The 111645-nt window shown below is 70.6% G+C and carries 116 protein-coding genes, 1 tRNA gene and 2 riboswitches (2 of these 119 cut by a window edge); of the genes, 74 read left to right on the plus strand and 43 right to left on the minus strand.

The window, feature by feature from the left end:
* From BLR04_RS40555 to BLR04_RS11830, 15 genes are all read left to right on the plus strand, one after another.
* Positions 1-1924 carry the 3' portion of a hypothetical protein gene (locus BLR04_RS40555; RefSeq protein ID WP_176903038.1) on the plus strand. Its footprint begins 626 nt before the window's first position, so 1924 of the gene's 2550 nt are visible here — the last part of the coding sequence; the start codon falls outside the window, past its left edge; its stop codon occupies positions 1922-1924.
* Positions 1925-2090: 166 nt separating this feature from the next.
* On the plus strand, positions 2091-2465 hold the full coding sequence (locus tag BLR04_RS11765) for a hypothetical protein (RefSeq protein WP_090762672.1): 375 nt from the start codon (positions 2091-2093) through the stop codon (positions 2463-2465).
* 64 nt (positions 2466-2529) lie between these two features.
* Positions 2530-3795, plus strand: a complete 1266-nt coding sequence (locus BLR04_RS11770; protein ID WP_090762674.1) for a serine hydroxymethyltransferase — start codon at positions 2530-2532, stop codon at positions 3793-3795.
* A gap of 57 nt (positions 3796-3852) precedes the next feature.
* Entirely contained in the window at positions 3853-5142 is a 1290-nt protein-coding gene (locus BLR04_RS11775) for a glycosyltransferase family 4 protein (protein ID WP_090762676.1), read from the plus strand.
* A 128-nt stretch (positions 5143-5270) separates the two neighbouring features.
* Positions 5271-5693, plus strand: a complete 423-nt coding sequence (locus BLR04_RS11780; protein ID WP_090762678.1) for a Cg1360 family ATP-synthase-associated protein — start codon at positions 5271-5273, stop codon at positions 5691-5693.
* 65 nt (positions 5694-5758) lie between these two features.
* A complete protein-coding gene (locus BLR04_RS11785) occupies positions 5759-5974 on the plus strand; it encodes an AtpZ/AtpI family protein (protein ID WP_245740188.1) in 216 nt (71 codons plus the stop codon).
* A gap of 67 nt (positions 5975-6041) precedes the next feature.
* Positions 6042-6836, plus strand: a complete 795-nt coding sequence (gene atpB, locus BLR04_RS11790; RefSeq protein ID WP_090762680.1) for a F0F1 ATP synthase subunit A — start codon at positions 6042-6044, stop codon at positions 6834-6836.
* A 70-nt stretch (positions 6837-6906) separates the two neighbouring features.
* Positions 6907-7137: an ATP synthase F0 subunit C gene (gene atpE / locus BLR04_RS11795; protein ID WP_090762682.1), complete on the plus strand. Its 231-nt coding sequence runs from the start codon at positions 6907-6909 to the stop codon at positions 7135-7137.
* A 34-nt stretch (positions 7138-7171) separates the two neighbouring features.
* The gene (locus tag BLR04_RS11800; RefSeq protein WP_090762684.1) at positions 7172-7729 is read left to right on the plus strand and encodes a F0F1 ATP synthase subunit B; all 558 of its coding nucleotides are present in this window, start codon (positions 7172-7174) and stop codon (positions 7727-7729) included.
* On the plus strand, positions 7729-8538 hold the full coding sequence (locus BLR04_RS11805) for a F0F1 ATP synthase subunit delta (RefSeq protein ID WP_090762686.1): 810 nt from the start codon (positions 7729-7731) through the stop codon (positions 8536-8538). Before BLR04_RS11800 ends, BLR04_RS11805 begins: the two co-directional genes overlap by 1 nt.
* Before the next feature lie 23 nt (positions 8539-8561).
* Positions 8562-10211, plus strand: a complete 1650-nt coding sequence (gene atpA, locus BLR04_RS11810; protein WP_090762688.1) for a F0F1 ATP synthase subunit alpha — start codon at positions 8562-8564, stop codon at positions 10209-10211.
* Between the two features lie 3 nt (positions 10212-10214).
* The gene (locus BLR04_RS11815; protein ID WP_090762690.1) at positions 10215-11117 is read left to right on the plus strand and encodes a F0F1 ATP synthase subunit gamma; all 903 of its coding nucleotides are present in this window, start codon (positions 10215-10217) and stop codon (positions 11115-11117) included.
* A 1-nt stretch (position 11118) separates the two neighbouring features.
* Positions 11119-12567, plus strand: a complete 1449-nt coding sequence (gene atpD, locus BLR04_RS11820) for a F0F1 ATP synthase subunit beta (RefSeq protein ID WP_090762692.1) — start codon at positions 11119-11121, stop codon at positions 12565-12567.
* A gap of 69 nt (positions 12568-12636) precedes the next feature.
* Positions 12637-13038, plus strand: a complete 402-nt coding sequence (locus tag BLR04_RS11825; protein ID WP_090762694.1) for a F0F1 ATP synthase subunit epsilon — start codon at positions 12637-12639, stop codon at positions 13036-13038.
* Positions 13039-13091: 53 nt separating this feature from the next.
* Entirely contained in the window at positions 13092-13448 is a 357-nt protein-coding gene (locus BLR04_RS11830; protein WP_281191409.1) for a DUF2550 domain-containing protein, read from the plus strand.
* On the opposite strand, the gene BLR04_RS11835 is transcribed toward BLR04_RS11830, so the two are convergent.
* A complete protein-coding gene (locus BLR04_RS11835; RefSeq protein WP_090762698.1) occupies positions 13445-14035 on the minus strand; it encodes a cob(I)yrinic acid a,c-diamide adenosyltransferase in 591 nt (196 codons plus the stop codon). The two genes, BLR04_RS11830 and BLR04_RS11835, sit on opposite strands and share 4 nt — an antisense overlap.
* 127 nt (positions 14036-14162) lie before the next feature.
* On the opposite strand from BLR04_RS11835, the gene BLR04_RS11840 reads away from it, so the two are divergent.
* The 4 genes from BLR04_RS11840 to BLR04_RS11855 all read left to right on the plus strand — a co-directional run bounded on the left by BLR04_RS11840 (position 14163) and on the right by BLR04_RS11855 (position 17719).
* Positions 14163-15059, plus strand: coding sequence for an ABC transporter ATP-binding protein (locus tag BLR04_RS11840; protein WP_090762700.1), 897 nt, complete (start codon positions 14163-14165; stop codon positions 15057-15059).
* On the plus strand, positions 15056-16162 hold the full coding sequence (locus tag BLR04_RS11845) for an ABC transporter permease (RefSeq protein ID WP_090762702.1): 1107 nt from the start codon (positions 15056-15058) through the stop codon (positions 16160-16162). The genes BLR04_RS11840 and BLR04_RS11845 overlap by 4 nt, the downstream gene beginning before the upstream one ends.
* Positions 16163-16166: 4 nt before the next feature.
* A complete protein-coding gene (locus BLR04_RS11850) occupies positions 16167-17333 on the plus strand; it encodes a sensor histidine kinase (protein WP_143022018.1) in 1167 nt (388 codons plus the stop codon).
* Positions 17334-17401: 68 nt separating this feature from the next.
* Entirely contained in the window at positions 17402-17719 is a 318-nt protein-coding gene (locus BLR04_RS11855; protein WP_090763026.1) for an STAS domain-containing protein, read from the plus strand.
* A 116-nt stretch (positions 17720-17835) separates the two neighbouring features.
* Here the strand turns inward: BLR04_RS11855 and BLR04_RS11860 are convergent, their stop codons facing one another.
* The 3 genes from BLR04_RS11860 to nucS all read right to left on the minus strand — a co-directional run bounded on the left by BLR04_RS11860 (position 17836) and on the right by nucS (position 20820).
* On the minus strand, positions 17836-18447 hold the full coding sequence (locus BLR04_RS11860; RefSeq protein ID WP_245740189.1) for a TetR/AcrR family transcriptional regulator: 612 nt from the start codon (positions 18445-18447) through the stop codon (positions 17836-17838).
* A gap of 74 nt (positions 18448-18521) precedes the next feature.
* A complete protein-coding gene (locus BLR04_RS11865; protein ID WP_090762708.1) occupies positions 18522-19994 on the minus strand; it encodes an aldehyde dehydrogenase family protein in 1473 nt (490 codons plus the stop codon).
* 163 nt (positions 19995-20157) lie between these two features.
* On the minus strand, positions 20158-20820 hold the full coding sequence (gene nucS / locus BLR04_RS11870) for an endonuclease NucS (protein ID WP_090762710.1): 663 nt from the start codon (positions 20818-20820) through the stop codon (positions 20158-20160).
* A 36-nt stretch (positions 20821-20856) separates the two neighbouring features.
* Here nucS and BLR04_RS11875 point away from each other — a divergent pair, with 36 nt between their 5' ends.
* The 5 genes from BLR04_RS11875 (at position 20857) to BLR04_RS11895 (ending at position 23775) form a co-directional block, all read left to right on the plus strand.
* Entirely contained in the window at positions 20857-21069 is a 213-nt protein-coding gene (locus tag BLR04_RS11875; RefSeq protein ID WP_090762713.1) for a hypothetical protein, read from the plus strand.
* Positions 21066-21356: an ATP/GTP-binding protein gene (locus BLR04_RS11880; protein WP_090762715.1), complete on the plus strand. Its 291-nt coding sequence runs from the start codon at positions 21066-21068 to the stop codon at positions 21354-21356. The genes BLR04_RS11875 and BLR04_RS11880 overlap by 4 nt, the downstream gene beginning before the upstream one ends.
* 11 nt (positions 21357-21367) lie before the next feature.
* The gene (locus BLR04_RS11885) at positions 21368-22075 is read left to right on the plus strand and encodes an alpha/beta hydrolase (RefSeq protein ID WP_090762717.1); all 708 of its coding nucleotides are present in this window, start codon (positions 21368-21370) and stop codon (positions 22073-22075) included.
* A 44-nt stretch (positions 22076-22119) separates the two neighbouring features.
* Complete coding sequence (locus BLR04_RS11890; RefSeq protein WP_090762719.1) at positions 22120-22866, plus strand: SDR family NAD(P)-dependent oxidoreductase; 747 nt, start codon at positions 22120-22122, stop codon at positions 22864-22866.
* A 126-nt stretch (positions 22867-22992) separates the two neighbouring features.
* Positions 22993-23775 carry an alpha/beta fold hydrolase gene (locus tag BLR04_RS11895; protein WP_090763029.1) on the plus strand — a complete coding sequence of 261 codons (783 nt, stop codon included), beginning with the start codon at positions 22993-22995 and terminating at the stop codon, positions 23773-23775.
* 9 nt (positions 23776-23784) lie between these two features.
* On the opposite strand, the gene BLR04_RS11900 is transcribed toward BLR04_RS11895, so the two are convergent.
* The 3 genes from BLR04_RS11900 to mce form a co-directional block, all read right to left on the minus strand.
* Positions 23785-24945 (minus strand): AI-2E family transporter, encoded by a 1161-nt coding sequence (locus BLR04_RS11900; protein ID WP_245740190.1) that lies wholly within the window; start codon positions 24943-24945, stop codon positions 23785-23787.
* Positions 24946-25084: 139 nt separating this feature from the next.
* On the minus strand, positions 25085-26386 hold the full coding sequence (locus BLR04_RS11905) for a DivIVA domain-containing protein (protein WP_090762723.1): 1302 nt from the start codon (positions 26384-26386) through the stop codon (positions 25085-25087).
* Between the two features lie 167 nt (positions 26387-26553).
* Positions 26554-27003 (minus strand): methylmalonyl-CoA epimerase, encoded by a 450-nt coding sequence (mce, locus tag BLR04_RS11910; RefSeq protein ID WP_090762724.1) that lies wholly within the window; start codon positions 27001-27003, stop codon positions 26554-26556.
* An 85-nt stretch (positions 27004-27088) separates the two neighbouring features.
* Between mce and BLR04_RS11915 the strand changes: the two genes are divergently transcribed.
* The gene (locus tag BLR04_RS11915; RefSeq protein ID WP_090762726.1) at positions 27089-28276 is read left to right on the plus strand and encodes an acetyl-CoA C-acetyltransferase; all 1188 of its coding nucleotides are present in this window, start codon (positions 27089-27091) and stop codon (positions 28274-28276) included.
* A 170-nt stretch (positions 28277-28446) separates the two neighbouring features.
* Here the strand turns inward: BLR04_RS11915 and BLR04_RS40560 are convergent, their stop codons facing one another.
* The 3 genes from BLR04_RS40560 to BLR04_RS40565 all read right to left on the minus strand — a co-directional run bounded on the left by BLR04_RS40560 (position 28447) and on the right by BLR04_RS40565 (position 31275).
* Complete coding sequence (locus tag BLR04_RS40560) at positions 28447-28593, minus strand: hypothetical protein (RefSeq protein ID WP_176903039.1); 147 nt, start codon at positions 28591-28593, stop codon at positions 28447-28449.
* Positions 28594-28748: 155 nt separating this feature from the next.
* Positions 28749-29420: a DUF4230 domain-containing protein gene (locus BLR04_RS11920; protein WP_090762728.1), complete on the minus strand. Its 672-nt coding sequence runs from the start codon at positions 29418-29420 to the stop codon at positions 28749-28751.
* A 28-nt stretch (positions 29421-29448) separates the two neighbouring features.
* A complete protein-coding gene (locus BLR04_RS40565; protein ID WP_090762730.1) occupies positions 29449-31275 on the minus strand; it encodes a hypothetical protein in 1827 nt (608 codons plus the stop codon).
* Between the two features lie 233 nt (positions 31276-31508).
* Between BLR04_RS40565 and BLR04_RS11930 the strand changes: the two genes are divergently transcribed.
* From BLR04_RS11930 to BLR04_RS11945, 4 genes are read left to right on the plus strand one after another with little or no spacing between them, the layout of a single operon-like run.
* Complete coding sequence (locus tag BLR04_RS11930) at positions 31509-32060, plus strand: MarR family winged helix-turn-helix transcriptional regulator (protein WP_245740191.1); 552 nt, start codon at positions 31509-31511, stop codon at positions 32058-32060.
* Positions 32044-32982 (plus strand): tetratricopeptide repeat protein, encoded by a 939-nt coding sequence (locus BLR04_RS11935; protein ID WP_090762734.1) that lies wholly within the window; start codon positions 32044-32046, stop codon positions 32980-32982. Before BLR04_RS11930 ends, BLR04_RS11935 begins: the two co-directional genes overlap by 17 nt.
* 9 nt (positions 32983-32991) lie before the next feature.
* Positions 32992-33621, plus strand: a complete 630-nt coding sequence (locus BLR04_RS11940; protein WP_090762736.1) for a cytidylate kinase-like family protein — start codon at positions 32992-32994, stop codon at positions 33619-33621.
* A 56-nt stretch (positions 33622-33677) separates the two neighbouring features.
* Positions 33678-35087: an NAD-dependent malic enzyme gene (locus BLR04_RS11945; protein ID WP_090762738.1), complete on the plus strand. Its 1410-nt coding sequence runs from the start codon at positions 33678-33680 to the stop codon at positions 35085-35087.
* 48 nt (positions 35088-35135) lie between these two features.
* Here BLR04_RS11945 and BLR04_RS11950 read toward each other — a convergent pair whose 3' ends face one another.
* Genes BLR04_RS11950 through BLR04_RS11965 form a run of 4 tightly spaced genes read right to left on the minus strand, consistent with a single transcriptional unit; the run spans position 35136 to position 39528 of the window.
* Positions 35136-35630 carry a hypothetical protein gene (locus tag BLR04_RS11950; protein ID WP_090762740.1) on the minus strand — a complete coding sequence of 165 codons (495 nt, stop codon included), beginning with the start codon at positions 35628-35630 and terminating at the stop codon, positions 35136-35138.
* Between the two features lie 35 nt (positions 35631-35665).
* Positions 35666-37219, minus strand: a complete 1554-nt coding sequence (locus tag BLR04_RS11955; RefSeq protein WP_090762742.1) for a glycerol-3-phosphate dehydrogenase/oxidase — start codon at positions 37217-37219, stop codon at positions 35666-35668.
* A 10-nt stretch (positions 37220-37229) separates the two neighbouring features.
* Positions 37230-38723 (minus strand): glycerol kinase GlpK, encoded by a 1494-nt coding sequence (gene glpK, locus BLR04_RS11960; protein WP_090762744.1) that lies wholly within the window; start codon positions 38721-38723, stop codon positions 37230-37232.
* 55 nt (positions 38724-38778) lie between these two features.
* Positions 38779-39528, minus strand: coding sequence for an IclR family transcriptional regulator (locus tag BLR04_RS11965; RefSeq protein ID WP_090762746.1), 750 nt, complete (start codon positions 39526-39528; stop codon positions 38779-38781).
* A 358-nt stretch (positions 39529-39886) separates the two neighbouring features.
* Here BLR04_RS11965 and BLR04_RS11970 point away from each other — a divergent pair, with 358 nt between their 5' ends.
* Entirely contained in the window at positions 39887-40495 is a 609-nt protein-coding gene (locus tag BLR04_RS11970) for a TetR/AcrR family transcriptional regulator (protein ID WP_342672266.1), read from the plus strand.
* Position 40496: 1 nt separating this feature from the next.
* On the opposite strand, the gene BLR04_RS11975 is transcribed toward BLR04_RS11970, so the two are convergent.
* Positions 40497-41000 carry a hypothetical protein gene (locus BLR04_RS11975; RefSeq protein ID WP_090762750.1) on the minus strand — a complete coding sequence of 168 codons (504 nt, stop codon included), beginning with the start codon at positions 40998-41000 and terminating at the stop codon, positions 40497-40499.
* Positions 41001-41110: 110 nt separating this feature from the next.
* Here BLR04_RS11975 and BLR04_RS11980 point away from each other — a divergent pair, with 110 nt between their 5' ends.
* Positions 41111-41689, plus strand: a complete 579-nt coding sequence (locus BLR04_RS11980) for a YqgE/AlgH family protein (protein ID WP_090762752.1) — start codon at positions 41111-41113, stop codon at positions 41687-41689.
* Here BLR04_RS11980 and BLR04_RS11985 read toward each other — a convergent pair.
* Entirely contained in the window at positions 41682-42293 is a 612-nt protein-coding gene (locus BLR04_RS11985) for a TetR family transcriptional regulator (RefSeq protein WP_245740192.1), read from the minus strand. The genes BLR04_RS11980 and BLR04_RS11985 overlap by 8 nt on opposite strands.
* A 162-nt stretch (positions 42294-42455) precedes the next feature.
* Between BLR04_RS11985 and BLR04_RS11990 the strand changes: the two genes are divergently transcribed.
* From BLR04_RS11990 to BLR04_RS12015, 6 genes are all read left to right on the plus strand, one after another.
* Positions 42456-44045: an MFS transporter gene (locus BLR04_RS11990; protein ID WP_090762755.1), complete on the plus strand. Its 1590-nt coding sequence runs from the start codon at positions 42456-42458 to the stop codon at positions 44043-44045.
* A 90-nt stretch (positions 44046-44135) separates the two neighbouring features.
* On the plus strand, positions 44136-44393 hold the full coding sequence (locus BLR04_RS11995) for a DUF3039 domain-containing protein (RefSeq protein WP_090762757.1): 258 nt from the start codon (positions 44136-44138) through the stop codon (positions 44391-44393).
* A 90-nt stretch (positions 44394-44483) separates the two neighbouring features.
* On the plus strand, positions 44484-45362 hold the full coding sequence (locus BLR04_RS12000; RefSeq protein ID WP_245740193.1) for a zinc metalloprotease: 879 nt from the start codon (positions 44484-44486) through the stop codon (positions 45360-45362).
* 29 nt (positions 45363-45391) lie between these two features.
* Positions 45392-46780 carry an MFS transporter gene (locus BLR04_RS12005; RefSeq protein WP_245740194.1) on the plus strand — a complete coding sequence of 463 codons (1389 nt, stop codon included), beginning with the start codon at positions 45392-45394 and terminating at the stop codon, positions 46778-46780.
* A gap of 100 nt (positions 46781-46880) precedes the next feature.
* Positions 46881-47855 carry a hypothetical protein gene (locus tag BLR04_RS12010; protein ID WP_090762763.1) on the plus strand — a complete coding sequence of 325 codons (975 nt, stop codon included), beginning with the start codon at positions 46881-46883 and terminating at the stop codon, positions 47853-47855.
* A 124-nt stretch (positions 47856-47979) separates the two neighbouring features.
* The gene (locus BLR04_RS12015) at positions 47980-49731 is read left to right on the plus strand and encodes a DEAD/DEAH box helicase (protein WP_090762764.1); all 1752 of its coding nucleotides are present in this window, start codon (positions 47980-47982) and stop codon (positions 49729-49731) included.
* Between the two features lie 208 nt (positions 49732-49939).
* Here BLR04_RS12015 and BLR04_RS12020 read toward each other — a convergent pair whose 3' ends face one another.
* From BLR04_RS12020 to BLR04_RS12030, 3 genes are read right to left on the minus strand one after another with little or no spacing between them, the layout of a single operon-like run.
* On the minus strand, positions 49940-50395 hold the full coding sequence (locus BLR04_RS12020) for a GNAT family N-acetyltransferase (protein WP_090762766.1): 456 nt from the start codon (positions 50393-50395) through the stop codon (positions 49940-49942).
* A 34-nt stretch (positions 50396-50429) separates the two neighbouring features.
* Complete coding sequence (locus tag BLR04_RS12025) at positions 50430-51590, minus strand: hypothetical protein (protein WP_090762768.1); 1161 nt, start codon at positions 51588-51590, stop codon at positions 50430-50432.
* Positions 51580-52680: a helix-turn-helix domain-containing protein gene (locus tag BLR04_RS12030; RefSeq protein ID WP_218128833.1), complete on the minus strand. Its 1101-nt coding sequence runs from the start codon at positions 52678-52680 to the stop codon at positions 51580-51582. The genes BLR04_RS12025 and BLR04_RS12030 overlap by 11 nt, the downstream gene beginning before the upstream one ends.
* A gap of 393 nt (positions 52681-53073) precedes the next feature.
* Between BLR04_RS12030 and BLR04_RS12035 the strand changes: the two genes are divergently transcribed.
* Together BLR04_RS12035 and BLR04_RS12040 are read left to right on the plus strand one after the other, a co-directional pair.
* The gene (locus tag BLR04_RS12035; protein ID WP_090762772.1) at positions 53074-53307 is read left to right on the plus strand and encodes a hypothetical protein; all 234 of its coding nucleotides are present in this window, start codon (positions 53074-53076) and stop codon (positions 53305-53307) included.
* A 158-nt stretch (positions 53308-53465) separates the two neighbouring features.
* Positions 53466-53885, plus strand: coding sequence for an STAS domain-containing protein (locus BLR04_RS12040; RefSeq protein WP_090762774.1), 420 nt, complete (start codon positions 53466-53468; stop codon positions 53883-53885).
* 24 nt (positions 53886-53909) lie between these two features.
* Here BLR04_RS12040 and BLR04_RS12045 read toward each other — a convergent pair whose 3' ends face one another.
* Together BLR04_RS12045 and BLR04_RS12050 are read right to left on the minus strand one after the other, a co-directional pair.
* The gene (locus BLR04_RS12045) at positions 53910-54476 is read right to left on the minus strand and encodes a nicotinamidase (protein WP_090762776.1); all 567 of its coding nucleotides are present in this window, start codon (positions 54474-54476) and stop codon (positions 53910-53912) included.
* A 15-nt stretch (positions 54477-54491) separates the two neighbouring features.
* Positions 54492-55772 carry a nicotinate phosphoribosyltransferase gene (locus tag BLR04_RS12050; protein WP_090762778.1) on the minus strand — a complete coding sequence of 427 codons (1281 nt, stop codon included), beginning with the start codon at positions 55770-55772 and terminating at the stop codon, positions 54492-54494.
* 52 nt (positions 55773-55824) lie between these two features.
* Between BLR04_RS12050 and clpS the strand changes: the two genes are divergently transcribed.
* From clpS to BLR04_RS12075, 5 genes are all read left to right on the plus strand, one after another.
* Entirely contained in the window at positions 55825-56118 is a 294-nt protein-coding gene (gene clpS / locus BLR04_RS12055; RefSeq protein ID WP_090762780.1) for an ATP-dependent Clp protease adapter ClpS, read from the plus strand.
* Positions 56119-56125: 7 nt separating this feature from the next.
* Positions 56126-56650 (plus strand): DUF2017 domain-containing protein, encoded by a 525-nt coding sequence (locus BLR04_RS12060; RefSeq protein WP_218128835.1) that lies wholly within the window; start codon positions 56126-56128, stop codon positions 56648-56650.
* A 9-nt stretch (positions 56651-56659) separates the two neighbouring features.
* On the plus strand, positions 56660-57061 hold the full coding sequence (locus BLR04_RS12065) for a M67 family metallopeptidase (RefSeq protein ID WP_090762784.1): 402 nt from the start codon (positions 56660-56662) through the stop codon (positions 57059-57061).
* Between the two features lie 137 nt (positions 57062-57198).
* Positions 57199-57471 carry a MoaD/ThiS family protein gene (locus tag BLR04_RS12070; protein ID WP_090762786.1) on the plus strand — a complete coding sequence of 91 codons (273 nt, stop codon included), beginning with the start codon at positions 57199-57201 and terminating at the stop codon, positions 57469-57471.
* A 1-nt stretch (position 57472) separates the two neighbouring features.
* Positions 57473-58420, plus strand: a complete 948-nt coding sequence (locus tag BLR04_RS12075) for a PLP-dependent cysteine synthase family protein (protein WP_090762788.1) — start codon at positions 57473-57475, stop codon at positions 58418-58420.
* Between the two features lie 78 nt (positions 58421-58498).
* Here the strand turns inward: BLR04_RS12075 and BLR04_RS12080 are convergent, their stop codons facing one another.
* Both BLR04_RS12080 and BLR04_RS12085 read right to left on the minus strand, forming a co-directional pair.
* On the minus strand, positions 58499-60352 hold the full coding sequence (locus BLR04_RS12080) for a DUF3352 domain-containing protein (protein WP_245740195.1): 1854 nt from the start codon (positions 60350-60352) through the stop codon (positions 58499-58501).
* Between the two features lie 132 nt (positions 60353-60484).
* Positions 60485-60811 (minus strand): hypothetical protein, encoded by a 327-nt coding sequence (locus BLR04_RS12085; protein WP_143022019.1) that lies wholly within the window; start codon positions 60809-60811, stop codon positions 60485-60487.
* A 102-nt stretch (positions 60812-60913) separates the two neighbouring features.
* Between BLR04_RS12085 and BLR04_RS12090 the strand changes: the two genes are divergently transcribed.
* From BLR04_RS12090 to BLR04_RS12095, 3 genes are all read left to right on the plus strand, one after another.
* The gene (locus BLR04_RS12090; protein ID WP_090762794.1) at positions 60914-61705 is read left to right on the plus strand and encodes a thioesterase family protein; all 792 of its coding nucleotides are present in this window, start codon (positions 60914-60916) and stop codon (positions 61703-61705) included.
* A gap of 182 nt (positions 61706-61887) precedes the next feature.
* Positions 61888-62046 (plus strand): hypothetical protein, encoded by a 159-nt coding sequence (locus BLR04_RS40570; protein ID WP_176903041.1) that lies wholly within the window; start codon positions 61888-61890, stop codon positions 62044-62046.
* Between the two features lie 217 nt (positions 62047-62263).
* Complete coding sequence (locus tag BLR04_RS12095; RefSeq protein ID WP_090762795.1) at positions 62264-63016, plus strand: MBL fold metallo-hydrolase; 753 nt, start codon at positions 62264-62266, stop codon at positions 63014-63016.
* Here BLR04_RS12095 and BLR04_RS12100 read toward each other — a convergent pair.
* Entirely contained in the window at positions 63001-64245 is a 1245-nt protein-coding gene (locus BLR04_RS12100) for an MFS transporter (protein WP_090762796.1), read from the minus strand. The two genes, BLR04_RS12095 and BLR04_RS12100, sit on opposite strands and share 16 nt — an antisense overlap.
* Positions 64246-64313: 68 nt before the next feature.
* Here BLR04_RS12100 and rph point away from each other — a divergent pair, with 68 nt between their 5' ends.
* From rph to BLR04_RS12130, 5 genes are all read left to right on the plus strand, one after another.
* Positions 64314-65033 (plus strand): ribonuclease PH, encoded by a 720-nt coding sequence (rph, locus tag BLR04_RS12105; RefSeq protein WP_090763032.1) that lies wholly within the window; start codon positions 64314-64316, stop codon positions 65031-65033.
* Positions 65030-65620: an RdgB/HAM1 family non-canonical purine NTP pyrophosphatase gene (gene rdgB, locus BLR04_RS12110; RefSeq protein WP_090762798.1), complete on the plus strand. Its 591-nt coding sequence runs from the start codon at positions 65030-65032 to the stop codon at positions 65618-65620. Before rph ends, rdgB begins: the two co-directional genes overlap by 4 nt.
* Before the next feature lie 813 nt (positions 65621-66433).
* Positions 66434-67963: a molybdopterin-dependent oxidoreductase gene (locus tag BLR04_RS12120; RefSeq protein ID WP_090763035.1), complete on the plus strand. Its 1530-nt coding sequence runs from the start codon at positions 66434-66436 to the stop codon at positions 67961-67963.
* 1190 nt (positions 67964-69153) lie between these two features.
* Positions 69154-69780, plus strand: coding sequence for a toxin glutamine deamidase domain-containing protein (locus BLR04_RS12125; protein ID WP_245740196.1), 627 nt, complete (start codon positions 69154-69156; stop codon positions 69778-69780).
* Entirely contained in the window at positions 69777-70049 is a 273-nt protein-coding gene (locus tag BLR04_RS12130) for a hypothetical protein (RefSeq protein WP_090762800.1), read from the plus strand. The genes BLR04_RS12125 and BLR04_RS12130 overlap by 4 nt, the downstream gene beginning before the upstream one ends.
* Before the next feature lie 237 nt (positions 70050-70286).
* Here the strand turns inward: BLR04_RS12130 and BLR04_RS12135 are convergent, their stop codons facing one another.
* The 4 genes from BLR04_RS12135 to BLR04_RS12150 form a co-directional block, all read right to left on the minus strand.
* Positions 70287-72776 (minus strand): ABC transporter permease, encoded by a 2490-nt coding sequence (locus BLR04_RS12135; protein WP_090762802.1) that lies wholly within the window; start codon positions 72774-72776, stop codon positions 70287-70289.
* A 1-nt stretch (position 72777) separates the two neighbouring features.
* On the minus strand, positions 72778-73530 hold the full coding sequence (locus BLR04_RS12140) for an ABC transporter ATP-binding protein (protein ID WP_090762804.1): 753 nt from the start codon (positions 73528-73530) through the stop codon (positions 72778-72780).
* Between the two features lie 102 nt (positions 73531-73632).
* Positions 73633-74271, minus strand: a complete 639-nt coding sequence (locus BLR04_RS12145; RefSeq protein WP_090762806.1) for a response regulator transcription factor — start codon at positions 74269-74271, stop codon at positions 73633-73635.
* 25 nt (positions 74272-74296) lie between these two features.
* A complete protein-coding gene (locus tag BLR04_RS12150; protein ID WP_090762808.1) occupies positions 74297-75457 on the minus strand; it encodes a sensor histidine kinase in 1161 nt (386 codons plus the stop codon).
* 176 nt (positions 75458-75633) lie between these two features.
* Here BLR04_RS12150 and BLR04_RS12155 point away from each other — a divergent pair, with 176 nt between their 5' ends.
* Positions 75634-76125 (plus strand): hypothetical protein, encoded by a 492-nt coding sequence (locus BLR04_RS12155; RefSeq protein WP_090762810.1) that lies wholly within the window; start codon positions 75634-75636, stop codon positions 76123-76125.
* 39 nt (positions 76126-76164) lie between these two features.
* Here BLR04_RS12155 and BLR04_RS12160 read toward each other — a convergent pair.
* The 3 genes from BLR04_RS12160 to bcp all read right to left on the minus strand — a co-directional run bounded on the left by BLR04_RS12160 (position 76165) and on the right by bcp (position 77282).
* Positions 76165-76237 (minus strand) — tRNA-Leu (locus BLR04_RS12160).
* Positions 76228-76713 (minus strand): HNH endonuclease signature motif containing protein, encoded by a 486-nt coding sequence (locus tag BLR04_RS12165; protein ID WP_218128839.1) that lies wholly within the window; start codon positions 76711-76713, stop codon positions 76228-76230. Before BLR04_RS12165 ends, BLR04_RS12160 begins: the two co-directional genes overlap by 10 nt.
* A 95-nt stretch (positions 76714-76808) precedes the next feature.
* Positions 76809-77282, minus strand: a complete 474-nt coding sequence (bcp, locus tag BLR04_RS12170; protein WP_090762812.1) for a thioredoxin-dependent thiol peroxidase — start codon at positions 77280-77282, stop codon at positions 76809-76811.
* A gap of 140 nt (positions 77283-77422) precedes the next feature.
* Between bcp and BLR04_RS12175 the strand changes: the two genes are divergently transcribed.
* On the plus strand, positions 77423-77755 hold the full coding sequence (locus tag BLR04_RS12175) for a DUF3618 domain-containing protein (protein WP_090762814.1): 333 nt from the start codon (positions 77423-77425) through the stop codon (positions 77753-77755).
* 85 nt (positions 77756-77840) lie between these two features.
* Here the strand turns inward: BLR04_RS12175 and BLR04_RS12180 are convergent, their stop codons facing one another.
* Complete coding sequence (locus BLR04_RS12180) at positions 77841-79034, minus strand: amino acid deaminase/aldolase (protein WP_090762816.1); 1194 nt, start codon at positions 79032-79034, stop codon at positions 77841-77843.
* Positions 79035-79173: 139 nt separating this feature from the next.
* Here BLR04_RS12180 and BLR04_RS12185 point away from each other — a divergent pair, with 139 nt between their 5' ends.
* Both BLR04_RS12185 and BLR04_RS12190 read left to right on the plus strand, forming a co-directional pair.
* Positions 79174-79776 carry a DUF6286 domain-containing protein gene (locus BLR04_RS12185; RefSeq protein ID WP_143022020.1) on the plus strand — a complete coding sequence of 201 codons (603 nt, stop codon included), beginning with the start codon at positions 79174-79176 and terminating at the stop codon, positions 79774-79776.
* Entirely contained in the window at positions 79776-80270 is a 495-nt protein-coding gene (locus BLR04_RS12190) for a hypothetical protein (protein WP_090762820.1), read from the plus strand. Before BLR04_RS12185 ends, BLR04_RS12190 begins: the two co-directional genes overlap by 1 nt.
* Here BLR04_RS12190 and BLR04_RS12195 read toward each other — a convergent pair whose 3' ends face one another.
* From BLR04_RS12195 to BLR04_RS12225, 7 genes are all read right to left on the minus strand, one after another.
* Positions 80271-81647 (minus strand): L-serine ammonia-lyase, encoded by a 1377-nt coding sequence (locus BLR04_RS12195; protein WP_090762822.1) that lies wholly within the window; start codon positions 81645-81647, stop codon positions 80271-80273. It abuts the gene before it with no gap.
* Positions 81648-81705: 58 nt separating this feature from the next.
* Complete coding sequence (gene gcvH / locus BLR04_RS12200; RefSeq protein ID WP_090762824.1) at positions 81706-82095, minus strand: glycine cleavage system protein GcvH; 390 nt, start codon at positions 82093-82095, stop codon at positions 81706-81708.
* The gene (gene gcvT, locus BLR04_RS12205; protein WP_090762826.1) at positions 82092-83177 is read right to left on the minus strand and encodes a glycine cleavage system aminomethyltransferase GcvT; all 1086 of its coding nucleotides are present in this window, start codon (positions 83175-83177) and stop codon (positions 82092-82094) included. The genes gcvH and gcvT overlap by 4 nt, the downstream gene beginning before the upstream one ends.
* Before the next feature lie 34 nt (positions 83178-83211).
* Positions 83212-83311, minus strand: a riboswitch (glycine riboswitch).
* Between the two features lie 72 nt (positions 83312-83383).
* Positions 83384-83482, minus strand: a riboswitch (glycine riboswitch).
* Positions 83483-83562: 80 nt separating this feature from the next.
* The gene (locus tag BLR04_RS12210; protein ID WP_090762828.1) at positions 83563-84267 is read right to left on the minus strand and encodes a gamma-glutamyl-gamma-aminobutyrate hydrolase family protein; all 705 of its coding nucleotides are present in this window, start codon (positions 84265-84267) and stop codon (positions 83563-83565) included.
* A 12-nt stretch (positions 84268-84279) separates the two neighbouring features.
* Positions 84280-85044, minus strand: a complete 765-nt coding sequence (locus tag BLR04_RS12215; RefSeq protein WP_090762830.1) for a 3-oxoacyl-ACP reductase — start codon at positions 85042-85044, stop codon at positions 84280-84282.
* A gap of 16 nt (positions 85045-85060) precedes the next feature.
* A complete protein-coding gene (locus tag BLR04_RS12220; RefSeq protein ID WP_090762832.1) occupies positions 85061-86401 on the minus strand; it encodes an aldehyde dehydrogenase family protein in 1341 nt (446 codons plus the stop codon).
* Between the two features lie 9 nt (positions 86402-86410).
* Positions 86411-87781: a glutamine synthetase family protein gene (locus BLR04_RS12225; protein ID WP_281191405.1), complete on the minus strand. Its 1371-nt coding sequence runs from the start codon at positions 87779-87781 to the stop codon at positions 86411-86413.
* Between the two features lie 124 nt (positions 87782-87905).
* On the opposite strand from BLR04_RS12225, the gene BLR04_RS12230 reads away from it, so the two are divergent.
* The 3 genes from BLR04_RS12230 (at position 87906) to BLR04_RS40575 (ending at position 90130) form a co-directional block, all read left to right on the plus strand.
* Complete coding sequence (locus BLR04_RS12230) at positions 87906-88610, plus strand: FadR/GntR family transcriptional regulator (protein WP_090763047.1); 705 nt, start codon at positions 87906-87908, stop codon at positions 88608-88610.
* Between the two features lie 75 nt (positions 88611-88685).
* Positions 88686-89441: a hypothetical protein gene (locus BLR04_RS12235; protein WP_090762834.1), complete on the plus strand. Its 756-nt coding sequence runs from the start codon at positions 88686-88688 to the stop codon at positions 89439-89441.
* The gene (locus BLR04_RS40575; RefSeq protein WP_090762835.1) at positions 89438-90130 is read left to right on the plus strand and encodes a hypothetical protein; all 693 of its coding nucleotides are present in this window, start codon (positions 89438-89440) and stop codon (positions 90128-90130) included. The genes BLR04_RS12235 and BLR04_RS40575 overlap by 4 nt, the downstream gene beginning before the upstream one ends.
* Here the strand turns inward: BLR04_RS40575 and BLR04_RS12245 are convergent.
* Together BLR04_RS12245 and BLR04_RS12250 are read right to left on the minus strand one after the other, a co-directional pair.
* Entirely contained in the window at positions 90097-90894 is a 798-nt protein-coding gene (locus BLR04_RS12245; RefSeq protein WP_090762836.1) for an SGNH/GDSL hydrolase family protein, read from the minus strand. The genes BLR04_RS40575 and BLR04_RS12245 overlap by 34 nt on opposite strands.
* Positions 90891-91469, minus strand: a complete 579-nt coding sequence (locus tag BLR04_RS12250) for a PadR family transcriptional regulator (protein ID WP_090762838.1) — start codon at positions 91467-91469, stop codon at positions 90891-90893. The genes BLR04_RS12245 and BLR04_RS12250 overlap by 4 nt, the downstream gene beginning before the upstream one ends.
* A 281-nt stretch (positions 91470-91750) precedes the next feature.
* Between BLR04_RS12250 and BLR04_RS12255 the strand changes: the two genes are divergently transcribed.
* The 8 genes from BLR04_RS12255 to BLR04_RS12290 all read left to right on the plus strand — a co-directional run bounded on the left by BLR04_RS12255 (position 91751) and on the right by BLR04_RS12290 (position 101545).
* The gene (locus tag BLR04_RS12255) at positions 91751-93466 is read left to right on the plus strand and encodes an ABC transporter ATP-binding protein (protein WP_090762840.1); all 1716 of its coding nucleotides are present in this window, start codon (positions 91751-91753) and stop codon (positions 93464-93466) included.
* A 44-nt stretch (positions 93467-93510) separates the two neighbouring features.
* Positions 93511-95163, plus strand: coding sequence for a urocanate hydratase (hutU, locus tag BLR04_RS12260; RefSeq protein ID WP_090762842.1), 1653 nt, complete (start codon positions 93511-93513; stop codon positions 95161-95163).
* A gap of 40 nt (positions 95164-95203) precedes the next feature.
* A complete protein-coding gene (locus BLR04_RS12265; protein ID WP_090762844.1) occupies positions 95204-96046 on the plus strand; it encodes a MurR/RpiR family transcriptional regulator in 843 nt (280 codons plus the stop codon).
* Between the two features lie 84 nt (positions 96047-96130).
* Positions 96131-96802 (plus strand): SDR family oxidoreductase, encoded by a 672-nt coding sequence (locus tag BLR04_RS12270; RefSeq protein ID WP_090763050.1) that lies wholly within the window; start codon positions 96131-96133, stop codon positions 96800-96802.
* A gap of 67 nt (positions 96803-96869) precedes the next feature.
* Complete coding sequence (locus tag BLR04_RS12275) at positions 96870-98042, plus strand: allantoate amidohydrolase (RefSeq protein WP_090762846.1); 1173 nt, start codon at positions 96870-96872, stop codon at positions 98040-98042.
* Complete coding sequence (locus BLR04_RS12280) at positions 98033-99355, plus strand: formimidoylglutamate deiminase (protein WP_090762848.1); 1323 nt, start codon at positions 98033-98035, stop codon at positions 99353-99355. Before BLR04_RS12275 ends, BLR04_RS12280 begins: the two co-directional genes overlap by 10 nt.
* Positions 99352-100536: an imidazolonepropionase gene (gene hutI, locus BLR04_RS12285; protein WP_090762850.1), complete on the plus strand. Its 1185-nt coding sequence runs from the start codon at positions 99352-99354 to the stop codon at positions 100534-100536. The genes BLR04_RS12280 and hutI overlap by 4 nt, the downstream gene beginning before the upstream one ends.
* A 67-nt stretch (positions 100537-100603) precedes the next feature.
* Complete coding sequence (locus tag BLR04_RS12290) at positions 100604-101545, plus strand: sigma-70 family RNA polymerase sigma factor (RefSeq protein WP_090762852.1); 942 nt, start codon at positions 100604-100606, stop codon at positions 101543-101545.
* A 308-nt stretch (positions 101546-101853) separates the two neighbouring features.
* On the opposite strand, the gene BLR04_RS12295 is transcribed toward BLR04_RS12290, so the two are convergent.
* The gene (locus BLR04_RS12295) at positions 101854-102780 is read right to left on the minus strand and encodes an ABC transporter substrate-binding protein (protein ID WP_090762855.1); all 927 of its coding nucleotides are present in this window, start codon (positions 102778-102780) and stop codon (positions 101854-101856) included.
* A gap of 211 nt (positions 102781-102991) precedes the next feature.
* On the opposite strand from BLR04_RS12295, the gene BLR04_RS12300 reads away from it, so the two are divergent.
* The 7 genes from BLR04_RS12300 (at position 102992) to BLR04_RS12330 (ending at position 111455) form a co-directional block, all read left to right on the plus strand.
* On the plus strand, positions 102992-104314 hold the full coding sequence (locus BLR04_RS12300) for an ammonium transporter (RefSeq protein WP_090762857.1): 1323 nt from the start codon (positions 102992-102994) through the stop codon (positions 104312-104314).
* A complete protein-coding gene (locus BLR04_RS12305) occupies positions 104311-104649 on the plus strand; it encodes a P-II family nitrogen regulator (protein ID WP_090762859.1) in 339 nt (112 codons plus the stop codon). Before BLR04_RS12300 ends, BLR04_RS12305 begins: the two co-directional genes overlap by 4 nt.
* Positions 104650-104746: 97 nt before the next feature.
* Positions 104747-106972, plus strand: a complete 2226-nt coding sequence (locus tag BLR04_RS12310) for a [protein-PII] uridylyltransferase (RefSeq protein WP_090762861.1) — start codon at positions 104747-104749, stop codon at positions 106970-106972.
* Between the two features lie 220 nt (positions 106973-107192).
* Positions 107193-110066 (plus strand): sensor histidine kinase, encoded by a 2874-nt coding sequence (locus BLR04_RS12315; RefSeq protein WP_176903043.1) that lies wholly within the window; start codon positions 107193-107195, stop codon positions 110064-110066.
* Positions 110067-110087: 21 nt separating this feature from the next.
* The gene (locus tag BLR04_RS12320; RefSeq protein WP_090762865.1) at positions 110088-110510 is read left to right on the plus strand and encodes a roadblock/LC7 domain-containing protein; all 423 of its coding nucleotides are present in this window, start codon (positions 110088-110090) and stop codon (positions 110508-110510) included.
* Between the two features lie 80 nt (positions 110511-110590).
* Entirely contained in the window at positions 110591-110899 is a 309-nt protein-coding gene (locus BLR04_RS12325) for a DUF742 domain-containing protein (protein WP_342672270.1), read from the plus strand.
* Positions 110880-111455 (plus strand): GTP-binding protein, encoded by a 576-nt coding sequence (locus BLR04_RS12330; protein WP_090762870.1) that lies wholly within the window; start codon positions 110880-110882, stop codon positions 111453-111455. Before BLR04_RS12325 ends, BLR04_RS12330 begins: the two co-directional genes overlap by 20 nt.
* 54 nt (positions 111456-111509) lie before the next feature.
* On the opposite strand, the gene BLR04_RS12335 is transcribed toward BLR04_RS12330, so the two are convergent.
* A protein-coding gene (locus tag BLR04_RS12335) for an ABC transporter permease (protein WP_090762871.1) crosses the window boundary here: on the minus strand, positions 111510-111645 show its 3' portion. Its footprint extends 683 nt past the window's final position; the window shows 136 of its 819 coding nt (coding positions 684-819); the start codon falls outside the window, past its right edge — the gene reads right to left on this strand; the stop codon is at positions 111510-111512.

Below are 111645 nucleotides of genomic sequence, written 5' to 3' on the forward strand. Positions count from 1 at the left end.
GCCTGACGCCGGCACTGGGGCCAGCAGGCCCGAGGGCGGTTCTGGTGCCGAGGGGAAACCTGGCGTCGGGGAGAGGCCGGATGCCGACAGCGGCTCGGGAGTGCGGGGAGCGGGCTCCGATGGAGCCGCCTGTGACGACGGTGAGCGTGCTGGTGCGGGCAGGGGCGCCGGGCCTGGGCAGGACGCGGGGCCCCGGCAGGACGGCGGGACCGGTGGCAGGCCCGCTGACCCCTCCGGCGACCGACCCACCGACCGGCCTACGGGCGAAGGAGCCGGTGCCGCACCCGATCGAGGTGCAGAGGGGTGCGACGGCAAACCCGACGCCCCAACCGGAACCGGAACCGACGGCAGGGCCGGTGCGCCGGGCGGAACGGGTACGGACCGCGGTGCCGAGATGCCAGGTGGAAGCGGAGCCGGTGGCAACGTCGGTGCACCTGGCGGGGCAGATGTGCCCGGCGCGAGCGGGGCTGACGGCAACGCCGGTGCCCCACAGGGAGGCGGGGCCGACGGGAGGACCGAACCTCCTGCCGTCGGAGGGAACTCGCCGGCCGCCGCTGGGGCCGATGGCGTGGGCAAGCCTCAGGTGGTCGAGGTCGACGGGGTCAAAGTCCTGCAGATCCCGCTGGACCCGCCGACGGCCGAACAGATCGAGGACCTGCTCGAGAACGCCGACGATGTACGACCGGCGGAGATGCCGCACGTCGCCGCCGACACCGTCGCCGATTCGACCGCACGCGGCGGAGACGCCGGCGCGGCCGGGGCGGCGGACGCGGGCGGCGCCTCGAACGTCGGCGCGTGGGCCAAGGACGGCAACGAGGTGGTCTCCGCCGAGGCCCGCCTGCCCGACCTGGACGCCATCGGCACGGTGATCGACAACCACCGGGACATCCCGCCGCAGAACATGCCGAGCGTGGACGTTCCGGCCGGTGAGTACGGCAGGGGCGAGTGGGCCGAGAGCGACATCCGTCCAGATGGCCGCGTAGGTTCCATCGACCCCAGCGGCCCCGGCGCAGCCGGCTCCACCCTCCCACCGCCGGACACGAACGCTCCCGGCAATTCCGCTGGCGACATGCCGCTCCCCAACCCCCCGGCAGACGGCGACTGCGCCCCCACCTCTCCGGACGCCGGGCGAACGCCCCCACCAGCGGACGATGCCGACCGCGGCACCGGCGGCCAGGCTCCGGGCGGACGGGAACCCGGCGACCAGGGCGGACCGGGCGAGGACAGAGGCAACCACGGCACGGGCGCGCGCGACGACGGTGCTCGGACGGGCGGCGGAGGTGATGACGCTCAGGGCGCGGGTGCTCGCGACGACGGTGTTCGGGGTGCGGGTGACGGTGCTCAGGGTTCGGGGGTTCGGGACGACGGTGTTCGGGGTGCGGGTGATCGGGGCGCTGGTGCGGGTGGTCCAGGGTCGGAAGGCGATGATCGCGGGCGTGGGGCTGACAGCGGTCAGCAGGGGCGGCCGGTCACGGTTCCGCCGACGAATCCCGGGTCTGAGACGCCCGCTGGGACGGTGCCGGATGGCGGTGCGGCGGGCAGGACGCCCGGTGACGTCCCCGGCGTCGGACGGGAAGGCGTGCCCCCCGAGGGCGGGGAAGGCGCGGGCGACTCCCGTACGGGCTACGGGCGACCCGGCTCCGTCGATGGCGACATGGGGCGGGGCGCGCCGGATGGCGGCGGTGGCGCTGGGTACGTGCCGCCGGCGGGAGGTGGAGGGGTGGTGTCCGTCGAGGTCGGGGCGCCGGACATGGAGGCGATCCGGTCCATGGTCGAGAACCACCGTGACGTCCAGCCCATGGAGATGCCGTCCGTGCGGGTGCCGCCCGGTGAGTACGGCACCGGCCCATGGGCGCCCGAGGATGTGAGACCGGACGGGCCGACCGGTGCGATCGACCCCAGCGCGCCGGAGAGAAAGGCTTGATCGCGTGGAGCCCGTAGGTGAGGGGAGCGCGCGTGGAGCCCGTACGTGAGGGGAGCGCGCGTGGAGACTCGGGTGTCTCGGTGTCTTCGGGCGGCCGGGTGCGTGGCCGTGGGGCCCGGCGCGGGTTGGTGGGACGTAAAAGGGTTCTTGGGAGGGGGAGGGTTTGATGTATGTCGATCCGCCGGCGCCGCGGGCGAGGGAGATGGGGGAGCAGCCGCCGATAGCGCCTGCCGGGCCCCTGGACGCCCCTCAGCGGGCCTGGCAGTTCAACCCGGACTACCAACGCCTGGTCGAGGCATGGAACGCTGTGATGCCCCATCTGGACACACTCAGCACCGCTCTCGACAAGGCGTACAGCCGGGCCAAGAGCCCGCAGACGTGGGACGCGCCCGTCGGGGAGCGGTACGTCGAGGACATCCGCGAGTGGCGCAACCGGCTCGACCGCTACCGCCACTCCGTGCTGACCGCGATCAGCGACGAGGCGGCCGACACCCCACGGTGGGTTCAAACCGCGGCCAACGCACCGCATGCCTTCCCGTGACGGCAGAAATACCGGGCATCACCGTCTTATGGGGAAAACGGACACCAGGTCGTACAGTGATGTCATGGGTGCGAAGCCGCACTATGGGCCCGATTTCGGGCAGCTGCGCGAACGGGATCCGGAGATCGCGCAGATCCTGCTCGACGAGGTCGAGCGGGTGCGCGGCGGCATCCAGCTGATCGCGAGCGAGAACTTCACCTCGCCCGCCGTCCTGGCCGCGCTCGGCTCGACGCTCACCGACAAGTACGCCGAGGGCTATCCCGGCAGGCGCTACTACGGCGGCTGCGAGGTCGTGGACCGGGCCGAGAGGCTGGCGGTGGAGCGGGCGCGCGAGCTGTTCGGGGCGCAGCACGCCAACGTCCAGCCGCACTCGGGGGCCTCGGCCAACCTCGCCGCGTACGCGGCCCTGCTGCAGCCCGGTGACACCATGCTGGCCATGGCGCTGCCGCACGGCGGCCATCTCACCCACGGCTCCAAGGTGAACTTCTCGGGCAGGTGGTTCGACGTCGTGTCGTACGGCGTGCGGCGCGACACCGAGCTCGTCGACTACGACGAGGTGCGCGACCTGGCGTTGCGGCACCAGCCGAAGCTGATCGTGTGCGGGGCGACCGCGTACCCGAGGCTGCTCGACTACATGGCCTTCCGCGGCATCGCCGACGAGGTCGGGGCGTGGTTGCTGGCCGACGTGGCGCACCCGATCGGGTTGATGGCGGGCGGCGCGATCCCGTCGGCGGTGCCGTACGCGGACGTCGTGACGTTCACCACGCACAAGACGCTGCGCGGGCCGCGCGGCGGCGGGATCCTGTGCACCGAGGAGCTGGCCGGCCGGATCGACCGGGCGGTGTTCCCGTTCATCCAGGGAGGGCCGCTGATGAACGCGGTGGCGGCCAAGGCGGTGGCCTTCGGGGAGGCGATGCGGCCGGAGTTCGCCGAGTACGCCCGGCGCACGATCGCGAACGCGCGGGCGCTCACGGACGCGCTGGCCGTCGAGGGCATGCGGGCGGTCTCAGGAGGCACCGACACCCACCTCGCGCTGATCGACCTGCGCGCGACGGGGGTGTCGGGGGCCGAGGCCGAGCGCAGGTGCGCGGCGGCCGGGATCACACTGAACAGGAACGTTATTCCGTACGATCCGGAACCCGCCGCGACCACGTCGGGGATCCGCGTGGGGACGCCGTGCGTGACCACGCAGGGCATGGGCCCGGAGGATCTCAAAGAGGTGGGAGCGCTGGTCAACAGGGCTGTGCGGCACCCGGAGAGCACCGGCGAGGTCAGGGAGGCGGTGGCGGCGCTTCTTGCCATCCATCGGCCATATCTCAGCGAATCTTAAGCGGGTCTGAGTCGTTTTCCGGTCACAGGTGGCCGAAGTATCCGGGAAACTAGGTCCGTGCGCGAATACCTCTTCATGGCGCTCATCTCCGCGGCGGTGACCTACCTGCTGGTCCCGCTGGTGCGCCGCTTCGCCATCCGCATCGGTGCCATGCCCGAGGTTCGCGCGCGCGACGTGCACACCACGCCCACGCCACGGCTGGGCGGTCTCGCGATGTACGGCGGGCTGGTGGTGGGCCTGCTGACGGCGTCCCAGCTCACCCACACCGGGGGAGCGCTGGCCGAGTCCGACACCAACGCGGTCACCGCGCTCATCGTCGCCGGGGCGCTCATCACGCTCACCGGCTTCCTCGACGACTGGTGGGGCATGGACGCCTTCATCAAGCTCGGCGGGCAGATCGCGGCGGCCGGTGTGCTGGTCTTCTTCAACATGCGGCTGCTCTACATCCCGCTGCCGAAGGACTGGGGCGGCTCCACCAGCCTCGACTACACCCTGAGCACCATCATCACCATCATGGTGGTGGTCGTGACGATCAACGCGGTCAACTTCGTCGACGGGCTCGACGGGCTCGCGGCCGGCATCGTCTGCATCGCGGCCATGGCCACCTGGGCCTACTCGATCTTCCTGGCCCAGAGCATGAGTGTGGGCAACATCACCACGACGGCGGCCATCGCCGCCGTCCTCATCGGCACCTGCCTGGGGTTCCTGCCGCACAACTTCCATCCGGCGAAGATCTTCATGGGCGACACGGGCGCGATGCTCATCGGTCTCGTGCTGGCCTCCTCGATCGTGACGGTGACCCCGCTCGACCCGGCCGCCATCGACGAGATGAACAAGGTGCCGGTGTTCCTGCCGCTGCTGCTGCCGGCGGCGGTGCTGGTCCTCCCGCTGATCGACCTGATCACCGCGGTGGTGCGGCGGACCTCGCTCGGTCTGTCGCCGTTCGCCCCCGACCGCGGTCACCTGCACCACCGGCTGCTCGACATCGGCCACTCGCACCGCCGTTCGGTGCTGATCATGTACGCGTGGGCGTTCCTGTTCGCCTTCAGCATGGTGCTGCTGGCCAGGGAAGGCGTGCCCGTGGTGCTGTTCCCGGTGGTCGTCGTGGTGGCGGTGACCGTGCTGGTGCTGCTGATGGCGGCACCGCGCTGGCGGGGCAGGGGCGGGGCGCGCCGGTCCTCCCGCGGCAACGAGCCCGACGACGACGGCCCGCCGACGGGGCCGATGCCGCCGATCCTTCCGGACGATCCGGTACGGTCACAGCATCCGCGCGACGACGGCCCGCCGACGGGACGCGCGACAGCAGAGGACAAAACGGCCATTCCGGTTTTCCCGACACGACCGTGACCGCCGACTGGAAACGGCAGGTAAAAGCAGTCCTCTGAGAGCTTGTGATATCTTTCACGAGCAAGGACTCCAGGCCCCGGTTCTGGAGGTAGCAAACGCTCGCTTGACAACAGGGTGATGGAGCATCGATGCAGGCCAACGACGTGCGCGTACTCAAGAGCGCCGCCATGCCGACCGCTGCGGCCGGCGTGATCACGTTGGTCGTGGCCGCACTGACGGCCGGTTTCGAGGGCGCGCTGGGCGCCGCCATCGGCGCCGTGCTCGTGGCCGTGTTCTTCAGCATCAGCGTCGTCGTCGTCTCCTACGCGGCGCGTGTCTCCCCGCAGATGATGGCCATCGCCGCGATGCTGAGTTATCTCGTCAAGGTCATCGCCATCCTGGTCATGCTGAGCGCGTTCGGTCATTCGACCGCGTGGAATTCCCGTGCTTTCGCATGGGCGGTCGTCGTCTGCACGGTGGTGTGGACGGCCTTCGAGGTCCGCGCTTTCGTCAAGACCAAGATGCTTTATGTCGATCCCGAAGCCCGAGTACCTGGACAAGGTGACTCATGAGGCTGACATCCGGGCGGGGTCCGATATGACTAGTCCTCTGCTCGCCTGCTATCGTCGGCCCCGCGATGTGCGCACAGGAACGCCGACCCGACGAAGACGGTCGCGACTTCGCCGACGCCATGTGGTCCGTCCCCAGCTATCTACTTGCCGGGATGGCGATATATGGAGGCATCGGCTGGTTGCTGGACCGCTGGCTCGACATGTCCGCGTTCTTTCCGATAGGCATCGTGCTGGGGCTGGTTCTTGCCGGCTATCTGGCCTACCGGAAGTTCTCTCGCTAGTCAGACACAGCGATGACTCCGCCGAGGAAACTCTTGTGATCCACTACGACGTTGAAGGGAACGCCGCGTGATTACGCTGACGGCCCCAGCTCCTGGCGACCAGTTCGGCGCGCCGACGCCAGACTCGCTTTTCCAGCTTCCTCCGATCATTCCGGGGGTCGAATGGTTCACCAAGCCGGTGCTCCTGGCGGTCATCAGCGCGCTGCTCGTGATCGGCTTGTGCTGGGCGGCCTTCTCGTCTCCGAAGCTGGTGCCGCGGGGCGTGCAGAACATGGTCGAGTACGGCTACATGTTCGTGCGTGACCAGGTCGCCCGGCCGTTCCTGGGCAAGGACGCCGACCGTTTCATGGGCCTGCTGGTCACCATTTTCTTCCTGGTCTTCATCTGGAACATCATGGGCGTCATCCCGATCGCCCAGTTCCCGGTGGCGGCCCACATCGCCTTCCCCGCGGTCCTCGCGATCTCGATCTACGTGCTCAAGATCTACCTCGGTGTCAAGCACCAGGGCGGATGGGGTTACTTCCGGAACATGATGTTCCCCCCCGGTCTGCCGAAGCCGATCTACCTGCTGCTGTCGCCGATCGAGTTCCTCTCGAACCTGGTCATCGCGCCGTTCACGCACGCCGTTCGACTTTTCGCGAACATGTTCGCCGGCCACATGCTGCTCGCGTTCTTCAGCATGGTCGGTTTCTGGTTCCTGTTCGAGAAGCTGACCCCGCTCGGGGTCGGCGTCGGCGTCATCGGCGTCGTGATGACCATCATCTTCACGGCGTTCGAGATCTTCATTCAGTTCCTGCAGGCGTTCCTCTTCGCGATGCTGGCATCGATGTACATCGGTGGCTCATTGCACGCAGATCACTGAGACCCATACCGGAATATCCATGACCGGTGATACTCCGCTTCACCGGCCGTCCAGTAAAGGAATAACCGCAATGAGCATTCTCGCTGAGGTCTCCGGCAACGTCACCGCCATCGGTTACGGTCTCGCCGCCATCGGCCCCGGCATCGGCGTCGGCATCATCTTCGGTCAGGGCGTGCAGGCCATCGCCCGCCAGCCGGAGGCGTACGGCCTGATTCGCCAGAACATGCTCCTCGGCTTCGTCCTCACCGAGGCCCTCGCCCTGCTCGGTCTGGTCGCGCCGTTCATCTTCCAGGCCATCTGACGACCAGAAGAATCCCTGACGAAAGGCTGCACCCATGATCAAAGCAGCTACGATCCTCGCCGCGCCGGAAGAGCACGGGGCCAACCCGCTCATCCCGCACACGTACGAGCTCGTCGTCGGTATCTTCTCGTTCCTCGTCGTCCTCTTCGTCGTCGGCAAGATCCTCGTCCCGCGCATCCAGAAGACGCTGGCCGAGCGGACCGACGCGATCGAGGGTGGCATCAAGAGGGCCGAGGAGGCCCAGGCCGAGGCTCAGGCCCTGCAGCAGCAGTACCGCGACCAGCTGGCCGAGGCCAGGCACGAGGCCGCGCGTCTGCGCGAGGAGGCACGGGAGCAGGCCGCCCAGATCAAGGCCGAACTCCGCGAGGAAGCTCAGGCCGAGGCACGCCGGCTCGTCGAGGCGGCGCACGCCCAGATCGAGGCCGACCGCCAGGCCGCGTTCGCGCAGCTCCGTACGGAGATCGGTCGCCTGTCGACCGATCTGGCCGGCCGCATCGTGGGCGAGTCGCTCGAGGACGAGGCGCGCCAGAGCCGTATCGTCGACCGCTTCCTCGACGAGCTTGAGGGCTCGAACGCGCAGGCGGTGCGCTGATGCGCGGTCTGAGCAGGGCCTCGCTGGCCGACGTCGAAGAGCGCTTCAACGCGGTCGCCGGAAGTGCCGACCTCGGTACGCTCTCCGACGAGCTGTTCGCGGTCGCGGATCTGCTCGACCGTGAGCACGGCCTGCGCCGCGCCCTGTCCGACCCGGCGGGGCCGGTCGAGCAGAAGTCGGGCGTCGTGCGGTCGCTCCTGTCGGGCAAGGTCGGCGAGGCGGCCATCGCCACCGTCGAGGCCGCCGCGGCGGCCCGGTGGTCGCGGGCCGGCGATCTGCCCGACGTGCTGGAGCGGCTCGGCGTCGTGGCGGCGGCCGCGGAGGCCGAGAGCCAGTCGCGACTCGACGAGGTGGAGGACGAGCTCTTCCGCTTCGGCCGCATCGTCGCCGCCAACCCCGACCTGCGTCGCGCGCTCACGGACGCCAACGCGTCCGAGGAGGGCAAGCGTGCGCTGCTGCGCGACCTGCTCAGCGGCAAGGTCGCGCCGACCAGCCTGCGCCTCATCACGCAGCTCGTGCTGCACCCTCGCGGGCGTAGCCTGGAAACCGGCCTCGAAGAGGTCGGCGAGCTCGTGGCCGAGCAGCGCCAGCGCCTGGTAGCGGTGGTGCGCAGCGCGGTCGAGCTGTCCGAGGCGCAGAAGCAGCGCCTCACGACGTGGCTGCGCACCTCGTACGGCCGCGACGTGCATCTGAACGTCGAGGTCGACAAGCGAGTGCTCGGTGGGTTCTCGGTCCGCATCGGCGACGAGATCATCGACACCACCATTGTGGGACGAATCGAAGAAGTCCGCCGCCGGTTGGCCGGCTAGGCGAATAGGGAGACAGAGTAGAGATGGCGGAGCTTACGATCCGGCCGGACGAGATCCGGGACGCGCTTGAGCGCTTCGTCCAGGCGTACGAACCGGAAGGCGCCGCGCGCGAGGAGATCGGGACCGTCGTCGACGCCGGCGACGGCATTGCCCATGTCTCCGGCCTTCCCTCGGCGATGGCGAACGAGCTGCTCGAGTTCGAGAACGGCACGCGCGGCCTGGCACTCAACCTCGACACCCGTGAGATCGGTGTCGTGATCCTGGGTGAGTTCAGCGGCATCGAGGAGGGCCAGACGGTCCGCCGGACGGGCGAGGTCCTGTCCGTGCCCGTCGGCGACAACTTCCTCGGTCGCGTGGTCGACCCGCTGGGCAACCCCCTCGACGGCAAGGGCGCCATCGAGTCCGAGGGCCGCCGCGCCCTCGAGCTGCAGGCCCCCACGGTCGTGCAGCGGCAGCCGGTGAAGCAGCCGCTGCAGACCGGCATCAAGGCGATCGACGCCATGACCCCGATCGGCCGCGGTCAGCGTCAGCTGATCATCGGCGACCGTGGCACCGGCAAGACCGCGATCGCCGTTGACACCATCCTCAACCAGCGCCAGGGCTGGCTCTCGGGTGACCCCGAGCAGCAGGTGCGCTGCGTCTACGTCGCGGTCGGCCAGAAGGGCTCGACGATCGCGCAGGTGCGTGCTCGCCTCGAGGAGGCGGGCGCGATGGAGTACACCACCATCGTCGCCGCCCCTGCCTCCGACCCGGCCGGCTACAAGTACCTTGCCCCCTACACCGGCTCGGCCATCGGCCAGCACTGGATGTACCAGGGCAAGCACGTCCTGATCGTCTTCGACGACCTGACCAAGCAGGCCGACGCCTACCGCGCCGTGTCCCTGCTGCTGCGTCGCCCGCCGGGCCGCGAGGCCTTCCCCGGCGACGTCTTCTACCTCCACTCCCGTCTGCTGGAGCGCTGCGCCAAGCTCTCCAACGACATGGGCGGTGGCTCGATGACGGGTCTGCCGATCATCGAGACCAAGGGCAACGACGTGTCGGCGTTCATCCCGACCAACGTCATCTCCATCACCGACGGCCAGTGCTTCCTTGAGACCGACCTGTTCAACGCCGGCGTCCGCCCGGCGATCAACGTCGGTATCTCGGTCTCCCGAGTCGGTGGTTCCGCTCAGGTCAAGGCCATGCGCAAGGTGGCGGGCACGCTGAAGCTGTCGCTGTCGCAGTACCGCGACCTCGAGGCGTTCGCCGCGTTCGCCTCCGACCTCGACGCGGCCTCGCGGGCCCAGCTCGACCGCGGTCAGCGCCTGGTCGAGCTGCTCAAGCAGCCGCAGTACGCTCCGTTCCCCGTCGAGAAGCAGGTCGTGTCGGTGTGGTCCGGCACCACCGGTGAGCTCGACGAGGTTCCGGTCGAGGACGTCCGCCGCTTCGAGACGGAGTTCCTCGACTACCTGCAGTCCTCCCACAAGGGCATCCTCGAGGGCATCCGTGAGACCAACGAGCTTCCCGACGACGCGGTGACCGCGCTCAAGGACGCCATCACGGAGTTCAAGAAGGGCTTCACCACCTCCTCGGGTGACCTGCTGGTCAAGGACGAGCCGGTGGCGCCGCTCGACGCGGACGAGGTCGGCCAGGAGAAGATCAAGAAGGTCGTCCGTCCGGCGGCGGAGAAGTAGGCCATGGGTGCCCAGCTCAGGCTGCTGCGGCGGCGGATCACCTCGGTCAAGTCGACCGCGAAGATCACCCGCGCCCAGGAGCTCATCGCCTCCTCACGGATCGTGAAGGCGCAGCAGCGGATGCAGGCGGCGATCCCGTACGAGCGCGAGATCACTCGCGCCGTCACGGGCGTCGTCAGCAACGCGGCCAGCGTCGACCATCCGCTGACTGTGGCGAAGGACAACCCCGCCAAGGCGGGCGTCCTCATCGTCACCAGTGACAGCGGGTTCGCCGGCGGCTTCAACGCCAACGTGCTGCGCGAGGCCGAGGCCCTGCGCGGTCACCTGGAAGGCCGCGGCCTCAGCGTCGTGCCGTTCGTCACGGGGCGCAAGGGTGTCGGCTGGCACACCTTCCGCAACCGCGAGATGGGCGGCAGCTGGGTCGGCTTCACGCGTAAGCCGGCCTACAGCGACGCCAAGGAGATCGCGAACACGCTGATCGAGTCGTTCAAGGACGACAACGGCATCGACGAGATCCACATCGTCTCGACCGAGTTCGTCTCGATGCTCACGCAGAACGTCGTGGTCAAGCGAGTCCTGCCGCTGGAGGTCGAGGAGACCGAGGCGACGGAGACCACGACGATCCCGCCGTACTTCGAGTTCGAGCCCACCGCGGCCGACGTGCTGGAGTCGCTGCTTCCGCGTTACGTGGAGTCCCGCATCTTCACGGCGCTGCTGCAGTCCGCGGCCTCCGAGGAGGCCGCGCGGCGGCGTGCGATGAAGTCCGCGACCGACAACGCCAACGAGCTGATGCGGGTGCTGACCCAGCAGATGAACCAGGCTCGCCAGGCCGAGATCACCCAGGAAATCAGCGAGATCGTCGGTGGCGCCAACGCGCTCGCTGACGCCGCAGCGGGGAAAGAGTGAAATGACTGCAGAGGCTGTTGAAACTGTAGAAGCCCCCGCGGCCGGCACTGGCCGCGTGGCACGCGTTACCGGCGCCGTCGTCGACGTGGAGTTCTCCGTCGAGTCGATGCCCGACATCTACAACGCGCTCCACGTCGAGGTGACCCTCGGCGGCGAGACCAAGACCCTGACCCTCGAGGTCGCCCAGCACCTGGGTGACAACCTCGTCCGCGCCATCTCGATGCAGCCCACCGACGGCATGGTCCGCGGCCAGGCTGTGACCGACACCGGCGCTCCCATCTCCGTGCCGGTCGGCGACGTCGTCAAGGGCCACGTGTGGAACGCGCTGGGCGAGACGCTCGACGTGCCCACCGCGTCGCTCAAGATCGAGGAGCGGTGGGGCATCCACCGCCCGTCGCCGCCCTTCGACCAGCTCGAGTCCCGCACGGAGCTGCTGGTCACCGGCATCAAGGTCATCGACCTGCTCACCCCGTACGTGCAGGGTGGAAAGATCGGTCTGTTCGGTGGCGCCGGCGTCGGCAAGACCGTTCTGATCCAGGAGATGATCCGCCGCGTCGCCCGCAACTTCGGTGGCACCTCGTGCTTCGCCGGTGTGGGCGAGCGTACCCGTGAGGGCAACGACCTCTGGCTGGAGATGGAGGAGGCGGACGTCCTCAAGGACACCGCGCTCGTCTTCGGCCAGATGGACGAGCCGCCGGGCACGCGTCTGCGCGTGGCGCTGTCGGCGCTGACCATGGCGGAGTACTTCCGCGATGTGCAGAAGCAGGACGTGCTGCTCTTCATCGACAACATCTTCCGCTTCACGCAGGCCGGTTCCGAGGTCTCCACGCTGCTCGGCCGTATGCCGTCCGCCGTGGGTTACCAGCCGACGCTGGCCGACGAGATGGGTGTGCTCCAGGAGCGCATCACCTCGACGCGCGGTCACTCGATCACCTCCATGCAGGCGATCTACGTCCCCGCCGACGACATCACCGACCCGGCCCCGCACAACGCGTTCGCGCACCTCGACGCGCAGACCGTTCTGTCGCGGCCGATCTCGGAGAAGGGCATCTACCCGGCGGTCGACCCGCTCGACTCCTCCTCCCGCATCCTCGACCCGCAGATCGTGGGCGAGGAGCACTACCGGGTGGCCCAGGAGACCAAGCGGATCCTGCAGAAGTACCGCGAGCTCCAGGACATCATCGCGATCCTCGGTATCGACGAGCTGTCCGAAGAGGACAAGGTCACCGTCCAGCGGGCCCGCCGCATCGAGCGCTTCCTGTCGCACCCGATGTACGCGGCCGAGGCCTTCACCGGCCAGCCCGGCGAGACCGTGCCGCTCGACGAGACCATCGCCTCCTTCAAGGGCCTCTGCGCGGGTGAGTACGACCACCTGCCCGAGCAGGCGTTCTTCATGGTCGGCGGCATCGACCAGGCCATCGCCAAGGCCAAGGAACTCGAGCGCCGCTAATCGCCCCTGGTGGTCGGCGCGACCCCGCCCGGGTCGCGCCGCCATCTGATCGGAAAGGAACCTACACAAGTGGCGAAGCTACGCGTAGGGGTTGTCTCACCCGAGCGTGAGATCTGGTCGGGCGAGGCCGACATGGTGATTGCCAAGACCGTGGACGGCGAGATCGGTATCATGCCGCAACACGCCCCTGTGCTCGGTGTCCTCGTCGAGGGCGGAGTGCTGCGCGTGAAGCGGGAGGGCGAGAGCGACCTCGTCGCCGCGGTGCACGGTGGCTTCATCTCCGTGGCCGACGACGAGGTGTCCGTGCTCGCCGAGGCCGCCGAGCTCGGTTCGGAGGTCGACGTCGCGGCTGCCCGGGACGCTCTCGACCGCGCCCAGGCGTCGATCGAGGCCAACCAGGAAGACTCCGACGCCGCCGTCGAGGCCAAGCGGGCCAGGGCCCGTCTGCGTGCGGCGGGCGAAGAGGTTTAATACTTTCAAGCGAACTCAGGGGGGCGGCAGTGGTGACGACGGTTGTGATTCTCGTGGTTGCGCTGGCCGCCCTCGTGGTTTTGCGTGGGGTGATGCTGGGCCGCTCGCGCGGCAGCGTACCCTGTCGCCTGCGGGAGGACGACCGCGGATGGCAGAGCGGGGTAGCCCGCTACGCCGACGGGGAACTCCACTGGATCCCGCTCATGGGTCTGCGACTGAGGCCGCGCCACGCTATCGCGAGGCGCGGCCTTGTCGTTTCCCCTCGTCGTGAGATCGAGGGCGGGCTGTACGCGGTCGACTGCGACGGCAGCACGCGGGGCATCTCCCTCGCCATGAGCGCCGACGCGATGACCGGCTTCCTGGCGTGGCTGGAGTCGGCCCCGCCGAGCGCCTATCTCGACGTCGCCTAGCGGGTGCCGCCGGGCTTCCAGAGGATCTCCTCGCCCGCGTGCGCCACGCGGCAGGCGATGAACAACAGGTCCGACAGGCGGTTGAGGTATTTCGCCGTCAGCGGGTTCATGTCGTCGTGGGTCTGAAGGGCCGACCAGGTCGTCCGCTCGGCCCTGCGGACGGTGACGCGCGCGACGTGCAGCGCGGCCGTGGCGGGGTCGCCGCCGGGAAGGATGAAGCTCCGCAGCGGCTTCAGGTCAGTGTTGAAGCGGTCGCAGTGCTCCTCCAGCCGGTCGATGTACGACTGCTCGACGCGTAGCGGCGGAAACTCCGGGTTGTCGGTCACCGGCGTGGCCAGGTCGGCGCCGACGTCGAACAACTCGTTCTGGACGAGCCTCAGTACCTGCGTCAGGTCGGCGGGGAGCGTGCCGTGCGAGAGGGCGAGGCCCAGGTGGGCGTTGGCCTCCTCCACGTCGGCGTATGCCGCGAGCCGTGAATCGGTCTTCGAGGTACGGCTCATGTCGCTCAGCGCGGTCGTGCCGTCGTCGCCGGCTCGGGTGTAGATGTGCGAGAGAACGACCGGTTTGTCCTTGTCGGGGCGCGTCATGAGGTCAGCGTAATGACAAATGTCATCGCGATCGGACGCGAGATCCATATGACGTCGGTGATTTCGGCGACTGTCACGGCGTACACGGTGAAAGTCATGATTGTCCCGTGAGAGAGGAGAGGACCTGATGCTCGAGATCAGCGACCTGCGTAAGCGTTTCGCGGGCGGGCCGGAGGCCCCTGAGGGCAAGGTCGCCCTGGACGGGATCAGCTTCACCGTACGGCCGGGCGAGATGTACGGGTTCGTAGGCGCGAACGGCGCGGGCAAGACGACGACGATGCGCATCGTCATGGGCGTGCTCCAGGCCGACTCGGGCGAGGTGCGCTGGCAGGGCAGGCCGCTCGGCTACGACGACCGCAAGCGGTTCGGCTACATGCCGGAGGAGCGCGGCCTGTACCAGAAGATGAAGGTCGCCGAGCAGATCGAGTACTTCGGCCGCCTCCAGGGGCTCGGCACGGGGGAGGCCAAGAAGGCCGCCGCCGACCTGATCGAGCGGCTCGGGCTGGGCGAGCGCAGGAACGACGCCGTGCAGGCGCTCTCGCTCGGCAACCAGCAGCGGGTGCAGCTCGCCGTGGCGCTCGTGCACGACCCGGCGGTGCTGGTGCTGGACGAGCCGTTCTCCGGGCTCGACCCGATCGCTGTGGACGCCCTGGCCGCGGTGTTGCAGGAGCGGTGCAGGGGCGGCGTGCCGGTGATCTTCTCCAGCCACCAGTTAGAGCTCGTCGAGCGGCTGTGCGACTCCGTGGGCATCGTCTCGGCCGGCCGCATGGTCGCCACCGGCACGGTGAGCGAGCTGCGCGCGGCCGAGAGCGGCACGCTGCGCGTCGTCGTCCGCGACGCCACGCCGGGGTGGGCGGACGGCCTGCCAGGCACGGTCACCATCGAGGGCGACCGCCACATCCTGGCGACCACCGGCGCGGACGACCAGGAGATCCTGCGCCGCGCCATGAAGGCCGGCCACGTCGAGTACTTCGGGGCCGAGCAGCCGTCCCTGACCGAGATCTTCAAGGAGGCCGTGGCGTGAACGGACTGATGCTGATCGCGCGGCGTGAGATCGTCACGCAGCTGCGGACCAAGGCGTTCGTCATCGGCCTGCTGGTGACGGTGCTGTTGGTGGCCGCGGTCTCGTACGCCCCCAAGATCATGGGTGGCGACTCGTACACGCTGGGCACGGTCAACTCCCAGCAGCTGCCGTTGGAGCGGGCGGCCCCTGACGCGGAGTTCGAGTGGCGGACGTTCCCCGACGAGGAGGCGGCCAAGCAGGCCGTGCTGGCCGGCGACGTGGACGCGGCACTGGTCGACAACGCGAGGGTGCTCACCGACGGGGAGATCGACTCCCAGCTCGGCGTGCTCCTGCAGAGCGTCCACCGTGAGGTCAAGCTGGGAGAGGCGGGCGTGAACATCCCGCCGCTGCAGATCCAGTCCGTCGGCGCCGACGCGCGCTACGAGGGGGCGCGCGCGGGCATCGCCGTGGTGCTCGTCCTCGTGCTCTTCATGCTGATCATCGGGCAGATCACGATGGTCGCCATGGGCGTGGTCGAGGAGAAGGGGAGCCGGATCGTGGAGATCCTGCTGTCGTCGGTGCGGCCATGGCAGCTGCTCGCCGGCAAGATCTTCGGCCTCGGCGTGGTCGGTCTGATCAACATGACCGCCATCCTGGTGGTCGGGCTGATCGCGACCAGCGTGTCCGGTCTGTCCGCCGACTTCCCGCCCGGCATGACGGGCCTGGTCGTGGGCGTGCTGGTGTGGTTCGTGCTGGGGTACGTCTTCTTCGCGACGCTGTCGGCCGCGCTCGCCTCGCTGGTCTCGCGCCAGGAGGAGGTGAGCACCGTGCTGACGCCGCTGACCATGACCATCATGGTGACGTACTTCGTGAGCTTCTACGTCGTCAACAACGCGACGGGTCTGCTGGCGACGGTGCTGTCGTACGTGCCGCCGTTCTCGTCCATGGTCATGCCGGTGCGCATGGCGGCCACCGAGGTGCCGCTGTGGCAGGTGGGCCTGTCGATGGTGGCCATGGTGGTGGCCGCGTCCGCGGTGCTGGCGCTCGGCGCCAAGGTCTACTCCAGGGCCGTGCTGCGGACGGGAGCCAGGCTCAAGCTCACCGACGTCCTGCGCGCCAAGTAAGTCAGTGGAGTCGCTCGCGCGGGCACGCCGCCTGACCAGAACCATGCTGCTCCTGTGGTTCCCGGTGATGTGGGTGGTCATCGCGATAGGCGTCGTCGTCGCCGTCGCCGCGGACCGGTTCTCCTGGTGGAGCACGGGACTCGCAGCGATGGCGGCCGCCGGGCTCACCTGGATCGCCGTTGGCCTGGTCACCGAGCTGCTCGGCCGCCGCTACCCCGTCAGGCAGATGGCGGTGGCGGCGGTTCTCGCGGTGGTGGCGGCGGCGGTGGGTGGGGCCGAACCGTTGGGCTGGGGCTTCACCCTCATGGCCTGGCTCGGGCTCGCCACGATCCACGTCTCCAGGCGTACGGCGTTCCTGATCGCGGCGGCCACCGGCGTGACGGCCGTCGGACTGGCCGGCCTGTCCGTGGCGCTGGGGACGAGCCTCATGGCCGCCGAATCAGGCTCCTGGGGGGCGATGGCCTTCTATGTGGTGATGTATGCCGTCTGGTGCGCGACCGTGCCGCCCTCGGGGCGGTTGTGGGTGTGGATCTGGCAGCTCGCCGATGAGGCGCACGCGGGCCGCGATGCGCACGCCAGGCTGTCGGTGGCCGAGGAGCGGCTGCGGTTCGCCCGCGACCTGCACGACCTCGTCGGGCACCAGCTCTCGGCGATCGCGGTCAAGACCGAGCTGGCCACCCGGCTCTCCGACGTGGACGCGGGCGCGGCCAAGGCGGAGATGGCCGAGGTCAACACCCTGACCAGGAAGGCGCTGAAGGAGCTGCGACAGGCCGTGCGGGGCTATCGCGAGCTCGATCTGACCGCCGAGCTGAGCAGCGTCAAGGGAGTGCTGGAGGCCGCCGGCGTCCGCTGCGAGCTGCGCCTGCCGTACCATCCGCTGCCGGACGGCGTCGCCCCGGTGTTCGCGTACGTGGTCCGCGAGGCGGTGACGAACGTGCTGAAACACAGCGCCGCGACCTTCTGCGACATCACGATCAGGTTCACCGAGCAGGAGGCCGAGCTGTCGGTACGCAACGACGGCGTGGCCCGCCAGGCGGCCGGCGACCTCGGCAGCGGTCTGGCCGGCATGCGGGAGCGGCTCGACGCCGTGGGCGGCACGGTGGAGGCCCGCCCGACCGGCCGTGGTGAGTTCCTGCTCACGGCAGTCGTGTCATTGCCGATGGTTGGGTAGGTGAGGAAGTACGGGCGCTTTTGCGCCGGAAATCACGATGCACGGGGTACGTGACTGGGGAGGTGGGCATGCGAGTCAGGGGCAATCCGCAGGCCCAGGTGGTGCGGATCGGGGCCCGGCTCGACGCCGGGACGTCTGCCGGGGTACGTGAGCGGGTGCACAAAGCTCTCGACGCCGGTGAAGGCGACCTGATCCTCGATCTTTCGAAACTGGAGATGATCGACGCCACCGGTCTGGGAGTGCTCGTGGGTTCGCATCGGCGCGCGGTGAGCGTGCAACGCCGCCTTGTTCTCCGGGGGGTGCCACCGAGGATCATGCGGGTGTTCGCGGTGACCCGGCTGAATCGGGTCCTGAACGTCGAGGCGCCCGCAGCCGCGGTGGCCTGATGACATATCGAGCGGGCGACGATCAGCCGTCGCCCGCTCTTTTCGTTACTTGGACGAAAATGCGGATTGCGGTCCGCCGGAGAAGTGAATGGCGAGTGAAAGCGATTGAATCACGTTCAGTCGTCGCCGAGGCAGCGGTTGAAGATGTGCACCGCCACCTCGGCGAGTTCCTCGATGTCCGGCCGGCCGTCGGAGAGAAGCCATTCGATCAGCAACTCCTGTAACGAACCAATGACACCGAGTGCCAGCAGCCGTTGATCCACGGGGGACTTCTGCGTGAAATCCGCGGTGGCGTCTTGGATGAGCCGGGCGAACGCCTCGATCGCGCGCTGACGGGAGAGTGTCAGGACTTCGCCCGACCGGCGGACCTCGACATGCATGATGCGCGCCCGCCGCCAGTCGGCCGTAGCGAATTCGATATAAGCGCGAATCCCTGCCTTGACTTTGCCGTCAAGCGTGTCCGGCGCCTCCTGCAACGCTTGCGCAACAGCAGCAAGGCTTTCGTCCACGCATCGCTCGTGCAACGCCTGGAGCAGCTCCTCGCGTCCGCCGAAACATTCGTAGAAGGCGCGGTTGGAGATCCTGGCCTCCGAACACAGCCTTTCGATCGTCGTCGACGTGAATCCCGGCTTCGCGTATAGCGTGTACGCGGCCGTCATCAGCCGCTCGCGTCGGTCGGCGAGCCTTTGTTCCGCTGTCATTCCCCGGTAAGACCGGTTCACATTCACCCGTCCAACTTCATCGTGGCCCCCAGAGCACACAATTATGGACGGATGATCCGATTAGGGAAAGGGTAAGAAGATTACCTTTTTCGTCTTCCATGCATGAGCGTGACAAGCCTGACCAGCCGCTCAAGGTCTGCGGGGCCTCTTCCGAACGACGTGATGTTCATCCCGGGCATCGGGAAGCGCTGCCGGGAAACGGCTTTGGGCCGGGCGAACTCACGAAGACCGTCCCCGCCGTGGATGCGCCCGAATCCGGAGTCGCCCACCCCGCCGAAGGGCAGGGACGGCACGGCGGCGAACGAGATGATCGAATTGATCGCCGTCATGCCGCTGCGCATCCGGCGCGCGAGATCGGCGGCCCGGCGGGTGTTCCGGCTGAAGATCGTGCCGCCCAGCCCGTACGCCGAGGCGTTGGCCAGGTCGAGCGCCTCCTGCACGTCGCGGGTGCGGCGCACGGTGATGGTCGGGCCGAACGTCTCCTCGCGCACCGCCGGGGAGTCTTCAGGCACGTCCTCCACGATCACCGGATCGACGTAGGGCGCCCGCACCGCGCCGGGGCCTCCGGTGACGACCTTGCCCGTCGCGACGGCGTCGTCGATGTGCCGCCTGATGACCTCGACCTGGCCGGGCATGGTGATCGGCCCGTAGTGCTCGCCCGCCCGGACGCGTGCGGCCCGTGCCGACAGCTCGCGGACGAACGCGTCGTGCACGGCGTCGACCACGTAGACCCGCTCGACGCCCACGCACGTCTGACCGGCGTTCGACAGCGCACCCCACAGGCACGCGTCGGCCGCCGCCGCGATGTCGGCGTCGGCGTCGACGATGAACGCGTCCTTGCCGCCGCACTCGGCCACGACGGGCGTGAGGTTCTCGGCGCAGGCCGCCATCACGCGCCTGGCGGTGGCGGTCGAGCCGGTGAAGGCCACCTTCGCCACCCTCGGGTCGGCCACCAGCGCCGCGCCCGTCTCGCCGAGACCCGTCAGGCACTGGAACACCGGGTGCTCGGGGACCGACTCGGCGAACAACTCGGCGAGGCGCACGCCGACGCCCGGCGTCAGCTCGCTCGGCTTGAACACCACCGCGTTGCCCGCGGCCAGCGCGTACGCGATGGAGCCCATGGGGGTGAACACCGGGTAGTTCCACGGGCCGATGACGGCGACGACGCCGAGGGGCAGGTATTCGAGCGTGCCGACCAGGTTGAGACCGACCAGGCCGGTGTTCACGCGGCGGCGCCCGAGCACCTTCTGGGCGTTGCGCGCGGCCCAGTCGAGGTGGGTGACGGTCAGCACGATCTCGAGCGTGGCGTCGGCCACGGGCTTGCCGGTCTCGTCGTGGACCAGCCGGGCGAGCTCGCGCATGTGCCGGGTCAGCACGGCCTTGTAGTCGAGCAGGCGCCGCCTGCGCTCGGCCGGGGACAGCGCGGCCCACCATCGAGCGGCCTCCTCGGCCCGCCCCACGACCTTGTCGACGTCGGCCGCGGTGTGCTTCGGATGCCTGCCGACCACCTCACCGGTGGCCGGGTTGAGGGAGTCGAACGTCAGCGTCGTCATGCGGTCACGATAGACGCGTGATCAGACGCTTACCAGGTCGGCGGATCGCGGGCCCACAGGGCGCTCCGTAGCGGCGGGTCACCACTGAAGGGTCAGCGGGCGTTTCCCTGGAGGGCCGCCCGCCGGAGTGCGGCGGGTGGCTCGCCTTGGCGGAGCGTAAGAGCTAGAAGAGGGTGGGGTTCTCGGGCTCGATGCCGCGCAGGGCGTCGTAGTCGAGCGTCACGCACGCGATGCCGCGGTCGGCGGCGAGCACGCGCGCCTGCGGCTTGATCTCCTGGGCGGCGAAGACCCCGCGCACCGGCGCGAGCAGCGGGTCGCGGTTGAGCAGCTCGAGGTAGCGGGTGAGCTGCTCGACCCCGTCGATCTCGCCGCGGCGCTTGATCTCGACCGCGACCGTGGCCCCGCCCGCGTCCCTGCACAGGATGTCGACCGGGCCGATGGCCGTCATGTACTCGCGGCGGATGAGGGAGTAGCCCTCGCCGAGGGTCGTGATGTGCTCGGCGAGCAGCTCCTGGAGGTGGGCCTCGACGCCGTCCTTGATCAGGCCGGGGTCGACGCCGAGCTCGTGGCTGGAGTCGTGGAGGATCTCCTCCATGGTCAGGACCAGCTTCTCGCCGGTCTTGCCGTGGGTGACCGTCCAGGTGCCGCCGTCCTCCTTGAGCTTGCACGGCGGGTTCATCCAGTTGAGCGGCTTGAAGGCGCGGTCGTCGGCGTGAATGCTCACACTGCCGTCGGCCTTGATGAGCACGAGCCGCGGCGCCATCGGCAGATGTGCCGTGAGCCGTCCGATGTAATCCACGCTGCAGCGCGCGATGACCAGCCGCATGAGCGTCTACCTTAGCGGTTCTGGAAAACTGTGGGCATGGCGTTTGCAAGGGCGGGGTTCGGCACGACGGGAGCCGGGGCGGCGGAGGCGTTCGCGCGGGTGATGGATGTCGCGGCCGGCACGGGCTCTCCGGCCGCGCGTGCGGTCGGCGCGGGCCACCTGCGCGGCCGCACCAGGCCGGAAATTTCGGTATTTCTGTGCGGGACGGCGCGGCCCGCGCACGTCGTCACCAGGTCGCTGCGCCCATGAGCCCGCGCCGCGCCCGCCGCAAGGACTCCCCCCGTCCCCTCGCCTTCTCCTCGAGCAGCGACAAGGTCGAGGAGTGGCCCGACGGCGACTGGAAGGTCCGGACGCTCACCGGCGCCTCCTCCACGAAGACCTACCGGTGCCCTGGCTGCGACCAGGAGATCCGCGCCGGGCAACCGCACCTCGTGGCCTGGCCGGACTGGCCGGGCGGCGACGAGGAACGCCGCCACTGGCACCCCGTCTGCTGGCGTAAGAGACTTGATCGCGGCCCCGGCCGCAGCCGTTACTGAAGGGATCGAAGGTGGAGATTCGCGCGGCGACCGTGCTGCCCGCCCGTCGCGAGCCGATCGAGCTGCACACGGCCGACGGCCTGACCCTGGTGGGTGAGCTGGCCCAGCCCCTCGACCGTCCCCCGGTCGCCACGCTGGTGACGCTGCACCCGCTGCCCACCCACGGCGGGTTCATGGACAGCCACGTCTACAAGAAGGCCGCCAACCGCCTGCCGGCCCTCGCCGACCTCGCCGTCCTGCGCTTCAACACCCGCGGCACCTCCTCCGAGCGGGGCACGTCCGAGGGCGCGTTCGACGGGGGAGAGGGCGAACGGTACGACGTCGCCGCGGCCCTCGAGTACGCCGAGTTCCACGACCTGCCGCGCGTGTGGGTGGTCGGCTGGTCGTTCGGCACCGAGCTGACGCTCAAGTGGGCGCACGACCCGCTCGTGGAGGGCGCGATCCTGCTGTCGCCGCCGCTGCACCGGGCGACCGACGACGACCTCGACGCCTGGGCCCGGTTCGGTCGGCCGCTGGTGGCGCTGGTGCCCGAGTTCGACGACTACCTGCGGCCCGAGGAGGCTCGGGCGCGGTTCGCGCGGGTGCCGCAGGCCGAGGTCATCGGGGTCGAGGGCGCCAAGCACCTGTGGGTCGGGGAGCCGTACGTACGGATCGTGCTCGACGAGATCGTCAGGCGGGTGAATCCGGCGGCCTGGCCGCTGCCCACCGAGGTCGCCTGATCATAGAATCTTGTTCTGCCAAGGTGGCGGCGACAGGAGGCGGCATGGGCGCGTTCGATCTCGGCGGGAAGCAGGCTCTGGTCACCGGGGCGTCGAAGGGCATCGGGCGGGCGGTCGCGCTCGCGTACGCCGACGCCGGGGCCGACGTGGCGCTCGTCGCGCGCTCGGCCGAGGCGCTCGGCCAGGTCGCCAAGGAGATCGAGGCGCGCGGCCGGCGCGCCGTGGTGATCCCCGCCGACCTCACCGACCGCGAGGCCGCGGCCGCCGCGATCGACGGGCTGGGTCACCTCGACATCGTGGTCAACAACGCCGGTGGCGCCAACTTCATGGTCGAGTTCAAGGATCTGCGGCTGTCCGGCTGGGACAAGCTCATGCGGCTCAACCTCGACTCCGCCATGGCCGTCTGCCACGCCGTGGCCCCGCACCTGCTCGGGCGCGGCGAGGGGGCGGTGATCAACGTGGCCTCGGTGGCCGCGCTGGGCGCGCCGCTGCTCGCGCCGTACGCGGCCGCGAAGGCCGGCCTGGTGGCCCTGACCAAGACGCTGGCCGTGGAGTGGGCGGCGTCGGGCGTACGGGTCAACGCCCTGTGTCCCGGCTGGACGGCCACCGACATCAACCGCGACCTGTGGGACGACGAGTCCGGCGGCGCCGCCACGGTCGCCACGGTGCCCATGCGACGCTGGGGCACCGTGGAGGAGATGGCGCAGCCGGCCGTGTTCCTGGCGAGCCCCGCCTCGGCGTACATGACGGGTCAGGTGCTGTTCGTCGACGGAGGCGCCACCGCGATCTGAGCGCTGTCGCTTTTGCGGCGGAAGCGAGCCGACTGTCGCTTTGTCGGCGTGGCTGAGGCTGCCGAAGGGGTAACAGGCACCGGCCATGGAGTGATTGTCGCCGTGAACCGGGTTACCGTGTGGTCCGTGCAGCTCTACACGAGATCTGCCGGGACCGGCGTCCCGGTTGTGCTGCTTCACGCGTTTCCCCTGTCGTCGGCCATGTGGCTGGCGCAGCGGGAAGGACTGGCCCGAGCCTGCCGGGTGATCACGCCCGACCTGCGTGGCTTCGGCGGGTCGCGGCTGGGCGAGGACGAGCCGTCGATCGACCTGATGGCCGACGACGTCGCCGAGCTGCTCGACGCGGAGGGCATCGACAAGGCGGTGGTCGGCGGGCTGTCGATGGGCGGTTACGTCACCATGGCCTTCTGCCGCCGCCACCCCGACCGGGTGCTCGGCGTCATCCTGGCCGACACGAAGGCGACCCCCGACCCGCCCCCGGCACAGGCCAACAGGGAACGGATCGCGCAGGCCGTGCTGTCCGACGGCAGCGACGTCCTGGTCGACGAGGTGCTCCCGGCGCTCACCGGCCCGACGACCAGGGAACGGCGGGCCATGGTGTTCGGCCGGGTCAAGGGGCTCGTGCAGTCGGCCCCGCCGGGCGCCGTCGCCTGGGCGCAGCGGGCCATGGCCGCGCGGCCCGACTCGTTCGAGACGCTCCGCGCGCTCAAGGTGCCGCTGCTCGTCGTCGTGGGGGAGGAGGACGAACTGTCACCGGTCTCCGACGCCGAGGCGATGGCACAGGCGGTGCCCGACGCCAAGCTGGAGGTCATCCCCAAGGCCGGACACCTGAGCGCCGTCGAGCAGCCGGAGGCGTTCAACGCCGCGCTCGCCGAGTTCCTCCGCACCGAGCTGGGCGCACGCTCCTGACCCGGCAGGTCACGCCTGATCCTGGTGGGGGAACACGATCTCGCGGATGACCAGCGAGATCGCGGCCGCCACCGGGATCGCCAGCAGGGCGCCCACGATGCCGAGCAGCGCGCCGCCGAACAGCGCCGCGATCACCGTCACGGCGGGCGTCACGTCCACCGAGTGCTTCATCACGCGCGGATAGACGACGTAGTTCTCGACCTGCTGGTAGACGACGAAGAAGACCGCGCACGCGATTCCGGCCGGCAGCGACTGCAGCAGCGCCACGCCGGTCACCAGCACCGCTCCGATCGTCGCGCCCACCAGCGGGATCAGGTCGGTCAGGGCCACGATCAGGGCGAGCGCCAGCGCGTACTGGACGTCGGCGATCGACAGGAAGATCCACGTGAGCACGCCCGCGATCACCGAGATCAGCACGTTGCCCGCCACGTAGCCGCCGATGCCGGTGAGGATCTGCTCGGCCATCGACCGCGTACGGGGCCGGCGCGAGGCCGGGACGAGCTTGAGCAGGTAGTCCTTGATGGTGTGCAGCGAGCCCAGGAAGTAGAGCATGAGCACCAGCAGCGTCACCGTGGTGAACACGCCGTTCAGCACCACCAGCCCGGCTCCCATGATGCCGCTCGCCAGTGAGGGGCCGAGGGTGCTCGTCACGAACGTCCGGACCTGGGTGAGGATCTGGTACTCGGCGTCGAGCTGGCGCAGCGTCTCGTTGTTGCTCAGCTCGGTGATGTAACCGGGCACGGCGTTGACGAACTCCGTGAGCTGCTGGCTGACCGGCGGCACCACGGCCAGCCCGAACAGCGCGAAGGCGACGATCACCCCGGCGAACACGATGGAGATCGCGGCCCGTCTGGCCAGCCCGCGGCGCTGCAGCGCGACGACCGCCGGATCGAGCCCGACCGCGAGGAACATCGCCACGACCACCAGGATGATCGTGCTCAGCGACTGCATGACCATCTGCGCGATCGCGATCGCCGTGAGCACGCCCAGCCCACCGACCAGGCCGAACAGGAACGGCCCGCGCGCGAGTGGCTTGCCGGGCAGCCCGTACGGCTGCGTCTCGTCGCCGTTCTCCGGCCGGCCGGCGGCGGGTTCGTCCGCGGCGGCTTCTTGGGGGGACGTCTGCCTGGCGTCCGGCTCGACCACGGCAGGTTCGGCTTCTGCGGACAAGGGGTTCTCCAGGGGGTACGGGAGGGTATGCCGGACGAACCACCTGCGGGTACGCGCCCGGCGGACAACAAGAGAGCCTAGCGATCGGGTGATCGCCAGGCTCTCTCAGCCGTCAAGCAGCCCCGGGTGAGGCGTCGCGTTACTCCTGCCACCACTCGGCGTCATCGTCGGACTTGGCAGCGGCCTCGGGCTTCGGCGCCGCGGCCGGAGCCGCCGCCGGGACGGCCGCCGGAGCCTCGGCCGCCGCGATCGCGGGCTTGGCCGGGGCCGCGGCGACCGCGGGCTCCGGGTCCATGCCGGGCAGGGCGGCCCCGCCGAGCAGCTGGCGCAGCTGGGCGAGGTGGCTGGTGATGCTGTCGCGCTGGCGGGTCAGCTCGTCGACCTGACGCTGCATCGCCGTACGGGTGCGCTCGGCCTCGTTCTTCGCGTCGGTGACGATCGTCTCGGCGTTGGTCTTGGCCTCGGCCACGATGGTCTCGGAGTTCTTGCGCGCGTTGGCGACGAGCTGCTTGGCGTGCAGGTCGGCCTCGCGGCGGGTCTGGTCGGCCTGCTGGGTGGCCTTCGTGGCCCGCGACTCGGCGGTGGCGGCCCGCTGTTCGGCCTCGGCGACCAGCTTCTGCGTGGCGGCCTGCGCGGTGGCGTGGCGCTCGGCCTCCTGGCGCTCGGCCTCCTCGCGGCGGGAGGCGAGCTGGATCTCGAACTCGGCCTCGTCCTGCGCCCGCTTGGCCTCGGACTCCTCGAGCACCCGCTGAGCCTGCGCGCGCATCTCGTCGGCCTGCCGCTTGGCGGTGGTCAGCACCTCGTCGCGCTCACGCTTGGTAGAGGCGCGCAGCTGGGCCACCTCGCGCTCGGTCGTGGTGCGCAGCTTGGCGATCTCACGCTCGGCGTCGGCGCGCTTCTCCGCGACCTCGTGGTCGGCGGTGGCGCGCAGCTTGGCGGCCTCGCGCTCGGTGGTCTGCGTCAGCTCGTCGGCCTCGCGGCGGGCCGTCGAGCGGATGTCCTCGGCCTCCCGCTCGGCCGTCGTGCGCATCTCCTCGCTCTCGCGAGTGGCCTGGGCGCGCTTCTCGGCGGCCTCGGCCTCGGCGGCGGCGCGCATGTCGGCGGCATCGACCTTGGCCGCGGCCTTGATCTCGTTGGCCTCGGACCTGGCCGCCTGCACGAGCTCGGTCGCCTGCTCCTCGGCGAGGCGGAGCAGCTGCTCGATGCGGGCCCCGAGCCCCGAGTAGGTGGGTCGTTCCTGCTCCTGCAACTGCCGCTGGGAGTCGGACAGGTCGCGCTGGAGGCTGACGACCTGCTCGCGGGCCTGCCGCAGCTCGCCGTCGATCTGCTTGAGATGGTCGTGGACCTGGTGCCGGTCGTAACCACGGAGCACCACGTCGAACTCGCGCGCTGGGGCGTCCTCGAAGAAGTTGTTGAGCTGGGCGTCGATGTCGGACTGCATGGAGGCTCGATCCTGGGTTGTCGAGACGGCTACACGGGCCGGACGGGGGGTTCGGGGCACCCGAGCCAGGAGCCCATGCCTGACGGCGAGCTCCTTGTCCGGTGGAAGGCCCAGCGTACTCCGCTGGTGCCACCTGCGGAGCCCCGTCCACCTTTCTGCGTGACTAGTTACATATGAACGTTTTTTGCATTTTGTGATGGTGTGGCGGCCTGAACCAACTCGGTCAACATTCCGCCCACATCCTTCGGATGGATGAATGCGATTTCGGACCCCATCGACCCGTGCCTGGGCCGTTCGTCCAGCAGTCGTACGCCCTTCTCCTGCACCTTCCGCATGGCGTCGGCGACGTCGGGGACGCCGAATGCCACGTGGTGCACCCCCTCACCGCGCCTGGCGAGGAATTTTCCCACAGGTGAGTCATCGGAGAGAGGCTCGAGCAACTGAATGTAGGAGCCCCCGCCTTCACCGTCGGCGATGTGCAGCATGGCCTCCTTGACGCCCTGTTCCTCGTTCACCTCCCGCGCGACCACCGTCAGCTCGAACGTCCGCGAGAACAGTTCGATCTTCTCCTCCAGGTCGCGGCAGGCGATACCGATGTGGTCGATCCGCATGAACATGTGTGGCCTACCTCCATGGCGAGCGACGTGCTACCCGTGGGTATGGTGTCAAAGACCCGACGCGCGAGCACAGGAGGCCGTTGTCATGTCCAGTTCCGTCATCGTCGCCGGAGCTCGCACCCCCATCGGCAAGCTACTAGGAGCCCTGTCCGGCCTGCAGGCCGTCGATCTCGGGGGCATCGCCATCAAGGCCGCCCTCGAGCGGGCGAGGGTGGCACCGGAGGCCGTGCAGTACGTCATCATGGGCCAGGTCCTCCAGGCCGGCGCGGGCCAGATCCCGTCGCGTCAGGCCGCGACCAAGGCCGGCATCCCGATGACCGTCCCCTCGATCACGATCAACAAGGTGTGCCTGTCGGGCCTCGACGCCATCGCCCTGGCCGACCAGCTGATCAGGGCCGGCGAGTTCGACATCGTGGTGGCCGGCGGCATGGAGTCGATGACCAACGCCCCCCACCTGCTGCCCGGCCTGCGCAAGGGCGTCAAGTTCGGCGGCTCCGAGGTGGTCGACTCGATGGCCCACGACGGCCTGTTCTGCGCGTTCGACCAGTGCGCGATGGGCGAGTCGACCGAGCACCACAACGCGCTGCGCGGCATCGGTCGCGAGGAGCAGGACGCCTTCTCGGCCCGCTCCCACCAGCTCGCCGCCGCCGCCGTCAAGAACGGCGTCTTCGAGGACGAGATCGTCCCGGTGGAAATCCCGCAGCGCCGCGGCGAGCCCCTGGTCGTCAAGGACGACGAGGGCGTACGCGGCGACACCAGCGTCGAGACGCTCGCCAAGCTCCGCCCCGCCTTCGCCGCCGACGGCACCATCACCGCCGGGTCGTCCTCGCAGATCTCCGACGGGGCCTGCGCCGTGGTGGTCATGTCGAAGGCCAAGGCCGAGGAGCTCGGGCTCGAGTGGCTGGCCGAGATCGGCCGGCACGGCAACGTCGCCGGCCCCGACGCCTCCCTGCACTCGCAGCCGGCCAACGCCATCAAGCAGGCCATGGCCAAGCAGGGCGTCGCGGCCGACGACCTCGACCTGGTCGAGATCAACGAGGCGTTCGCGAGCGTCGTGCTGGAGTCGGCCAAGGAGCTCGGCCTCCCGCTCGACAAGGTCAACGTCAACGGCGGCGGCATCGCTCTCGGGCACCCGATCGGCGCGTCGGGCGCGCGTATCGTGCTCACCCTGGCGCACGAGCTGAAGCGCAGGGGCGGCGGGCTGGGCGCCGCCGGGCTGTGCGGCGGCGGCGGTCAGGGCGACGCCCTCCTCGTCACTGTCCCCAAGGCCTGACTCTCCGGACCACATGGCGATGCCCCGGCTTTCCGTCCAGTAACGGAAAGCCGGGGCATCGCCGTGTCGCGCTCGTGGCCCGGCCAGGATCCGGACCCTTCGCACCGCCCCTTACGGGGGTTGTTCAGCCCGGCCGCGAGGGAGGCGGCGGCCGGGCTGCTTGTGGAGGGTCATGGGACGAGGAAGCGGGCGAAGACCGAGCGGCGCTCGGCGGGCCGCTCCGTGCGCGCCTGCGTCACGCGCCGGTGTTCGGCGGCCGCCTGCCGGAGCTCGGCCGCGTGGTGCTGCATGATCGTGTAGTCGAGTTCGGCGTTCATGCCGGTGATGACTCCCTTGATGTGCGTTCTGCTGGCACTCTCAAGACTCGTCCTAAGGCCCCCGGCGGCACATCGGGCGTATGCCTTATCTCCTGACCTCTCCCGACATAAGGACGGATGGAGGGATGCTTAGGCGATCACCTGGCCGCCTAAGGTCACGGCTCGTCGCCGTGCTTCACGGTGACCTTGGTGAAACCGAGCGACTTCAGCATCCCCGTCAGCATGCTCTTCGTGTTGGCGTCGGCCCTGGCCCGCAGGTCGCTCGCCACGGCCGCCTCAAGGATCTTCTTCTCCGCCAGGAGGTAGAGCTCCCGCTGGTCGCCGGGCGAGCCCGACAGGAAGCCCTGGACCCGGTCGATCAGTCCGCGCTGCTGGGCGAACACGTACGAACGGCTGTTGTCGAGGTTGGGCTTCTCCAACTGGGCGCGTGGCACGCGGATCGTCGCCTCGGTACGGTCGTCCGACACCGTCACGCCGTTGGTCGCCATGCCCGCGAAGTCGACGTAGGCGTCCACCCCGCCTGCCCCGACGAAGAGCGTCCGGCTGCCCTTGATCGCGTCGGGCAGGAAGGTGGCGTCCTTCTCCAGGTCGACCACGACCTGGAAGTTGCCCGTCGCGGCCTCGAACCGGCTCAGGTCCTTGATGGACTGCAGCAGCACCGGCTGGCTGCGGTCGACCGTGCGCTCGCCGAGCGGGTCGAGCCAGGACCACGCCAGGCGCCCGCCCACCACGAGCAGGATCGCGAGGACGAGGAGCCCGGCCACATATCGCCACCTGCGCCGCCGCCCGGCCGTGGCCACGGGCGGCGTCGTACGGGAAGTCGTCATGCGAGCATGACTACCCCGCGAATGATCATCAGTGCCAGCCGAGCGGTGACATCTTCGAGACCTGTGCGGCCTCCAGCAGGGGCCGGCCGTCCGCGCAGCCCTGGCAGCCGCCCTCGGGACGTCCTTCCACGAGACTCCCGGCGGCGCCGTCGGGCTCGAGCGGGCGGACGAACGCGACCCGCGCCGCGCCCGGCTGCGGCCGCTGCGGCTCGTGCGCCGGCGCGTGGGCCGAGTAGCCACGCCCCGGGATGCGCGGCGCCGGCTGGGACGCGACCTCCATCACCGGCCAGTTGCCGCCGGACGTGTCGCGGTCCCAGGCGACAGGGGGAGCGGTCGGCGCCTGACCGGTCGCGGAGATCTTGGGGTGATCGCCGGGCTCGTGCGTGCGCGGGGTGTCGTCCGGACTCTCCGTGACGTCGGGAGCGGCGGTGTGGTCAGGGGTCGCCGGCGCGGTGGGCACGGTGGGCACCGTGGGCATGGTGGGCCCGGTGGGAGCTGCGGGCGCGGCCGGGGCGGTCGGGGTCGGAACGGCCGACGGCGTGCCGGTCGGCTCGGGGTAGACCGGGTAGACCTGCGTCGTGCCGGGAGTCGGGCGCGCGACCGGGGGCGCCACCTGCACGTGACCGGGCCCACCGCCGAAGTGGCTGCTCGACAGCCGGCAGCCCTGGAAGTCGCTGTAGAACATGCGCAGCCACTCGCGCCGCTGGTGTTCGCTGAGCGAGGAGAACCACGCGGTCGCGTACTGGTGCTCGGGCAGCGGCGCGCCAGGCAGCGGCTCACCGCGCAGCCAGGCCACCACGATCTGCCGGTAGCCCTCGGCGACCGTGCCGTGGCACGGAGGGGCGAGCGACTCGATGTACTCATACGCCGCCTCGTCGGCGAACCCGGCCGACAGGTCGGGGATGTGCACCGGGGCCAGCCCGTAGCGTGGCCTCAGCTGCTCGTCCAACGGACGCTGCTCCACCAGCGTGAACTCGGCCGGCGTGCCGGCCAGCCGGGAGGCGATCTGGGTGAACGCCGCCCCGAGCTCGGTCAGCCCTGCCCGCATCCCGGGATGGACGCACACCGTGATCGGCCACTCATGGCAGCTGTGGGAGATGTCGGTGGCGGCGGCCGGCCGCGGCGCGGCGAGCACCCGTGTGACGCCCATGCCGGCGCACAGGACGCCGAGCAGCGCGCACGCCAGTACGAGAGCCTGCCGGGTGACCAGCGCCGCCCAGCCGAGCAGCAGCGCCGCCGAGATGCCGAGCAGCCAGATCGTCTGGTCGAAGAACGGCGTGCCGGCCAGACCCTGGAACAGGTCGTACGGCTCGCCCGTGCCTGGCGCGAGCTTGTCGGCCCACCCGCGGTCGTCGGCCAGCCACGAGAACACCACGTAGCAGCCCAGCCCGGCGATCGGCGGCGTGTACGGCCTGGGGGCCACCCAGCCGGCCACCCACCCGATCACCGAGTAGAGGGCGAGACCGGCCATGCCCATGCCCAGGGCCGAGACGCTCAGGCGCCCCGCCTGGTCGGTGAGCACCGTCTTGACCGCCAGCACCAGCACGGTGGCGGCGAACGACCCCAGCACCACCATCACGATCGCGAGCGGCGCCTTGAGCGCCCGCCACGTCGTGAGCGACCGCCCGCGCAGCGCACGGCGCTTGCGCAACGCCACCCAGGCGGCGAAGGCGGCGGCCACGGGCCCGGTCAGCCGGAGCGAGCCGATGACCGCGGCCACGATGTTCTCCCAGGCGTCGACGCCCGGTATCAGGACGTTCCACGCCGCGACCAAGCCGACAGCGAGCAGCACGGCCACTGTGACGGCCGCGCTGTGCTTCAGCTCCTCTCGTGAAACGCCCGCGTGCTCACGCACTCTTTTCCCCGTTGAAGTTCATCAAGCACCCCCGTGCCCCTCGGCAAGGCGGAAGCGAAGAGTCCTTTCTGGCCGGTCCCCACAGCCACAGGACTTGGCGTCCGCGTCACCATACGTACGAGAACCATAACTGAGCGTGATGATTGATGTCCGTATTCTTGGTCAGCCGAGGAAGTCTGTCGCGCAGAGTAGCCAGGCGAACCGGGACGACCGGCGCGCGCTACCGTAGCGCTGTGCCGCCGCAGAAGCCTCTCAACCTGCCGTTCGACCCGATCGACCGCGCCGCGGAAAGCTGGCGTACCCACTTCGGGGCGTCGTCCGCCATGGCCGCCGTTACCTCGATCATGAGAGCGCACCAGATACTGCTGTCGCAACTTGACTCACTCCTGAAGTCGTACGACCTGACCTTCGCCCGGTACGAGGCGCTGGTGCTGCTCACGTTCAGCAAGAACGGCGCGCTGCCGCTGTCGAAGATCGGTGAACGGCTCATGGTCCACCCGACGAGCGTCACGAACACGGTGGACAGGCTGGAAAGGTCCGGGTTCGTCCGACGGCTGCCCAACCCGCGCGACGGCCGCGGCGTCCTCGCCGAGATCACCGAGACCGGCCGCGACGTGGTGCGCCGCGCCACGGCCGACCTGATGGCGGCCGATTTCGGGCTGTCCATGTACGCCGAGGACGAACTCCACCAGATGTTCGACCAGCTGCGCACGCTACGGGTGGCGGCGGGTGACTTCTCCGCCCCTGCCATGCGGCAAGATGAAGGGCATGGCGGACTTCTCTAGGCCCGGGTCGCTCTACGGAGCGATCGATCTGGGCGCGCGCAAGCAGGCACTGGAAGCTCAGGCCCGGCGGGAAGCGGCAGGTCCCCAGGCGGCCTCGTCGGCCTCGATCGTCGAGGTGACAGAAGAGACCTTCACGGCCGATGTCATCGACCGGTCCATGACCGTGCCCGTCGTCCTCGACCTCTGGTCGCCCCGGTCCCCGGGCAGCGTCCAGCTCAGCCCGGTGCTGGAGAAGGTCGTCGGCGACCTGGGCGGCAGGGCCGTGTTGGCCAGGGTCAACGTCGACGGCAGCCCGCAGATCGCCCAGGCGCTGCGCGTGCAGGCCGTGCCCACCGTGCTGGCGATCTTCCAGGGGCAGGCCGTCACCGGCTTCCAGCAGGTGCTGCCCGAGCAGGAGGTGCGCCGCTGGCTCGACGAGCTGATGGGCGCGGTCGAGCAGTTCTACCAGGCCAACCCCGGCGCCCGCCCGCCGGCGGCGGAGGGAGAGCAGGAGGCCCCCGCGAGCCCGCCCGCCGACCCCGACCTGCTGGCCGCCGAGCAGGCCATCGACGACGGCGACCTCGACGCGGCGGCCGCGGCCTACGAGCGGCTGCTGGCCCGTGTCCCTGGCGACGAGGACGCCCGGATGGGCCTGGCCGGCGTCAACCTCATGCGCCGCACGGCCGACGCCGACCCCGCCGACGTGCAGCGTAGGGCGCAGGACGCGTCCGACATCGACGCGCAGCTGCTCGCCGCAGACCTCGAGATGCTGTCCGGCGACGTCGACCGGGCGTTCGAGCGGGTCATCGCCGTGGTCAAGCGCGCGTCGGGCGACGAGCGCGACCGGGCCAGGCGCCACCTGCTCGGTCTTTTCGCCGCATTGCCGGCAGAAGACCCATCCTTGGTCAAGGCACGTAGAGCTTTGGCGAGCGCCCTGTTCTAATCTGGTGATATGCGGGTTGTCACGATATCCGCGACATATGGCACGGCCGGTAGCCAGATAGGTCCGGCCGTGGCCGAACGGCTCGGCGTGCCGTTCGTCGACCGTGCGATCCCCGGCGCCGTGGCAGCCGAGCTCGGCTGCTCGCTGGAAGAGGCGCTGGCCCACGACGACCGCGCCGAGCGCGGTCTCGGGCGGCTGCTGTCGGGGGCGCTGCGGCTGCCCACGGTCACCTTCGGCGGCGTCGACATGTACGTCCCCGGCGCGCTGCCGCTGCCGCCCGAGGAGTTCGTCCGCCACACCGAGCACGTCCTCACGGAGATCGCCGCCCAGCAGGGCGGCGTGTTCCTCGGACGGGCGGGGGCGATCGTCCTGGCCGGTCAGCCTGGCGCGCTGCACGTACGGCTCGACGCGCCGATCGAGCGGCGGGTCAGGCAGACCGCCACGCTCGGCGGGATGAGCGAGCGTGAGGCCCGCAAGCTCATCAACGAGAACGACCAGGCGCGCACGGCGTACGTGCGGCATTTCTACCGGGTCGATCCGGCCGATTCGCGGCAATACCATCTCGTCATCGACAGCACCACCATTCCCGTTCCCGCATGCGTGGAACTGATAGCCCTGGCCTCCACGGCACTGGATTGACCGAATGCCCCCTACGATGGGAGGACTTCTTGGTCAGTCCCGAAGGAGCGATTGACGTGGCCACCGTTCCGAGTGTGTCGTACTCCATCACCGTGCGTCTTGAGGTGCCCGCCGGCGGCAAGGCCGTCAGCCTGCTCACCCACGCCGTAGAGTCGGCGGGAGGTGTCGTCACGGCTCTCGACGTCACCAACGCGGGCCACGAGAAGCTCCGCATCGACGTCACGTGCGCCGCGCGCGACACCGACCACGCCCAGGCCATCGTCGACCAGCTCGAGGCCGTCGAGGGCGTCGTCATCCACAAGGTGTCCGACCGCACCTTCCTCATGCACCTCGGCGGCAAGATCGAGATGGTGTCCAAGGTGCCGCTGCGCAACCGTGACGAGCTCTCGATGGCCTACACGCCCGGCGTCGCGCGGGTGTCGATGGCGATCGCGCGCAACAAGGAGGACGCGCGGCGCCTGACCATCAAGCGCAACACCGTCGCGGTCGTCACCGACGGCTCGGCCGTGCTGGGGCTCGGCAACATCGGCCCTGAGGCGGCGCTGCCGGTCATGGAGGGCAAGGCGGCGCTGTTCAAGCGGTTCGCCGGCATCGACGCCTGGCCGATCTGCCTCGACACGCAGGACGTCGACGAGATCGTCCGTACCGTGCAGGTGATCGCCCCCGGCTTCGGCGGCATCAACCTGGAGGACATCGGGGCGCCGCGGTGCTTCGAGATCGAGCGGCGGCTGCGCGAGCTTCTCGACATCCCGGTCTTCCACGACGACCAGCACGGCACCGCGATCTGCGTGCTCGCCGCGCTCACCAACGCGCTGCGCGTGGTGAACAAGGACCTCGAGACCGTCAAGATCACGATGGCGGGTGCCGGCGCGGCCGGCACCGCGGTGCTGCGGCTGCTGCTCGCCGCCGGGGCCCGCAACATCGTCGTCTGCGACTACCTGGGCGCCGTCCACCAGGGCCGTGACGACCTCGACGACTCCCTGCGCTGGATCGCCGAGCACACCAACGAGGAAGGCTACGCCGGCGACCTGCGCGGCGCCGTCAAGGACGCCGACGTCTTCGTGGGCGTGTCCGCGCCCGGCATCCTGACGGGCGACGACATCGCGACGATGGCCAAGGACCCGGTGGTGTTCGCGCTGGCCAACCCCGAGCCCGAGGTGTCGCCCGACGACGCCCGCGAGCACGCCGCGGTGGTCGCGACCGGCCGCTCCGACTTCCCCAACCAGATCAACAACGTGCTGGCGTTCCCTGGCGTGTTCCGCGGGCTGCTCGACGCCCAGGCGGGCGGGGTCACCGACGACATGCTGCTCGCCGCCGCGGGCGCGCTGGCCGCGGTGGTCACGCCCGAGGAGCTCGGCCCCAACTACATCATCCCGAGCGTCTTCCACCCGGACGTGGCGACCGCCGTGGCCGCCGCCGTCCGCGAGTCCGCGGGCGGCCGCGCCCGCGGCTTCACCGAGGCGTGATCCTCACCGACACCGTGCCGAAGGGGCCCTGGTCCGCTGACCGGGGCCTCATCCTGTCGGGGCGGTGGTGACGGCGGGCATGAGGCGGTAGCTCTCCTGGAAGACCAGGTTGTGGGCGTCGGCGGCGGCGATCGCGCGCATGGTGTCCAGCTGGCCGGCCGCGTCCGTCTCGTCGAAGACGTTCAGCGGCCAGTCGCCCACCGTGTTGCCCCGCAGGTGCGGATGGTGGAAGTCGCGGCCGAAGTGGGCGACCACCGCGATCGGCTGCACCCCGCTCGCGCGCTGCTCCGGCCAGGTCAGCGACCACATCGCGTTCAGGCCGCCCTCCTGCGACCGGGTGACGCCGCTGGCCACCACCTCCCCGGTGCCGAGCAGCAGGTCGGCGTCGGCCTCGTCGAGCGCCCGGCGCGCCACCGGGTCGATCAGCTCGACGGCCCTCGCGAACACGCGTTCCTTGTCCTCCCGCGTGACGGCGGGGCCGTGGTTGCCGTCGCGCAGGTCGGTGAAGTGCCTCAGCAGGGCCTCGTTGAAGGGAGTCGGCATGCCTGCCCCCTTCCCATGAAGGGGGCAGGGGCACCTCAGCCCAGCAGCTCCGTGATCCGGGCCCGCACCTCGGGCGTGTCCAGCCCGCGTACGGTCAGGGTCGTGCGGCGGCGTACGACGTCGTCGACGGTGGCGGCCCACTCGTGGTCGCGGGCGTAGACGGCCTGGGCCCAGATGTCGGGCCCGTCGGGGTGGATGCGCTCGCCGAGAGCCGGTTCTTCCCTGATGAGCCGGGCCAGGTCGAACGCGATCGACCCGTAGTGCGTGGCCAGGTGACGGGCCACCAGCGGGTCCATCCGGGTGACGCCCCGCTCGCGGTCGGTCCACAGCCGCAGGGCGACGGCGTCTGGGCTGGCCAGGCCGGGCAGCGGCACGGCGGGCAGGATGTCGGCCAGGTCGTCGCCGAGCGGCCGTCCTGGCAGGTGGGCGAGGGTGTCGAAGACGTGCTTGCCGATGTGGCGGTACGTCGTCCACTTCCCGCCGGCGACCGACAGCATGCCGCCCGAACCCCGGCTCACCACGGTCTCCCGCTTGGCCGCCGTGACGTCGCCCGGCCCGCCGGGCAGCACCCGCAGCCCGGCGAACGCGTACGTGATGTCCTCCCGCCGCAGCTGGGTGTCGCGGACGGCGTGGCCGGCCTCGTCGAGGATCTGCGCGATGTCGGCCTCGGTCGGGCTCACCGCGCCAGGGTCGCCCTCGTACGCCTCGTCGGTCGTGCCGAGCAGCAGGTGGTCCTCCCACGGGATGGCGAACGACACGCGGTACTTGTCGATCGGCGTGGTGAGCGCCGCCTTCCACGGCTCGTGCCGGCGCAGCACCAGGTGGGCGCCCTTGGACAGCCGGATGCTGGGCGCGGCGTCCGGGTCCTCCATGCGGCGCAGGTGGTCGACCCACGGGCCGGTGGCGTTCAGCACCAGCCGGGCCGAGACCCCGAACTCCGTGCCGTCGAGCCGGTCGCGCAGCTCGGCGCCCGTCACGGTGCCGGACGCTTTGCGCAGCCCGACGACCTCGGCGTGGTTGAGCACGGTCGCGCCCGCGTCGACGGCGGCGCGTACGGTCATGACCGCGACGCGGCTGTCGTTCATCTGGTGGTCGCCGTAGACGGCGGCGGCCCGCAGCCCCTCCGAGCGCAGCGCGGGCACCTTGGCCAGCGCCTGGTGCGGCGTGATGACCTTGCCCATGCCGTCGCCGAACACCGACAGCGCGGAGTACAGGAACACGCCGGCGCCGAGCTTGGCGGCGCCGTGCGGCCCGCCCTTGTAGATCGGCACGAGGAAGGTCAGCGGCTTGACCAGGTGCGGCGCGATGTCGGCGGCGAGGGCGCGCCGCTCGCGGTGGTTCTCGGCGACGAGCTTGACGTTGCCGGTCTGCAGGTAGCGCAGGCCGCCGTGGACGAGCTTGGAGGACGCGCTGGAGGTGGCCCCGGCGAAGTCGCCGGCGTCGACCATGGCGACCCGCAGCCCCGCCTGCGCCGCCATCCACGTCACTGAGGTGCCGAGAATGCCGCCGCCGATGACCAGCAGGTCGTAGGAGGTGGTGGAGAGCTCATCCCGGGTCTGCGCCCGGTCGGCCCCGATCACGATCGTCATTGCGCTGCTCCTACTGCTCGACCCAGTCAAGGGTGCGGGCCACTGCTTTCTTCCAATTACGGTGTTCCCGCTCGCGTGCCGCCTCGTCGATGGCCGGCTGCCACTCGGCAGCCTTGTGCCAGTTGGCGCGCAGGCTGTCGAGGTCGGGCCAGTAGCCGGTGGCCAGGCCCGCGGCGTACGCGGCGCCGAGCGCGGTGGTCTCGGAGACCATCGGCCGGATGACCGGCACGGCCAGCACATCGGCGAGCGTCTGCATGAGCAGGTGGTTGGCGGTCATGCCGCCGTCGGCGCGCAGCGTCGTCAGGTCGAGACCGGAGTCGGCGTTCATGGCGTCGACCACCTCGCGGGTCTGCCAGGCGGTGGCCTCCAGCACGGCCCGCGCGATGTGGCCCTTGGTGACGAACCCGGTCAGCCCGGCGATCACGCCGCGCGCGTCGGAGCGCCAGTGCGGCGCGAACAGCCCGGAGAACGCCGGGACGAAGTAGCAGCCGCCGTTGTCGTCGACGGTCCTCGCGAGCGTCTCGATCTCGGCGGCGCTGGAGATGAGGCCCAGGTTGTCGCGCAGCCACTGCACCAGCGAGCCGGTGACCGCGATCGCGCCCTCCAGCGCGTACGTGGCAGGGCCGTCGCCGATCTGGTAGCCGACGGTGGTCAGCAGGCCGTGCTTGGAGGCGACGGGCTGGGTGCCGGTGTTCATGAGCAGGAAGCTGCCGGAGCCGTACGTGCTCTTGGCCTCGCCCGGCTCGAAACAGGTCTGCCCGAACAGCGCCGCCTGCTGGTCGCCGAGCGCCGAGGCCACCTGGACGCCCTCGGCGGTGCGGCCGTAGACCTCGGCCGACGAGCGGATCTCCGGCAGCATCGCGCGCGGCACGCCGAGCGCGTCGAGGAGTTCGTCGTCCCAGGCCAGGGTGTGGATGTTCATGAGCATCGTGCGGCTGGCGTTGGTCACGTCGGTGACGTGGCGGCCGGTGAGGTTCCACAGCAGCCAGCTGTCCATGGTGCCGAACAGCACCTCGCCGCGTTCTGCGCGCTCGCGCAGCCCGTACGCGTCGAGCAGCCAGCGGATCTTGGGCCCGGAGAAGTACGTCGCGAGCGGCAGCCCTGCCTTCTCCCGGAACAGGCTCTCGTGCTCGGCCAGCGCCTTGGTGAGCGCGTCGGTGCGGGTGTCCTGCCAGACGACGGCGGGACATACCGGGCGGCCGGTGGCGCGGTCCCACAAAACGGTGGTCTCGCGCTGGTTGGTGATGCCGAGCGCGGCGACCTGGCCGTCGGCGATGCCGGCGCCCGACACGGCCTCGCGCAGGACGCCGCGCACGTTCTCCCAGATCTCCTCGGCGTCGTGCTCGACCCAGCCGGGCCTCGGGAAGATCTGCCGATGCTCGCGCTGCCCGACGGAGACGATGTTGCCGCCTTCGTCGAAGAGGATGCATCGGCTGGACGTGGTGCCCTGGTCGATGGCTGCGACGTAGTGCGCTCGGGGCACTGGGTTCCTCGCAAGGCTCATGGTTCGACAATGCCGAACGAATCGTATGGCCTGCGCCGTGGGCTCATCAAGGGGGTCACCGTGCAAGATCACGAGTGATCGCGCGGGCGGCGTCGCGCACGTACGAGACGTACTCCATGTTCAGCACGCGGTCGGGGGCCAGCCGCTCGACGGCGCCGCGGATGCCGATGGCGCCCACGACGACGCCGCGCCGATCCTTGATCGGCGCGGCGACGGCCACCTCGCCCTCGACCAGCTCCTCCATCTCGGACGCCCAGCCGCGCGCCCTGACCTCGCCGAGCTCGGCCTCAAGGGCCTCGGGCTCGACCGTGGTGTGCTCGGTGTGCGGCTCCAGCGGCGGCGCGACCGGCTCGCCGTACGGGTCGTGCGCGAGCAGCACCTTGCCGAGCGCGCTCGCGTGAGCCGGCAGGTACGTGCCCACCTGCAGCGTCTGCATGCTGTCGTCGGGACGGAACACGTGGTGGATCACCAGCACGTTGCCCTCGTGCAGGGTGCCGATCCAGGCGCTCTCCCTGCTGCGGCCGGCCAGCGCGTCGGCCCAGTTGATCGAACGGGTGCGCAGCTCGTTGACGTCGAGGTAGGTGCTGCCCAGGTGGAGCAGCGTGGCGCCGAGGCGGTACTTGCCGGTGGCCTGGTCCTGCTCGACGAAGCCCACGTGGACGAGCGTGCGCAGGATGCCGTGCAGGGTGCCCTTCGGCAGGCCCATCGCCCTGGCGAGTTCGGCGACCCCGAGCAGGCGGGGGCCGGAGGCGAGCAGCCGCAGGATCGCCGCCGCCCGCTCGACCGACTGAATCGTCTCTCCCACGCCCCGCACCCTAGCGCAGATGAGTTCGATATTGCCGAACGCCCACGGAGGGATTCAGCTGGCGGATGCGCAAAACGGGTCCGCCGACTGATCGGTGTCCGGGTGAGCGGCCCTAGAATGTCGGCCGGTGTCAGAGCCCCCTTCGCCCTCCGTCCGGTCTCCCGCGAACGGCCCGGCCGGGCAGCGCTTGTCGCGCGTCCACGATGGACCGGCCGGATCGACGCGCCTCGCCGCCCGTCATTCGCGCGGTCCCGGCCGTCGGGGCGAGCTCGATCCCCTCCTTCTCAGGGCTCGGGTTTCCTGCGGGACTGACATGACGGTGTCACGACGAGGAGAGTTAGTGGAACAACCTTCCCGTTTGGCGGGATCCGTACGGCCGGGGGGCCGTACCGCGCGGGTGCGCGCGGCCGTGCTGGCGGCCACTCAGGACGAACTGGTCGAACGCGGCTTCCACGGACTGGCCATGGACCAGGTGGCGACCCGCGCCGGCGTCGGGAAGACGACGGTCTACCGCCGCTGGGGGAGTCCGGCCGGCCTCGTGGTCGACCTGATGAAGGAGCTGGCCGAGCAGTTCCTGGCGCACGCCGACACCGGCGCCGTCGAGGGCGACCTGCTGGCCAGCGCGCTGTCGATGGTGGAGGCGCTGGGCGACAAGCGACTCGGGCCCACGCTGGAGGCGATGATCGCCGCCGCGACCTGTGACGACCAGGCCGCCCTGGCGCTGCGGGCCTTCTACGCCCGCCGGATCGAGGTGTGGGCCAAGGCCGTCGGCCTGGCCGTCGAGCGGGGGGAGCTGCCCATGGGCACCGACGGCCCCGAGGTCGTCAGGGCGGTCTCGGCCCCCCTTTACTACCGTCAGGTGGTCATCAGGGAGCCGGTGACGCGGGAGGACGCCGAACGGTCGGTGGCACGCACGCTGGCCGCCGCCCGGGCCGGGGAGTTCGTGGTGGCCGGCGCGGGGGTGTGAGTCATGGGGTGGAACGGGGCCAGATGGAGCCGTACCACCACAGAATTCCGCCGGTGATGACGAGGCCGCCCGCCGTGGCGAGCTTGGCCATGAGGTCGGCGGGCGGGCCCGTGTAGGGGAGGCGGCGGCCGTGGCCCCAGGCGCAGTCGTTGTCGACGCGGGTGGAGTCGACGAGGATGCCGGATTCGCCCTCCTCCACCGTGTACGCCGCCACCTCGGCGGCGCTGCCCCTTCTGACGGTGACGTACCTGACGATCGAGTCGCGCGCCCGGATGGAGCCGGTCGCCAGGCTCCTGCCGTCCTCGTGGAGGGCGAAGCGCACGGGGTGCCGGGTCGGGTTGTGCAGCCGGACGGGCGCCCGTCCGGTGCCGCACGCCACGTCGTCCACCGTCATCGTGAACGGGTCGTCCGGGTCGGCCCGCGGCCACGCCCATGCGGCCGTGGGCAGGAGCAACGCGGCGGCCAGCGGCGCGGCGGCCAGGACGAGGCGGGTACCGGTGCGCATGAACTCCCCCGAGCATGATCTTTGATACGTGAAGTGCCCATGCGCCTACGAAACGTAACATCCGCCTACCGGGGGAGCGCGCGGGCGCCATCACCCTTCATGATGGAGGTATGGCGGAAGCGATCTACGTCGGCGGGTTGTTGGTGGCGACGCCGCTTCTCGACGACCCCAATTTCCGGCGTAGCGTCGTGTTGGTCCTCGAACACGACCGCGACGGCGGAACCTTGGGGGTCGTTCTCAACAGGCCGAGCGACATCGCGGTGACCCAGGTGCTCCCGGTGTGGGACCCGCTCGTGACGGGGCCGTCCGTGCTCTTCGAGGGCGGGCCCGTGCAGACCGACAGCGCGCTCGCGCTGGCGGCGGTCCCGAGCGGCCAGGAGCCGCTCGGCTGGCGGCGGCTGCACGCCGGCACCGGCCCGGTGTCGCGGCTGGGCACGGTCGACCTCGACGCGCCCCCCGAGATCCTGCAGGGCGAGATCGCGCAGATGCGCATCTTCGCGGGCTACGCCGGTTGGACGTCCGGGCAGTTGGAGAGCGAGGTCGCCGAGGGCGCCTGGTACATCGTCGACTCCGAGGTGGGCGACACCTTCCACGCCGACCCCGAGTCGCTGTGGCGCAACGTGCTCCGCCGGCAGCCCGGCGAGCTGGCCTTCGTGGCCACCTGTCCCGACGACCCGACACTCAACTAGCGTCCCAGCCCGGACGCAGGGAACGCTCGGCCAGCTCGATGGTCTCGCGCATGCGGGCGACGATCTCGGTCACCGTGCCTTCCCGGCACGGCCACTCGAAGCCGACCCGCATGGTGGACATCGCGAAGGCCACGATGAGGTGTGTGAGCTGGTCCTCGTGGGGATCGACGCCGCGGCGTCCGGCGATCGCCTCGGCCAGTGTGTGCTCGGTCTGCGTGCCTCTCGCCACCGACCGGCCGAAGAGCTGGGGGTTGGCGTCGAGCAGCCGGCGTAGTTTCAGGAATCTTCCTGTGTCCTCGTCCGTTGACGACTCGACGTCGGCGAGGACCGCGCGCAGCCCGTGCATGAGAGAGGTGAAGGGCGGCTCGTCCAGCGGGCGTCCGGCGAGGGTCTCCAGGATGATCTCCTCGCCGTGGTCGTGGAACCACAGCACCAGGTGATCCTTGCTGGTGAAGTAGCGGAAGAACGTGCGAGGGGAGATGTCGGCCGCCTCCGCGATCTGCTCGACGGTTGTAGACTCGTACCCTTGTTCGAGGAAGAGGTCGAGCGCGGCGTCGAGGACGGCCAGGCGCGTTTTCTCCTTCTTGCGTTCCCGTAGACCCACAGCTGTCACTCCTGTGAAACGCTTCTGTCATAGTGTGCCACAAGTCATACAACGTCGGAAAAAAGTCGTTTGTAATATGTCAGAGGCTGCCATAGATTACCGGAGCCTTACGACGACTCAGCCCCGGTGTGGGGCGCTGATGGGGAAAACAAGGGGGACTACATGGCACAAGCGAAGGCGGTCGACGCACCGTCATCGCCCGTGGCCGACAAGGGGGGAGCCAACCCGTGGCTGGTGCTGCTGGCCGTCAGCCTCGGTGTGATCATGGTCATGCTCGACGGCACGGTCGTCGGCATCGCCAACCCGGTGATCCAGGCCGACCTGAAAGCCTCGCTGTCCGATCTGCAGTGGGTGACCAGCGGCTACCTGCTGGCGCTGGCGGTCTTCCTGATCACCGCAGGCAAGCTCGGTGACCTGTTCGGCCACAAGCGGGTCTTTCTCATCGGTGTGGCCGGCTTCGCCGTCTCCTCGGTGGGCATCGGCCTCAGCGCCGAACTGGCCGACGTCATTCCCGGCCTCTCGCCGATCGGCGCGCTGATCGGCCTGCGCGTCCTGCAGGGCCTGTTCGGCGCGCTGCTCCAGCCCGCCGCCCTGGCACTGCTGCGCAGCGCCTTCCCCGGTGAGAAGCTCAACCAGGCGATGGGCGCCTGGGGCGCCATCATCGGCCTGTCCAGCGCGGCCGGCCCGATCGTGGGCGGTCTGCTGGTCGAGAACATCAGCTGGGAGTCGGTGTTCTTCATCAACGCGCCGGTCGGCGTCATCGCCCTGGCCATGGGCATGTGGCTGATCAAGGACAGCCGCGCGAAGACCCTGGCCCGCATCGACTGGCTCGGCGTGGTGCTGCTGTCGGGCGCGATGTTCTCGCTGGTCTGGACGATCATCAAGGCCCCCGAGTGGGGCTGGGGCGACAGCACGACGCTGAGCTTCATCGGCGCGTTCGCGGTGCTGATCCTCGCGTTCGTCCTCTGGCAGAGCAAGGCCAAGCAGCCGCTGGTGCCGCTGTCGCTGTTCAGGAACGCGTCCATCTCCATCGGCACCGTGCTGATGATGATGGTGGCGTTCGCGATGTTCGGCGCCATGTTCTTCCTGGGCTTCTTCTTCCAGGGCGTGCACGGGCTGTCGCCGCTGGAGGCGGGCCTGCGCATGCTGCCGATGAGCGCGGGCATGATCGTCGCCTCGCCGCTGGCCGGCATGGCGATCGGCCGGTTCGGGCCGAAGTTCACGATGGCCGGTGGCCTGCTCATCACCGCGCTGTCGATGTTCCTCATGTCGCAGCTGAGCATCGACGCCTCGTTCATCGCGACCGGCGTCCCGTTCGTGCTGCTGGCCTTCGGTCTCTCGCCGGTCTTCGTCGGCGCCACCGAGATCATCGTGGGCAACGCGCCGGTCAACCTGAGCGGCGTCGCGGGCGGTCTGCAGCAGTCGGCCATGCAGGTCGGCGGCGCGCTCGGCACCGCCATCCTCGGCGCTGTCATGGCCTCCGAGATCTCCGACACGCTGCCCGGTCACCTCGGCCCGGCGGCTCAGGCGATCCCCGCCGACCAGATGGCGGGGCTGGCCAAGGCCGCCGCGTTCGGCACCGCGCCTCCCGGCCTGCCGCAGCCGATCATCGACGCCGTGCACAACTCGTTCATGGACGGCATGCACGTGGCCTTCCTGGTCAGCACCTCCATCGCCGTGCTCACCGCCGCGCTGACGTTCTTCGTCAAGGTCGGACGCAAGGCGGAGGGCGTGCAGGTCCACATGGGCTGACCCCGTACCCCTGACGCGGCCCCTCGCCGGACGGCGGGGGGCCGCGCCGTGCTGTCGGGAGGGAGTCGCGGGCGGGCATAAACTCGTGGTGTGAGCACGAAGATCCTTCCGGAGCAGGAGACCACTCCGCAGACGTCGCACGGCGACGGCGATCACGAGCGGTTCGCCCACTACGCGGACAAGCACAAGATCACCGAGAGCATGGTGACCGGTACCCCCATCCGCGCCCTCTGCGGCAAGATCTGGGTGCCCAGCCGCGACCCCAAGAAGTACCCGGTCTGCCCGGAGTGCAAGGAGATCTACGAAGGTCTGCCTCTCGGCGGCGGCGACGGCGACGACAAGCAGTGAGTGTTGCTGGGCGGTAGCCCCATGACGATCCACTACGGTCTGTAGTCATCTCGGCTCGAACCGTAGTGGGGGAATCGTATGGTCCGGCGCGTGACCGCCGTGTGTTTGGCATGCCTGCTCGCGGCCGGGTCGGCCCCGCCCTCTCGCTTCGAGGGCGCGTCCGCTCCGGGTTGCGCGCGGCAGGCCGCGGACGCGCCCCGCACCCCCGCCCCTCGCTCGCCCGACCCTCAGGACGTCGCCAGGGTGGCGGCCGAGCTGCGTGAGAGGCTCGCCGGCGTGCAGCTGCCGACCAAGATCACAGTGCCCGTACGGGTCCACGTCCTGGCCCGAGGCGACCGGCTGGTCTCCGACGAGTCCGTACGCGCCCAGATCGGCGTGCTCAACGCCGCGTACGGCGGCGCGTACGGCGGCGTCGACACCGGCGTACGCTTCCGGCTCGACGGCATCGACGTCGTCGACAACCCGGCCTGGTTCGGCGACCCCGTGGGCCAGGAGAACGCCATGAAGGCCCAGCTGCACCGGGGCGGGCCGCGTACGCTCAACCTCTACATCGCCCAGCTCAGCGAGCTGATGCTGGGCTTCGCCAGCTACCCCTACTGGTATGCCGGGTCACCCGCGCTCGACGGCGTCGTCATCGACTGGCGCAGCCTGCCGGGAGGCGCGATGACCAACTACAACCGCGGCTTCACCGGCGTCCACGAGATCGGGCACTGGCTCGGGCTGTTCCACACGTTCGAGAACGCCTGCGACGAGCCGGGCGACGGCATCGACGACACCCCGTTCGAGGCACGGCCGACCGAGGGATGCCCCGGAACGAAGGACACCTGCACCGCGCACGAGGGCGACGACCCGGTGCACAACTTCATGGACTACGCCCAGGACCGGTGCATGCGCGAGTTCACGGCCGGGCAGGCGCGGCGCATGCGCGAGATGTGGGTGGCCTACCGCTCTGCCCCCGCCCCGGTCTGACCGCATTTCCGGCAATCTACGATGTGCGGGTGACAGCACCGAAAGCACTCGACGCTCCCCACACGTCGTCCGGGATCTTCTCCCCCCGGTACCGCACCGCCACCGTCGGAATCCTCCTGGTCATCACCCTTATCGCTTTCGAGGGCATGTCGGTGGGCGTCGTCATGCCGGCGGTCGCCAAGGAGCTGGACGCGCTCGACCTGTACGGGATCAGCTTCTCCGCGTTCCTCATCGCCAGCCTCTTCATGAACGTGGTCGCGGGGCTGTGGTCCGACCGGCGCGGCTACCCGGTGCCGTTCCTGGCCGGCGTGGTGCTGTTCGTCGTCGGCATGGCGCTGGCCGGGGCCTCGACGTCCGCGGTGCTGTTCCTGCTGGCGCGGGCCGTACAGGGCCTCGGCGCCGGAGCCGCCATCGTGGCGCTCTACGTGATGATCGCCCGCGTCTACGCCGTCGAGGTACGGCCCAAGGCGTTCGCCGCCGTCTCGGCGGCCTGGGTGGTGCCGGCCATGGTCGGCCCCGCGGTGGCGGGGTTCGTCGGCCAGAACTGGGGCTGGCGGTACGTGTTCTTCGGCATCATCCCGCTCGTGGTGCCCGCGCTGGCGATGCTCCTGCCCGCGCTGCGGGTCGCGACGACGACCGACACGGAACCCGGCACCGGGCCGCGCTCCCGTCCGGTGGCGATGACGCTGGCGGCCACGTCCACGGCGGGCGGGGCCGGGTTGCTGCTGCACGGCGTCGACCGGCTGCACACCCACCTCGCGACCGCGTCGGTCGAGACCGCGGTGGGGCTGGCGCTCCTGCTGTACGGGCTCCACCGGCTGCTGCCGCCGGGGGCGCTGCGCTTCGCCCGCGGCCTGCCCACGACCGTGCTGATGCGTGGGCTGTTCTCGGCGTCGTTCTTCGGCGTCAACGCGTTCCTCCCGCTGATGCTGCAGGAGGTGAAGCTCTTCGACCAGGGCGACGCGGGGATCGCGCTCACGGCCGGCGCACTCGGCTGGTCGGCGGGGTCGTACCTGCAGAGCCGGCGTACGGGCGCCGCGCACCGCCGCATCCGGTTGGGCGCGGCGACCGTCATGGTGGCGATTCTGGCGTGCCTGCCGTCCGCGATGGCCGGGGTCAGCGGGTGGCTCGCCGCGCCCGCGTGGCTGGTGGCCGGGCTCGGCATGGGCTTCGGGCTCACCACGGTCAGCGTGACCGCCATGCACCAGTCGCCCGTGAACGAGCAGGGCGCGAACTCGGCCGCCCTGTCGGTCTCTGACCAGCTCGGCTCCGCCCTCGCCATCGGAGTCGGGGGAGCGCTGGTGAACGTGGTGGGGCACGCCAGCATCGACACCGGTTTCGTGGTCATCTCCGTGCTCATGGCGGCCGTCGCGCTGAGCGCCACACTGCTCGCCGGGCGTACGCGTCCCGCTGTCTGAGTGTTCTCCCGGCGCTGAATTCCGTCCCATCCGTCACTGCGGTCACAGATCGCCTGCCACCCGTGGCGGGGAGTGATAGGACAGCGGGCAAGGAGGCGCCATGGAGGACGATCACCGGGTCTGGCCCCCTCACACGGGGGCCAGGTACCGCCGTACGCCTCCGGACGACACGGAACCCGCGCGCGACGACACCCCAGGCGCGTCCGCCTGGGGAGCCCCCACGCCGAGCCGCCGCGGCCGCGCCCACCCGTACGCTCGCGCGACCGACACCTCAGGCAGGGTCCCGGCCCAGGAGGGCCGTGAACGCAGGTCGCACCCGCTCGACCTCGACGAGACCGATTCCGGGTGGCCACGTGCCGAGCGCGTCGACGACTGGCCCGACCACGACGCGACGGAGGAGGACGAGGCGTGGAGCCCGCGCATCCGCGGGGCCGCCCCGCGCGAGTCGGGCGACTGGGAGTCGCTGCCGCCCTCCGCCCGCCTCTACGGCGCCCCTGCGGCCCCGGGGCTCCGTGCCGTCGGCGGACGGAGGTGGCGACGCGTGGCAGTCATCGTGGCAGTCATCGTGACGGCGGTCGTGGCAGGTGTGGGGCTGGTGGCCGGTGGCGTCGCCGTGGTCCCGCGCCTCCTCGCGCCACAACCCGAGTCCGTACGCCTCAGCGACCCGCGGGCCGGGCTGTCCGCGCCCCTGCCACAGGGGTGGACCCAGGAGGCGGTGACGCCGGTCACCGGGTTCACCTCGGCCGCCAGGAGCCCTGACGGCGCGCTCCTGCTGGCCGGGCCCGTGACGGAGCCCGTCCAGGACCCCAAGAAGGCCACCGCGCAGGCGGCGGAGCTGTACTCCCGCCTCCTGCTCAAGGGCGACCGCGTCACGGTCGTCGAGGACAGGAAACTTCCCGGCGGGCACACCCGCGCGCTGCGGGCGGAGTACCGCGACGTGGTGAACCGGCCGGCGTTCCTCCGAGTGATGCTGCTCACCAGGAACGGCCGGCCCGTGCTGCTCGTCGGCCTGCTCCAGCCCGAGGAGAACACCCACAGGAAGGCGCTGGACACGGTGCTGTCGAGCGTCAGATAAGCCGCATAGCACGTGAGGACGACCTTGGCCAGAATCACCGGCTCCCGGCACGTCTTGTCGGTGGGCGCGATTACCCTTGGGTCACTGTGAGAGAGCGAAGCACACGAACCCCAGAGGTGATGCGGTGAGCACGTTCGCCGCGTCCCACCTTTCGCCTTCCTATCCCGACCGCGCCGCCTGGGGCACCGCCCAGAAGCTCCGTGCGTGGCAGCAGGAGGCGTTCGACCTCTACTCCAGGCGCGAGCCGCGTGACTTCCTCACTGTCGCGACGCCAGGCGCCGGCAAGACCACCTACGCCCTGCGCATCGCCAGCGACCTGCTCGCCAAAGGGGTGATCCGGGCGGTCACCATCGTGACCCCCACCGAGCACCTCAAGCGGCAGTGGGCCGACGCCGCCGGGCGGGTGGGCATCGCCGTCGATCCCGAGTTCAAGAACAGCCAGGGCACGACCTCGCGCGACTACATCGGCGTCGCCGTCACGTACGCGCAGGTCGCCATGCACCCGGCCCTGCACAGGGCGCGCACCGAGGCGCGCAAGACGCTGGTGATCTTCGACGAGATCCACCACGCGGGCGACGCCAAGTCGTGGGGCGACGGCGTGCGCGAGGCGTTCGAGCCCGCCACACGCCGTCTGCAGCTCACCGGAACGCCGTTCAGGTCCGACGACAACCCCATCCCCTTCGTCGCCTACGAGGAGGACACTGAGGGCCTCAAGCGCAGCGTCGCCGACTACTCCTACGGCTACGGTCCCGCCCTCGACGACGGCGTCGTCCGTCCGGTGATCTTCCTCGCCTACTCAGGCGAGATGAAGTGGCGCACGCGGGCGGGCGACGAGATCGCCGCGACGCTCGGCACGCCGCTCACCAAGGACCAGCTCTCGCAGGCCTGGCGGGCCGCGCTCGACCCGAAGGGCGACTGGATCCGCCAGGTCATGCAGGCCGCCGACCGCCGGCTCACCGAGGTGCGCAGGGGAGTGCCCGACGCGGGCGGCCTGGTCATCGCCACCGACCACGAGACGGCCCGCGCCTACGCGCGCCACCTGCGCAACATCACGGGTGAGGGCGCGACGGTGGTCCTGTCCGACGACCCGGGGGCGTCCAAGAAGATCAAGCAGTTCGCGGTCTCGGAAGACCGCTGGCTGGTGGCCGTCCGCATGGTGTCGGAGGGCGTCGACATCCCGCGGCTGTGCGTGGGCGTCTACGCCACCTCCACCTCCACCCCGCTGTTCTTCGCCCAGGCGGTGGGGCGCTTCGTCCGTGCCCGCAAGCGCGGCGAGATGGCCTCGGTCTTCCTGCCCTCGGTGCCCACGCTCCTCGGCCTGGCCAACGAGATGGAGGCCGAACGCGACCACGTCCTCAACAAGCGGCCGCCCGAGGACGGTCTCGACGACCAGCTGCTCGAGGACGCCAACCGCAAGAAGGACAACCCCGACGTCCTGGGCGACGAGCTGCCGTTCGAGACGATGGAGACCTCGGCCACCTTCGACCGGGTGCTGTTCGACGGCGGCGAGTTCGGCACCGGGGCCGAGATCGGCTCGGCCGAGGAAGAAGACTTCCTCGGCCTGCCCGGCCTGCTCGAACCCGACCAGGTGGCGACGCTGCTGCGCAAGCGGCAGTCCGACCAGCAGGCCGCGAAACGCAAGCAGACGGCGGCGGAGCCGCACGAGGCCCTCGCGCCGCACGAGCAGATCGCCGAGCTGCGGCGCGAGCTCAACGGCCTCGTCGGCGCCTGGAACCACCGCACGGGCCAGCCGCACGGGGTGATCCACGCCGAGCTGCGCCGCGTCTGCGGCGGCCCGCCCATCGCCCAGGCCACCGTGGAACAAATCCAGGAACGCATCACCAAAATCCGCCAGTGGGCCACCCAACGCCGCTAGCTCAGGTCCCGCTGACGTCCTCCGCAGTGGCCTGTGGACACCCGGCCGGTGGGCTACCCGGCGTCGTCATCCCTGGCAGAGCCCAGGCTCCGTGGAGCGCTTCACGGGGCCTGGGCCGTCTTCGGACGGCCCGGCGCCTCGGGGGATGTGCCGGTCGGAGTTCGGATGTGCCGGCGGTTCCGCTGCGCGCGGTCGGAGCGGATGGGTGTCAGCTGAGTTTTCTGACGAAGATGCGGCACAGCTCCGGTTGGGTTTCGTGGCCGCCGTTCGGGTGGTAGACGACCTTTGTCGTGGGCACCTGGCCGTACGGCCATTCGGCGTATCCGCGGCGCCGGTACAAGCGCTGCGCGTCGGGGTTGTCGAGGCCCACGCCGAGGGCCACCTGCTCGTGTCCGGCGGCGAGCAGCCGTTCCTCGGCCGCCCACAGCAGTTCGGTGCCGATTCCCCGGTTGCGCCGGCCCGCTACGACCTCCAGGTGCGTGAGCAGCGCCACGCCCGGGAGGTGGGTGCGTAACTCGGGCTCTTCTGCGGGGGCGAGCCAGATGTAGACGTCGCCGACCGCCACTCCGTCCCCGTCCCAGGCGACGAGGAGGATCCCGTGCCCGGCGTCCTGCCTGGCCAGACGGTCGGCGAAGTACGGCTGCTGCCCCAGCGACCTGACCATCGCAGGAAGATCGGTATGGACGGCCTGGCGTATGTCACATGCCCCCACGGACGACAGTGTCCCGCCGGATCACCATACGATCAAATGACGCCCATATCCCCATTTTGGGGACACCGTGCTTGACCAGGCTCTTACCTATTTTCTCTTTATCGAATCCAATGGGCGGAACACTGTCGAGGTACGTCTCCCACCGGAGACGGTCCTCTTTCCACGCCTGGAGGTACTGCACGCAAAGCTGCGGCGTGATGCGATTGTGGCGGCCCAGCGCGGCACGCAGGGAGTTCTCGACGGCCTGGTTGCCCGGCAGCCTGGACTCCACCCGCCGCACTACGTCCTTGATGAACTCGGTGCGCCTGCTGAGAGCCTGTTCCCAGTACTTCTCGCCGGTCGCCGCCTCCCAGGTCTCGCCTTCGTCGAGCAGCCAGTAGACGCCCTCGGCGAGGGTGTCGCCGAACTCCTGGTCGCGTGCGCGCACAGGCCGGTCGAACGGGTCGTACGGGCGCTGTTTGACCATCCCGGTGATCGCCAGCTGGCGCAGCTCCTTGTCGTTCAGCAGGTAGAACCAGTCCTCGTTGTAGATATTGGGAAAGAACGAGGGATTACGCGTCGTGTGGACGGCGAGCGCACCACCGCCTACGAAGGAATCTTGTTTCCCGCCGGCCAGTCGATGGGCATGGCAGACGACAGAATTATCGGGATATCCACCGATATGCATGCCCACCGCGTCGTACACGTCGAGCAGGGCCGCCGCACGGGCGACGTCCTCGTGGCCGCTGACCTCGATGTCGTCGTCCAGGAAGACGATGCGTTCCCAGCCGAGCAGGCGGGCGAGAAGAAGCCCCAGGTTGCGCTTGGCGCTGAGGTCGGTCGCGCGCGCGAACGGCGTGTTCCGGAGCAGCGCGGTGGTGGAGAAGTCCGGCATGTTGAGAGCGGCCGGGTCGGCGATCTGAACGGACAGGAACCGTACGCCCGCGGGAACGAGCCCGGGGACGAGGTGGGCCTTGCTCCACTTGCTGTGCAGGGTGACGAGCACGCAGTCGAGCTCCGTCGCCAGCCGGATGGCGTACTTCAACCACGTCGGATGCCTGATCGTCGGGACGACGATGGCATCGACAGCGCCGGATTCGTGCGTCTCGGGGTTGACGGTGACCAGGCGCCGGTGGGAGCCGTGATGGTGCTCCGTCTCAGTCTCCATGGGCGTCCTCCGGCCATTCGTGCAGCCGGAGATTTTCCCGGGTCCAGTCCGGTGTGATGGCGAGCCGTCCCAGGATCTTCACGCGCGTGAGGATGCTGTACGACGCCGCATCACCGAACCGGCCACGAAGATAGTCCGCGTTGCGATCGCGGAAGCGTTCGTCGGTCAGCGCCCGCACCGTGCCGTAGACGCCTCTGGCATACACTCCGTTGCAGATGGTGAGTGTGCGTTTGATGTTCTCCGGGTTGACGCCGCGGTAGAAAAAGCCGACGTCCTCCAGGAGTTGCAGGTTATCGCCGGATCTGTTGAAGCGGGTGTAATGCGGGACCGTGTTGTCACCCGAGCCGACTTCGAAGTACGGCCCCCGCTCGCCTTCCCAGTCGGCCACCTGCCGTACCGGAAGATCGATCTGGGCCAGCATGGCCGCGGTCACCTCGTTGTAGTCGACGCCGCCCAGGAGCACCACGTGGCTGGTCACGTCGTCGGACGATCGGAGGTCCTCGGCCGCCCGCAAGGCCACCGGGCTGTGGGGGTTCGCCGCTCTGAGATGCCCCCATAACTCGAACAGCGAGTCGAGATCCGAATACCGGTAAAGGTCGATGTAGTCGGGATGCGCGGGGTCCGCCTGCGGAATGCGGACCCGGTTCTCCGCGGGGATCTGCGAGCAGATGATGGTGATCGCCTCACCGGCGGGGAAATGCCACGGGCTCTCGGCGTACGCGTTCCGCGCCGGCGCGGGCGGTGCGCTCTCACCCAGGGCCTGGACGCGCAGTGCCGCCTTGCGGAGCTCGGCCAGCTCCTTGAGCAGGGCGTGGTACTCGTCGAGTTCCTCAGGAGTCAGGTCGGACAACGGGAGCGTCCGGGTGGTGTCGTCGGTGAACGACCTCCTGGTGGCGAAGAACGCGGCGTACTTCTCCAGCCGGACCATCGGAGGGATCTTCGTTGCGCGGTCGGACTCCCACGACGAGATGAGCGGCACGCTGACGCCGAGCGCGACGCTCAGCTGCGCCTGCGTGATGCGTAGATCGGGCCAGCGCTCCTCACGCAGCTCGCGCAGTCGGCGGGCGAGTGAGGAACCATGGCCGCTCATGCGAACTCTCATTCGTGTGAACTTCAGCAATCTTCAGTAAACACTGGCCTGCTGACAAAGTCGATGGAGAATTCGCAGCTAAGACCCCATTGGAGCGGCCAGCGTCCGTCAGAAGCTGACGTGCAGGGCCATCAGTCTAACGGGCGAGCTTCGCCTACGCAGGTGAATAGCAAAGCGCGGTCCGGGTATCACCTCAATACAGCTTAATTCAGGTGAATTAACTAAACAGAGGTGGTGGTTCACGATGAGGAACGAGTGAGCTCAGCGAACGGCAGCAGCGGCACCCACGCAGCAGGACGGCGGAGCACCCCCGCGAACGATCCCCATCATCGGCGGAGGTGTCCGCGCAGCAAGGTCTCTGTCACAGCGCGTCTCCGCAACAGGGGAAACCTCATGCCAACATTAACCCTTCACCTCACGGTGACAACGCCCACATCACTCGGAACCGATGACTGGCTCTACTTCATCGGCTTTGCCCTGGCCATCATGTGGCTCACGGTCCGGGCCGCCAGGCGGGTGAGGTTGCACGTGTCGATGCGATTCTCGGACGCCGTCTCGGCGGTCATGGGGGCTGTGGCGGCGGTTCTCATCTTCCTGGCCGTCGCCGCGTATCTTCTCGTCGTCTGAACAGTCCTTGCGCGCAGCGTTCCGGGTTGTCCGGCGCTGCGCGTGTTTCGGTGGGTCATGCGCATTTGGTCACAGAGCGGTGGCGGGCCGTTAGAAGCGGGTGAGAAGCGGCAAAGAACTTCTGTGGGTGTCTTGGGATGAGCAGAAGGACGTTGCCCATGTCGACTGAGGCCACTGGGAAAGCAACGCTCACCGTGACCTCCGGCCTCTCCACCAACGCCGTCATCATCAGGCTCGAAGGCGAGCTTGACGTCAACTCGCTGCCTGTCCTGCGCGAGCGTCTGCAGCTCGTGTGGGATCTGTCGCCCAAGTCCTTTCTCGTCGTCGACCTCAGCGAGGTCACCTTCTGCGACTCGATGGGCATGAACGAGCTCATCGAGATCCTGCACCGGTGTGAGGAGCGCGGGACCCGGTTGCTGCTCGGTGGCGTCCAGGGCGTCATGGCACGGGTACTGTCGATCACCGGGCTGCGGCACGCGTTCGAGGTGTTCGAGAGGTTCGACGACGCGATGCGGGTGACCGGCGCCCATCCCGCGACCGGCCCCCAGGCCGGTCCGCGGGAGGAGCGAGGACAGTAGCGCCGGCCCACCGGGGTCGGGCTCTCAGAAGGCTGGGGCGCCTTCGAGGATGACGCCGGCGTCGCGCATTTCCTCGATGGCCGCGGCCGTCGTGGTTCTGGAGACGCCTGCGGTCAGGTTGAGCAGGACGCGTACCGCGAGCCCGTGCCGGACCGCGTCGAGGGCCGTGGCGCGCACGCAGTGGTCGGTGGCCAGCCCCGCGATGTCGATCTCGCGCGCCCCGCGCTCCCTCAGCCACTCGGCCAGCGGCACGCCGTCGCTCGAGAAGCCCTCGAAGCCGCTGTAGGCCGCGGTCTCGTGGCCCTTGCTGAAGACCTCGTCGACCGCGGACAGGTCGAGCGACGGGTGGAACTCGGCGCCCGGAGCCCCGGCCACACAGTGGGCCGGCCAGCTGTCGACGTAGTCGGGGGCGTCGGAGAAGTGATCACCGGGGGAGACGTGGTAGTCGCGGGTCGCCACCACGTGGTCGTAGCCGTGGGCGGCCACGTGACGGGAGATCGCGGCCGCCACCTCCGACCCCCCGGCGACGGCCAGACTGCCGCCCTCGCAGAAGTCGTTCTGCACATCGACGATGACTAACGCGGTGCTCATGGGGAGCACGATACGTCAGCTGAACTCCGTCGGCACCGCCGCGTACCCCCGGCCGAGGTGGAGGGCCTCCTGCGGGAGCGTGGCGACGGCGGCGGCGTGGCGCTCGCGGGCGGCCGACAGGGGTTCGCGGCCGACGACCACGCCCTCGCGCACCAGCTCGTGCAGCAGCGGGACACCGTTCTCCGGCGACTCGTGGGCGCCGGTGAGGATCAGCTCGGTCGTGGCGCGGCCGGCCGCGTCCATCATCCGGTACGCGTACTTGCGGCCTCCGCGCGACGGCTTGCCCACCGAGCGTTTGGCCACCGCCTCCAGCCGGCCCGTGGCCCTGTCGCGTGCCACCAGCTTGTACACCAGGGCCGCCGTCGGCACACCCGAGCCGGTCACCAGGGAGGTGCCGACGCCGTACGCGTCCACGGGGGCGGCCGCGAGCGCGGCGATGGCGTACTCGTCGAGGTCGGAGGTGACCAGGATGCGGGTGTGGTGGGCGCCGAGCGCGTCGAGCTGCTCGCGCACCTCCTGCGCGGCGGCCGCGAGGTCGCCCGAGTCGATGCGGACCGCCCCGAGCTTGGGCCCGGCCAGCTCGACCGCCGTGCGCACCGCCTCTGCCACGTCGTACGTGTCCACGAGCAGGGTCGTCTCGGGCCCGAGCGAGGCGATCTGGGCCTCGAACGCCTCCTGCTCCGAGTCGTGCAGCAGCGTGAACGCGTGCGCCGCCGTGCCGGCCGTGGGGATGCCGTACAGGTGGCCGGCCATCAGGTTGGAGGTCGAGTTGAACCCGGCGATGTACGCGGCCCGGGCTGCCGCCACGGCCGCGCTCTCGTGGGTGCGCCGCGAGCCCATCTCGATGAGCGGCCGGGCGCCTGCGGCGTTCGACATGCGGGAGGCCGCGGAGGCGATGGCGCAGTCGTGGTTCAGTATCGACAGGATGATGGTCTCGAGCACCACGGCCTCGGCGAACGTGCCCTCCACGACCATGATCGGTGAGGCGGGGAAGTAGAGGTCGCCCTCGCGGTAGCCGTAGATGTTGCCGGAGAACCGGTAGTCGGCGAGGTAGGCCAGGGTGGGTTCGTCGACCACCTGGTGCTCACGCAGAAAAGTGAGTTCTTCATCACCGAAACGGAAGCGTTCGATCTCGTCGAGGACACGTCCCGTGCCCGCGACAACTCCGTACCGCCGTCCACCTGGGAGATGTCGGGCGAAAACTTCAAAAACCGTGCGCCGGTAGGCCGCTCCGCTCTGCAGGGCGGCTTGCAGCATCGTCAGCTCATAGTGATCAGTGTGCAACGCAGTGCTCATGGACAATCTCACGACTCGAAGACTACGGCCCGGATAGGGCAGACTCGGGGATGTGGGTAGCACCGCTCCAATCGAGGTCGAGCGTCCGTCATCGGACGTCCGGCCCGATCTGCCATGGGTGACCATCGTCTGGAACGACCCCGTCAACCTCATGTCCTACGTGACGTACGTCTTCCAGACCGTCTTCGGCTACGAGCGCGAGAAGGCCGAGAAGCTGATGCTCGACGTCCATCGCAAGGGCAAGGCCGTCGTGTCCAGCGGCACGCGCGAGGAGATGGAACGCGATGTGCAGATTCTCCACTCCTACGGCCTGTGGGCGACGCTCCAGCCGGACTCGGTCAAGTGAGGCGCGTGTGAGCTCGGGGTTCTCCAGCGGCAAGAACGGCGGGGTGGTCGCGGAGTTCGAGGCCGCCGAGGTCTCGCTGCTGCGGTCGCTCGCCTCCATGATGCTCGGCATCGTCCCGCCCGGTGAGACGAGCGACGACCCGCTGGAGCGGGCGCTCGGCATCGGCGACAGCGCCGCCCCCACCGACCCGGTCCTCGCCCGGCTGTTCCCGTCGGCGTACGAGGACGAGGGCGACTCGACCGAGTTCCGTCGCTACACCGAGGCGACGCTGCGCGACGGCAAGCGGGCCGACGCGCAGACCGTCCACGACACCGCGCGGGCCGGGCGGGCCGAGCTGTCGGCAGAAGAGGCCCAGGCGTGGCTGCGTTCGCTGAACGACCTGCGCCTGACGCTCGGCACCAAGCTCGACGTGACGGAAGAGGTCCACGACGAGATCGCCATGATGTCCGAGGACGACCCCCGCTACCCGGCCTACGTCACCTACGACTGGCTGACCTACCTGCAGGACAGCCTGGTCAGAGCGCTCTGGTAGCTTCCGGGCATGCTGTCGATCTCGCAGGAACTGGTAGACAAGATCGTCTCTCACGCCCGGGCCGATCACCCCGACGAGGCCTGCGGCGTCATCGCCGGGCGAGGCGGCGTTCCCGAACGGTTCATCCCCATGGAGAACGCCGAACGCTCGCCCACCTTCTACCGCTTCGACTCGTTGGAGCAACTCCGGGTCTGGCGGGAGATGGACGACCGTGACGAGGAACCGGTCGTGATCTACCACTCCCACACCGCCACCGAGGCCTACCCCTCGCGCACCGACGTGTCGTACGCGTCCGAGCCGGACGCCCACTACGTCCTGGTCTCGACGCGTGAGGAGAACGCGGTGGAGTTCCGCTCGTTCCGCATCGTCGACGGAGTGATTACCGAGGAAGAGGTAAGGTTTCTCCCATGATGGTCAGGCCGGTGCAGAGCTTTCTGTTTGCACACACTCCGGCTGTCGTCGTCTACGACTGTCGCTGAGCTGGAATCCCCATCCAGCCGTCGGCGTTGCTGCCGATGGGACGACCTGATCTGAGGAGACTGAGCGCGATGGCCATCGAAGTTCGCATCCCGACCATCCTGCGTAACTACACCGACGGCGCGAAGGCCGTGAGCGCCGAGGGCAAGACCCTCGAAGAGCTGATCGGCAACCTGGAGTCCCGGCACCCCGGCATCAAGGACCGCCTGGTCGACCAGGGAAACCTGCGCCGTTTCGTCAACGTCTACCTGAACGACGAGGACGTGCGGTTCCTGGGCGGCCTCGGCACCCCGGTGACCGACGGCGACACGGTGACCGTGCTGCCCGCCGTCGCCGGGGGATGACATGCGGTTCGACTCGCTGATCGACTCGGTCGGCCGTACGCCCCTTGTGGGGCTGCCGCGGCTGTCGCCTTCCACCGACGTGCGAGTGTGGGCCAAGCTCGAGGACCGCAACCCGACGGGCTCGATCAAGGACCGTCCGGCCCTCTGGATGATCCAGGAGGCCGAGAAGGAGGGCCTGCTCGCGCCCGGTTGCACGATTCTGGAGCCCACCAGCGGCAACACCGGCATCTCGCTCGCCATGGCGGCCCGGCTCAAGGGCTACAAGCTGATCTGCGTGATGCCGGAGAACACCTCAGATGAGCGCCGCCAGCTGCTGCGCATGTGGGGCGCGGAGATCATTTCCTCGCCCGCTGCGGGCGGTTCCAACGAGGCCGTGCGCATGGCGAAGGAGCTGTCGGCGCGGAACCCGTCCTGGGTGATGCTCTACCAGTACGGCAACCCGGCCAACTGGCGCTCCCACTACGAGACCACGGGTCCCGAGATCCTCGACGACCTGCCCACCGTCACCCACTTCGTCGCCGGGCTCGGCACCACGGGCACGCTCATGGGCGTCGGGCGCTTCCTGCGCGAGCGGGTGCCCGGCGTGCAGATCGTCGCCGCCGAGCCGCGCTACGGAGAGCTCGTGTACGGGCTGCGCAACGTCGATGAGGGCTTCATCCCCGAGCTCTACGACGAGTCGGTGCTCACCACCCGCTTCTCGGTCGGCTCGGCCGACGCGCTGCGGCGCACGCGCGAACTGCTGGCGACGGAGGGCATCTTCGCCGGCGTCTCGACCGGTGCCGCGCTGCACGCGGCACTGGGCGTCGCCGCGAAGGCCGTCAAGGCGGGCGAACGCGCCGACATCGTGTTCGTGGTCGCCGACGGCGGCTGGAAATACCTGTCGACGGGCGCGTACGAAGGCACTCTCGACGAGGCGGAGGAGCGGCTGGAAGGCCAGCTCTGGGCGTGACCCACTGACAGGACAGCGCTGACGAACGCGAAAGGCGGCCGGTCGATTCGACCGGCCGCCTTTCGCGTGACAGTGACGTCAGTTGAACAGGACGCGCAGCGAGAACGACGCCTCGCTGTCGCTTCTGGTGCCGCTCAGGCCGACAGCCCGCAGCACCTCGGCGTTGGCCTTGTCGTCGCCCTGCATGGACGGGAGGTAGAGCTTCTCGATCTTGTCGAGGTCGACGAAGATCGCGAAGTTGGCCTCGCCCGCGTTGGGGATCGCCGTCCGGAACGCCTCGGATTCACCGAGGGTGCCCTGCGCGGCCAGCGCCTTGGCGTACTCCTCGGTGGTGGCCACCGTGAACACGCCGTCGCCGGCGGCCTTGGCGATCGGCGGGAGCGCCGCGCCGCCCTGCGTCAGCCCGCGCTGGACCTTGTCGATGATGGCCTGCGCCTTGGCGGGGTCGGTGGCGATGCGCAGGCCGCCCTTGATCTGGTTGCTCTCGAGGCCCTCGCTGTCCACCGCGACCGTGAGGTTCTTGCCGACGACCGTGGCGAGGTCGTCGGGCAGCTTCAGGCCGAGCTGAGTCTGGATCTGCTGGAGGAACTGCTGCGCCTCGGGGCCGCCGCTCGCGCCTGCCTGCTTCTGGACCTCGCCCCAGTTCTTGGTGAGCACCTCGTCCAGACCGGAGATCGACAGCGCACCGGCCGTGGTGGCGGGCAGGGTGGACAGGTCGGCGGGCTGAAGGTCGCCGTCGGCGGCCATCCCGCTCGCGCCCCGCGTCAGGCCGGCCAGCTCGACGAAGGCGCTGTCGAAGCGCAGCGCCCCGGCGAACCTGGCGTTCTTCAGCTGCTCGAAGGCCGCGGCCTGCTCCGCAGGGATCTCCGCCTTGGCCGCCTGGAGCACGCCGTTCATGTCGGCCCAGAACGACAGGATGCCCTGCTCGCCGAGCGCGTTCATGTCGTCGCCGAACTCGGCGTTGTCGGACAGGCTGCCCGTGGCCGTCGCGTACTTGGTGGCCAGCTCCTGCGTCTCGGCCACCAGCGCGTAGTCGTCGCGGAAGGCGATGCCGTACTTGTCGCCATCCATGAGCTTGGCGATGCCGGCCTTGGCCGCCTCCTCGTCGGTGACCTGGACGGCCACCGCGACGTCGGGGTCCTCCTTGCCGGACGGGACGACCGCGACGCCGATCCGGCTGCCCAGCCAAGGGTCGATGTCCTTGGCGAAGTCGGCCTTCGACTCGGTGTCCTGATCGAACAGCTTGAACAACGCCTCGCGCGGGTCCTCGCCGGTGAACTTGTCCTTGGTGGTGGAGAACTTGCCGGCGAGCTGGAACAGCGCCACCTTCTGGTTCGCGGCCGGGTCGAGGTCGAGCCGGACATAGGCCAGCGCGTCGGCGGGCAGGACGTCGCTCGGCTGCGCGCCGCCGCCGCCCAGGGCGCCCACGGCCCACACTGCGCCGCCGCCGAACAGGACAACGGCGAGCGTCGCGGCGATGGCGATCAGCCAGCCCTTGCCGCCCTTCTTGGCCGGCTGGGGCGGGCCGAAGCCCTCGGGGCCCTGCTGCTGCCAGCCCTGCTGCCCGTACTGGGGCTGCTGCTGTTGTGGCCAGCTGGCCTGCTCCTGCTGCCAGCCCTGCTGGGGCTGCTGCGGCTGCCACTGCTGCTGGCCGGGCTGCTGCCCGTACTGGGGCTGCTGGTACTGCGGTTGCTGGTACTGGGGCTGGCCGTACTGCTGCTGGCCGTACTGGGGCTGGCCGGGCTGCTGGCCGTACGCGGGCTGACCGTACTGCGGCTGGCCGGGCTGGGGCTGGGACGCCTGCTGGTCGTAGGCCCCCTGTCCGTGCGGCTGGCCGTAAGGCTGCTGGTACGGCTGCTGCGGCGGGTACGGCTGACCCGGGTACTGCGCCGTGGGGTCGCTCTCGGGCCCGCCCTGGGGCCGGTACATCATGGTCCGGTCCGGGTCCTGGCCGTTCGGGGGGTTATTCGCAGACATCACTCAACTCACACTGTGGACTTCTCGCCACAGCAGAAGGTAACGGATGTTGCTATACAGGCGCTTGCAAAGTACTGAAGTTGGGATTTAGACCCTGTTCAGCTCTTTTCTCAGTACATCGATATGCACTTCGCCCTCGGTGTAGTCGTGGACGTTGTCCCACGGCACGAACGTGCACCCCGCGTAGACGATCCGTGCCACCATCTGCGAGAACCAGGTGGACCCGCCGTCGCGGTCGCGCGTGAGGCCGAGCATGAGCGGGGCGCGGCGGCTGGAGACCACCAGCCCGTAAACGGTGTGGCTCTGCTGGAGCTCGCCCTTGTGCTTGATCACCCGGATGTCCACCACGAAACCGACCCACACCCCGTTGGCGTCCCAAACGGATTGACCGATGAGTTCGGTGACACTTGCCATGATCGAACTTTGTCAGCCGAATCATGTTTTCGCAGGCAGGCGCGCTGGCGGGAGATGCTCTACAGTATCTAGAACATAGTTCCAGAGGTGAGGCGGGAGCGGATGACGAAGTTCGACGAGGCCACGCAGGCCATCAGGGTCGACGAGAACACCTATGACGTGTGCCTCGACCCCGGCTACTCGATCGGCGGCCCGCTCAACGGCGGCTACCTGATGGCCGTGATCCTGCGTGCGGCGGTGGACGCCTCGCCGTTCGACCATCCCGTGAGCACGACGGCGCAGTTCCACCGGGCGCCGGTGCCTGGGCCCGCGCAGGTGCGGGTGGAGCCGCTCAAGGCGGGCCGTACGGCGGCGTTCGCCCGGGTGACGCTCGTGCAGGACGGAGTGCCGCAGATCGAGGGATTGGTGACGACGGCCACGCTGCACGACGTCGAGCCGATTTATGCCGATAAAGCGGCGTACGAGATGCCGCCTGTCGAGCGGTGCGTCAAGCTGCCCGACCCCAAGCCCGAATCCGGCATGACGCTCAACGCCCAGATGGAACTGCTCTTCGACCCGCCCACGATCGGCTGGCTGAAGGGCGAGTCCACGGGCCGGCCCGAGTCGCGCGCGTACTTCCGCATGACCGAGCCCCAGGACCCCGACCCGTACGTGCTGGCCCTCGCGGTGGACGCGCTGCCCCCCGTGGTGTTCTCGGCCGGCGGGCGCGGCTGGGCGCCCACCGTCGACCTCACCTGGCACCTGCGCGCCCTGCCCGCGCCGGGCCGGCTCACCCTGCTCGGCAGCGGCCGGCTCGTCGCCGACGGCTGGTTCGACGAGGAGGTCGAGGTACGCGACTCGACCGGCCGGCTCGTGGCCCAGTCGCGGCAGCTCGCCCGTGTCGGGAGAGGCTGAAACGCGATGTGACGCAGGCCATAGCCGTCTGTTCGACACCTGCCGCGCTGTGAGGATTCTTACGCAGTGTCGAAGGACCAGGTCGCCTACCCTCTAGAACGTGTCGGACACACGTACGGGTCCCCGGCGGCGGGACGGGCAGCGCGGCGACCGCGAGGGCGATCGCCCTCCGGCTGCCCCGCGTGCCGTTCCCGTACCTGACCGGCCAGGACCGCCGGCCGTACGGGCCGGTCGGCAGCGCGGAGGTCAGCGCCCGCGCGTGGCCGCCCGCCCGGCAGCGCGCCCGGCAGCACACCCGCTGCTCACCGGCGAGAGCCCCCAAGTCTCCGGTGACGGCATGACGCTGGTCTCCAGCGCCGAACAGACGGCCAAGCACGTCCGTCGGATCCTCCACGGCCGCGACCCGGCTGCACGAGGCGACGCCACCCCCCGGCACCGCCCCGACGCCGTCGGCGACCCCCTGCTCCGCGCCCGGTTGGGGCGACGTTTCCCGAGCCAGGGGATCGACGCGGTCGAACGCACACCAGTGGGGGGTACCACCGCCAACGGGAGGCCCACATGAAGGTGACCATTGTCGGATGCTCCGGGAGCTACCCCGGCCCCGACAGCCCCGCGTCCTGCTACCTCCTCGAAGCCGAGGGGTTCAAGATGCTGCTCGACCTCGGCAGCGGCGCGCTCGGCGCGCTGCAACGCCACACCAGCCTGTACGACGTGGATGCGATCTGCCTGTCGCACCTGCACGCCGACCACTGCATCGACATGTGCGCCTACCACGTCGCGAGAACCTACGGTCCGCAGGCGCCGTACCCGGCCCTGCCCGTGTACGCGCCGGCCGACGCGCCCACCCGGCTCGGTGACGCGTACGGCATGCCGGACGAGCCCGCGATGGAGTGCGCGTTCGACTTCGCGGCGCTGTCTCCCGGGACGTTCGAGGTCGGCCCGTTCACCGTGACGGCGGGCCTGGTGAACCACCCGGTGGAGGCGTACGGCTTCCGCGTCTCCCACGGAGGCAGGAGTGTCGCCTACTCCGGCGACACCGGCGAGTCCGACGAGCTGGTCCGCCTGGCCACGGACGTCGACCTGTTCCTGTGCGAGGCGTCGTTCGTGGAGCGGCCCGGCCTGCCGGCCGACCTCCACCTGACCGGACGGCAGGCGGCCCAGCACGCCGCCAAGGCCGGGGCGGGCAGGCTCGTGCTGACCCACCTCGTGCCGTGGAACGACCAGGCGACCGTACTGGAGGAGGCGGCGGGCGGCGGCTACGGCGGCCCGATCGAGCTGGCCAGGAGCGGCGCCGTCTACGAGCTGACCTGAGCCGGAGACTTGGCGAAGTCGCGCATCCGCGGCAACGGCGACAGCAGCAGCGGCACGAACGCGAGCAACCGGCCGGCCATGAGCACCCACAGGGCCTGACGCACGCCGATCTGCTGGGCGACGATCCCGCCCAGCAGGGCGCCGAGCGGCATCGCGCCCCAGGTCATGAACCTCACCGACGCGTTCACCCGGCCCAGCAGGTGGTCGGGGGTGGAGGTCTGCCGGTAGGTGATCTGGCCCACGTTCGACAACGTGGCGGCCCACGACAGTGCCATCGAGGCGAGCGGGAAGCACACCACCCGCCAGTCTGCCTCGGTGAACGGCAGCAGCAGCCCGGACGGCGCGGCGACGACGGCGGCCATCCAGGTCACTCTCGCGACGCCGAACCTCGCCGCCAGCCGGCCGCCCGTCAGGCCGCCGAGCAGGCCGCCGATCCCGCCCGACATGAACAGCACGCCGATGACCCCCGGCGCCAGCTCGACGTCCTGGGCGAGGAACAGCACCGACAGCCCCGTCACGCCGCTGACGCACAGGTTGGCGATCGCCGAGGAGGCCGCGAACGCGAGCAGCAGCCGATCCTGGCGGACGTAGGCCAGGCCCTCGCGGATGCCGTGCAGCAGTGGGTCGCGGCGGGTGTCGGCGGGTGGCGGGTCGGGCACGGTGATCGAGCGCAGGAAGAGCACCGAAGCCAGCGCGCCGAGCGCGGTGGCGGTCAGCGTGCGGGTGGCGCCGAGCAGCTGTACGAGCGCGCCGCCCACGCCGGGCCCCGCGAGGAACGCCCCGGAGCGCACCACCTCCAGCTTGGCGTTGCCGTCGCCGAGCTGGCGGGTGTCGACCAGCTGGGGCAGGTACGTCTGGTCGGCCACGTCGTTGAAGACCTGGGCCACCCCTGCGAGCAGCGCCACGGTGAACATGAGCTCTATCGACAGCAGTCCCAGCTGCCCTGCCAGTGGGATGCTGCCCAGCAGCACGAACCGGGCCAGATCGGATGCCATCATCACGCGCCGCCTGCGCAGGCGGTCGACCCACACGCCGGCGGGCAGTCCGATCAACAGGAACGCGACCGTCTGAAGGGCCGAGAGCACACCCACTTCTGTGGGGCCGGCGTTGAGGGCCATCACCGCCACTAGAGGCAGCGCAACGCGTGAGATATTCGCACCTAGTTCGTTCGCCACATGGGAACTGAGGAATCGTAAGAAGTCAGGGTTTCGCAACACCCCCGTTGTCATTGCGTAAGGATCTATGTGTCGGACACATTTGGTCAAGAGCGTCGCGGCACGGAGATAGGGTGATCTGCATGTCCCGACAGGATGGCCGCAACCCTGACCAGCTCCGCCCGATCACGATCACCCGCCGATGGCTCGCCCATGCGGAAGGTTCGGTATTGGTCGAGTTCGGAGGCACGAGAGTGCTCTGCGCAGCCTCGGTCCAGGACAGCGTCCCCCGCTGGCGCAGGGGCAGCGGGCAGGGCTGGGTCACGGCCGAATACGCCATGTTGCCGAGAGCGACCAATACACGTAACGATCGTGAATCGGTCCGCGGGAAAATCGGCGGACGCACCCATGAGATTTCCCGGTTGATCGGCCGGTCGTTGCGCGCGTGCGTCGATTACAAAGCGTTGGGGGAAAACTCCATTCTGCTCGACTGCGATGTGCTGCAGGCCGACGGCGGCACCAGAACGGCCGCGATCACGGGGGCGTACGTCGCTCTCGCCGACGCGATCGCCTGGATGCGCGAGCGGCGCATGTGCCCCGGCGACCCCCTCATCGACTCCGTCGCCGCCGTCTCCGTGGGCGTGGTCGGGTCGGTGCCGATGCTCGACCTCTGCTACTCCGAGGACGTCGCCGCCGAGACCGACATGAACGTCGTGATGACCGGCGAGGGCAGCTTCGTCGAGGTGCAGGGCACCGCCGAGGGCGTGCCGTTCGACCGGGGCGCCCTCGACCAGCTGCTCGACCTGGCCGTGGCCGGGTGCGAGGAGCTGACCCTGATCCAGCAGGAAGCCCTCACCTCATGAAGATCGTGCTCGCCACGCGCAACCACGGCAAGATCGCCGAGCTGCGCCGCATCCTCGACGGCTTCGACATCGTCGGGCTGGAGGAGTTCCCCTCGATCGGCGAGGTCGCCGAGACGGGCGTCACCTTCGAGGAGAACGCCCTGCTCAAGGCGCACGCCGTCGCCCAGGGCTCCGGGCTGCCCGCCGTGGCCGACGACTCCGGGCTCTGCGTCGACGTACTGCGCGGCATGCCGGGCGTCTTCTCGGCCCGCTGGGCCGGGCGGCACGGCGACGATGACGCCAATCTCGACCTGCTGCTCGCCCAGGTCTCCGACGTGCCGCAGGAGCGGCTGACCGCCCACTTCGCGTGCGCGGCGGCGCTGGCGCTGCCGTCCGGTGAGGAGCGTGTGGTGGAGGGCGTCCTGCCGGGCCGGCTGATCAGAGCCCGCCGGGGTGGCAACGGGTTCGGCTACGACCCGATCTTCGTGCCCGACGGCGAGGAGCGCACGACCGCCGAGATGGTTCCCGAGGAGAAGGACGCGATCAGCCACCGTGGCCGGGCCTTCCGCGCGCTGGTGCCGATCGTGCGCGAGCTGCTGACTCCCTGATCGTCGCGGTGACGGCGCCGGCGCATCATTCCGGCGCGTCGAGGAACCGTCGACCTCGCGCGCGAAGTCGTGCTGGAAGAGGAAGCCGTGGCCCGCGGCGCGCCACAGGACGGTGCGCGCGTTCGTGAGCCGGTGTGCGGTCGACATCGATCCCGGTTGGCGACCACCCCAGCAGGTCGACGTTCCGCAGGCCGAGCGCGCGGATGAAAGCGACGGCGCCGTCCACCGGCTCCGGCGCGGACGAAGCCGGTGTGCCCGTCAAGGCGTTGAGGCCGCGACTGTCGCGGGAGACGGCGTCCAGGAAAGCCGGGTCTCATATCGTGCCGCGCAGCCGCAGGGTGAGGACGAGGGGCGGCGTGTCGCCGGGGCGCCCCAGCCTGCGACAGCCGAACCGCTCACCGAGGGCTCTCGTCGCGGAGGGGCTGTTCGCCAAGCGGCCCTACCGGGAGTCGTCGCAGAGGGCCCGCTTGGAGTACGTCCTGACCGACGCCGGCCGTGAGCTGCTTCCGATCATCGTCGCGCTCGCGTCGGGGGCGACCGGCACCGGCCGTGGTCGCACGTCGAAACGGTTGTCGTGTGTGGTGCGAGATCACGCTGTGGTGGGCGACCGACCGCCGGCCGTCCGGCCTGACAGGACCGCCACATTCTGTCGGCGGTCGCGCTCGTAACCACCGCGTAAGAACCTCGCGGCCCCGGGCGGCGTACGGTCGCGGTGTGCGCAGCAATCGAACTTTTCCCGCCTGGGCGGGTGCCCTGGCGGGCCTGGTGGCGGGGGGCGTGGCGCTCGGGGTCGCGCAGCTCGCGGCCGGCGTCATGGGGCCGCAGACGTTTCCCGTGGTCGCCGTGGGCGACGCCGTGGTGGACCTGACGCCCGCGGCCGTCAAGGAATTCGCGATCAGGACCTTCGGCGAGAACGACAAGGCCGTGCTCGTGGGCGGCGTTCTGGTGGTCCTCGCCGCGGTGGCGGCCGTGCTCGGGATGGCGGCCAGGCGCAGGCTCGCCGTCGGGCTCGCCGGGATGGCGGCGTTCGGCGTGATCGGCGCGCTCGCGGTGGTCACCCGGCCCGACGGTGGCCTCGGCGACGTCCTGCCGACGGTGATCGGCGTGGCCGCCGGCGCCTGGGCGCTCGCCCTGCTGGTACGGCGGGCGTCCAGGCCGGTCGCGGTGGGGCCGTCCTACGTGGATGAGGAGAGCGGGGAGCGGCCGGCCGCGACGAGCGGAACCGGTGAGAGCGTGGAGCGGCCGGTCACCATGCGGGGGACCGGGGAGCCCGTGACGTTCGACCGGCGGCGGCTGCTGACCGGGGCGGCCGGGGGCGTGGTCGTAGCCGGGGCGGCCACCGTGCTCGGGCGGCAGTTCGGCGGCCGGGAGGCGGTGGACGCCGCGCGCAGCGGGGTGAGACTGCCGCAGCCGGCGACCCCGGCGAAGCCCGTCCCCGCGGGCGCCGACCTGCGGATCAAGGGCCTGTCGCCGTTCATCACGCCCAACCGCGACTTCTACCGCGTCGACACCGCGCTCATCGTCCCGCGGGTCGATCCCCGAGACTGGACGCTGCGTATCCACGGCATGGTCGACCGGCCCGTCGAGCTCAGCTACGACGACCTGCTCCGGATGCCGCTCACCGAGGCGGACGTCACCCTGACCTGCGTCTCCAACGATGTCGGCGGGCCGTACGTGGGCAACGCCCGCTGGCTCGGCGTCCGCATGGCCGACGTGCTGCGCGAGGCCGGGCTGCGGGCGGACGCCGACATGCTGCTGTCCACCTCCGCGGACGGCTTCACCTGCGGCACGCCGACGGACGTGGTCATGGACGGCCGGGACGCCCTGTTCGCCATCGCCATGAACGGCGTGCCGCTGCCCGTCGACCACGGCTTCCCGGTGCGGCAGGTGGTGCCTGGTCTGTATGGGTACGTGTCGGCGACGAAGTGGGTCGTGGACCTCAAGGCGACCCGGTTCGACCAGGACGAGGCGTACTGGACGCCGCGCGGCTGGGCGGCCAAGGGACCCATCAAGACCCAGTCGCGCATCGACGTGCCGCGGTCGGGGGCCACGCTGAAGGCGGGCGACACGACGATCGCCGGCGTGGCGTGGGCGCAGCACACCGGGGTGGACGCCGTGGAGGTGCGGGTCGACGGCGGTCCGTGGCGGCAGGCGCGGCTGGCCGAGGTGCCCGGGCCCGACACCTGGCGGCAGTGGTCGATCGATTGGGCGGCGACGCCAGGGACTCACAAGATCGAGGTACGGGCGACGGACGCGGCGGGAAGGACCCAGACCGACGCGCTCGCGCCACCCGCGCCTGACGGTGCCACCGGATGGCACACCATCACCGCCCTCGTGGAGTGAGGCCTCGTGTTGGAGGCCTCGTGTTGGAGGCCTCGTGCTGGAGGCCTCGTGCTGGGGGGTTCGTGCTGGAGGGTTCGTGGGGTGAGGCTTCGTGACGTGAGGTTTCGTGGTGTGAGGCCCCGTGGAGAGGGGGCGCGCGGTGAGGACCGTGGTGCTTTGGGGTGTTTGCGCAGGTGGGGCGGTGGGGATCGGGCGGTGAATCTCGCCGACTTGCCCTCCCTGTGACGGCGTCGCCTCTACGATCGGGCGTTGAGCATGACGGGAGGCAGGCCGTGTTCCGCGAGCACAAGCCGAGTGTCCGGTGGGCCCTTCCGGAGGGGCGGTACAACCCCGAGGTGGCGCAGGGGGTGCGCTGGCTCGACTACGAGCAGGCCGCGGACCCGGCCGCCGACCCCGAATCCGGCGACACCACCGATGCCACCACCGATGCCACCACCGATGCTGCCACCGTGGCCCCCTCCGTCACGCCTTCCACGCCGCCACCACCGGTGGACCCGCCTCCTGCGAGCGCATCACTCCCGCCACGCCCCTATTCGGACCCTCTGACGGACCCGCTTCCTCCCGCTGCGCCGCCGCCGTCACTTCTGCCCTCTTCGGGTGGGGGTGGGGGTTCGGCGCCCGTTCGGCCTCTCTCGAGCGGGGGTTCGGCGCCTGTCCGGCCTGTCTCGGGCGAGGCCGGGGGTGGGGGTTCGGTGCCCGTTCAGCCTCTCTCGAGCGGGGGTTCGGCGCCTGTCCGGCCTGTCTCGGGCGAGGCCGGGGGTGGGGGTTCGGTGCCCGTTCAGCCTCCCTCGGGCGCGGCCTCAGCACTGCCCCTGCCTCCGGAGGGCGGGGGCCCGGCGTCGGTGTTGCCTTCGTCAGGTGAGGGCCCCACGCCGCCTCTGTCTCCGTCCGGTGCGGCCCTCGCGTGGGTGCTGCCTCCTTCGGGTACGGGCCCCGCATCGGGTCTGCCACCCTCGGGTGGGCCGTCACACCCGTTTCCGTCGGGTGGGGGGCCGGGGTCGTTCTTGCCTCCGTCCGGGGCGGGGCCGGTGTCATCGCTGCCTTCGTCTGGTGTGGGACCGGTTACGCCTCTGCCTGTGTTCGGGGCGGGGGGTGCGCCGTGGGGTGAGGGTGGTGCTGGTGTGCCGCTGGCCAGTGGGACGCCGAGGACCGTCAGCTCGGTGGGGGCGTTCTGTCCGGGGGACGGGTCGGTGCAGGATGACTGGTTCGACCTGGCGGGGCGGCCGCCCAGGCTGGCCGACAGCCGTCCGTACGGTGTGCAGGGAGGGCTCGCGGAGCCGGACCCGCAGATCGAGCAGGACCTCGCCGAGGCGCTGCCGCCCGGCGCGCGCTTCCCCGACCCGCGCGGCACCTGGGTGCGGCTCATCAACGGCGGCGGACCCGCCGAGGACCCGTTCCGGGCCTCCAACGCCGCCGACTGCGCGCTGGCCGTCCTTTCCACCTGGCACGGCGAGCCCGCCGCGGCCGCCCCCAAGATGCCGGAGTACGACCGCATCGGCCGTCCGGTGCTGACCGGGGAGCGGGGCGGCACCGCCAGGGTCGAGCGCTGGGCCGGTCACCGACTCGAGTACGCGGGCCAGGGCAGGCACGCCTACCCGCTGATCGCCCGCCGCCTGCTCGACGCGGGCCACGGGGCCGCCGCCGTCATCGTCGTACGGTGGCCCGGCGGTGGGTCACACGTCTGGAACGCCGTCAACTTCGACGGCGAGGTGATCTGGATCGACGCGCAGCGCGGACACATGTCCGTCGAGCCCCCGTACAAGACCGTGACCGGGGTGTTCTGCGTGGTACTCGACCGGCGGGGGAGAGCGCGATGAACCTCGACCAGGCCAGGGCGCTGGCCGAGGAGTACATCAACGGGGCGCGGGGGCCGGAGCAGGACGCGGTGCCGGTCGGTGTGTACGGCTTCGACGGCGGTTACGTCGCGTGGGTGCGCGACCTGGAGCCCGACGACCCGGCGAAGCTGCCGGAGACGCTGGGCGGCGGCTGCCTGGTGATCGACCGGGCGACGGGCGAGGTGGTGACCCGCCCGCTGCTCGACCCGGAGACGGTGGCCGAGCTCTGGCCGGGCCGCAGACATCGCTGACGGCGCCGGTCGCCGTCCGCGACCGGCCGGCGAACCGGTGGTTTGTCGGTGAACCGGTGGCTGACCGGCTGACCGGTGGCTGACCGTCAAACCGATGGCTTGTTGGTGAACCGGTGCTTGGCGGTGCAAAAAGAGGAGGTCGGGCGCCGCCCCCATATAGGCGCCCGACCTGTCCCGCATGTGTTCTATCCCCATATCACCCGGTTCATGCACAAAAAGGGTGATTTTGGGTGGCTTTTACGTATGAGCCAGAGCCGCCACGATCGACGACCGCGCCGCCCGGCGAGCGGGCAGGACGGCGGCCAGCGCCCCCGCGGCCCCCGACAGCACCACGAACACCGCGATCTGCGCGACGGGCACCTCCACGACGGCGCCGTCCAGCAGCGCCCGCATCGCCGCCCAGCCGAAGCCCAGCCCCAGCACCACGCCGATCAGCGCGCCGATCAGACTCAGCACGAGAGCCTCGACGGTCAGCATGTGCCGCAGCTGCGCCCGGGTCAGGCCGAGCGAGCGCAGCAGGGCCGACTCCCGGGTGCGTTCGTGCACCGAGAGCGACAGCGCGTTCGCGATGCCGAACAGCGAGATCAGAACCGCCAGCCCGAGCAGCCCGCTGATGACCATGACCAGCATGTCGAGCGTCTCCTCGAACTGCCCGCGGACCTCGGTGGAACTGCTCACCCGCACCTGCGGGTACGGCTCCGCGGCCGCGTCCACCGCAGCGCGGGCCCGCTCGGGCGCGACGCCGTCCCGGACGGCGACCATCACCCGAGAGTCGGGCACCGCCCCGAAGTAGGCGTCGAACGGCCGCGCGGAGACCGTGACCGGCGGCAACGTGGACCGGCTGCCGTCGAGCAACGCCGCCACGGTGAGCGACACCGTCCCGGCCTGTTCGGTCTCCAGCGGTACGGCGTCGCCGACCCGTACGCCGAGCCGCTCGGCCGTGCGCTCGTCGAGCGCGGCACGTCCCGCCCGGAACCCCGCCATCGACCCCGCCACCACGTACGGCTGCACCGGGCCGCTGAACGTGCCCACGTCCAGCCGCTCGCCCCCGACCTTCGCCCGCACCTCGCGGACCTGCGTCACCGAGGCCAGCTCGGGCCGGCCGCGCAGCCGCGCGGCCACCGACCTCGGGACGACCGCCTCGCCCGTCTGGGCGGCCAGCAGGAAGTCGATCGGGAACTGCTCATCCAGCTTGGACGTCAGGCTCGCCCGGGTGGAGACGGTGACCACCGAGATCAGCGTCATCAGCGTCACGCCGACGGTCAGCGCGACGCTGGTCGTCGCCGCCCGCTTGGGGTTGCGCGCCGCGTTGTCCACCGCGAGGCGGCCCGGCACCCCGGACAACCGGCGCGGCACCCAACCGGCGAACGCGCCCAACGGCCTGACCAGCACCGGCCCGAGCACGAGCAACGCCAGGAACGTCAGCACGCCCCCGGCCATCACCACGACGAGCGAGACCTCCTGACCAGGCCGCAGCGCGAACACCCCCACGGCAGTCGCGCCCAGCCCCGCGACCAGGAGGAGCGCCGCGAACGACCACCGGAGCGCGCCCGCTCGGAACGCCGGCTCGCCGACGTGGTCGCGCAGCGCCGCCACCGGCGGCACCCGGGTGGCCGACCTGGCCGGCAGCAGGGCCGCGCCCACCGTGACGGCGAGGCCGACGGCCAGTCCGCCGCTGGCCGCGAGCGGCGTGAGCGCGATCGGCGCGTCCGTGGGCAGCGGGGCGTCGAGCGAGGCCAGGACGGTCAGCGTCAACGCGGCCAGGCCGTACCCCGTGACCACACCGGCCACGGAGGCGAGCAGGCCGACGGCGGCCGACTCCAGCAGGAGCGAGCCGAACACCTGCCCGCGCGTCGCCCCGATGCACCGCAGCAGTGCCATCTCGCGCGTGCGCTGCGCGGCGAGGATGGTGAAGGTGTTGTGGATGACCAGCGCGGCCACCAGCATGGCCACCGCGCCGAACATGAACAGCCCCAGCATCACCAGGCGGGTGTTCGCACCGGCCGCCGCCGCCAGCTCGTCGGCCAGCTGCGCGCCCGTCCGCACCCGGTACGCGGGACCGGCCGCCGCCGCGACCGCCCGCTCCAGCCCGGGTGCCGCTCCCGCGACGTCGATCTCCGCGTAGCCGCCGGCCCCTGTCATGCGGCGCGCGGTGTCCACGGTGAAGCCGACCGCGCCCGTGTACGCGAGCATCTGGTCGACGCCGGTGTCGACCAGGCCCACGAGCCGGAAGCGGTGTGCGTCGCCCTCGTGGTCGAGCACGGTGATCGTGTCGCCGATCCGGAACCCCTGGGCCTCGGCGGTGTTCTCGTCGAGGACGGCGGCCCCGTCGTCCGTTCCTGGCCCGGCGCCGGCGACGACGGCCGTACGGTCGAGGCGCCCCCGCACGACGGACACGGCGGTCGTGGGCGCGTCACCCGCGGTCTTGCCGTCCTTGCCGAGCACCGGCGCGCTGCCGCGGACGAGGCCCTGGGCCTCGCTCACGCCGGGAAGCGCGCGCAGCCGCTCCAGCAGCTCCTCCGGCAGCTCGCCGCCGCCCTCCCCGGGCAGCACGACGACGTCCACCTTGCCCGCGTCGGCCGTGACCCGCTGGGCGAATCCGGCCTGCACGGTGTCGTTCAGCACGAACGTCCCCGCGACGAAACCCACTCCCAGCACGATCGCCACGAACGTGAGCAGCAGCCTCAGCCGGTGCGCGCGCAGCCCGGCCAGCGCGGTCGTCAGCACCTCACGCCTCCAGCCGGACGAGGGTGTCAGAGACGGTCTCGGGCGTCGGCCCCGACACCTCGGTGACCAGCTCGCCGTCGCGCAGGAACACCACCCGCCCCGCGTACGAGGCCGCCACCGGGTCGTGGGTGACCATGACAATGGTCTGGCCCAGCTCACGGACGCAGGCGCGCAGGAACGACAGGATCTCCGCCCCGCTGCGCGAGTCGAGGTTCCCCGTGGGCTCGTCGGCGAAGATCACCTGAGGCTTGCTGATGAGCGCCCGCGCCACGGCCACCCGCTGCTGCTGGCCGCCCGACAGCTCCGACGGGCGGTGCGCCAGCCGGTCGCGCAGGCCGACCGTCTCGACGACCCGGTCGAACAGCGTCTCGTCGGCCTGCCGGCCCGCGATGTCGAGCGGCAGGCGGATGTTCTGCTCGGCCGTCAGGCTGGGCAGCAGGTTGAACGACTGGAAGACGAACCCGATCCGCTCCCGGCGCAGCAGCGTGAGCCGCCGGTCGCTGAGGCCCGTCAGCTCCACGTCGCCGACGCGCACGCTGCCCGACGTGGCGGTGTCGAGGCCCGCCAGGCAGTGCATGAGGGTCGACTTCCCGGAGCCCGACGGCCCCATGATGGCGGTGAACGCCCCGGTCGCGAAGGACACGTCCACCCCGCGCAGGGCCTGGACGCGGGCGTCCCCCTCGCCGTACACCTTCGTCAGAGCTCTGGCCACCACCGCGGGAGGCGCCGGGGTCTCGGTGAGCGTCACATTCACTCCTGAGTCGCGATTGGTCGGTGCGACTCACGCTAGGAGCGCGATCTCCGCGATCCATGGGCCTTGAGGAGGGACTTCGGGTGCGACCCTGGACGACCCCCGTCAGACCTGCGGCCGACCCGACGGCACCACCAACCCCGATTCGTACGCGTACACCACCACCTGCGCGCGGTCACGCAACCCCAGCTTGGCCAGCACCCGTCCCAGATGCGTCTTCACCGTCGCCTCCGCGACCCCCAGCCGAGTCGCGATCTCCGTGTTGGACAGGCCGCGCGCCACCATGAGCAGCACCTCCCGCTCGCGCGGCGTCAGCTCGTCGGCCGGCACCGGCGTCCCCGCCGGCAGCTGGGCGGCGAACCTGTCGAGCATCCGCCGCAGCGTGGTCGGCGCGACCACGGCGTCGCCCATGTGCACCACCCGGATCGCGTCGATCAGATCGCCGGGCGGCACGTCCTTCAGCAGGAACCCGGCGGCGCCCGCCTTGACCGCCGCGAACGCGTACTCGTCGAGGTCGAACGTCGTGAGGATCAGCACCTTCGGGCCGTCGATGCGGCGGGTCGCCTCGACGCCGTCCATGACGGGCATGCGCACGTCCATGAGGACGACGTCCACCTCCGTCGTCGCGAGCACCTCCAGCGCCGCAGCTCCGTCGCCGGCCTCGGCGACCACCTCGATGTCCGGCTGGGCGCCGAGCACCATGCGGAACCCCGCCCGCAGCAGCTCCTGGTCGTCGACCAGCATCACCCGTATCACGCCCGCCCGCCCTTCACGCCGCCGTCGCCATGGGCAACCGGGCCAGCACCTCGAAACCGCCGCCCGGCCGCGGACCCGCCGACACCGCGCCACCGTACATGCCGGCCCGCTCGCGCATGCCGATCAGCCCGTGACCGCCGGAACTCCCCGCCGCCGCGCCCCGCCCGTCGTCGGTCACGCGGACGAGCAGGTCGAGCCCTGTGTAGTCGAGCTCCACCGTGGCCCGCGCCCCCGCGCCGCCGTGCTTCAGCGTGTTCGTCAGCGCCTCCTGGACGATGCGGTAGACCGTCAGCTGCTGCCCCTCGGGCAACGGCGCGGGAGCGCCCTCGACGCGCAGCCGGGCGGGCACCGCGGACCCTCGGACGAGCTCCTCCAGCTGGCCGAGACCGGGTTGCGGGGTGTAGTCGGTGCTCTCCGCCTCGTTCTCGCGCAGGACGCCGACCAGCCGGCGCATCTCCGCCAGCGCGGCACGTCCCGTCGCCGAGATCGTGCCGACGGCCTGCCGGGCCTGCTCGACATCGCCGTCCATCGCGTACGCGGCCCCGTCGGCCTGCACGACCATGACGCTGACGTGGTGCGCCACGACATCGTGCAGTTCCCTGGCGATGCGCGCCCGTTCCGCGGCGGCCGCCATCCTGGCCTGCTGGTCGCGTTCTCGTTCGGCTCGCTCGGCCCGTTCCTCCAGCCCCTCCAGGTAGCGTCTGCGCGTGCCGGCGTACAGGCCGGTCAGCCACACCGCGACCACGAGGATCGAGCCGCTGGTGAACATGCCGAGGGTCGGGTTGTCCCAGCCGACCAGCGCCAGCAGCACGCCGAGCTCCGTCACCAGCAGCGCCGCCAGCGCCCACCGGAACGCGCACCGGAAGGCCACCGCGTAGAGCGCGATGAGCACGGCGAGGTTGGCCAGCAGCGGCGCGGTGCCCCCGAGCCACTGACCGAAGCTCACCAGCGCGACGACCGCGAACGACGCGACCGGACGCGAGACCCACAGCAGCGGCGCGAGCAGCGCGGCCGACAGGGCCAGGTACAGCGCGACGCCGGGCAGCTGGCTCGACGGGGCCGCCACCGCGTACGGGACCGTCAGGCCGGCGCACAGCGCCGCGAGGGGAGCCACCCGCAGGGCGGCCGCCGACCTCTCGTGGCGCCTGGACCAGGCGCGAACGTTGCCGAACACATCCTCACGATAGAGATTTCGGCGCCGCCGTCCGTCCGCCTGAAGGCTGAAGTACGGGTACGACCCTGGTCTGACTCGGCCGGTGGTCGTGCCAAGCGCTTACACAGGGCTTACGGTGGATTTGCCATCCTCTAATACCGGGAGCGCCCTTCACGGGCGAGTAAAGGGAGATCGTGATGGCGGATCATGATCGACACGCCGGGTCGCGCGGCGAAGAGGAAGCGCCGCGCGACCCGACCTCCGCCCCAGACCCCGGCCACCGGCCGGACACGTTCCCAGCACTCAAGTACGGCGAGCAGGCCGACCACCCCTACGCCTTCATCCCACCCGGCATCCCACCCGCCATCCAGACCGGCATCTCACCCGGCATTGCCCTCGACTCGCCGCCCGCCGATGCCGTCGATCGCCCGCCGGGCCTCCGCGACTGGCTGGGCCGCAGGAAGACGCAGGTCGCCGGCGCGGGAGCACTCGGCCTCGTGGTCGGCGCCCTGCTCGGCGGCATCACCGTGAGCGCCTTGTCCGACCTCACCCCGAGCCCCGACGACATCGTGGTGCGCGAAGAAGGTTCCGTCTTACCGCCCGACATGCGCGGAGAGTGCTACCAAGAGGACGGCGCCCTCTACTGCGTCCTCCCCCCACCCGACCCCGACCCCACCTGGGCCGGCTGATCAAGGGGCGGGAATTCGCAGACCGAAAGTAGTCATCTGTAGGGCCGGTGGGATTCGAACCCACACTGACAGCCACCTAAAGACTGCGCCTCTGCCATTGGGCTACGACCCCTTTTTCGTCTTTCCCCTGCCGGCGTAATTGTCGGTCTGGGAATGACAGTTCGGGCACAGAAAGCGGAGATTCTCCATTCGATTGTCGAGCCAGTCTCCGTTGATGTGGTCGACATGGAGCGTCAGCGGCTTCCTTTGCCACGTGCCGCCAATCCTACAGCCTGCGCACGCGTACGGGACCCCCGCTTCACGCAACGCGCGGCGCAACACAGGCGCCTTCTCCCGGATGGAACCGGCCGGGCGCAGCGCGAGAACCTGCTCATAAGGCCGCAGGGTGAGCGGACGCCTGCCTTTGCCATGGGCTTGACCGACGAAGTGAGAAGTGTCGATGTCGAAGTGCTTCAACCGCCGGCTGATGTGGGCATGGCTGCCGCCCGTCCACTTGATGCCGAGACGCCTCAGCACGTCGGCCACGCTCCGGGATTGCGCGGCCGCCTCGGCGAGCATCTCTCGGGAATACTTGATATAAGCCGCCATGGCGCCCGAGCATAGAAAACGCCACCGACATTGTCGGGTCGATTCTCGCCGAAAGGGGGCGTTCGGCAGGTCCTACCGTGGAGGGTTTCCCGGAATCAGGACAGGCCGAGTTTCTTGGTGAGGGAGGCTACGTGGCCGGTGGCTTTCACGTTGTAGAGGGCCAGTTCGATCTTGCCGTCGGGGTCGATGACGAAGGTCGAGCGGATCACGCCGACGACCTCCTTGCCGTACAGCTTCTTGGTGCCGTACGCGCCGTAGGACTGGTGGACGGACAGGTCGGTGTCGGAGAGCAGCGGGAAGGTGAGGGCGTCGCGCTCGGCGAACGTGGCCAGCTTCGCGGGCTTGTCCTTCGACACGCCGAGCACCACGAATCCTTCGGCGGTCAACCGGCTGAGGTTGTCGCGGAAGTCGCACGCCTGCTTGGTGCAGCCGGGCGTCATCGCGGCGGGGTAGAAATAGAGGATCACTCGCTTGCCGCGGTAGGTCTCAAGGGAGACCGTGCTGCCGTCGGCGGCGGTAAGCGTGAACTCGGGCGCGGCGTCGCCGGGCGCGAGCCTGGTTTCGGTCACTGGGCCTCCTCGTGTTCCTCCCGCCCAACCTACCGGGCCAACTTACCGGGCTGGCCGTTGTGCCGGAGGCGGCGCCGACCTGACAGACTGATCACGACCACAAAACGGACCGGGCGAGGCGTACGGTCGAAGGGAGAGCCATGGCTGAGACCGATCCTGACGAGCTGGAGCGGCAGATCGCGCGGACGCGCGCGGAGCTGGCGCGGACGGTCGATGCCATCGCCGACCGGGTGAGCCCGAAGCGGGTCAAGGAGCGCACGGTGGCCGACCTCAAGGAGCGGGCCGGGCATTTCGTGGCGTCCGTGGGCGACGTCCTGGGGATCACGCCGCAGCCGGTGGAGTACGGCGACGACGCCGAGCGGGTGTGGGACGACCAGCGTGCCGAGCTCGGGCCGGTGCTGATCGGCGTCGGGGCGGTGCTGGTCGTCGGAGCGGCCGTCGTCCTGTGGCGCCGCCGTCGCCGCCGCGCCTGATCCAGGGGACGCGAGGGCCTGGGGCTTGTAGTACCGGTTCCTGAGCGGGATCGCCCGCTGGGGGGAAGGTAGTGGGGGCGTCCGGTCAGAGGAAGGTCTGGCCTTCGCCTCTGTAGGTGGGGATCGAGGCGACCAGTTGGTCGTCCTCGACGAGGTGGAGGGTGTCGAAGCGTTCGCACAGCTCGCCCGCCTTGGCGTGCCTGAACCACACGCGGTCGCCGATCCGCAGGTCTTCGGCGGCGCGGCCGATCAGCGGCGTCTGCACCTCGCCCGCCCCTTCGTCGGGTGAGTAGCGCAGCCCGGCCGGCAGGTACGGCTGGGGCAGGCGGCTCGGCCCGGCGGAGCCTGAGGCGGGGTAGCCGCCGCCGAGCACGGTCACGGTGTCGGGGGCCGGGCGGCGTACCACCGGCAGGGCGAACAGCGCCGCCGGCCGGCCGGCGAAGCGCCGGTAGAAGTCGAACAGCCGCGGGTGGAAGAAACCCGACCCGGCCGCCACCTCGGTGATGGCCTTCTCGCGTACGGTCCGCTCGACCGATCCGGTGCCGCCGCCGTTGACGAAGTCGAGGTCGGCGACCCGGCGGACGGCGTTGACGATGCGTCCCCGTCGGATGACGAGGTCGCGGGCCGAGCGCGCCTGCATGAACCGGACGGCGCGGGCGTACAGGGGCCGGTCAGGGGGGTCGTCGCCGACCCCGGCGATCTGCGCTTCGTACGCCATCAGTCCCGACAGCCGGAAGCCGGGGCGTTTGGCGACGGCGGCGGCGAGGTCGGCGGCCTGTTCCGGCTCGCGGACGGGGGAGCGCAGCGCCCCGGCGCGGAACCTGCCGCCGAAGGCGACGTACGAGGCGTCGATGTCGAGGCAGAGCCGGATCTCCGAGCGCGGGTGCGTCGCTGAGACGGCGTCCTCGATGAAGTCGAGGTGGGCGGGGGAGTCGACGATGACGGTGATCTCGCGTGCGGCCCTGGGGTCGCCGGCGAGGGCGGCGAGCGCGTGCCGGTCGGCGGTGGGGTAGGCGACGAGGATGTCGGTGAAGCCGTGGGAGGCGAGCCAGAGCGCCTCGGGCAGCGTGTACGCCATGACGCCGCGGAAGCCGTCCATGGCGAGGATGCGTTCCAGCAGCGGACGGCTGCGCACCGACTTGCTGGCCACCCTGATGGGCTTGCCCGCGGCGCGCCGGACGAGGTCGGCGGCGTTGGCGCGCAGGGCCGCCAGGTCGACGACGGCGAAGGGGGGTTCGAGGGCCGCTGTGGCGCGGTCGTAGCGCTGGCGGTCGTCCATACCAGCAGCGTAACGACATATCGCGCAAAGTGAAGATGAGACCGCGTCGCGTTCACCGCCGGGGCCGTAATGATCGGGCAAACGGGCGGCGAGGGCGCGGTACCGCTGCGCGCGTCCCCGTGTAGGTGTGTCGGTTGTGATGACCACGCTTCAGCAGATGCTGCCCGGTGTCGGCGCCGCTCCGCGCAACGCCGGCCTGCGCCGGGCGAGCAGGGTGCTCAGGCCCGCGCGTACCCTCGCGGGCGTCATGGTCGCGCTCACGGTGGCCGTGGGGCTGGGGGCGACGGCCGCGGAGATCGTCTCGGCGCTGCTCGGCTCCCCGCTCGGATGGGTGCCGGTGAACGAACTGGTCGACCTCGCGGGCAGGACGACATGGCCGCAGGCGGACGCGGTGGCCCTCGTCCTCGCGGGGACCGGCGCGCTGTTGCTGCTGCTCGCGATCGTTCCGGGGCGCTGCACGCTGGTGCCGGTGGAGACGTCCGACCCGCTGATCGTCATCGGCATCACCCGTACGGGCCTGCGCCGCACGCTGCGCGCCGCGGCCCAGCAGGTGGCGGGCGTGGACAAGGCCAGGGTACGGCTGTGCAGCCGGACCATCGAGGTCACGGTCGTGACCTCCGAGGAGACGCCGGGCGCGATGCTGCGGCAGGTCGGCATCGCCGTGGGCGACCGCCTCGCGGGCGTCGGCACGCTCGGCACGGGCGAGGTCGTCGTCCGACTGCGCAGGAAGGGCGGCGTCTGATGCGCCAGTACGCCGGCAACCGCATCGGTCTCGCCGTCGTCGGCGGGACGCTGCTCGGCCTCGGCGGTTACGCCTGGCTGCGCGGTCGCGACCTGTTCTTCGACCTGCCGCCGCACGCGAAGCTGTTGCCCGCCCCGTTGCAGCGCGTCCTGGCAGAGGAGCCGTGGCCGCTGTGGCTGCTGTCGTTCGGCCTGCTGGTGCTCGCCCTGGTGGCGCTGCGCTGGCTGCTGTTCGCCCTCGGCTGGGGCCGCCGCGGCGCGCACAGCGGTACGGGTACGGCGATGCTGTTCGTGGGCCTGAAAGGCGTGGACGGTCTGAGCCGGGCCGGCGTCCGCACGACCGGTGACCGCCTGCGGGTCGCCCTGTCGTGTCCGTCAGCGGCCGACGTGGGGACGATCGTGAGCAAGCTCGACCAGGACATCGTGGGCCGCATCAGGCGGGAGGTCGCGGACGACGAGACCGGGGCCGTCGTCCGCCTCCACGTGCGTCGCTAGTCAGCACTCGATCACGTTGACGGCCAGGCCGCCGCGTGAGGTCTCCTTGTACTTGTCGAGCATGTCGCGGCCGGTGTCGCGCATCGTCTTGATGGCCTTGTCGAGGGCCACGAAGTGGCGTCCGTCGCCACGCAGCGCGATGCGGGCCGCGGTGATGGCCTTGTTGGAGGCCACCGCGTTGCGCTCGATGCAGGGGATCTGCACGAGGCCGCCGATCGGGTCGCAGGTCAGGCCGAGGTTGTGCTCGATGCCGATCTCGGCGGCGTTCTCCACCTGCTCGGGAGTGCCGCCGAGGACCTCGGTGAGTCCCGCGGAGGCCATCGAGCAGGCCGAGCCCACCTCGCCCTGGCAGCCGACCTCGGCGCCGGAGATGGAGGCGTTCTCCTTGAACAGCACGCCGATCGCGCCGGCCGTGAGCAGGAAGCGGATCACGCCCTCGTCGTCGGCGCCGGGGACGAACCGCGTGTAGTACGTGAGCACGGCCGGGATGATGCCGGCGGCGCCGTTGGTGGGCGCGGTGACGATCCGGCCGCCGGCGGCGTTCTCCTCGTTGACCGCCAGCGCGAACAGCGTCACCCAGTCGATCGCCTGCAGCGGGTCCTTCTCGGCGGGTTCGGTCTGCAGCCGGCGGTGGAGCTGGTTGGCGCGCCGTCGCACCTTCAGCCCGCCGGGCAGGACGCCTTCCTTGGAGATGCCGCGGGCCACGCACTCGGACATGACCTGCCAGAGGCGCAGCAGGCCCGCGCGGATCTCCGCCTCGGTGCGCCCGAACGCCTTCTCGTTCTCCAGCATGAGGCCGGAGATGGAAAGGCCGGTGGCGGAGCAGTGCTTGAGCAGTTCCTCGCCGGTGGTGAAGGGGTAGGGCAGGACGGTGTCGTCGGGCTTGATGCGGTCGGCGCCGGTGGCGTTCTCGTCGACGACGAAGCCGCCGCCGACCGAGAAGTAGACCTTCTCGCGGACCGTGGCGCCCGATTCGTCGTAGGCGGTGAAGCGCATGCCGTTGGGGTGCTCGGGCAGCGAGATCCTGCGTTCGAAGACGAGGTGCTCGCCGACGACGAAGGGGATCTCGTGGGTGCCGTACAGCTTGAGGGTGCCCGACTCGCGCATCGCGGCGATGCGGGCGTCGACGGTGTCGACGTCGACGAGTTCGGGCTTCTCGCCGGACAGGCCGAGCAGGACCGCCTTGTCGCTGCCGTGGCCCTTGCCGGTCAGGCCGAGTGAGCCGTACAGGATGGCCTCGACGCGGGCGACCCGGTCGAGCAGGCCGTCCTGGTGGAGGCCGCGGGCGAACTTGTGCGCCGCGGCCATCGGGCCGCCGGTGTGGGAGCTCGACGGGCCGATGCCGATTTTGAACAGATCGAAGACGCTGATCGCCATTGATGCGCCTTTCGGGGTTGAAGGCCGGGGCCCGTGACGGGCCCCGGCAGGCCAAGGATCAGGACTCGCCGGAGGTGAGCGCGGTGTACTCGGCGGGCGAGAGCAGGTCCTCGGGGTCGCCTTCCATGCGCACCCGGAACATCCACCCCTCGCCGTACGGGTCGCTGTTGACCAGGCTCGGGTCGTCGACGACGTTCTGGTTCACCTCGACGACCTCGCCGCCGACCGGCGCGTAGATCTCGTTCACCGACTTGGTGGACTCCACCTCGCCGACGGAGTCACCCTGCGCGACGCTCGCGCCGACGTCCGGGAGCTGCACGTAGACGACGTCGCCAAGGGCGTCGGCCGCGAAGGCCGTGACGCCGACGGTCACCGTGAGGCCGTCGTCAAGGCCGGCCACCCACTCGTGCTCCTTGGTGTAGCTCAGGTCGTCAGGGATGTTGCTCACTTGTTCCTCCTGTAAAAGGGCAGCTCGACCACGTCCATGGGTTCTTGGCTGCCCCGGATGTCCACAGCCAGGCCTGAGTCGGCGCCGGTGTCGACGTAGGCCATCGCGATGGGCTTGCCCAGACTCTGGGAGGGCGCACCGCTCGTGACCTCGCCGACGACGGCGCCGTCCTTGGTGACCGGGTAGCCGTGACGCGGCACCCGGCGGCCCCGGGCGACCAGCCCGACGAGACGGCGTCGGGGCGTGTCGTCCTTGACCGCCTCGAGCGCCGACCTGCCGACGAAGTCGCCCGGCTTGTCGAATTTCACCACCCGGCCCAGCCCCGCGTCGAACGGAGTGAGCTCGGCGCTCAGCTCGTTGCCGTACAGCGGCATGCCGGCTTCGAGTCTGAGCGTGTCGCGGCTGGACAGGCCGGCGGGCTTGAGCCCGAACGGCTCGCCCGCCGCGGTGATCGCGTGCCAGAGCGGCACGGCGTCCTGGTTGGCGACGAACAGTTCGAAACCGTCCTCGCCGGTGTAGCCGGTGCGGGCGATGAGCGCCCGGCGGCCGTCCACGAGGCCGGGCAGCCCCGCGTAGTACTTGAGCGTGTCGAGGTCGGCGTCGGTGAGCGTGGAAAGGATCTCCTGGGCGCGCGGGCCCTGGACGGCGATCAGCGCGTACTGGTCGGAGCGGTCCTCGACCACCGCGTCGTACGCCTTCGCGCGCTCCTTCAGCTCGACCGCGACCATCTCGTAGTTCGAGGCGTTCGCGACGACCATGAACTCCTCGTCGCCGAGCCGGTAGACGATGAGGTCGTCGAGCACCCCGCCGCGCTCGTTGACGATCATGGTGTAGCGGGCGCGTCCGGGCACGAGCGCCGACAGGTGGCCGACCAGCGCGTGGTCGAGAGCCTCGCCGGCCTGCGGCCCGGTCACGAAGATCTCGCCCATGTGCGAGAGGTCGAACAGACCGGCCGCCTCGCGTACGGCCCGGTGCTCGGCGGACTCGCTGCCGTACCGGAGGGGCATGAGCCATCCGGCGAAGTCGGTCAGGGTGGCGCCCAGGCTTTCGTGGATGTCACGTAGCGGCGTCGGTCGGGACATTTGTCGCACCTTTGGACGGGATCGGATGCCAGCATCCTCCCCCTCTGTCATCGATGCCTGAGAGCTTCGCCCGAGTTTTGCCGGACTTTCACCTTCGGCGAGGCCCCGTGGGCCTGCTTTCCAGAGGTCACCTCCGAACAGGAGATCAGGCGAACGGGCGGCCTGCCAGCGACCCTGGCGGCTGTCCACTCGGCAGATCTCTTGTTCGCGTCCGCGCGGTCCTTTGCCTTGAGAGGTTCGCGGGGAGGGCTTGCTCCTTCAGGGACCACTGACCGGCTGTCAGGGTGCTCTCCCGCGCGGTTTCGCCGGTGATGCCCGCCAGCCTAGTGCCGTGACGGGGGTGTTGTCGCGTCCGGGTGGATTCGGGCGTGACGAACGCTTCGTGTCAGCATGCCCGGACGAGAGCCTCGATGACCAGGTGGTCCTCGCCCGCCTCGGGATGCCACTGCACCGCGAGGGCGAATCCTTCGGTGTCGAGCTCGACGGCCTCGACGGTGCCGTCCTCGGCGACGGCGGAAACCGTCAGGCCCGGGGCGAGGCGGTCGACGGCCTGATGGTGGGCGTGGGGGACGGTCACCGGCTGCTCGCCGAGGATCTTGGCCAGCCGGGTGCCCGGCAGCGGCGTCACCGGCAGGTGCCCGAACCGTCCCGGCGCGGGGGCGTGGCCCTCGTGCCCGACCACGTCGGGCAGGTGCTGGTGCAGGGTCCCGCCCAGCGCGACGTTGAGCACCTGCAGCCCGCGGCAGATGCCGAGGTACGGCAGGCCCCGGTCGAGGGCCGCGGCGAGCAGCGCGAACTCGCTCTCGTCGCGGGCCTGCCGCAGGTAGCCGGTGCGCTCGTGCGGCGGCTCGCCGTAGCGGGCCGGGTCGACGTCGCCGCCACCGGCCAGGATCAGCGCGTCGAGCCCGCGTAGCGCCGCGACCGGGTCGCCGGCCGGCGGCAGCAGGACGGGCTGGCCGCCGGCGCGGACGACCTGCTCCACGTACATGTACGGCAGGAGCGCGACGGGCATGTCGCGCCAGACCGTGAACGAGGCGGGCTCGACGTACGACGTGATGCCGATGACGGGACGCTGGAATGGGCGCTGCACCCTGGAATCTCCCTAGAGCGGTGTGACGTAGGCGCCGGAGATGCCGCCGTCCACCAGGAACTGGCTGGCCGTGATGAACGAGGCGTCGTCGCTGGCCAGGAAGGCGACCGCCGCCGCGATCTCGGACGCCTCGGCGAAGCGGCCGAGCGGGACGTGCACGAGCCGCCGCTGGGCGCGCTCCTGGTCCTTGGCGAACAGCTCCTGCAGCAGCGGCGTGTTGACCGGGCCGGGGCACAGGGCGTTCACCCTGATGCCCTCGCGGGCGAACTGTACGCCGAGCTCGCGGGACATCGCCAGCACGCCGCCCTTGGAGGCGGTGTAGGAGATCTGTGACGTCGCCGACCCGAGGACGGCCACGAACGACGCCGTGTTGACGATCGAGCCCTTGCCCTGCCGCCGCATGTACGGGATGGCGTGCTTGCAGCACAGGTAGACGCTGGTCAGGTTGACCTCCTGGACGCGGCGCCAGGCATCGAGCCCGGTCTCCAGGATCGAGTCGTCGTCGGGCGGCGAGATGCCGGCGTTGTTGAAGGCGATGTCCACGCTGCCGTAGGTGTCGTGCGCCGTCGCGTACATGCGGACGACGTCGTCCTCGACGGTCACGTCGGCCCGCACGAACAGGCCGCCGACCTCGGTCGCGGCCTTGACGCCCGCCTCCTCGTCGATGTCGACGCAGACCACCTTGGCGCCCTCGTCGGCGAAGCGGCGGGCCGTGGCCAGCCCGATCCCGCTGCCCGCGCCCGTGATGACCGCCACCCGGTCCTGCAACCGCCGCATATGTGTCACTTTCTACTCACTCTGAGGAGATGAAGACGTTCTTGGTCTCGGTGAACGCCGTGAGGGCGTCCGGGCCGAGCTCCCTGCCGAGGCCCGACTGCTTGAAGCCGCCGAACGGGGTCCAGTAGCGGACCGAGGAGTGGGAGTTGACCGACAGCGCGCCCGACTCGACGGCCCGCGCCACGCGCAGCGCCCGGCCGACGTCGCGGGTCCAGATGGAGCCGCTCAGCCCGTACGGGGTGTCGTTGGCGATGCGGACGGCCTCCTCCTCGTCCGCGAACGGCACGACCGACACGACCGGCCCGAAGATCTCCTCGGTGAAGGCCCGGTCGGTGGGCTCGGGGGTGAGCACCGTCGGAGGGAACCAGTAGCCCCTGCCCTGCGGGCACGCGCCCTGCAGGTAGGGGTCGTGGACGAAGCCGCGGACGCGTTCCAGGTGCTCGGCGCTGATCAGCGGGCCCATCTCGGTGGCCTCGTCGAGCGGGTCGCCGACCTTCACCGCGCGTACGGCCTCGGCGAGGCGGTCCATGAACGCGTCGTACACGGAGGACTGGACGAGGAGGCGGGAGCGGGCGCAGCAGTCCTGCCCAGAGTTGTCGAAAACAGCATAAGGAGCGGTTTTTGCCGCTTTTTCCAGGTCTGCGTCAGCGAAGACGATATTTGCGGACTTGCCGCCCAACTCCAGTGTCAGCCGCTTGACCTGCGCCCCCGCCTTGGCGGCGATCTCCTTGCCCACCTCGGTCGAGCCGGTGAACACGATCTTGGCGACGTCCGGATGCTCGACCAGCCGCGCCCCCGCGACCTCGCCCAGCCCTGGCACGACCTGGAGCACCCCTTCCGGCAGGCCCGCGGCCAGGGCCAGCTCCGCCAGCCGCAGCGCGGTCAGCGGCGTCCACTCGGCCGGCTTGACGATCACCGTGTTGCCGGCCGCCAGCGCGGGCGCCACGCCCCACGACATGATCAGCATCGGGAAGTTCCACGGCACGATGACCCCGACCACGCCCAGCGGCTCCTGGAACGTGACGTCCAGGCCGCCCGGCACCGGGATCTGCCTGCCGTGGTTGCGCTCGGGCGCCCCGGCGTAGAAGTGCAGCACGTCGCGTACGGTGCCGGCCTCCCAGCGGGCGTTGCCGATCGGGTGACCGGCGTTGGTCAGCTCGAGCCGGGCGAGCTCCTCCGCGTGCTCGCCCACCAGGTCGGCGAAGCGCCGCAGCAGCCGCGCCCGGTCGCCCGGCGACACCTCGCGCCAGGAGGCGTACGCCGTCCGCGCCCGCTCCACCGCCCGGTCGACCTCGGCCGCGTCGGCCGGTTCGACGTCGGCGACGACCTCTTCGGTCGCCGGATTGACGATCTTCATGCGTCCCCGTCACATTCGTTCGAAACCACGGAACAGCTCCCAGTCGGTCACCGCCGCGTCGAAGGCGGCCAGCTCCACCCGCGCGTTGTTGGCGTAGTGCTCGACCACGTCGTCGCCGAACGCCGTATGGGCCAGCTTCGAGGCCTCGAACAGCGCCAGCGCGTCGCGCAGCGTGTGCGGCACGGTCTCGGCGCCCGAGTCGTAGGCGTTGCCCTCGAAGGGGTCCTCCAGCGGCAGCTCGGCGTCGATGCCGTGCAGCCCGGCCGCCACCAGCGCGGCCACCGCGAGGTACGGGTTGACGTCGCCGCCGGGGACGCGGTTCTCCAGGCGCAGCGAGGAGTCGTGGCCGACCAGCCGCAGCGCGCACGTGCGGTTGTCGAGGCCCCACTTGACGGCCGTGGGGGCGAAGCTGCCGGGGACGAAGCGCTTGTAGGAGTTGACGTTGGGGGCGTACATGAGGGTCAGTTCGCGCAGGAAGGCGAGCTGACCGGCGACGAAGCGGGCGCCCAGCGGCGACAGCCCGTAAGGGCCCTCGCCCGCCATCACCGGCAGGCCGTCGCGGTCGCGCAGCGAGAGGTGGATGTGGCATGAGTTGCCCTCGCGCTGGTTGGGCTTGGCCATGAACGTGATCGACCGGCCCTCCTGGGCGGCGATCTCCTTGGCCCCCGTCTTGTAGATGACGTGGTTGTCGCACGTGCGCAGGGCCTCGTCGAAGCGGAAGGCGATCTCGTGCTGGCCGAGGTTGCACTCGCCCTTGGCCGACTCGACGTACAGGCCCGCGCCCTCCATCTCGCGCCGGATGCGGCGCAGCAGCGGCTCGACGCGGGCGGTGCCGAGCAGGGAGTAGTCGACGTTGTAGAGGTTGGCGGGGGTCAGGTCGCGGTACGCGCGCCGCCACGCGTCCTCGTAGCTGTCGTCGTAGACCACGAACTCCAGCTCGGTGCCGACGTGGGCGGTCAGGCCGCGCTCGGCCAGGCGGGCGAGCTGCCGGCGCAGGATCTGGCGGGGCGAGGCGGTCACGTCGGCGCCGTCCTCCCAGGCGAGGTCGGCCATGACCAGCACGGTGCCCTCGTGCCAGGGCACCCGGCGCAGCGTCGTGAGGTCGGGCTTCATCACGAAGTCGCCGTACCCGCGATCCCAGGACGACATCGCGTAGCCGGTCACGGTGTTCATCTCGACGTCGACGGCCAGCAGGTAGTTGCACCCTTCCGAGCCGTGGTGCAGCACCTCTTCGAGGAAGTAGCGCGCGGACAGCCGTTTGCCCTGGAGCCTGCCCTGCATGTCGGCGATGGCGAGCAGCACGGTGTCGACGTGGCCGAGTGCCACCTCGTCGCGCAGTTCGTGGACGGACAGGAACCCCGTCGTCGAAGGATCGCTCACGCTACGCCGCTCCGATCTGGCCTGACGCGCTCACCCGTTGATTGGGCTAGTCTCAGACCATTGATCAGTACGTCGGGATCATCTGTCAAGACCTGAGGACATGTTGGACGAGTCGCCGCGATTCATGACGGTGTTGCGCCCCGTGCGGGCCGGCAACGCCTTCGAGGAGACCGTGGAACGGCTGCTGCAGGCCATCAAGCTCGGCGTGGTCGGCAGGGGCGACAAGCTGCCGCCCGAGCGCGAGCTGGCCGCCCGACTGGGCATCAGCCGGGTGACCCTGCGCGAGGCCATCCGGGCGCTGTCCGACGCCGGCTACCTCGACGTCCGCCGGGGGCGGTACGGCGGCGCGTTCGTCACCTACGAGCCGCCCTCGCCAGGCCCCGGCGACCTGCGGCAGGCGGTGAACGAGATGGGCGTGGCCGAGCTGTCGGACGTGCTCACCTTCCGGCTGGCCGTGGAGTGCGGCGCGGCGCAGGTGCTGGCCACCACCGAGCTCACCGACGAGCAGCGCGGCGTGCTGCTGCGCAGGCTGTCGGAGCTGGAGGCGGCCGGGCTGGACGACTACCGCCGCCTCGACACCGCCTTCCACCTGTCGATCGCGGAGCTGACCGGCTCGTCCCTGCTCGCCACGACCTGCGCCGACGCCCGTCTGCGGATCGCCGACCTGCTGAACGCCATCCCCATGCTGCAGGTCAACCTGGAGCACTCCGGCGGGCAGCACCGGGCCATCGTCGAGGCCATCCTCGCCGGAGACCCCGACGCGGCGCGCCGGGCGGTCGCCGAACACCTGGAGGGAACCGCGGCGCTCCTGCGCGGCTTCTTGACCTGAGCCGCGCTCCCGCGCGGCGTCGAGTGCGTGCGGACGGCTCGTACCATCGACTCAAAGCGCTGATTTGTCGGGGTCATGGGTAACTGGTTTCAGCAGAGCATCATCGCCACGGGACGGCTGCCGCTGTTCTGCTTCTTCGTCATGCTCATCGTGGCGTTCATGGCGACCCGCATCAACGTCCGGCTGATTCGGGCGAAGGTCGGCTGGTTCCGCGACGTCAACGTGGGTGAGATGCACATCCACCACGTGGTGTTCGGCGTGATCCTCATGCTGGTCGGCGGCGTCACCATGCTCGTGGTGCCACCGGGCTCGCAGGTCGGCACGGCTGTGGCGGCGTCGGTGTTCGGCGTCGGGTCGGCGCTCGTGCTGGACGAGTTCGCGCTGATCCTGCACCTGCACGACGTCTACTGGGAGGAGGAGGGGCGCACGTCGGTCGACGCGGTCTTCATCGCGGTCGCCGTCACGGGGCTTCTCCTCATGGGGTTGCGCCCGCTCACCTGGGACTACGGCAACCTGGTCAACCCCGCCGCGCTCATCGTGGCCAACCTGGTGCTCGCCGTCATCACCCTGCTCAAGGGCAAGATCTGGACGGGCATGGCCGGGCTGTTCGTGCCGCCGATGCTGGTGGTCGGGGCCATCCGGCTGGCCCGCCCCGGGTCGCCGTGGGCGCGCTGGTTCCTCGCCGAGCGCTCGCCGCGCAAGCTGGCCCGCGCCGTCCACCGGGAGGAACGCTGGCGCCGTCCGGTGATCAGGGTGAAGATCGCGTTCCAGGAGTTCCTGTCAGGACGCCACGACCTGCCGTCCACCCGCCGGAGCCGACGGCGCGCATGAGCCCGTTCCACGAGCTGCTGCTGCACGCACTCGCCGCGCCCCGCGCGCGCCACGACCTGGTGCTCGCCGGCTCGCACGCGCTGTGGGCGCACGGCCTGAGCCCCCGTACCGGTGACGACCTCACCTTCGCCGTCGCGGCGGGGACGCCGCCGGCGGACGTGGCGCGGGACGTGGCCGCCGCGCTGGGGGAGGCCGGGCTGGAGGCGGAGGTCGCCGAGGTGACGGAGCGGGCCGGTCGCGTGAGCGTCGCGGCGACCGGCCGGGCCTGCGAGATCCACCTCGTGCGCGAAGCGCTCCAGCAGCCCCCGGTCACGTGCGGCGAGCTGCGGGTCGTCGGCGTGGAGGACGCCGCAGGGCTCGTCACGTGCTCCTTCCACGACCGCGGGCTCGTCGGCGACGCCGCCGACGTCGCCGCGCTGGCCGGCCGGTTCTCCCACCGCGACCTCGAACGGCTGGCTCGCTCGCACGACGACGCCTTCTCGACCGCCGAGCTGCTCGCGCGGCTGGAGTTCCTGGACACCTGCTTGGACGCCGCGCCCGACGAGGCGTTCGAGGCGCACGGGCTGGACGAGCGGACGGTCGCGGCGATCCGGGACCTCGCCCGCGCGTGGGTGGAGGACATCAAGCTGCGCCGGGTCGAGGACGGTGACGCCGACTACGACGATCCTGACGTGCCCGAGGTCGACTGAGCCCACGCGGTGAGCTCGGGACGCTTGGCGGCGCGTCCGTCGCCCGAGGAGCGCCCGCGCAACCGGCGGCCGATCCACGGACCGAAGAACGTGGCGACCCAGCGCAGCTCAGCCGTCGCCGTTCCCCAGGCGGTCGCCGCGGGCATCGTGGGCAGCGGACGCCGCCACGCGTCGTCGCTCCCGGGCAGGCCGAGGGCGTGGGCGACCGCGGCGGCGAACCGCGCGTGCCCCTCAGGGCTCGCGTGCAGGCGGTCGGGGCTCCACATGCGGGCGTCGGTGAAGAGCGTCATCGGGTACGTGTCCACCAGCGCGACCCGGTGGCGGCCGGCGGCGTCGCGGAGGCGTTCGTTGAGGTCGAGGACGCGGCCACGGAACGGCCGGGCCAGCGGAACGATCCGTCCGATGTCAGGAAATGTCACCCCGATCACGTGGGCACCCGAGGCCGTCAGGGCCGCGTACATGTCCTCCACCGCCGCCGCCACGCGCGCGGCGTCGAAGCCGGGACGGGTGAGGTCGTTCATCCCCGCCATGACCGTGGCGAGGTCGGGACGCAGCTCCAGCGCGACGGGCAGCTGCTCGTCGCGGATCTGGTGCGCCAGCCGGCCGCGGACCGCGAGGTTGGCGTAACGCAGGCCGGGCTCGGCGCGGGCGAGGTGCTCGGCGAGGCGGTCCGCCCAGCCGCGATGGCCCCGGACGTCGTCGCCGTCGCCTAATCCCTCGGTCTGGCTGTCGCCGAGCGCGACGTACCGCGCGTAGGCGGTCATGAGGTCTCCCCTTCGGTACGGGCGGCGGCGCGCTCGGTCAGTGTCCGGGCGGTGCGCAGGCACCACTCGCGCATCTCCCGCTCCAGCCGGCAACCCGCCAGGCAGGACAGGTAGGGGCCGACGCGCTCGCCCTCGCGCAGGAACGTCTCCTCGTCCAGGTCGCCGCGCAGGCGGGCGCAGATCTGCTCGAAGAGTTCGAGCTTGGCGCTCGCCTCCCTGGCCCGCTCCTGGAGCTGCTCGATCACCGGGCCCGGGTCGAGCCGGTCGACGGCGTGCACCTTCACCACCAGGTCGTCACGGATGAGGAGGGGCTTGGCGGGGGCCGCGGCGAAGGCGGCCAGCTCGGCGGCGCCGGCGTCGGTGACGGTGAACACCCGCTTGTTGGGCCGTCCGCGCTGGACGACCTCACGTCCGGCGATCAGGCCGTCGGCCTCCAGGCGGGTCAGCTCGGCGTAGAGCTGCTGGGGGGCGGCGTACCAGAAGTTGGCGACGCCGACGTCGAAGATCTTGGTCAGCTGGTAGCCGCTGTGCTCGCCGCCGAGCAACGCCGCCAGCACCGCATGCCTGAGCGCCACGGCTCACCGGCCTCCGTAGTCATGGAGATGAGTAGTCATGTATTTGACTATAAGTCGCGATTTGTCATGTCGCCAGGGCCTGCGGGGTCAGTAACGACGTGATCGTGTTCGGCGAGGCTCCGGCCCGGGCGCGGCCGCCGTCCAGCGGCCTCAGCTCGCGGCGGCCGTGGTGGCACGTAGCTGTCAACCTAAGTTGACATAGCCAGGATCGTCAATTTAGGTTGACGGGTGTTGGTCGCGTGCTCCCGTTCGTTGGAGCAGATGTCGTGAAAGGAGTCGAGATGGTCAAAGAACTGCTCGTCCACCTCCGCCCACACCGGAAGATCCTGGTGGTCGGCGGATTACTCGGTCTGGTCGGCTCGGCGGCGGGCCTCGCCATGCCGCTGCTGGCGAAATACGTGGTCGACGCCTTCGGCGAGGACCGCCCGATGACCGGGCCCCTGCTCTGGCTGACCGTGGCGGTGCTGGTCGGCGCGGTGGTCGCGGCCGGCGGAAGCTACCTGATGGAACGTACGGGTGAGAACATCGTGCTCGGCGCCCGGCGTGGGCTCGTCGACCGCATGCTGCGGCTGCGGGTCGCCGACGTCGACCGGCTCAACCCCGGCGACCTGCTGTCCCGGGTGACCAGCGACACGACGCTGCTGCGGGCGGTGCTGACGAACGGCATCGTCGAGTCGATCAGCGCGGCGTTCATGCTCGTCGGGGCGATCGTCATGATGGCCACCATGGACGGGGTGCTCCTGCTGGTCACGCTGGGCGTGGTGGCCGTCGTCGGCGGGCTCGTCGGCCTGCTCATGCCGCGCATCCAGCGGGCGCAGACCCAGGCGCAGGAGGCCGTGGGCGAGATGGGCTCCGTACTGGACCGGGCGCTGCAGGCGTACCGGACCGTCAAGGCCAGCGGGGCGGAGGAGCGGGAGATCGCGGTGGTCGCCGACGCGGCCGGGCGCGCCCGCGACCGCGGGCTGCGGGTCGCCGGGTGGACGTCGCTCGCGGGAGTGGCGACGTTCATGGCGGTGCAGATCGCGTTCGTCGCGGTGCTCGGCGTCGGCGGCGCGCGGGTGGCGGCGGGCACGCTGGCGGTGTCGTCGCTGATCGCGTTCCTGCTCTACCTGTTCTACCTCGTCGCGCCGATCGGCCAGCTCGTCCAGGGCGCCGTCCAGCTCCAGCAGGGGCTCGCCGCGATGCGGCGGATCAAGGAGATCGAGGATCTGCCCGCCGAGCCGACCGGCGTCGCCGCCCACGCCTCCGCCGAGGCGATCGGCGTCATCTTCCAGGACGTGACCTTCCGCTACGGCGACGACCGCCCGATGGTGCACGACGGCGTGAGCTTCACGGTGCCGCCCCGCGGCCTGACCGCGCTGGTGGGCCCGTCCGGAGCGGGCAAGTCCACCGTCTTCTCCCTGATCGAACGCTTCTACGAGCACCAGGGCGGCACGATCACCGTCGGCGGACGCGACATCCGCGACTGGCCGCTCGCCGAACTGCGCGCGGCGCTCGGGTACGTCGAGCAGGACGCCCCCGTGCTGGCCGGCACGCTGCGGGAGAACCTGCTCTTCGCCGCCCGCGACGCCACCGAGGACGAGCTGCGCGACGCGATCGCGCGGACCCGGCTGGACGACCTCGTGTCCCGGCTGCCCGAGGGGCTGGAGACGCCGGTCGGGCACCGCGGCGTGCTGCTGTCGGGCGGCGAGCGGCAGCGCGTCGCCATCGCCAGGGCGCTGCTGCGCCGGGCCAGGCTGCTGCTGCTCGACGAGGCCACCTCGCAACTCGACGCGGTCAACGAGCTGCGGCTGCGCGAGGTCGTCGCCGACGCGGCCAAGGACACCACGGTGCTCGTCATCGCCCACCGCCTGTCGACGGTGACCGGCGCCGACCGGATCGTGGTCATGGACGGCGGCCGCGTGCGAGCCGTCGGCACCCACGACGAGCTGCTGGGCCAGGACGATCTCTACAGGGAGCTGGCCGCCACCCAGTTCCTCGCGGGGCAGCCGTTGTAGTCTGCGGGTGACATGAGTGAATTATCTCATTCAGGAGGATTAGGATGAGCCGCAGCGTCCGGGCGCCACGGGGCACCACGATCACCGCCAAGGGGTGGCCGCAGGAGGCCGCGCTCCGCATGCTCCAGAACAACCTCGACCCCGAGGTGGCCGAGCACCCCGAGCAGCTGGTCGTCTACGGCGGCTCAGGACGGGCGGCGCGCGACTGGCGCTCGTACGACGCGCTGGTCAGGACGCTCACCACGCTGGAGGGCGACGAGACCCTCCTCGTGCAGTCCGGACGGCCCGTCGGCGTCTTCCGCACCCACGAATGGGCGCCGCGGGTGCTCATCGCCAACTCCAACCTGGTGCCCGACTGGGCCAACTGGGAGGAGTTCCGGCGCCTGGAGGCCGCGGGGCTCACGATGTACGGGCAGATGACCGCGGGCTCGTGGATCTACATCGGCACCCAGGGCATCCTCCAGGGCACCTACGAGACCTTCGCCGCCGTCGCCGCCAAGCGCTTCGGCGGCTCGCTGGCCGGCACGATCACTCTCACCGCCGGCCTGGGCGGCATGGGCGGGGCCCAGCCCCTGGCCATCACCATGAACGGCGGCGTGGCCATCTGCGTCGACTGCGACCCCCGCTCGGTGACCCGCCGCATCGAGCACCGCTACCTGGACGTCCAGGCCGACTCGCTCGACGAGGCGCTGCGGCTGGCCTACGAGGCGCGCGACGCCCGCAGGCCGCTGTCGATCGGCGTGGTCGGCAACGCCGCCGAGGTGCTGCCCGACCTGCTGGCACGGGGCGCGGAGATCGACGTCGTCACCGACCAGACCTCGGCCCACGACCCGCTCGCCTACCTCCCGGTGGGCGTGGCCTTCGAGGACATGGCGGCCGAGCGCGACAAGGACCCTGCCGGGTTCACCGAGCGGGCCCGCGCGTCGATGGCGCGGCACGTCGAGGCCATGGTCGGCTTCCAGGACGCCGGGGCCGAGGTGTTCGACTACGGCAACTCCATCAGGGGAGAGGCCCAGCTCGCCGGGTACGGGCGGGCCTTCGACTTCCCCGGGTTCGTGCCCGCATACATCAGGCCGCTGTTCTGCGAAGGGAAGGGGCCGTTCCGGTGGGCGGCGCTGAGCGGCGACCCCGCCGACATCGCCGCCACCGACCGGGCGATCCTTGAGCTGTTCCCCGACAACGAGCCGCTGGCCAGGTGGATCCGTACGGCGGGGGAGAAGGTGCACTTCCAGGGCCTGCCCGCGCGCATCTGCTGGCTCGGCTACGGCGAGCGCGACGTCGCCGGTGAGCGGTTCAACGACATGGTGGCCTCCGGCGAGCTGCAGGCGCCCATCGTGATCGGCCGCGACCACCTCGACAGCGGCTCGGTCGCCTCCCCCTACCGCGAGACGGAGGCCATGGCCGACGGGTCCGACGCGATCGCCGACTGGCCGCTGCTCAACGCCATGCTCAACACCGCCTCGGGCGCGTCCTGGGTCTCCATCCACCACGGCGGGGGCGTCGGCATCGGACGGTCCATCCACGCCGGCCAGGTCACCGTGGCCGACGGCACCGACCTCGCGCGCGAGAAGCTCAACCGCGTGCTCACCAACGACCCGGGCACGGGCGTCATGCGCCACGTGGACGCGGGCTACGAGGAGGCCGCACAGGTGGCCGAAGACCGCGGAGTTCGCATCCCGATGCGCGAATCGAGCTAGAAAGGGATGAGATCGCCGCGACCGGCGTGTTGGAGGTGACGTGGCGGACGGATATCACGGTGAGCACCCCGGGCTCAGTGTGCTGCTGGACGGCAGGAGGCTGTCACCCGTGCAGCGCAGGATCGCCCACTACCTGAGCGAGCACCTCGACGATGCGATCTTCCTGTCCAGCGTCGAGCTGGCCGAGCGGGCCGGGGTGAGCCAGCCGTCCGTGACGAGGTTCGCCGTGGTGCTCGGGTTCACCGGCTATCCCGAGCTGCGCCAGGCGCTGCGCCCGCTCGTGATGGGCGGCGGCCCCGAGGAGCCGAGGGAGAGCCTGCTGCGCGGGGCCGTCGACCGCGAGATCCGCAACCTCGCCGTGGTCAGGGAGCGCCTGCCGGCGTTCCCGCTCAAGGAGCTGGGCGAACACCTCGCGGCGACGGAGCCGCTGCCGGTGGTCGGGCTGCGCGTCTCGTGCGGCCTGGCCACCACGTTCGCGTACTACGCCCGTCGCATCCACCCCGACGTGCGGCTCCTCACGCACGGCGGGTCGGAGCTGGTCGACGGGCTGCACGCGGCCCGCAGGGCCGGCGCGGAGTGGGTGGTGGCCGTGGTGCTGCCGCGCTACCCGCGCGAGGCCGTGCAGGCCCTCCAGTACGCCGAGAAGCTGGGCCTGCGGGCGGCCGTCATCACCGACCGGCCCGACTTCCCCGCCGAGATCGTGCTCGACGCGCCCGTGAGCGACCGGCTCGTGTTCGACTCGCACGCGGCGCCGCTCGCGCTGGCCATGGCCCTGGTGGAGGCCATGGCCGACGCGGCCCCGCTGCGCACGCGGGCCAGGCTGGAGGAGTTCGAGCGCATGACGGACGAGACCGGCGCGTTCCTGACCGGCGATCTTCCGTAGCGAGAACGCCGCCTTGAACGGGTCGGCGCCTCGCAGCAGGCACCGGTGGAACCGAGGCCCGTCAAGGTCCATAAGCTGGGCCGCATGAGTGAACGACCGACCGCGCTGGTCACCGGCGCTTCCCGGGGGGTCGGCGCGGCCGTCGCCCGGGCCCTCGCCCCCACCCACGACGTCATCCTCGGCGGACGTGACGCCCAGGCCCTCGCCGAGCTCGCGGCAGAACTGCCCGGCAGCCGGGCCTGGCCGGTGGAGCTGACCCGGGTCGGCGAGGCCGACGTCGCGGGTGTCGAGCGGCTCGACGTTCTCGTCCACAGCGCCGGCGTCGCCCACCTCGGGCGGATCGCCGACCAGGAGGCCGACGTGTGGCGGCGGACCATGGAGGTCAACGTCATCGCGGTCGCCGACCTGACCAGGCTGCTGCTGCCCGCGCTGCGGCGGGCCGGCGGGCACGTCGTGTGCGTCAACTCCGGCGCCGGGCTGCGGGCCAACCCCGAGTGGGGGGCGTACGCGGCCAGCAAGTTCGCGCTGCGGGCGTTCGCCGACGCGCTGCGGCTGGAGGAGCCCGAGCTCCGGGTGACGTCGATCCATCCGGGACGGATCGACACCGACATGCAGCGCGGCGTGCGCGGCTACGAGGGCGGGCCGTACGAGGCGGACAAGTACCTGCGGCCGGAGACGGTGGCGCGGGCCGTGCTGACCGCCCTCACCGCCGGCCCCGACGCCCACCTCACCGACCTCACCCTCCGCCCGCGCTGAGCATGGCCGCCCCTGTGGGGGTGGGGTGTGGGCTGTGGTGAATGGATCTATTCATTACAGTGGGGTCATGCTTGAGCCAATCGCGCACATCGGACGAGATCCCGGCACCGGCGGATACCTCAGGGACGCCTGGTCGAACGCCGACCTGGAACTGCGCGAATGGTTCGCGGGCGAGGCCGCCCGGCGCGGACTCGACCTGCGCGAGGACCGCAACGGCAACCTCTGGGCCTGGTGGGGCGCCCCGTCGCCGGACCGTCCCGGCGTGGTGACCGGCAGCCACCTCGACTCCGTCCGCCAGGGCGGCGCGTACGACGGCCCGCTCGGCGTCGTGTCCGCCTTCGCCGCGGTCGACGCGCTGCGCCGGCGCGGGGTCGAGCCGTCCGTGCCGGTGGGCATCGCCTGCTTCACCGACGAGGAGGGCGCCAGGTTCGGCGTGCCGTGCATGGGGTCGCGGCTGCTCACGGGTGTGCTCGCGGCAGAACGGGCACTCGGGCTCACCGACGACGAAGGCGACACGCTGGCCGACGTCCTCGGAAAGGCCGGACGCGACCCGTACGCGCTCGGACGCGACGACGAGACGCTGGCGGCCGTCGGGACGTTCGTGGAACTCCACGTCGAGCAGGGCCGCGGGCTCGTCACCGAGGGCCGGCCCGTGGGCGTGGCGAGCGCCATCTGGCCGCACGGACGCTGGCGGTTCGACTTCCGCGGCCGCGCCGACCACGCGGGCACCACCAGGCTCGCCGACCGCGACGACCCCATGCTGCCGTTCGCCCGCATGGTCCTCTCGGCCCGCGAGCAGGCCGAACGGCTGGGCGTGGTGGCCACCGTCGGAAAGGTGCGGGTCACGCCGGGCAACGCGAACGCCGTCCCCGGCCTGGTCTCGGCCTGGCTCGACGCGCGCGGGCCAGGCGAGGACGGCGTGCGCGAGCTGGTCGCCGCGCTCGCCCCCGCCGCGTCCGACGTGCGCGAGGAGTCGTGGACGCCGGAGGTCGGCTTCGACGCGGCGCTCCGCGACCGCCTGGCCCGCGTGGCAGGGGGCGGCGACGGGCCCGCCCCGATCCTGCCCACCGGCGCCGGCCACGACGCCGGCATCCTCGCCGCCGCGGGCGTGCCGAGCGCCATGGTGTTCGTCCGCAACCCGACCGGGGTGTCCCACGCGCCCGATGAGCACGCCGAGCGGGCCGACTGCGAGGCGGGCGTCGCGGCGCTCGCGGACGTGCTGGAGGACCTGTGCCGCTGACCTACTGGTGCGAGCGGGCCTGGCTGCCCGACGGGCTCGCCGACGACGTGCTCGTCGAGATCGACGGCGACCGGATCACCCGGGTCGACCAGGGTCCGCCGGGCACGGCCGAGCGGCTGCCCGGGCTCACCGTCCCCGGCCTGGCCAACGCCCACTCGCACGCCTTCCACCGCGCCCTGCGCGGCGTCACCCAGCAGGGCAGGGGCGACTTCTGGACCTGGCGCGAGCGGATGTACGAGATCGCCGCGCGCCTCGACCCCGACTCCTACCTGCGCCTGGCCAGGGCCGTGTACGCCGAGATGGCGATGGCCGGCGTCACCTGCGTGGGCGAGTTCCACTACGTGCACCATGAGGCGGGCGGGCGGCCGTACGACGACGCCAACGTCATGGGGCACGCGCTGGTGAACGCCGCCCGCGAGGCCGGGCTGCGGATCGCGCTGCTCGACGCCTGCTACGTCTCCGGCGGCATCGGCGTGCCCCTCGCCGGGCCGCAGCTGCGGTTCAGCGACGGCGACGCCGACGGGTGGGCGGTCAGGGCCGAGGAGCTCGCGGCGGCGTACGCGGGGCAGAGCGACGTGCAGATCGGCGCGGCCATCCACTCCGTGCGGGCGGTGCCGCCCGACCAGATGGGCGTCGTGGCCGAGTTCTCCCACCGCCACGTCGCGCCCCTGCACGCGCACGTCTCCGAGCAGCGGGCCGAGAACGCCGCCTGCGTGGAGGCGTACGCCGCGACCCCCGTCCAGGTGCTGCACGAACGCGGGGCGCTCGGGCCGCGCTCGACCGCGGTGCACGCCACCCACCTGACCGACGTCGACATCGAGCTGATCGGCCAGACGGACGCGTACGTGTGCATGTGTCCCACCACGGAACGCGACCTCGCCGACGGCATCGGGCCCGCCCGCGCCCTGTGCGACCGGGGCACGCCCATCACGCTCGGCTCCGACAGCCACGCCGTCATCGACCTGTTCGAGGAGGCGCGGGCGGTGGAGCTGAACGAGCGGCTGGCCACCGAGACCCGTGGCCACTGGCCCGCCACCGACCTGCTGCACGCCGCGACCGCCGCGGGACACGCCTCGCTCGGCTTCCCCGACGCCGGCATGCTGATGCCCGGCGCCTGGGCCGACCTCGTCTCCGTACGGCTCGACTCGGTGCGCACGGCCGGCGTCGACGGGCTGGAGGCCGTCGTGTACGCGGCCACGGCGGCCGACGTGCACTCGGTGATCTCCGGCGGCCGGCGCGTCGTCAAGGACGGGCGCCACACGCTCGGCGACATCGGGACCCTGCTGGCCGAGGCGATCGGAGAGCTGCGATGACCACGACCCTGATCGACCGCATCGGCCTGCTGTACACCGGCGACCCCGAACGCGAGGAGCTGGCCGACGCCGCCCTCGTCGTCGAGGACGGCCTGGTCGCCTGGACCGGGCCCGCCGCGCAGGCGCCGGACGCCGACCGCCGCGTGGACGCCGGGGGCCGCGCCGTCATCCCCGGCTTCGTGGACAGCCACGCCCACCTCGTCTTCGCCGGCGACCGTACCGCGGAGTTCCAGGCGCGCATGTCCGGGGAGCCGTACACCGGGGGTGGCATCAGGACCACCGTCGCGGCCACGCGCGGGGCGAGCGACGCCGAGCTGGCCGCGCGCGCGAGCGGCCTGGTGCGGGAGATGCTCGCCCAGGGCACCACCACCGTGGAGATCAAGAGCGGCTACGGGCTGTCCGTCGAGGACGAGCGCCGCTCCCTGGAGATCGCCTCCGGGCTGACCCAGGAGACCACGTTCCTCGGCGCGCACGTGGTGCCCGCCGGCACGGACGCCGACTCCTACGTACGGCTCGTCGCCGGTGACATGTTGCGGGCGTGCGCGCCCCACGCCAGGTGGGTGGACGTGTTCTGCGAGCGGGGCGCGTTCGACGGCGACCAGACGCGCGAGATCCTCACGGCGGGGCTGAACACCGGGCTCGGCGCCCGCGTGCACGCCAACCAGCTCACCGAGGGGCCGGGAGTGCGGATCGCCTGCGAGCTCGGCGCCGCCTCCGCCGACCACTGCACCCATCTGACCGACGCCGACGTCGACGCGCTGGCCTCGTCCGGCACGGTCGCGACGCTGCTGCCGGGGGCGGAGTTCTCGACCCGGTCGCCGTATCCGGACGCGCGTCGGCTCATCGACGCGGGCGCGACCGTGGCGCTGGCGACCGACTGCAACCCCGGCTCGTCGTACACCTCGTCCATGGCGTTCTGCGTGGCGCTCGCGGTGCGCGAGATGCGGATGACGCCGCTGGAGGCCGTCAGGGCGGCGACGTACGGAGGGGCGCGCGCCCTGCGCCGTACGGACGTAGGCTGGTTGAAGGCCGGCGCCCGCGCCGACCTCGTCGTCCTCGACGCCCCCTCCTATGTGCATCTGGCCTACCGGCCCGGTGTGCCCCTCGTTCACCAGGTGTTTCGTGCCGGTCTCCTCCTTGAGGAGGACGCCCAGAACCCTTCCTCGGTCGTAGTGCTTTAGGGAATCTTTGCCTCGTGTCAAGCGTTGCCGAGATATAGAACGCAGCTGCGGAACGAGGTGCCTGGGGATGGCAAGGCCTACGGGGAGTCGCACGCAGGAACAGCACGTCGCGGAACGCGATCTGCTGGGGACGTATCTGGCGGAGATAGGGCGGGTGCCGCTGCTCACGGCCGAGCAGGAGGTCGACCTCGCCAAGCGGATAGAGGCGGGCCTGTTCGCCGAGCAACTGCTCGACAGCGGGGGTGCCGAGCCGCGCATCGGCGACGCGGCCGACGAGGAGCTGGAGCGCCTGGCGATCTCCGGCCGGCGCGCGAAGGACGAGTTCATCCAGGCCAACCTGCGCCTGGTGGTGGCGGTGGCCAGGAAGTACTCCGGCCGGGGGATGCCGCTCATCGACCTGGTGCAGGAGGGCAACCTGGGGTTGGTGCGGGCGGTCGAGAAATTCGACTACCAGCGGGGTTACAAGTTCTCGACGTACGCGACGTGGTGGATCAGGCAGTCGGTGGGGCGCGCGATCCACGAGCAGGCCCGGCCGGTGCGGTTGCCCACGCACGCGGGCGAGCAGATGACGCGGTTGATGCGGGTGCGGCGCGACCTGCTCGCCGAGTTCGACGCCGAGCCGACCGACGACGACCTCGCCGAGATCCTCGAACTGCCCATCGAGCGGGTGCGGGAGCTGCGGCGGTGGGCGTCCGACCCGGTCTCGCTGCAGCTCGGCGTGGGCGACGAGGACGAGACGGAGCTCGGCGACATGATCGCCGACGAGACGTGGGCCGATCCTGAGCAGCAGGCGATCGACATCCTCGAACGCGAGCGGCTCGACGAGTGGCTGACCGGGCTTGAGGGCGTCACGAGCGAGATGCTGCGCTGGCGTTACGGGCTGCTCGACGGGCGCGAGCACACGCTGACCGAGGTGGGCGAACGCTACGGCATCGGCCGCGACCGCGCCCGCCGCATCGAACGCGACGCCCTGGCGCGCCTGCGCAAGATGGCCACCGCCGCCGCCTGACCGCTTCCTGCGGAGGTCCGCCGGGGTTCGGGGCGCCGTCGGCGTGCGGCGCGCCCGCGCCCGGGGGTCACTTCCGTGGCATTTTTGGGGAACCCCCTCGGGCCGGGCGCCGCGATGCGTGCCTACGGCCCGCTGCGCCCGCCGTAGCTCCGGGGTGACGCCGCCTCAGGGCTTAGTGGAGGCGCGATGCCGACCCTGCCGGAGCAGGGTCGGCATCAAAGGGCTTTCTTGAGGGGGCTCTGCTGGGGCAGGCGCCTGGAAAGCGGACAGCCGGGCCGTGGGGTGGCCCGGCTGCATCCGTACAGGCATTACACCAGCGGGGTGAGGTACTTCGTGAGGTCGTCGAGGATCTTGCCGGCGGCGGTGACGCCGATGCCGGTCATCCAGATCTCGTCGTCGACGCCGAAGGCGTGGCCCTCCTTGACGGCCGAGAGGTTCTTCCACAGCGGTCCGGCGGTCACCTCTGCCTGCGACTTGGCGGCCGCGTCGCCGAAGGCCGTGTAGAACAGGGCGTCACCGTCGGCGGTGGAGATGTTCTCCTGGCTGATCGCCGTGAAGCGCTTGTCCTCCTTGTCGGCGAGGAGCTGCGCCTCCGGACGGGCGATGCCCGCGTCACCCAGCACGATGCCGGAGAACGAGTCAGGGCCGTAGACGCGGATCTCGGTGGGCCGGAAACGCACGATGCTCACCTTGATGTCGGAAAGCTTCGAGCCCGTCTCCTTGGCCCGCGCCTCGTACGCCGACAGCAGCTGCTGGGCCTGGTCCTTCCTGCCGACCGCCTCGGCGTCCAGCAGGAAGTTCTCCTTCCACGTGATGCCGACGCGCTCGGTGTACACGGTGGGGGCGATCTGGCTGAGCTTCTGGTAGAGGGCCTCCTGCCGGAACTTGGAGCCGAGGATGAGGTCCGGCTTCAGGGCGGCGATGGCCTCGAGGTTGGGCTGGGCGATCGTGCCCACGTTCTTGGTGGTGGACAGGGCCGTGCCGAGGTAGGCGGGGAACGGCTCGTTCTCGGTCGCCACCACACCGCCGACGGGGGTGATACCGAGGGACACCATGCTGTCGAGCTTGTCGGTGTCGAGGACCACGACCCGCTTCGGCTCCATGGGAACGCTCGTCTCTCCCATGGCGTGTTTGACCGTCCGGGTCGGGCCGGCCTCGGACGACGAGGTGGAGGTGCCGCACGCGGCGAGGGTGATGACAGGGAGCATGGCGAGTAGGGCCAGGCGCAGTCGCATGGGCGTTCCTTGGTCTTATTTAGGTAAGGCGAACCTAAGTATGCCATGACCGTTATAGCTGAGCTCGAAGAGGAGTCGTGAGCCGTCCGAAACGCGGCAGAAACACCGCTCCGGAGAGATTCACGAATGTGAAACACACCTGGTCGAGCCGCGAAACTCCAGGCAAAGACGCTGTGGCCACACGTCACATGCACAAAGGAGGGTCGCTTCGATGATCGACAGCGGCACTACCGCCTGGATGCTGGTATGCACCGCCCTGGTGCTGCTGATGACTCCGGGCCTCGCGTTCTTCTACGGGGGCATGACCAGGGCCAAGAGCGTCCTGAACATGATGATGATGTCGTTCGTCAGCATCATCGTCGTGACGGTCGCCTGGGTCCTCTACGGTTACTCGCTCGCGTTCGATGCGGTCGGAGACGGTTCCGGCTTCCTCAACAAGATCGTGGGAGGGCTCGACTACGTCGGTTTGAGCGGCGTCGTCAATGCCGTCTACGAGGCGGCCAGCCCTGACGGCAACTTCCCCCTGATGGTGTTCTCCGCCTTCCAGCTCACGTTCGCCATCATCACCGTCGCGCTGATCAGCGGCGCGATCGCCGACCGCGCCAAGTTCGGCGCGTGGGTGGTGTTCTCGGTGGTGTGGGCCACGGTCGTGTACTTCCCGGTGGCCCACTGGGTGTGGGGCGGCGGCTGGCTCGGCCAGCTCGGCATCGAGGACTTCGCCGGCGGCACGGTCGTCCACATCAACGCCGGTGCGGCGGCGCTCGCGCTCGCACTCGTCATCGGCAAGCGCAAGGGCTGGCGCAAGGAGCCCATGCGGCCGCACAACCTGACGCTGGTGCTGCTCGGCGTCGGACTGCTGTGGTTCGGCTGGTTCGGCTTCAACGCCGGCTCCGAGCTCGCGCCCGACCAGACGGCCGCTCTGGCGTTCATGAACACCCAGATCGCCACGGCTGTGGCCGCCGGCGCCTGGATGATCGTGGAGAAGCTGCGTGACGGCCACGCCACCACCCTCGGCGTCGCCTCCGGCGCGGTGGCCGGTCTCGTCGCCATCACCCCCGCCTGTGGTTTCGTCGACCCGTGGGCGGCCGCGCTCATCGGCCTGCTCGCCGGTGTGGGCTGCGCCTACGCCGTGGGCCTGAAGTACCGGCTCGGCTACGACGACTCCCTCGACGTGGTCGGCGTCCACCTGGTCGGCGGTGTCATCGGCGCCGTGGCGCTGGGCTTCGTGGCCGCCTACCCGTTCGCCGACGGCCAGGAGAAGGGCATCCTGATCCCGGGCGGCCAGCTCAGCCAGCTCGGCCTCCAGATACTCGGCCCGGTCGTTGTGGGCCTCTACTCCTTCGTGATCTCCTGGGTGATCGGCAAGGCCATCGACAAGACGATGGGCTTCCGTATCCCCGAGGAGGCAGAGGTCGCCGGCGTCGACGCCACGACCCACGCCGAGACCGGTTACGACCTCGGCACCGTTTACGCCTCCGGCGTGAGCTCACCGAACGGGCCCGCCGCTCCCGCTCCGAAGAAGGTGGACGCATGAGGCTCATCACGGCGATCATCAAGCCCTTCAAGCTCGATGACGTGAAGGCCGCGCTCGAACAGTTCGGCATCAAGGGCATGACCGTCAGCGAGGCCAGCGGCTACGGCCGTCAGCGCGGCCACACCGAGGTCTACCGCGGCGCCGAGTACCAGGTCGACCTCGTGCCGAAGGTAAGGGTCGAGGTACTGGCCGAGGAGGACGACGCCGACGACGTGATCGACGTCATCGTCAAGGCCGCCCACACCGGCAAGATCGGCGACGGCAAGGTCTGGTCCGTGCCGGTCGACACCGTGATCCGGGTGCGCACGGGAGAGCAGGGTCCGGAGGCCCTGTGAGAGATCCGCGGCGAGGCGAGGACGTGTATCAGGGGCACGTCCTCGCGGAGCTGAGACAGCCCACTCGGACGGCAGAGCGTGGTGAGGGGGCCAGGCGGTGAGGGGAGGCGCGCGTTCGTACGCCGCGTTCCGCAAGGAGCGGACCGCGGAGACCGACCGCTGGCTCAGGGACCTCCTCCGTACGGCGGGCGGCAACGAGCACGTCTCGCTGGTGGCCGTCGGCAGCCTCGGCAGGGGCGAGCCGGCGCCGGCCAGCGACCTCGACCTGGTACTGCTCCACGACGGCCGGGCGGACGTGGCCCGGATCGCCGACCGCGTCTGGTACCCGATCTGGGACTCCGCCGCCAAGCTCGACCATTCCGTACGCACCGTCGAAGAGGCGGTGTCCGTCGCCCGTGACGACCTCAAGGCCGTGCTCGGCCTCATCCAGGCCCGGCACGTGGCCGGCGATCCCGAGCTGACGAAGAAGGCGAGGGAGGCGGTGCTGGCCGGCTGGCGCGCCGACTTCCGGCGCCGGCTCGGCGAGCTGCGCGAGGCCGCCGACCAGCGCGCCCAGACGAGCGGCGAGCTGGCCTTCCTCCTCGAACCCCACCTCAAGGACGGTCGCGGCGGGCTGCGCGACGTCCAGGCCATGCAGGCCGTGGCCGCGGCCTGGGTCGCCTCAGCGCCGGGACCGCGCGTCCGTGAGGCGTACGAGTTCATCCTCGACGTGCGGCACGCGCTGCACCTGGTCACCGCGCGCGGCGCCGACCGGCTCGTCCTGCAGGAGCAGGACGCGGTCGCCGGGATGCTCGGGCTGCTCGACGCCGAGGCCCTCATGCGCAGGCTCGCCGAGGCGGGAAGGACGGTCTCGCACGCCTTCGACGGCACCTGGCGCACCGTGGACAAGCTGCTGTCGGGCCCCGCCCCCCGGGGCCGCCGCCCGCTGGCCGACGGCGTTGTCGAGCAGGGCGGAGAAGTGGTGCTGGCCAGGGGCGTCAACGTGCGCAAGGACCCGGTGCTGGTGCTGCGCGCCGCCGCCGCCGCGGCCGAGTCGGGGCTGCCGCTGGCCCCCGCCACGGTGTCCGTCCTCGCCGCCCAGTCGCCCCCGATGCCGGTGCCCTGGCCCGAGGAGGCGCGCGACGCCCTGGTGTCGGTACTCGGCGCCGGCCGTGCCGCGGTGCCGGTGTGGGAGGAGCTCGACCAGGCGGGCATTCTCGTCAAGCTGCTGCCCGACTGGGAACGCGTCCGCCATCGTCCCCAGCGCAACCCCATCCACCGCTTCACCGTCGACCGGCACCTGATCGAGGCGGCCGCCAACGCCGCGGGTCACACCCGCGAGGTCTCCCGTCCCGACCTGTTGCTGATCGCGGCGCTCCTGCACGACGTGGGCAAGGGCTGGCCCGGAGACCACTCGACGACCGGCGCCGTCGTGGTGCGCGACATCGCCACCCGCATCGGCCTGCCCCCGCAGGACGTCGAGACGCTGGCGAGCGTCGTCCGCCACCACCTGCTGCTGCCGGAGACGGCGACCCGCCGCGACCTCGACGACCCCGTCACCATCGAGAAGGTCGCGGCCACCGTCGGCTCGCGCGAGGTGCTCGACCTGCTGGCCGCGCTGGCGGTCGCCGACGGGAACGCGACCGGACCTGCGGCCTGGAACAGTTGGAAGGCGGGGCTCGTCGCCGACCTCGTGCGCCGGGTCAGGTCGGTGCTCGCGGGCGCGCCCCCGCCCAGACCGCCCGTGCTGTCGGAGCGGCAGGCGGCGCTGGCGCGGCACGGCGGCGGAGCCGTCCGGGTGAACGGGGGAGCGGTCACGGTGGTCGCCCCCGACCGGGCGGGCCTGCTGTGGAGCGCGGCCGGGGTGCTCGCCGCGCACCGCCTCATCGTCCGCTCCGCCTCGGCCGCGTTCGCCGGATCGACGGCCGTGATCGAGTTCTCCGTCATCCCCGAGTACGGCTCGCCGCCCGACCCCGCGACCCTGGAGTCGGACCTCCGGCTGGTCCTTGCCGGCCGTCTTGACATCGAGCAAAGGCTGGCCCGTCGTGCGCGCTCGGCCCGCCCGTCTCGCGTACCCGTGGCCCCACCTCGGGTGACGCTGGTCGACGACGCCTCCGCGACGGCCACCGTGGTGGAAGTCAGGGCCCATGACAGGCCGGGGCTTCTGTGGCGTATTGGACGGGCTTTCGGTGATTGCGGTCTTGACGTGAGAGCCGCCCGCGTGGAGACTCTCGGCGCGGAGGCGGTGGACGTCTTCTATGTCGTGGACCGCGCTGGTCGCCCGCTCGGCGATGACGCCCAACGGAGCCTCGTTCGCGATCAGGTCCTCGCCGCCCTGCGATAACCAGTGACACACAAGTGTCGGTCGTGTTTGTAACAATATTGTCCGTTATGCCTGATAAGGCAGGTGTTGCAGATACGTTGAGTGACGGCTTGGCCGTTACGGGTGGGACGAGTGAGGGGTAGCGGAAGCGGTGACTACGGGGAACAGCAGCAGCGGCCCGGCCGCGCAGCCTGATCGCGGGAAGCGTCCACTACGACGCTTCGGCCTGCGGAACTGGCGCGTGAGGTGGCGGCTCACCGCGCTCATCCTGGTGCCCACCATCGCGGCGGTGGCGCTCGGCGGCCTCCGCGTGGTGGGGTCGGTGCAGAGCATCGACGCCTATGAGCGCACCGCGTCCGCGGCCGAGAAGGCCGGACGCGTCCGCGACCTCCTGCAGGCCCTCGGGCTCGAGCGCGACACCGTCGGTTGGAGCGGGGCCAACCGGACGACGCGCAAGAGCCTGGACAAGCAGGTCGCACAGCGCAAGGCCGCCGTCGACACGCTGGCCAGGGCCGTACGGGCCGACCTGTCGACGATCGACGACAGCTACGGCGACCGCGTGGTGCGGGCGGCCGAACAGGCCGACTACGACCTCGGCCGCCTGGGCAAGATCAGGGACGAGGGCGCCACCCAGTACAACCGCTACGACTTCCTCGCCGACACCTTGCTCAAGCTGCACGACGAGTTCGGACTGCTGTCCGACGACTCGCAGATCGTCGGCGACTTCCGCGCACTCAGCGCGCTGACCGCCGCCAAGGAGGAGATCTCCCGGCAGCGCGTCCAGCTGCTGCGCGCCTCCTACGACACGGCCAACGTGGACGCCAAGGACGTCGAGGACTTCATCGCCTCCAACGCCCGCCAGCAGAAGGACCTCGACACGGTGGGCGTCGAGGCCGGCGTCGAGGTCGGCACCCAGCTGTCCAAGGCGCTGATGTCCCGGCCCGAGTACATCAACATCCAGCTCACCAAGTCGCGCGCCATCACGCTGGCCAGCGGCCGGACGCCCGGCGCGCGCATCACCGACAACCTGATCTCCGCCCGGGCCGAGCGCCAGCAGTGGTTCGAGAACAACTCGGACGTCATCGCGGTGCTGCACGGCCTTGAGCAGGACCTGGCCGGCAAGGTGAGCCTGCGCAGCCGCGAGCTGCGCGAGGCCGAGGTGCGCAGCGCGCTCATCGCCGGGGCCCTCATCCTGGGCCTGCTGATCGTCATCCTGCTCCTCACCGTGGCCATCGCCCGCTCCATGGTCGGCCCGCTGCGCCGCCTGCGTACGGAGGCCCTGGAGATCGCCGGTTTCCGGCTGCCCGACGTGGTGCGCCAGCTCCGGGTGAGCGGCGACGCGTCCGTGGGCGAGGTCCAGCCGATCGACATCGAGGGCAACGACGAGATCGGCGAAGTTGCGCGGGCCTTCGACCAGGTGCACCGCCAGGCGGTCCACCTGGCGGGCGAGGAGGCCGAGCTGCGCGGCAACATCAGCTCGATGTTCGTCAACCTGTCGCGCCGCACCCAGACGCTGGTCGAGCGGCAGATCTCGCTCATCGACGGTCTGGAGAAGGGCGAGGAGGACGGCGGCCGGCTGGCTGACCTGTTCAAGCTCGACCACCTGGCCACCCGCATGCGCCGCAATTCCGAGAACCTGCTGGTCCTCGCCGGTCACGAAGCGACCCGCCGGCGCAGCCAGCCGGCCAAGCTCGTCGACGTCGTCCGCGCCGCGCTGTCGGAGGTCGAGGGCTACGAGCGCGTCCAGGTCAAGGTGCACCGGGCCACCTCCGTGGTGGGCAGCTGCGCCAACGACCTCGTCCACCTCGTCGCCGAGCTGGTCGAGAACGCCATCCAGTTCTCGCCGAGCAGCTCCCAGGTGACGGTCACCAGCAGCCTCATCGAGGGCGGTGGCGCGCTGCTGTCGGTGACCGACACCGGTATCAGCATGACCGAGGACGAGCTGGCCGAGTCCAACCGCCGCCTGGCCGAGCCGCCGGTCGTGGACGTGTCGGTCTCCCGCCGCATGGGCCTGTTCGTGGTCGGCCGCCTGGCGCTGCGCCACGGCGTCCGGGTGCAGCTCAGGAAGGGCGACGGCAGCGGCCTGATCGCCATGGTGCTGCTGCCGCCCACGCTCATCGCCGACGGCTCCCAGCAGCAGCCGTTGCCGCAGCGGCCGGCGTTCGGCGGCGGCACCGTTCCGCCCGCCCCGGCCACCCAGAACGGCACCTTCCGCTCGTTCGCCAGCTTCGACTCCTTCGAGAGCGGCCCGTCGCTGCGGCCCGGCTCACTCAACGGCCACGCCAGGCCAGGCCCGACCGGCCAGGGCCCCACGCGCCAGAGCCCGGGGACGTACGACAGCGGCACGTTCGACGCAGGCCGCCAGGGTCCCCGTACGCAGGACAGCACGCCGGGCACGCCGCGGCCGTCGCTCGGCGGGGCGTTCCACTCCGACCCGGGCAGCCCGGTGAACGGCTTCGACGCCGCGGGCGGCCCCCGCCGCAGGCCGCTCGGAGGGTTCGACCAGGGCGGCTCCTACCCGTCCTTCCCCGACACGGGCAGCTTCCCGCCCGTCAACGGCCAGCACCGCACGGGCCCGTCCACCGACGGTGCGTTCCAGACGCCGCCGCCGCCTCCGCCGGTCCCGCCGGCGTACGCGACGAACGAGGTGGTGCGCAGGCCGGACCCGGCGCCGTCGGTCGAGGTGTCGCCGATGGAGCCGGAGCAGGAGGAGTACCTGCCGATCTTCGCCTCGGTGGAGTCGGCGTGGTTCCGCAGGCCGGGGGCCGGATCCGCGCCCCAGGCGGCCGACGGGGGCGAGAACGCGCCCGCGCAAGCCGTACCCTCAGGGGAGGAATCATGGCGAACCGCCGCAGACGCCGGATGGCAGGCGGCGGCCAAAGCCAGTGAGCCCAGCCTCGGCGGCGTCACCGCCGCCGGGCTGCCGAAGCGCACCCCGAAGGCCAACCTGGTGCCCGGCACGGCCAACAAGCCGGCGCCGGCCCAGGAGCCGCAGCAGCAGGCGCCGGCGCCTCCGGTCTCAGCGGACCGGATGCGCAGCCGGATGTCCAGCTACCAGCAGGGCGTGCGCCGGGCCCGCCAGGAAGTACGTGGACAGGAGGAACAGAGTGAGTAAGCGTCCCGCCGGGGAGGATGCGTGACCACCCTTAGTCATGAGGCGCACAGGTTCGACTGGCTGATCACCGACTTCGTGCGTAACACTCCCGGAGTCGCGCACGCCGTCGTGGTCTCGGCCGACGGTCTCTGCCTGGCCGCCTCGGAGGGTTTCCCGCCCGACCGTGCCGATCAGCTCGCCGCGGTCTCCGCGGGTCTGCTGAGCCTCACGGTGGGCGCGTCCCGGGTGTTCGAGGGCGGCGCCGTGACGCAGACCGTCGTCGAGATGCAGCGCGGTCTTCTGCTGGTCATGGCGATCAGCGACGGTTCCGTGCTGACGGTGCTGGCCGCACCGGATTGTGACATGGGTCTGGTGGCGTACCAGATGACCTTGTTGGTAGACAGGGCGGGTCAGGCGCTGACGCCCGCGCTGCGCGCGGAGCTGCAGGCAGCCAGGAGCCGGTGATGTGATGGGACTGATGGGAGCGGGCCGTGTACGGCACTGACGGGACCGGGGACGACGAGCCCCTGTTCCGTCCTTACGCGATGACCGGCGGGCGATCCGAGCCGCGATATCACCTCGCGATGGAGACGTTGATCTCGGCGATGTCCATCCCGGACGACGAGATGGCCATGCTCACCCCCGAGCAGGAGGCCATCATGCAGTTGTGCCGGTCGTTCAGGTCGGTGGCAGAGATCTCGGCCCTGCTCCGTGTCCCGCTCGGCGTGGCGCGGGTGATCGTGGCGGACATGTCCGACGAAGGGCTGGTCCGTCTCCACCACCCGCGCCTCAACCAGGGACAGCCAGACCTCAACATGCTCGAAAGGGTGCTCAGTGGACTACGCAGGCTCTAGCCCCGGCCTCACGTCGACGAAGATCGTCGTCGCCGGCGGGTTCGGCGTCGGCAAGACGACGTTCGTGGGGGCGGTGTCGGAGATCCTCCCGCTCACCACGGAAGCGGTGATGACGGACGCGTCCGCCGGCATCGACGACCTCGGCATGACGCCGAACAAGCAGACCACGACCGTGGCCATGGACTTCGGCCGGTTGTCGCTCGACCGCGACCTGATCCTCTACCTGTTCGGCACGCCGGGCCAGCACCGGTTCTGGTTCATGTGGGACGACCTCGTGCGCGGCGCGATCGGCGCCGTGGTGCTGCTCGACACGCGCCGCCTGGCCGACAGCTTCCCCGCGATCGACTACTTCGAAGAGGCGAAGCTGCCGTTCGTCGTCGGCATCAACGGCTGGGACGGCCAGTTCATGCACTCCGACAACGAGGTCAGGGAGGCGCTCGCGCTGTCGCCGCACGTGCCGATCGTGCGTACGGACGCCCGCAACCGCGAGTCGGTCAAGGCGACCCTGATCGCGCTGGTCGAGCACGTCGTGCGCCTGCGCGCCGCCCCCGTCTAGACAGCTCCTCGCGGCGCCCGCCCGTAAGCGGGCGCCGCGCACTCAGCCGCACACTCAGCGGTCGAGACGCTGGTGACGGCGGACCGCGAGGACGAAGAACACCGCCGTGATCACCAGGGGCCAGACGACGGCCATCGGCACCGCGTTGCGCGCGATCCACGAGTCGCCGCCCCACCCCGGATTGCCGAAC

The sequence above is a fragment of the Nonomuraea maritima genome, from assembly GCF_900100395.1.
In the GTDB taxonomy this organism is placed as follows: Bacteria; Actinomycetota; Actinomycetes; order Streptosporangiales; family Streptosporangiaceae; genus Nonomuraea; species Nonomuraea maritima.

Coding starts and splice junctions, on each gene's coding strand:
- BLR04_RS11765 (WP_090762672.1), top strand. CDS start 2,091: ATGTATGTCGATCCGCCGGCGCCGCGGGCGAGGGAGATGGGGGAGCAG.
- BLR04_RS11770 (WP_090762674.1), top strand. CDS start 2,530: ATGGGTGCGAAGCCGCACTATGGGCCCGATTTCGGGCAGCTGCGCGAA.
- BLR04_RS11780 (WP_090762678.1), top strand. CDS start 5,271: ATGCAGGCCAACGACGTGCGCGTACTCAAGAGCGCCGCCATGCCGACC.
- BLR04_RS11785 (WP_245740188.1), top strand. CDS start 5,759: ATGTGCGCACAGGAACGCCGACCCGACGAAGACGGTCGCGACTTCGCC.
- atpE (WP_090762682.1), top strand. CDS start 6,907: ATGAGCATTCTCGCTGAGGTCTCCGGCAACGTCACCGCCATCGGTTAC.
- BLR04_RS11800 (WP_090762684.1), top strand. CDS start 7,172: ATGATCAAAGCAGCTACGATCCTCGCCGCGCCGGAAGAGCACGGGGCC.
- BLR04_RS11805 (WP_090762686.1), top strand. CDS start 7,729: ATGCGCGGTCTGAGCAGGGCCTCGCTGGCCGACGTCGAAGAGCGCTTC.
- atpA (WP_090762688.1), top strand. CDS start 8,562: ATGGCGGAGCTTACGATCCGGCCGGACGAGATCCGGGACGCGCTTGAG.
- BLR04_RS11815 (WP_090762690.1), top strand. CDS start 10,215: ATGGGTGCCCAGCTCAGGCTGCTGCGGCGGCGGATCACCTCGGTCAAG.
- atpD (WP_090762692.1), top strand. CDS start 11,119: ATGACTGCAGAGGCTGTTGAAACTGTAGAAGCCCCCGCGGCCGGCACT.
- BLR04_RS11835 (WP_090762698.1), bottom strand. CDS start 14,035: ATGACGCGCCCCGACAAGGACAAACCGGTCGTTCTCTCGCACATCTAC.
- BLR04_RS11840 (WP_090762700.1), top strand. CDS start 14,163: ATGCTCGAGATCAGCGACCTGCGTAAGCGTTTCGCGGGCGGGCCGGAG.
- BLR04_RS11855 (WP_090763026.1), top strand. CDS start 17,402: ATGCGAGTCAGGGGCAATCCGCAGGCCCAGGTGGTGCGGATCGGGGCC.
- BLR04_RS11865 (WP_090762708.1), bottom strand. CDS start 19,994: ATGACGACGCTGACGTTCGACTCCCTCAACCCGGCCACCGGTGAGGTG.
- nucS (WP_090762710.1), bottom strand. CDS start 20,820: ATGCGGCTGGTCATCGCGCGCTGCAGCGTGGATTACATCGGACGGCTC.
- BLR04_RS11875 (WP_090762713.1), top strand. CDS start 20,857: ATGGCGTTTGCAAGGGCGGGGTTCGGCACGACGGGAGCCGGGGCGGCG.
- BLR04_RS11880 (WP_090762715.1), top strand. CDS start 21,066: ATGAGCCCGCGCCGCGCCCGCCGCAAGGACTCCCCCCGTCCCCTCGCC.
- BLR04_RS11890 (WP_090762719.1), top strand. CDS start 22,120: ATGGGCGCGTTCGATCTCGGCGGGAAGCAGGCTCTGGTCACCGGGGCG.
- BLR04_RS11905 (WP_090762723.1), bottom strand. CDS start 26,386: ATGCAGTCCGACATCGACGCCCAGCTCAACAACTTCTTCGAGGACGCC.
- mce (WP_090762724.1), bottom strand. CDS start 27,003: ATGTTCATGCGGATCGACCACATCGGTATCGCCTGCCGCGACCTGGAG.
- BLR04_RS11915 (WP_090762726.1), top strand. CDS start 27,089: ATGTCCAGTTCCGTCATCGTCGCCGGAGCTCGCACCCCCATCGGCAAG.
- BLR04_RS40560 (WP_176903039.1), bottom strand. CDS start 28,593: ATGAACGCCGAACTCGACTACACGATCATGCAGCACCACGCGGCCGAG.
- BLR04_RS11920 (WP_090762728.1), bottom strand. CDS start 29,420: ATGACGACTTCCCGTACGACGCCGCCCGTGGCCACGGCCGGGCGGCGG.
- BLR04_RS11935 (WP_090762734.1), top strand. CDS start 32,044: ATGGCGGACTTCTCTAGGCCCGGGTCGCTCTACGGAGCGATCGATCTG.
- BLR04_RS11940 (WP_090762736.1), top strand. CDS start 32,992: ATGCGGGTTGTCACGATATCCGCGACATATGGCACGGCCGGTAGCCAG.
- BLR04_RS11950 (WP_090762740.1), bottom strand. CDS start 35,630: ATGCCGACTCCCTTCAACGAGGCCCTGCTGAGGCACTTCACCGACCTG.
- BLR04_RS11955 (WP_090762742.1), bottom strand. CDS start 37,219: ATGACGATCGTGATCGGGGCCGACCGGGCGCAGACCCGGGATGAGCTC.
- glpK (WP_090762744.1), bottom strand. CDS start 38,723: ATGAGCCTTGCGAGGAACCCAGTGCCCCGAGCGCACTACGTCGCAGCC.
- BLR04_RS11975 (WP_090762750.1), bottom strand. CDS start 41,000: ATGCGCACCGGTACCCGCCTCGTCCTGGCCGCCGCGCCGCTGGCCGCC.
- BLR04_RS11980 (WP_090762752.1), top strand. CDS start 41,111: ATGGCGGAAGCGATCTACGTCGGCGGGTTGTTGGTGGCGACGCCGCTT.
- BLR04_RS11990 (WP_090762755.1), top strand. CDS start 42,456: ATGGCACAAGCGAAGGCGGTCGACGCACCGTCATCGCCCGTGGCCGAC.
- BLR04_RS12010 (WP_090762763.1), top strand. CDS start 46,881: ATGGAGGACGATCACCGGGTCTGGCCCCCTCACACGGGGGCCAGGTAC.
- BLR04_RS12020 (WP_090762766.1), bottom strand. CDS start 50,395: ATGGTCAGGTCGCTGGGGCAGCAGCCGTACTTCGCCGACCGTCTGGCC.
- BLR04_RS12025 (WP_090762768.1), bottom strand. CDS start 51,590: ATGGAGACTGAGACGGAGCACCATCACGGCTCCCACCGGCGCCTGGTC.
- BLR04_RS12030 (WP_218128833.1), bottom strand. CDS start 52,680: ATGAGCGGCCATGGTTCCTCACTCGCCCGCCGACTGCGCGAGCTGCGT.
- BLR04_RS12035 (WP_090762772.1), top strand. CDS start 53,074: ATGCCAACATTAACCCTTCACCTCACGGTGACAACGCCCACATCACTC.
- BLR04_RS12040 (WP_090762774.1), top strand. CDS start 53,466: ATGTCGACTGAGGCCACTGGGAAAGCAACGCTCACCGTGACCTCCGGC.
- BLR04_RS12045 (WP_090762776.1), bottom strand. CDS start 54,476: ATGAGCACCGCGTTAGTCATCGTCGATGTGCAGAACGACTTCTGCGAG.
- BLR04_RS12050 (WP_090762778.1), bottom strand. CDS start 55,772: ATGAGCACTGCGTTGCACACTGATCACTATGAGCTGACGATGCTGCAA.
- BLR04_RS12065 (WP_090762784.1), top strand. CDS start 56,660: ATGCTGTCGATCTCGCAGGAACTGGTAGACAAGATCGTCTCTCACGCC.
- BLR04_RS12070 (WP_090762786.1), top strand. CDS start 57,199: ATGGCCATCGAAGTTCGCATCCCGACCATCCTGCGTAACTACACCGAC.
- BLR04_RS12075 (WP_090762788.1), top strand. CDS start 57,473: ATGCGGTTCGACTCGCTGATCGACTCGGTCGGCCGTACGCCCCTTGTG.
- BLR04_RS12080 (WP_245740195.1), bottom strand. CDS start 60,352: ATGATGTACCGGCCCCAGGGCGGGCCCGAGAGCGACCCCACGGCGCAG.
- BLR04_RS12085 (WP_143022019.1), bottom strand. CDS start 60,811: ATGGCAAGTGTCACCGAACTCATCGGTCAATCCGTTTGGGACGCCAAC.
- BLR04_RS12090 (WP_090762794.1), top strand. CDS start 60,914: ATGACGAAGTTCGACGAGGCCACGCAGGCCATCAGGGTCGACGAGAAC.
- BLR04_RS12095 (WP_090762795.1), top strand. CDS start 62,264: ATGAAGGTGACCATTGTCGGATGCTCCGGGAGCTACCCCGGCCCCGAC.
- BLR04_RS12100 (WP_090762796.1), bottom strand. CDS start 64,245: ATGACAACGGGGGTGTTGCGAAACCCTGACTTCTTACGATTCCTCAGT.
- rph (WP_090763032.1), top strand. CDS start 64,314: ATGTCCCGACAGGATGGCCGCAACCCTGACCAGCTCCGCCCGATCACG.
- rdgB (WP_090762798.1), top strand. CDS start 65,030: ATGAAGATCGTGCTCGCCACGCGCAACCACGGCAAGATCGCCGAGCTG.
- BLR04_RS12120 (WP_090763035.1), top strand. CDS start 66,434: ATGGGGCCGCAGACGTTTCCCGTGGTCGCCGTGGGCGACGCCGTGGTG.
- BLR04_RS12130 (WP_090762800.1), top strand. CDS start 69,777: ATGAACCTCGACCAGGCCAGGGCGCTGGCCGAGGAGTACATCAACGGG.
- BLR04_RS12145 (WP_090762806.1), bottom strand. CDS start 74,271: ATGCTGGTCGACGACCAGGAGCTGCTGCGGGCGGGGTTCCGCATGGTG.
- BLR04_RS12155 (WP_090762810.1), top strand. CDS start 75,634: ATGGCGGATCATGATCGACACGCCGGGTCGCGCGGCGAAGAGGAAGCG.
- BLR04_RS12165 (WP_218128839.1), bottom strand. CDS start 76,713: ATGGCGGCTTATATCAAGTATTCCCGAGAGATGCTCGCCGAGGCGGCC.
- BLR04_RS12175 (WP_090762814.1), top strand. CDS start 77,423: ATGGCTGAGACCGATCCTGACGAGCTGGAGCGGCAGATCGCGCGGACG.
- BLR04_RS12180 (WP_090762816.1), bottom strand. CDS start 79,034: ATGGACGACCGCCAGCGCTACGACCGCGCCACAGCGGCCCTCGAACCC.
- BLR04_RS12185 (WP_143022020.1), top strand. CDS start 79,174: ATGACCACGCTTCAGCAGATGCTGCCCGGTGTCGGCGCCGCTCCGCGC.
- BLR04_RS12190 (WP_090762820.1), top strand. CDS start 79,776: ATGCGCCAGTACGCCGGCAACCGCATCGGTCTCGCCGTCGTCGGCGGG.
- BLR04_RS12195 (WP_090762822.1), bottom strand. CDS start 81,647: ATGGCGATCAGCGTCTTCGATCTGTTCAAAATCGGCATCGGCCCGTCG.
- gcvT (WP_090762826.1), bottom strand. CDS start 83,177: ATGTCCCGACCGACGCCGCTACGTGACATCCACGAAAGCCTGGGCGCC.
- BLR04_RS12215 (WP_090762830.1), bottom strand. CDS start 85,044: ATGCGGCGGTTGCAGGACCGGGTGGCGGTCATCACGGGCGCGGGCAGC.
- BLR04_RS12220 (WP_090762832.1), bottom strand. CDS start 86,401: ATGAAGATCGTCAATCCGGCGACCGAAGAGGTCGTCGCCGACGTCGAA.
- BLR04_RS12230 (WP_090763047.1), top strand. CDS start 87,906: ATGACGGTGTTGCGCCCCGTGCGGGCCGGCAACGCCTTCGAGGAGACC.
- BLR04_RS12235 (WP_090762834.1), top strand. CDS start 88,686: ATGGGTAACTGGTTTCAGCAGAGCATCATCGCCACGGGACGGCTGCCG.
- BLR04_RS40575 (WP_090762835.1), top strand. CDS start 89,438: ATGAGCCCGTTCCACGAGCTGCTGCTGCACGCACTCGCCGCGCCCCGC.
- BLR04_RS12245 (WP_090762836.1), bottom strand. CDS start 90,894: ATGACCGCCTACGCGCGGTACGTCGCGCTCGGCGACAGCCAGACCGAG.
- BLR04_RS12255 (WP_090762840.1), top strand. CDS start 91,751: ATGGTCAAAGAACTGCTCGTCCACCTCCGCCCACACCGGAAGATCCTG.
- hutU (WP_090762842.1), top strand. CDS start 93,511: ATGAGCCGCAGCGTCCGGGCGCCACGGGGCACCACGATCACCGCCAAG.
- BLR04_RS12270 (WP_090763050.1), top strand. CDS start 96,131: ATGAGTGAACGACCGACCGCGCTGGTCACCGGCGCTTCCCGGGGGGTC.
- BLR04_RS12275 (WP_090762846.1), top strand. CDS start 96,870: ATGCTTGAGCCAATCGCGCACATCGGACGAGATCCCGGCACCGGCGGA.
- hutI (WP_090762850.1), top strand. CDS start 99,352: ATGACCACGACCCTGATCGACCGCATCGGCCTGCTGTACACCGGCGAC.
- BLR04_RS12290 (WP_090762852.1), top strand. CDS start 100,604: ATGGCAAGGCCTACGGGGAGTCGCACGCAGGAACAGCACGTCGCGGAA.
- BLR04_RS12295 (WP_090762855.1), bottom strand. CDS start 102,780: ATGCGACTGCGCCTGGCCCTACTCGCCATGCTCCCTGTCATCACCCTC.
- BLR04_RS12300 (WP_090762857.1), top strand. CDS start 102,992: ATGATCGACAGCGGCACTACCGCCTGGATGCTGGTATGCACCGCCCTG.
- BLR04_RS12305 (WP_090762859.1), top strand. CDS start 104,311: ATGAGGCTCATCACGGCGATCATCAAGCCCTTCAAGCTCGATGACGTG.
- BLR04_RS12325 (WP_342672270.1), top strand. CDS start 110,591: ATGACCGGCGGGCGATCCGAGCCGCGATATCACCTCGCGATGGAGACG.